General features: G+C 51.4%; 86 protein-coding genes and 1 tRNA gene (2 of these 87 running past the window's edge). 65 read left to right on the forward strand and 22 right to left on the reverse strand.

Features of this window, described 5'->3' with window-relative positions; translation table 11 throughout:
- Positions 1–312, reverse strand: partial view of an LURP-one-related/scramblase family protein gene (locus tag KJW29_RS32705; RefSeq protein WP_187103754.1) — the 5' portion only. Its footprint begins 180 nt before the window's first position; the window shows 312 of its 492 coding nt (coding positions 1–312); it begins with the start codon at positions 310–312; its stop codon lies off the left edge, out of view.
- Between the two features lie 24 nt (positions 313–336).
- Positions 337–1,353: a LacI family DNA-binding transcriptional regulator gene (locus KJW29_RS32710; protein ID WP_087569073.1), complete on the reverse strand. Its 1,017-nt coding sequence runs from the start codon at positions 1,351–1,353 to the stop codon at positions 337–339.
- 318 nt (positions 1,354–1,671) lie between these two features.
- Here KJW29_RS32710 and KJW29_RS32715 point away from each other — a divergent pair, with 318 nt between their 5' ends.
- The 10 genes from KJW29_RS32715 to KJW29_RS32760 all read left to right on the forward strand — a co-directional run bounded on the left by KJW29_RS32715 (position 1,672) and on the right by KJW29_RS32760 (position 23,200).
- Entirely contained in the window at positions 1,672–3,102 is a 1,431-nt protein-coding gene (locus KJW29_RS32715) for an ABC transporter substrate-binding protein (protein WP_214627751.1), read from the forward strand.
- 83 nt (positions 3,103–3,185) lie between these two features.
- Positions 3,186–4,070, forward strand: a complete 885-nt coding sequence (locus KJW29_RS32720; protein ID WP_214627752.1) for a carbohydrate ABC transporter permease — start codon at positions 3,186–3,188, stop codon at positions 4,068–4,070.
- A 5-nt stretch (positions 4,071–4,075) separates the two neighbouring features.
- Complete coding sequence (locus tag KJW29_RS32725) at positions 4,076–4,897, forward strand: carbohydrate ABC transporter permease (protein ID WP_214627753.1); 822 nt, start codon at positions 4,076–4,078, stop codon at positions 4,895–4,897.
- Between the two features lie 24 nt (positions 4,898–4,921).
- Positions 4,922–7,636 (forward strand): alpha-mannosidase, encoded by a 2,715-nt coding sequence (locus tag KJW29_RS32730; protein WP_214627754.1) that lies wholly within the window; start codon positions 4,922–4,924, stop codon positions 7,634–7,636.
- Positions 7,637–7,641: 5 nt separating this feature from the next.
- Positions 7,642–9,531 carry an MGH1-like glycoside hydrolase domain-containing protein gene (locus KJW29_RS32735; RefSeq protein ID WP_214627755.1) on the forward strand — a complete coding sequence of 630 codons (1,890 nt, stop codon included), beginning with the start codon at positions 7,642–7,644 and terminating at the stop codon, positions 9,529–9,531.
- Positions 9,532–9,629: 98 nt separating this feature from the next.
- Complete coding sequence (locus KJW29_RS32740; RefSeq protein WP_214627756.1) at positions 9,630–15,599, forward strand: S-layer homology domain-containing protein; 5,970 nt, start codon at positions 9,630–9,632, stop codon at positions 15,597–15,599.
- 101 nt (positions 15,600–15,700) lie between these two features.
- Positions 15,701–17,731, forward strand: a complete 2,031-nt coding sequence (locus KJW29_RS32745) for a hypothetical protein (protein ID WP_214627757.1) — start codon at positions 15,701–15,703, stop codon at positions 17,729–17,731.
- Positions 17,641–19,407: a hypothetical protein gene (locus tag KJW29_RS32750; RefSeq protein ID WP_214627758.1), complete on the forward strand. Its 1,767-nt coding sequence runs from the start codon at positions 17,641–17,643 to the stop codon at positions 19,405–19,407. Before KJW29_RS32745 ends, KJW29_RS32750 begins: the two co-directional genes overlap by 91 nt.
- A 95-nt stretch (positions 19,408–19,502) precedes the next feature.
- Positions 19,503–22,130 carry an alpha-L-rhamnosidase gene (locus KJW29_RS32755; RefSeq protein WP_214627759.1) on the forward strand — a complete coding sequence of 876 codons (2,628 nt, stop codon included), beginning with the start codon at positions 19,503–19,505 and terminating at the stop codon, positions 22,128–22,130.
- A gap of 35 nt (positions 22,131–22,165) precedes the next feature.
- A complete protein-coding gene (locus tag KJW29_RS32760; RefSeq protein ID WP_214627760.1) occupies positions 22,166–23,200 on the forward strand; it encodes a LacI family DNA-binding transcriptional regulator in 1,035 nt (344 codons plus the stop codon).
- Between the two features lie 69 nt (positions 23,201–23,269).
- Here the strand turns inward: KJW29_RS32760 and KJW29_RS32765 are convergent, their stop codons facing one another.
- Positions 23,270–24,220 carry a phytanoyl-CoA dioxygenase family protein gene (locus tag KJW29_RS32765; protein WP_214627761.1) on the reverse strand — a complete coding sequence of 317 codons (951 nt, stop codon included), beginning with the start codon at positions 24,218–24,220 and terminating at the stop codon, positions 23,270–23,272.
- 126 nt (positions 24,221–24,346) lie between these two features.
- On the opposite strand from KJW29_RS32765, the gene KJW29_RS32770 reads away from it, so the two are divergent.
- Positions 24,347–25,255 carry an AraC family transcriptional regulator gene (locus KJW29_RS32770; RefSeq protein ID WP_214627762.1) on the forward strand — a complete coding sequence of 303 codons (909 nt, stop codon included), beginning with the start codon at positions 24,347–24,349 and terminating at the stop codon, positions 25,253–25,255.
- A 95-nt stretch (positions 25,256–25,350) separates the two neighbouring features.
- Here KJW29_RS32770 and KJW29_RS32775 read toward each other — a convergent pair.
- Positions 25,351–25,424, reverse strand: a tRNA-Pro gene (locus KJW29_RS32775).
- A gap of 180 nt (positions 25,425–25,604) precedes the next feature.
- On the opposite strand from KJW29_RS32775, the gene KJW29_RS32780 reads away from it, so the two are divergent.
- The gene (locus KJW29_RS32780) at positions 25,605–26,909 is read left to right on the forward strand and encodes an MFS transporter (protein WP_214627763.1); all 1,305 of its coding nucleotides are present in this window, start codon (positions 25,605–25,607) and stop codon (positions 26,907–26,909) included.
- Positions 26,910–26,972: 63 nt separating this feature from the next.
- Here the strand turns inward: KJW29_RS32780 and KJW29_RS32785 are convergent, their stop codons facing one another.
- Positions 26,973–28,208: a helix-turn-helix transcriptional regulator gene (locus KJW29_RS32785; protein WP_246608476.1), complete on the reverse strand. Its 1,236-nt coding sequence runs from the start codon at positions 28,206–28,208 to the stop codon at positions 26,973–26,975.
- Positions 28,209–28,383: 175 nt separating this feature from the next.
- Between KJW29_RS32785 and KJW29_RS32795 the strand changes: the two genes are divergently transcribed.
- The 14 genes from KJW29_RS32795 to KJW29_RS32860 all read left to right on the forward strand — a co-directional run bounded on the left by KJW29_RS32795 (position 28,384) and on the right by KJW29_RS32860 (position 46,996).
- On the forward strand, positions 28,384–28,611 hold the full coding sequence (locus KJW29_RS32795; RefSeq protein WP_214627764.1) for a hypothetical protein: 228 nt from the start codon (positions 28,384–28,386) through the stop codon (positions 28,609–28,611).
- A 27-nt stretch (positions 28,612–28,638) separates the two neighbouring features.
- Complete coding sequence (locus tag KJW29_RS32800; protein ID WP_214627765.1) at positions 28,639–29,670, forward strand: hypothetical protein; 1,032 nt, start codon at positions 28,639–28,641, stop codon at positions 29,668–29,670.
- Between the two features lie 134 nt (positions 29,671–29,804).
- Positions 29,805–30,623, forward strand: a complete 819-nt coding sequence (gene modA, locus KJW29_RS32805; RefSeq protein ID WP_214627766.1) for a molybdate ABC transporter substrate-binding protein — start codon at positions 29,805–29,807, stop codon at positions 30,621–30,623.
- Positions 30,624–30,628: 5 nt separating this feature from the next.
- Entirely contained in the window at positions 30,629–31,294 is a 666-nt protein-coding gene (gene modB, locus KJW29_RS32810; RefSeq protein WP_214631423.1) for a molybdate ABC transporter permease subunit, read from the forward strand.
- Positions 31,295–31,364: 70 nt separating this feature from the next.
- Complete coding sequence (locus KJW29_RS32815) at positions 31,365–32,171, forward strand: polysaccharide deacetylase family protein (protein ID WP_246608478.1); 807 nt, start codon at positions 31,365–31,367, stop codon at positions 32,169–32,171.
- A 325-nt stretch (positions 32,172–32,496) separates the two neighbouring features.
- Complete coding sequence (locus KJW29_RS32820; RefSeq protein ID WP_214627768.1) at positions 32,497–33,591, forward strand: glycoside hydrolase family 88/105 protein; 1,095 nt, start codon at positions 32,497–32,499, stop codon at positions 33,589–33,591.
- A complete protein-coding gene (locus KJW29_RS32825) occupies positions 33,588–35,393 on the forward strand; it encodes a hypothetical protein (RefSeq protein WP_214627769.1) in 1,806 nt (601 codons plus the stop codon). Before KJW29_RS32820 ends, KJW29_RS32825 begins: the two co-directional genes overlap by 4 nt.
- Positions 35,390–36,301 (forward strand): ABC transporter permease, encoded by a 912-nt coding sequence (locus KJW29_RS32830; RefSeq protein WP_214627770.1) that lies wholly within the window; start codon positions 35,390–35,392, stop codon positions 36,299–36,301. Before KJW29_RS32825 ends, KJW29_RS32830 begins: the two co-directional genes overlap by 4 nt.
- 19 nt (positions 36,302–36,320) lie before the next feature.
- Positions 36,321–37,199, forward strand: a complete 879-nt coding sequence (locus tag KJW29_RS32835; RefSeq protein WP_214627771.1) for a carbohydrate ABC transporter permease — start codon at positions 36,321–36,323, stop codon at positions 37,197–37,199.
- A 98-nt stretch (positions 37,200–37,297) separates the two neighbouring features.
- Positions 37,298–38,866 carry an extracellular solute-binding protein gene (locus KJW29_RS32840; protein WP_214627772.1) on the forward strand — a complete coding sequence of 523 codons (1,569 nt, stop codon included), beginning with the start codon at positions 37,298–37,300 and terminating at the stop codon, positions 38,864–38,866.
- A gap of 78 nt (positions 38,867–38,944) precedes the next feature.
- The gene (locus tag KJW29_RS32845) at positions 38,945–43,441 is read left to right on the forward strand and encodes a 3-keto-alpha-glucoside-1,2-lyase-like domain-containing protein (RefSeq protein ID WP_214627773.1); all 4,497 of its coding nucleotides are present in this window, start codon (positions 38,945–38,947) and stop codon (positions 43,439–43,441) included.
- Positions 43,442–43,527: 86 nt separating this feature from the next.
- Positions 43,528–45,237, forward strand: coding sequence for a cache domain-containing sensor histidine kinase (locus KJW29_RS32850; RefSeq protein WP_246608929.1), 1,710 nt, complete (start codon positions 43,528–43,530; stop codon positions 45,235–45,237).
- Positions 45,218–46,762, forward strand: a complete 1,545-nt coding sequence (locus KJW29_RS32855; protein ID WP_214627775.1) for a response regulator — start codon at positions 45,218–45,220, stop codon at positions 46,760–46,762. Before KJW29_RS32850 ends, KJW29_RS32855 begins: the two co-directional genes overlap by 20 nt.
- Before the next feature lie 27 nt (positions 46,763–46,789).
- The gene (locus KJW29_RS32860) at positions 46,790–46,996 is read left to right on the forward strand and encodes a hypothetical protein (protein ID WP_214627776.1); all 207 of its coding nucleotides are present in this window, start codon (positions 46,790–46,792) and stop codon (positions 46,994–46,996) included.
- Positions 46,997–47,014: 18 nt separating this feature from the next.
- Here KJW29_RS32860 and KJW29_RS32865 read toward each other — a convergent pair whose 3' ends face one another.
- Entirely contained in the window at positions 47,015–48,199 is a 1,185-nt protein-coding gene (locus tag KJW29_RS32865) for an ROK family transcriptional regulator (protein ID WP_246608479.1), read from the reverse strand.
- Between the two features lie 250 nt (positions 48,200–48,449).
- Here KJW29_RS32865 and KJW29_RS32870 point away from each other — a divergent pair, with 250 nt between their 5' ends.
- The 12 genes from KJW29_RS32870 (at position 48,450) to bshB2 (ending at position 66,135) form a co-directional block, all read left to right on the forward strand.
- Entirely contained in the window at positions 48,450–49,037 is a 588-nt protein-coding gene (locus KJW29_RS32870; RefSeq protein ID WP_214627777.1) for a YdcF family protein, read from the forward strand.
- 194 nt (positions 49,038–49,231) lie between these two features.
- Positions 49,232–50,698 carry an ABC transporter substrate-binding protein gene (locus KJW29_RS32875; RefSeq protein WP_214627778.1) on the forward strand — a complete coding sequence of 489 codons (1,467 nt, stop codon included), beginning with the start codon at positions 49,232–49,234 and terminating at the stop codon, positions 50,696–50,698.
- Between the two features lie 115 nt (positions 50,699–50,813).
- Complete coding sequence (locus tag KJW29_RS32880; RefSeq protein ID WP_214627779.1) at positions 50,814–51,749, forward strand: carbohydrate ABC transporter permease; 936 nt, start codon at positions 50,814–50,816, stop codon at positions 51,747–51,749.
- Between the two features lie 29 nt (positions 51,750–51,778).
- Positions 51,779–52,615: a carbohydrate ABC transporter permease gene (locus KJW29_RS32885; protein ID WP_214627780.1), complete on the forward strand. Its 837-nt coding sequence runs from the start codon at positions 51,779–51,781 to the stop codon at positions 52,613–52,615.
- Positions 52,612–53,376 carry a Cof-type HAD-IIB family hydrolase gene (locus tag KJW29_RS32890; protein ID WP_214627781.1) on the forward strand — a complete coding sequence of 255 codons (765 nt, stop codon included), beginning with the start codon at positions 52,612–52,614 and terminating at the stop codon, positions 53,374–53,376. The genes KJW29_RS32885 and KJW29_RS32890 overlap by 4 nt, the downstream gene beginning before the upstream one ends.
- 45 nt (positions 53,377–53,421) lie before the next feature.
- Positions 53,422–54,528 (forward strand): SGNH/GDSL hydrolase family protein, encoded by a 1,107-nt coding sequence (locus KJW29_RS32895; RefSeq protein WP_214627782.1) that lies wholly within the window; start codon positions 53,422–53,424, stop codon positions 54,526–54,528.
- Between the two features lie 116 nt (positions 54,529–54,644).
- A complete protein-coding gene (locus tag KJW29_RS32900; protein ID WP_246608480.1) occupies positions 54,645–60,827 on the forward strand; it encodes a CehA/McbA family metallohydrolase in 6,183 nt (2,060 codons plus the stop codon).
- Positions 60,828–60,866: 39 nt separating this feature from the next.
- A complete protein-coding gene (locus KJW29_RS32905) occupies positions 60,867–61,598 on the forward strand; it encodes a glycerophosphodiester phosphodiesterase (protein WP_214627783.1) in 732 nt (243 codons plus the stop codon).
- Positions 61,599–61,689: 91 nt separating this feature from the next.
- Entirely contained in the window at positions 61,690–62,493 is an 804-nt protein-coding gene (locus KJW29_RS32910) for an MgtC/SapB family protein (RefSeq protein ID WP_246608481.1), read from the forward strand.
- A 100-nt stretch (positions 62,494–62,593) separates the two neighbouring features.
- Positions 62,594–65,062 carry an ATP-dependent helicase gene (locus tag KJW29_RS32915; protein WP_214627784.1) on the forward strand — a complete coding sequence of 823 codons (2,469 nt, stop codon included), beginning with the start codon at positions 62,594–62,596 and terminating at the stop codon, positions 65,060–65,062.
- A gap of 72 nt (positions 65,063–65,134) precedes the next feature.
- On the forward strand, positions 65,135–65,491 hold the full coding sequence (locus KJW29_RS32920; RefSeq protein ID WP_187103791.1) for a YojF family protein: 357 nt from the start codon (positions 65,135–65,137) through the stop codon (positions 65,489–65,491).
- A 2-nt stretch (positions 65,492–65,493) separates the two neighbouring features.
- Positions 65,494–66,135 carry a bacillithiol biosynthesis deacetylase BshB2 gene (gene bshB2, locus KJW29_RS32925; RefSeq protein WP_214627785.1) on the forward strand — a complete coding sequence of 214 codons (642 nt, stop codon included), beginning with the start codon at positions 65,494–65,496 and terminating at the stop codon, positions 66,133–66,135.
- A 108-nt stretch (positions 66,136–66,243) separates the two neighbouring features.
- Here bshB2 and KJW29_RS32930 read toward each other — a convergent pair whose 3' ends face one another.
- The 4 genes from KJW29_RS32930 to KJW29_RS32945 all read right to left on the reverse strand — a co-directional run bounded on the left by KJW29_RS32930 (position 66,244) and on the right by KJW29_RS32945 (position 67,767).
- On the reverse strand, positions 66,244–66,432 hold the full coding sequence (locus KJW29_RS32930; RefSeq protein ID WP_246608482.1) for a response regulator transcription factor: 189 nt from the start codon (positions 66,430–66,432) through the stop codon (positions 66,244–66,246).
- Positions 66,433–66,538: 106 nt separating this feature from the next.
- Positions 66,539–66,904 (reverse strand): AAA family ATPase, encoded by a 366-nt coding sequence (locus KJW29_RS32935; RefSeq protein ID WP_214631426.1) that lies wholly within the window; start codon positions 66,902–66,904, stop codon positions 66,539–66,541.
- On the reverse strand, positions 66,905–67,345 hold the full coding sequence (locus KJW29_RS32940; RefSeq protein WP_214627786.1) for a protein kinase domain-containing protein: 441 nt from the start codon (positions 67,343–67,345) through the stop codon (positions 66,905–66,907).
- A gap of 236 nt (positions 67,346–67,581) precedes the next feature.
- Positions 67,582–67,767, reverse strand: coding sequence for a hypothetical protein (locus KJW29_RS32945; RefSeq protein WP_214627787.1), 186 nt, complete (start codon positions 67,765–67,767; stop codon positions 67,582–67,584).
- A gap of 239 nt (positions 67,768–68,006) precedes the next feature.
- Here KJW29_RS32945 and KJW29_RS32950 point away from each other — a divergent pair, with 239 nt between their 5' ends.
- Positions 68,007–68,351, forward strand: coding sequence for a hypothetical protein (locus KJW29_RS32950; RefSeq protein ID WP_214627788.1), 345 nt, complete (start codon positions 68,007–68,009; stop codon positions 68,349–68,351).
- Between the two features lie 192 nt (positions 68,352–68,543).
- Here the strand turns inward: KJW29_RS32950 and KJW29_RS32955 are convergent, their stop codons facing one another.
- From KJW29_RS32955 to KJW29_RS32985, 7 genes are all read right to left on the reverse strand, one after another.
- A complete protein-coding gene (locus tag KJW29_RS32955) occupies positions 68,544–70,079 on the reverse strand; it encodes an ABC transporter substrate-binding protein (RefSeq protein WP_214627789.1) in 1,536 nt (511 codons plus the stop codon).
- Between the two features lie 29 nt (positions 70,080–70,108).
- Positions 70,109–70,870, reverse strand: a complete 762-nt coding sequence (locus KJW29_RS32960; protein ID WP_214627790.1) for a response regulator transcription factor — start codon at positions 70,868–70,870, stop codon at positions 70,109–70,111.
- On the reverse strand, positions 70,845–72,608 hold the full coding sequence (locus KJW29_RS32965; protein WP_214627791.1) for a sensor histidine kinase: 1,764 nt from the start codon (positions 72,606–72,608) through the stop codon (positions 70,845–70,847). Before KJW29_RS32965 ends, KJW29_RS32960 begins: the two co-directional genes overlap by 26 nt.
- A gap of 168 nt (positions 72,609–72,776) precedes the next feature.
- Entirely contained in the window at positions 72,777–74,273 is a 1,497-nt protein-coding gene (locus KJW29_RS32970; RefSeq protein ID WP_214627792.1) for an ABC transporter substrate-binding protein, read from the reverse strand.
- 97 nt (positions 74,274–74,370) lie between these two features.
- Positions 74,371–75,300, reverse strand: coding sequence for a carbohydrate ABC transporter permease (locus KJW29_RS32975; RefSeq protein WP_214627793.1), 930 nt, complete (start codon positions 75,298–75,300; stop codon positions 74,371–74,373).
- Positions 75,301–75,312: 12 nt separating this feature from the next.
- Positions 75,313–76,269: an ABC transporter permease gene (locus KJW29_RS32980; protein ID WP_214627794.1), complete on the reverse strand. Its 957-nt coding sequence runs from the start codon at positions 76,267–76,269 to the stop codon at positions 75,313–75,315.
- Between the two features lie 271 nt (positions 76,270–76,540).
- Complete coding sequence (locus KJW29_RS32985; RefSeq protein ID WP_246608483.1) at positions 76,541–80,143, reverse strand: glycosyl hydrolase family 18 protein; 3,603 nt, start codon at positions 80,141–80,143, stop codon at positions 76,541–76,543.
- 207 nt (positions 80,144–80,350) lie between these two features.
- Between KJW29_RS32985 and KJW29_RS32990 the strand changes: the two genes are divergently transcribed.
- The 15 genes from KJW29_RS32990 to KJW29_RS33060 all read left to right on the forward strand — a co-directional run bounded on the left by KJW29_RS32990 (position 80,351) and on the right by KJW29_RS33060 (position 101,412).
- The gene (locus KJW29_RS32990; RefSeq protein ID WP_214627795.1) at positions 80,351–80,557 is read left to right on the forward strand and encodes a hypothetical protein; all 207 of its coding nucleotides are present in this window, start codon (positions 80,351–80,353) and stop codon (positions 80,555–80,557) included.
- A 46-nt stretch (positions 80,558–80,603) separates the two neighbouring features.
- On the forward strand, positions 80,604–81,656 hold the full coding sequence (locus tag KJW29_RS32995) for an RluA family pseudouridine synthase (RefSeq protein ID WP_214627796.1): 1,053 nt from the start codon (positions 80,604–80,606) through the stop codon (positions 81,654–81,656).
- A 781-nt stretch (positions 81,657–82,437) separates the two neighbouring features.
- Positions 82,438–82,983: a GNAT family N-acetyltransferase gene (locus tag KJW29_RS33000; protein WP_214627797.1), complete on the forward strand. Its 546-nt coding sequence runs from the start codon at positions 82,438–82,440 to the stop codon at positions 82,981–82,983.
- Between the two features lie 3 nt (positions 82,984–82,986).
- Complete coding sequence (locus KJW29_RS36680) at positions 82,987–84,096, forward strand: GNAT family N-acetyltransferase (protein ID WP_214627798.1); 1,110 nt, start codon at positions 82,987–82,989, stop codon at positions 84,094–84,096.
- Between the two features lie 21 nt (positions 84,097–84,117).
- Positions 84,118–85,908: a helix-turn-helix domain-containing protein gene (locus tag KJW29_RS33010; protein WP_214627799.1), complete on the forward strand. Its 1,791-nt coding sequence runs from the start codon at positions 84,118–84,120 to the stop codon at positions 85,906–85,908.
- Between the two features lie 102 nt (positions 85,909–86,010).
- The gene (locus KJW29_RS33015) at positions 86,011–87,021 is read left to right on the forward strand and encodes an ABC transporter substrate-binding protein (protein WP_246608932.1); all 1,011 of its coding nucleotides are present in this window, start codon (positions 86,011–86,013) and stop codon (positions 87,019–87,021) included.
- The gene (locus tag KJW29_RS33020) at positions 87,018–88,079 is read left to right on the forward strand and encodes an NAD(P)/FAD-dependent oxidoreductase (RefSeq protein ID WP_214627801.1); all 1,062 of its coding nucleotides are present in this window, start codon (positions 87,018–87,020) and stop codon (positions 88,077–88,079) included. Before KJW29_RS33015 ends, KJW29_RS33020 begins: the two co-directional genes overlap by 4 nt.
- Before the next feature lie 276 nt (positions 88,080–88,355).
- Positions 88,356–90,614 (forward strand): helix-turn-helix domain-containing protein, encoded by a 2,259-nt coding sequence (locus KJW29_RS33025; protein ID WP_214627802.1) that lies wholly within the window; start codon positions 88,356–88,358, stop codon positions 90,612–90,614.
- A gap of 116 nt (positions 90,615–90,730) precedes the next feature.
- A complete protein-coding gene (locus KJW29_RS33030) occupies positions 90,731–91,630 on the forward strand; it encodes an ABC transporter permease (RefSeq protein WP_214627803.1) in 900 nt (299 codons plus the stop codon).
- Between the two features lie 32 nt (positions 91,631–91,662).
- Entirely contained in the window at positions 91,663–92,559 is an 897-nt protein-coding gene (locus tag KJW29_RS33035) for a carbohydrate ABC transporter permease (RefSeq protein WP_214627804.1), read from the forward strand.
- Between the two features lie 21 nt (positions 92,560–92,580).
- Positions 92,581–94,206 carry an extracellular solute-binding protein gene (locus tag KJW29_RS33040; protein ID WP_214627805.1) on the forward strand — a complete coding sequence of 542 codons (1,626 nt, stop codon included), beginning with the start codon at positions 92,581–92,583 and terminating at the stop codon, positions 94,204–94,206.
- A gap of 60 nt (positions 94,207–94,266) precedes the next feature.
- The gene (locus KJW29_RS33045) at positions 94,267–95,550 is read left to right on the forward strand and encodes an FAD-dependent oxidoreductase (protein WP_214627806.1); all 1,284 of its coding nucleotides are present in this window, start codon (positions 94,267–94,269) and stop codon (positions 95,548–95,550) included.
- 12 nt (positions 95,551–95,562) lie between these two features.
- On the forward strand, positions 95,563–97,803 hold the full coding sequence (locus KJW29_RS33050; protein WP_214627807.1) for a family 78 glycoside hydrolase catalytic domain: 2,241 nt from the start codon (positions 95,563–95,565) through the stop codon (positions 97,801–97,803).
- Between the two features lie 821 nt (positions 97,804–98,624).
- On the forward strand, positions 98,625–99,578 hold the full coding sequence (locus KJW29_RS33055; protein ID WP_214627808.1) for an ABC transporter substrate-binding protein: 954 nt from the start codon (positions 98,625–98,627) through the stop codon (positions 99,576–99,578).
- Positions 99,579–99,774: 196 nt separating this feature from the next.
- On the forward strand, positions 99,775–101,412 hold the full coding sequence (locus KJW29_RS33060; RefSeq protein ID WP_214627809.1) for an AraC family transcriptional regulator: 1,638 nt from the start codon (positions 99,775–99,777) through the stop codon (positions 101,410–101,412).
- Between the two features lie 90 nt (positions 101,413–101,502).
- Here the strand turns inward: KJW29_RS33060 and KJW29_RS33065 are convergent, their stop codons facing one another.
- Positions 101,503–102,732, reverse strand: a complete 1,230-nt coding sequence (locus tag KJW29_RS33065; RefSeq protein WP_214627810.1) for an aminopeptidase — start codon at positions 102,730–102,732, stop codon at positions 101,503–101,505.
- Positions 102,733–102,893: 161 nt separating this feature from the next.
- Here KJW29_RS33065 and KJW29_RS33070 point away from each other — a divergent pair, with 161 nt between their 5' ends.
- Positions 102,894–103,601, forward strand: a complete 708-nt coding sequence (locus KJW29_RS33070) for a DNA alkylation repair protein (RefSeq protein WP_214627811.1) — start codon at positions 102,894–102,896, stop codon at positions 103,599–103,601.
- A gap of 220 nt (positions 103,602–103,821) precedes the next feature.
- Positions 103,822–104,343 (forward strand): hypothetical protein, encoded by a 522-nt coding sequence (locus tag KJW29_RS33075; RefSeq protein WP_214627812.1) that lies wholly within the window; start codon positions 103,822–103,824, stop codon positions 104,341–104,343.
- 31 nt (positions 104,344–104,374) lie between these two features.
- Here the strand turns inward: KJW29_RS33075 and KJW29_RS33080 are convergent, their stop codons facing one another.
- Positions 104,375–105,157, reverse strand: a complete 783-nt coding sequence (locus tag KJW29_RS33080) for a class I SAM-dependent methyltransferase (protein ID WP_214627813.1) — start codon at positions 105,155–105,157, stop codon at positions 104,375–104,377.
- Between the two features lie 255 nt (positions 105,158–105,412).
- Between KJW29_RS33080 and KJW29_RS33085 the strand changes: the two genes are divergently transcribed.
- The 3 genes from KJW29_RS33085 to KJW29_RS33095 all read left to right on the forward strand — a co-directional run bounded on the left by KJW29_RS33085 (position 105,413) and on the right by KJW29_RS33095 (position 108,065).
- On the forward strand, positions 105,413–106,666 hold the full coding sequence (locus tag KJW29_RS33085) for a mechanosensitive ion channel family protein (RefSeq protein WP_214627814.1): 1,254 nt from the start codon (positions 105,413–105,415) through the stop codon (positions 106,664–106,666).
- Positions 106,667–106,751: 85 nt separating this feature from the next.
- Positions 106,752–107,225, forward strand: a complete 474-nt coding sequence (locus tag KJW29_RS33090; protein ID WP_214627815.1) for a hypothetical protein — start codon at positions 106,752–106,754, stop codon at positions 107,223–107,225.
- A gap of 252 nt (positions 107,226–107,477) precedes the next feature.
- Positions 107,478–108,065 carry a LysM peptidoglycan-binding domain-containing protein gene (locus KJW29_RS33095; RefSeq protein WP_214627816.1) on the forward strand — a complete coding sequence of 196 codons (588 nt, stop codon included), beginning with the start codon at positions 107,478–107,480 and terminating at the stop codon, positions 108,063–108,065.
- On the opposite strand, the gene KJW29_RS33100 is transcribed toward KJW29_RS33095, so the two are convergent.
- Positions 108,062–108,898 carry a helix-turn-helix domain-containing protein gene (locus KJW29_RS33100; protein ID WP_214627817.1) on the reverse strand — a complete coding sequence of 279 codons (837 nt, stop codon included), beginning with the start codon at positions 108,896–108,898 and terminating at the stop codon, positions 108,062–108,064. The two genes, KJW29_RS33095 and KJW29_RS33100, sit on opposite strands and share 4 nt — an antisense overlap.
- Positions 108,899–109,140: 242 nt before the next feature.
- Between KJW29_RS33100 and KJW29_RS33105 the strand changes: the two genes are divergently transcribed.
- The 4 genes from KJW29_RS33105 to KJW29_RS33120 all read left to right on the forward strand — a co-directional run bounded on the left by KJW29_RS33105 (position 109,141) and on the right by KJW29_RS33120 (position 111,213).
- Positions 109,141–109,500: a GIY-YIG nuclease family protein gene (locus tag KJW29_RS33105; RefSeq protein ID WP_214627818.1), complete on the forward strand. Its 360-nt coding sequence runs from the start codon at positions 109,141–109,143 to the stop codon at positions 109,498–109,500.
- A 53-nt stretch (positions 109,501–109,553) separates the two neighbouring features.
- The gene (locus KJW29_RS33110) at positions 109,554–110,189 is read left to right on the forward strand and encodes a hypothetical protein (protein WP_187103824.1); all 636 of its coding nucleotides are present in this window, start codon (positions 109,554–109,556) and stop codon (positions 110,187–110,189) included.
- A 5-nt stretch (positions 110,190–110,194) separates the two neighbouring features.
- Entirely contained in the window at positions 110,195–110,647 is a 453-nt protein-coding gene (locus KJW29_RS33115; RefSeq protein WP_214627819.1) for a GNAT family N-acetyltransferase, read from the forward strand.
- 89 nt (positions 110,648–110,736) lie between these two features.
- Positions 110,737–111,213: a hypothetical protein gene (locus tag KJW29_RS33120; protein ID WP_214627820.1), complete on the forward strand. Its 477-nt coding sequence runs from the start codon at positions 110,737–110,739 to the stop codon at positions 111,211–111,213.
- 103 nt (positions 111,214–111,316) lie between these two features.
- Here KJW29_RS33120 and KJW29_RS33125 read toward each other — a convergent pair whose 3' ends face one another.
- Together KJW29_RS33125 and KJW29_RS33130 are read right to left on the reverse strand one after the other, a co-directional pair.
- Positions 111,317–112,123 carry a DUF4367 domain-containing protein gene (locus tag KJW29_RS33125; protein WP_214627821.1) on the reverse strand — a complete coding sequence of 269 codons (807 nt, stop codon included), beginning with the start codon at positions 112,121–112,123 and terminating at the stop codon, positions 111,317–111,319.
- Between the two features lies 1 nt (position 112,124).
- Positions 112,125–112,694, reverse strand: a complete 570-nt coding sequence (locus KJW29_RS33130; protein WP_187103828.1) for an RNA polymerase sigma factor — start codon at positions 112,692–112,694, stop codon at positions 112,125–112,127.
- A 155-nt stretch (positions 112,695–112,849) separates the two neighbouring features.
- Between KJW29_RS33130 and KJW29_RS33135 the strand changes: the two genes are divergently transcribed.
- Together KJW29_RS33135 and KJW29_RS33140 are read left to right on the forward strand one after the other, a co-directional pair.
- Complete coding sequence (locus tag KJW29_RS33135; protein ID WP_214627822.1) at positions 112,850–113,905, forward strand: M42 family metallopeptidase; 1,056 nt, start codon at positions 112,850–112,852, stop codon at positions 113,903–113,905.
- A 647-nt stretch (positions 113,906–114,552) separates the two neighbouring features.
- On the forward strand, positions 114,553–115,343 hold the 5' end (the start) of the coding sequence (locus tag KJW29_RS33140; protein WP_214627823.1) for an ABC transporter ATP-binding protein. The gene runs 967 nt beyond the window's last position; only the first 791 of its 1,758 coding nucleotides appear in the window; its start codon is at positions 114,553–114,555; its stop codon lies off the right edge, out of view.

A 115,343-nucleotide genomic window follows, 5' to 3' on the forward strand; every position in this document is an offset into this window, starting at 1 on the left:
TTCCTGCGAGAAGGCGGGAGCCTCAATCTGATAGACGCCTCGATGCCCGGCATCGTATTCGTAACGTTTGCTGAACATGGAGAAGCGGGCTCTAAGCACGCCGACCTCGTTTCCTGAGCCGTCCAGCACCTCCCACTTATTGGAGAAAAATCGAAATTTCCCCGAATAACTTAATCGCGAATCATTCCGATAGATCGACAATGTTGCAGTCAGCATGCTCTCCAGATCCATCCTGCCTACCGAATTCCCGCCCTCTTTCATAATATCCGTTGTCCCCGCGCTGAAGAAACGATCGCTGAAATAAAGCTCCATATACATGCCACCTTTCCTACGTTTTTAAGAAACGTATCCGCAAGACTGGCCCTCCACCAAACGGACTTCTAGCAACGTAGAAAGATTAATGGGTTCCTCATGTAAAATATAGCGTGCCATGTGCTGGGCTGCAATATCGCCTAATTTTTCAAATTGCGTATCCACATGCGTCAATTTATAAGGCAAAATATGTCCCCAACCGTTTTGAACGCCACTGATGATGGATAGGTCTTCGGGAATACGAAGATTCAATTCGTCGGCCGCTTTCTTGACTCCGACAGCTAGCAGATCGTCCGCAGTGAAAATAGCTGTAGGGCGGTTCTCCGTTTGCAAAAGTTTTAGTGCTTCGATATAGCCGCATTCCAACGTCAAATTCGTCTCTGCTTCCAAAATTTCAAGCTCAGGGAAAGATCGGGAAATGGCAGTTACACCCTCGCGGAGGTCGATCGAAAGCGTCATATTGGAAGGCCCATTCAGAAAACCGATCCGTCGATGCCCAAACTGTATTAAATGCTCTACTGCTATTGTACCGGCTTTAACGTTATCAACATCCACGTAGGGAATTTGTGCAGTAAGGATACCTGGCCGACCGACTATGATGAACGGAATTTTCTCTGATAGAAGATAAATTAATTCTTCGTTACTGACTGAGGGACAAGTTAAGATCAGCCCCCCGACTTGCCGCTCTTTGAACAACTTTACGAACAACTGGCTGGAATCCTCTCGCGACATGGACGTAAACATCTGCATAATCAAATTATTCTGAGAACAAAACTGGCAGATGGTGGCCGAAAGGGTGGAAAAAAACAGACTTTGTTTGACCTGATCGCTCGAGAACGGCATAAAAAGACCAATCGATCGCGCTTTATTGTTGACAAGAAGACGTGCGGTTATATTTGGATGATAGTCGAGAGCATTGATGGCGCGTTGAACTTTGTCCAACGTTTTTTTGCTGACCAGTTCAGGGGTGTTAATCGTTCTGGAAACCGTTTGCGCCGAAACGCCAGCCAATTTGGCAACGTCGGTAATTGTACTAGCCATTCGTGGAAGCCCCAATCTATATTTGGTATCGTTAACATTTATATTTAAACGTGTTGCATTTCTTTACTAAGCTTATGCGTTATGGCGTAAAAATACAAGTCTTTGGGAGAAGAATCATTTGAATTTTCTGTTCTAAATGTTATGTTGAGAATATTGACAACGCTTTCTGCTGCTGATATGATCAATCCAGTGTTAACGTTAACATTTTAATCAATTGAGAAGGAGAGGCAGCAAAGAGCGACAGTAATTGATCAGTATCATACCAGGTAACAAAGAAAAGATTGACAAGAGACACAATTCATAAGGGGATGATAGCCAATGAAGAAGTCCAGCACAGTTTGTTTGATGTTAGCGCTGATCGTGACGACTTTGTCCGCATGCAGCGGGAATTCCGGATCTAGCGGAACTCCGACTCCGTCCGAGACCTCCGCTTCGCCCGTCAGTTCGGCGCCTGTTGCCTTTACAGTCGTTCATAATCAAGGGGAATACGCATGGCCCTCCTACGAAAAGATTGTAGCCGGTTACAATGAAAAGTCCGGGAATCATGCAACCTTGAAGTACATTCCGGCGCAGGAATCGGAGAGCTGGCTGCAAGCCCAATTCATCGCTCGTTCCGAGCCTGAAGTTGTAAGCGGTACCTCGAAGTTTGCTGACGCATATAAGAACGGCTGGATTGTCGATCTGCTGCCTTATTTGGACGAAGTCAGCCCTTACACGAACAAGCCATGGAAAGAATCGTTCCTTCCCGGGCTGATCGAGTCGGCGACGGATATGACCGATGCGAATAACCCCCGCCTGTTCGGCATTCCGACGCAGGTCGTCACGGTGAACTTGTATTACAACAAGGATATTTTCAATGAAATCGGCGTTACGCAGCCACCAGCCACTATTTCGGAATTCCTTGAAGTCGCGCAGAAAGCAAAGGATGCGGGCTATATCCCGTTCAGCATTCAAAATTCCATGGATTGGAACCTGGGGTGGCTGGCTTCTGACGTATTCGGCTACTTGTGGAAATCGCGCTTGGCCGAATTGGATACGAACGGTTCTGGCAAAGTGGAACCGAAGGAATGGGCAGAAGCCGTCCTTGCGGACAAAGTGACGAAGGACAGCCCGGAATTGAGAGAATACTTGCGACTGATGAACGACTTGAAACCTTTCTTTAATGAAGGCTTCAACAGCGCCAGCTGGGAGTTCGAGGGGATCTTCAACGACGGAAAATCCGCGATGGTGCTTAACGGCAGCTGGTATCCGAATCAACATCAGCAAGGTAGCTACCCAGTCAATTATGGCGTGGCACCGATGCCTTATCTGGACACCGCTTATTCGGAGTTCGGTCAAGATGTCCGCTATAAATACAAGATCGGTTCGACGCCGAGCTTTGCCGTCAGCCGAAATGCAAAAGACAATAAGGCGGAAGGCGCGTCTGTTGAATTCTTGCAATACTTGACTGCCCCCGATGGAGGAGCCAAGGTGCTCGCCGAGGATCTTAACCTCATTCCGGTCGTATCGGGCGTTGAAGTTCCTGAAATTTTGAAGCCCATCGTGGAGTCCTTTGGCAATGACGAGAATATGGGTTTCCACGCCCATGAATTCACGCCGGAGCAAAAAGACAGATGGTTGAAGAAACAGCAGGAATTTTTGGCGGGCAAGGTGACGGCGGATGAATTCTTGAAGGACTTTGGAAAAGACTTGAAGAAGTTCGCTGAAGAAGCCGTCAAAAATCATCCGGAATGGAACGCTGCGCAGTAATATTTTGAACTTGGGATCGTTTCCGGCGCGATCGGCAGAAGCATTGTATGCCGGATGCGCCGGATTCGGCCGGGGAGGCAATCATGAGCAAGAAGATGCGCTATATGTGGCTTTACGCTTGTCTATTTCCTACTTTTTTCTTTGTCGGCTTGTTCCTGTTATACCCGACTGTAGAAGCTTTCAGAATGTCGTTTCTGGACTGGAACATGACCAATTATTTGAATCCGACATTCGCTGGCATGGATAATTATGTCGAATTGTTGCAGGATCCCATCTTCCGAAGCAGTTTTATTATTCTGCTGGCCTTTCTGTTGTGGAACATTATCATCCTGCAAGGCGCATCCATCTTAGGGGCGTACCTGATCAACTACCTGGGCAATACCGGATTGGCCGGATTTTTTAAAGTTTCCTTCACGATTCCGATGGTGCTTCCGGGCATGGTCACAACGATGTTTTGGCTTTTCTTCTACGAACCTGGAAACGGGATGCTTAATCATATGCTCGGCTTGCTAGGTTTGGAAAATTGGCAAAAAATTTGGCTGGGCGATAGCCAATTAACGGCGATGTTGTCCATCATGATGAAAGGATTTCCGTGGGTAAGCGGACTGGGATTCCTCATCTATTTGGCCGGATTTCAAAATATCGACGAGTCTTTAAGAGAAGCAGCCAGAATAGACGGCGCCTCTGCATGGAAAATCTTCTGGACCGTGGACTTGCAATTGATCTTGCCGCAAATCAGATTGACAACTGTTTTGGTATTAATCGGCGGAACGCAACAGTTCAGCGATCAGCTTATCATGACCAAGGGCGGTCCGGGTTACGACACAATGGTTCCTGGACTGTACATGTTTAATAACGCATTTACTTACGGAAAGCTCGGAACCGGTTCGGCAATCGGCGTCATTCTATTCGTGATAACGCTTGGATTGACCTTGCTGAATATGAAGTTTATGCGGGAAAAGAGGTAACGCAGATGGATAGCCAAAGGTTTGCGCGCATCATTGTCATTGTGTTCCTGTTCGCATTGTTGTTTTTCACATTGTTCCCCATGTATTTCATGCTCGTAACGGCGTTCAAAACGAATTATCAGTTATCGATCAATTATTTTGGACTTCCTTTGACCCCGCATGTGGAATTTATCATCGATGCAGCATCCAAAATCGGCGTGTATTTGAAGAATTCTTTAGTTGTTTCCGGAGGCGCGGTCATTGGCGTTTTGGCTGTTTCCAGTCTAAGTGCGTATGTGTTCGCGCGATTCGATTTTCCGCTTAAATCTGCTCTGTTTATGATATTGTTGTCTTTCTTAATGATACCGGGCATTCTTACGCTCATCCCGCAGTTCGTTCTGGTCACGAATTTGAATTTGATCAATAGTCCATGGGCGGCGATTCTTCCTTATATCGCAAGCGGGCAGTTGGTCGTCATTTTTGTGTTTCGCACCTTTTTTGAGGAAATTCCCAGAGAACTCACCGAGAGCATCCGAATGGACGGGGGCAGCGAGCCGGTTGTCTTTTTCCGGTTGGTGTTGCCGCTTGCGTTTCCGATTTTTTTATCGATGGGTCTAGTGAATATTTTGTCGACATGGAACGATTTCATCTGGCCGTTGCTGGTCCTTTCCGATCAATCCATGTTAACCGTCACCGTAGGCTTATATCGGTTCATGGATCCGCAGCAGATCATTTACGGCTCGATGTTCTCCGGGATGACGCTCGCCTCGATCCCGCTTATGGTATTGTTCTCCTTTACAATGAAATACTTTGTTCAAGGCATGACATCTGGTGCTGTAAAAGCATAAGAAGCAGGGGGAAAGACTGTTTATATGAGCACATACAAATCGATACATGTAGTTGCCCACACCCACTGGGACAGGGAATGGTATTTGCCGTTTGAAACTTTCCGGTTTCGGCTTGTCGGTCTGGTCGATCGTCTGCTGCGCACGATGGACGAAGACAAGGAATATCGCTTTCATTTCGACGGTCAAGTTATAGCCTTGGAGGATTACCTTGAAATAAGACCGGAGCGTCGGGCGGATCTTGAACGGTTCATTCGTGAAGGTCGATTGACCATCGGTCCGTGGTACGTGCTTGTGGACGAGTTTCTCGTCAGCGGGGAATCCATGATTCGCAATCTGGAGGAAGGGAGGCGAATCGGCTCGTCATTTGGACCGATGTTGGAGGTCGGCTATTTGCCGGACACATTCGGCCACATTGCTCAAATGCCACAACTGTTGAAGGAATACGGGTTTGAGTACGCCCTCATCTGGCGTGGCTTAAACGGAACTCCGGAACAAGTGCCAACCGAATTCGAATGGGAGAGCCCGAGCGGGCATCGGGTCAAGACCGTACACCTGTCACACATGTACGGATATACGAGTGCCATGAACTTGCCTGTCGACCAGGAGCAGGCCGAGGAGCGGCTGCGAGAGTTGATTGGCCATATCGGTCCGTATGCAAAGAGCGGTCATGTGCTGTTGATGAATGGGTTCGATCATATGGAGCCACAGCGGCATATTACAGCAATGATCGACCAATGGAACACAAAGCCGAATGAATCTCAGATGAAATTCTCTTCTATTGAAGGCTACGTTCGAGACTGCTTTGGCGAATTGCCGAAGGTTCCGGTGTTGGGCGGAGAATTCAGACGTACGAGCCATACGCTTGGGGGCGTAATTAACACGATCATTCCGAACGTGCTTTCGGCCAGAGTGTATCTCAAACAGCAGAACGCGACCGTGCAAAATTTGCTGGAACGATTGGTCGAGCCTTTGGAGGCGTTGGCGCTCGCAGCCGGGGACGGGCATCATCCGGCCTTTGTCCGGCAAGCCTGGAAATACGTTTTGCAGAATCATCCCCATGACAGCATCTGCGGCTGCAGCATCGACGATGTCCATGACGAAATGGAGACGCGTAACCGCAAAGCCGGTCATATCGGCGAGCAACTGGTCACGGAGACGCTTGCGCGGATGTCCGACAAAGTCGATCTGTCGTGGTTGCCGCCGGGCGGCAATCCGGTGCTGCTGTTCAATTCGTTGCCCTGGCGCAGGGACGCGTTAACCGAAATCGAACTTGACGCGGATGACGCCACGCTATACAGATCCGTTAAAGTCACGGACGAGGCCGGCGAATCGTACGAGGCGGAAATCGTCGAATACGAGAAGGTTTGTCCGATCGAAAACGATTCGTTGCGGTATCCGCTGGGCAAGGGAGAGACTTACAGACATAAAGTCCGCATTTTCGTTCGCAATTTGCCGCCGCTCGGCTATAAGACGATTGCCGCTCAACTGCGAAAAATACCGGAATTTGCGCACATCCCGGCGAGGGCGACCTCCAATTCCATTGAAAACGGGTTCGTTCGGATTACGGCAGAATCCGACGGAACCTTGACCTGGACCGATTTGGAGACCGGAGAGCATTTTCGTGGTCTGCATCGATTCGAGGACAGCGGCGACGTTGGCGACGAATATTTGTACTCCCGCCCGCTGCTAAACGAACATTTCACGTCTGCGACGGTCCGAAGCATTCGCGTATCGGGAGAAGGCCGCGGATGGCAGCGTTTGACCGTTTCCTATGAGCTGCTCGTACCGCGCTCGGCGGAACCGGATGCGAGAAGGAGAAGTTCGGATTTGGTTGCGCTGGACATCCGGACCGAAGTGACGCTTGTGTCGCGCAGCCGCACCGCGTCGGTCCAAACGACGGTAGATAACCGCGCGCTTGACCATCGCTTGCGTCTGTTGTTTCCGATGAAGAAAGGGGAACGGCCGATTCAGGCCGGAGGCGCGTTCGATGTTTCGGAACGGCCGGACCGCGTGCAGCAGCCCCCAATGGACGTCTGGGTGGAAAATGAACCGACGACTTTTCCGTTCCAGCATTACGTGTTTGCCGACCATGGTGAAACCAGAACGATCGTTAACGCGCATGGACTCCATGAATACGAATGGATTCCTTCCGACCGTGCGGCCGATGAAGGGACGTTGGCGATTACCTTGTTGCGGAGCGTTGCCTATCTCGGTGGCGGCGATCGCGGGATGGCGACGACCAATCGTCCCGGCCCCGGACTCAAGACTCCGGGAGGACAAGTACAAAGGGTGCTGACCTTCCATTATGGCCTTACCGTCGATCGTCAGGATCGCGCTATCGCGCCTTGGCGCGTGGCGGATGAACAGGCCGTTTCGGTTCAAAGTCGCGGTATCCGCATTCCGGATCTAAGTGAGGAAGCCGTTCCGGCGATAGCGGAATATCGACAAAGCGGACAGCGCGGTTGGTTGGAAATCGACAATGCGCTATTGCATGTCACCAGCTTGCGTCCGGCTCCGGATGACCGGGAGGGCATCGAACTTCGGTTAGTCAACCTCGGAGAAACGGCTGCCAGCGGCTCCATCCGCGTCCGACTGCCGATTCTCGGCGCTCATGCAATCGGGCTGAACGGCGAAGTACGCCGTGAGCTGACGTTGGAGACGGACGGCACCGATCGTTGTCTGACCTTAGATTTGAAACCTAAGGAAATTGTCACTATCCAATTCACGATAAAGGAATGATTCGAATGTCGGACATTTACATAAGTCAGGATCGAACTGCAGCATCTGTCTCCGAATACGATCAGATGCAAGAGAATTTGTCGTCCGGCTGGAACACCTGGCATACCCGCAGCGTCCTGACGCATGTGCTGCTGCCGGAGAGCGCCGCGATCAAGCTCGGCATCAAGGAATACCGGGAAGGCGGTTATCTGGCGGAAGCCTTGATCGGACGGCAAGGCAAGGATCAGGAAGTCGTTCGTCCCGGTTTGCGTAGCTACGACGGGTCTTATACCGAGCTGACCTTGCAATGGCGGGACATCGAGCTGCGTGTCGAAAGCGCGGTAGAAAACGGAGAACTTTTTCTGCTTGTCACTCCGCTGCGCAACCAGCTCAGGCCAGCTGTTCTGATTGCCGAATGCGGCATCCTGTGGAACCGCAAAGGGTATGTCCAACACTCGAACGACGGTAGCATCGAGGCTGTCTTTCCGGATCGGAACGTTAGACTCTATTCGACCGGCTCCGTCGTCGAGGAATATCATGTTCCCGCATCCGGACCCTATATCGCCTTGTCGCTCCATGAGACGGTCGGCTTGTCAACCGGCAAGCCGCGCGAGTTGGCGGCCATCCAGGCGCTAATCGATCAGCGGCGCCGCGGAATTGCGGAAGCTCGCCGATCGGCATTTGGCGATGCAGCGGATGTGTACGCCTCCATGCAAGCCTGCATGGCATGGGATACAATCTACGAACCCAAATATCAACGGGTAGTCACGCCGGTAAGTCGAATCTGGAACGACCAGGGCTACAAGCTTTTCTGCTGGGATACCTACTTTGCCGCTTACATGTGCATGGAGGACAATCGCGACCTTGCTTATGCTAATGCGGTCGAGATCACCCGGGCGGCTGTGGCTGACGGCTTCGTGCCGAACTTCGATTGGTCGGGAACGGTCATTTCGCGGGATCGCTCGCAACCGCCGGTAGGCTCGTTTATTGTTCTGCAGCTCTATCGCAAGTACGGTGATCGTTGGTTTTTGGAGGAAGTATACGAGCAGCTATGCGCCTGGAACGCCTGGTGGCCGGATAATCGGCAGATCGAGGAAGGGTTGCTGGCCTGGGGCTCCAATCCGATGACGCCGGTAGCGGATAACTTATGGGAAACGGCGGGCGTCCACGACACGTTTGGAGCAGCGCTTGAATCCGGGCTGGATAATTCGCCGATGTACGACGAAATCCCGTTCGATAAAACCAAAAATACGCTAAAACTTGCCGATGCCGGTTTGATGGGTTTGTATATTTGGGACTGTCTCGCCTTGGCGGAGATCGCGGATATTCTCAATGATCGCGAACGGGCTGAAGCGCTTCGCCGGTCGGCGGATCGGTTTGGTTCGGGCATGCAGCGGCTATGGGATGAGCAAACGGGCATTTTCCGTAATTTGAGGACCGATACGGGTGCATTCAGCGAACGTTTGTCTCCGACGAACTTCTATCCATTGCTGACGCCGTACGTTTCCGATGAGCAAGTAAAGCGCATGATCGACGAGCATTTATTAAACCCGGAGGAGTTCTGGGGGGATTGGGTACTGCCTTCCATCTCGCGTAATGATCCGGCTTATCCGGATCAGGAATATTGGCGCGGGCGAATATGGGCTCCGATGAACATGCTAGTCTATCTCGGACTGCGCAACCAAGGAGAAACGGAGACGGCCCGGCTTCTTGCGGACAAATCGGCCGAACTCATCCTTAAGGAATGGGCGATGCACGGGCATGTCCATGAAAATTACAACGGCGATACCGGCGAGGGCTGCGACGTAAAAAACAGCGACCGCTACTACCATTGGGGAGGCTTGCTTGCCCTGATCGCCTTAATGGATCGCGGCTATGCCGTATCCCCTGAGGAGATGACGAAGCAATCCCGTTAGAAAGCGGCAGATGCAACGGTTCATTCATAAAAATGGACCGTTGCAACTGAGATAAAAGATTCTTCCGTTTGTACCAGATCACTTAAGGAGCGTGAAGTATGGCTACAAGAAGCAAACGCCTCGTCTCATGCGCGCTAGCCTTAGCAATAGGATGGACGACAGTATCCACTGCTTTTGCAGAAGATGCAGTAGCGAAGCCGGCTTTGGTTGAAACCCAAAGTACAGAGGACGCCCATTGGGCGGCGGCCACTATACGAAGTTGGAAAGACTACGGCTTGATTAACGGTTATGCCGACGGTACATTCAAACCAAACCGGCCCATAGGACGCGCAGAATTCATTGCTTTGCTTAATCGAATCTTCAAGTTTACGGAGAAACCGGAAGCGGAGCTCGCCGATGTTCCCTCGCAAGCCTGGTACCGAGAGGACCTGCTGAAGGCAATAGGAGCAGGCATCATACAAGGGGATGGCGAGGGCAAGTTTCGGCCGTTAAGCCCGATCAGCAGACAGGAAGCCGCGGTTGTTCTGGCCAAGGCGTTTCGCGCGAAGGCATCGGACAAGCAAGCTTACCGTAAGTTCAAGGATGCCGATACCATCTCAGGCTGGGCGACAGAAGCTATAAGTGCATTATCAGAGCTGAAAGCGGTAACAGGATTGCCCTCTGGCCATTTCGCGCCTGAATCGTTGTTGACCCGAGCCGAGGCTTTGACGATATCCGATCGGTTGATGGGTCGATTGGTCAATAAAGCCGGCGTTTTCTCCGAAAATATCGACGGTAATCTGGTAGTGAACACAGAAGACGTTACTTTGCGAAATATGACGATTAACGGAAATCTCTACCTTGCCGCGGGCATCGGGGATGGCGATGTGACGCTTGACGGCGTTACGGTCAAAGGGACCGTTCACATTGAAGGCGGCGGCGAGAACGGCATTCATTTGATGCGTTCCATTCTGGCCTCCCTTGTTGTCAATAAACCGGACCAACGGGTTCGTATCATTTCCGAAGCTGGGTCGGTCATCGCAGTAACGCATTTGTACTCGGGTGTGAAGCTGGACGGAACCTTCGAATCGGTCATCATTCAGTCGGAAGGGTTGACGGTTCAAATCCTGGGAGGCACGATCGCCCAACTGCTTGTTCCAAAAAACGGAGCTTCGGCGAAAATCAACTTGTCTCCCGGCGTCCGAATGAATCGCTTTACTGCCGAGGGGAAGGCAGATGTGACGGGAGACGGAGAGATTGTTGAGGCGGACATACGGGCTGACGGCGTAACGTTTGAAAAAATGCCCAGTCGGATCATGGTTGCGGACGGGGTCTATTTCCCTCGCGGAGCAACGGTTGATGGGTCGGGGAATGCGGGCAACCCGGGCTCCGGGAACGGGCCAGGCGAGCCTGCGCTTCAGGAGCGAGTCATCCATTTTGCTTTTGGACAAACGAATGATGAACAACAAGCAAATTTGATTGTGCAAGGCAACTCGGGAATCGATGAAATCGACACCAAAGTCGGAGAGCTGGCGGACGCGTATACCGTTCGATACCTGGAAGAATCGCAATCGAGTATCTCTTTTGAAATCGATCATCCTTATCCCGGTCGTGCAGTCACACTGGAGTTGGAGGAAATTCATACCCGTTCCGATGAGCTATTAGCCTACACCGTTCTGGTCAATGGCGAAGAATTGTATTTCAGAACATATGAAGAAGCTTCGGAAGGTCCCAATCATTATTTTATTGAAGTGCCCGCTTCCGCTGCCGGAAGCGCAGGCAAGATCGAAGTAGAACTTCGTAATTATGGCGATGCGCGCGTTCACTTCAGCCGGCTGTGGGCGTACAGTCGATTTGACCGTTTGCTCGAGAACGAAGAGATCGGCCGGCAGATGACCGTCGGACTGCTTCAGCCGGCGCTCAAATGGGACGATTATGAGACGGATTTGCAGCTTGTTCAGGATATCAAGGATGAATATGCCGGAATGGATATGTACAAGCCGGCTCTGGGGTTCGAAATTCTTTACATGCACTGGAGCGAAAAAGAACTGGAGCGTCGTCTGGAATATTTAATGCGCCTATCAAGCGATGCCGACATCCCGATTCATCTCAGCATCAATTCCTGGTGGGGAGGCACGCCGAGCGGACCTGACGGCAAGGGCGGCCGCTGGACGGATATACCTTACAATCAGATCGTTTACGACCCGCTCAACATCGACGGCAGAGGCAACTGGAAATTGACCACGCCGAATATATGGTCCAACACGCCGTGGCTGACGATGAACAATGCGCACTACAACCAAGTGCGCGCCGACAAGGTCAAGGGAGTTGCCAGCCTTATTTCCGGCAAGACGGCGGCAATGAAAGCGAGTGGAAGTTCGCTGCCGCCCGTCGTCATTTTTACCGAAAACGAACCATTATATTGGCCTTATTTTGCATTTAATGCGTCGCCGGAAGCCGGTGGAGACTTTGGGCCGGACACCATAGCTGCCGCGGCTGCCGACGGCGTTGCCTTGAATCCTGAGGATGGCTTGTCCCAGGATGAAAAGCTGTGGATGTCGGACAATCTTACGACTTATATCGGCACGCTTTCCGGCGCCATTGCGGAAGGCTATGGTTACAATGCCATCGTCGTCGATCAGGGGCAAATCATCTATCCCGACAGCCAGTTGGTAGAGAATGCGTACACGCATATGTTCCCCACGCCAAACTATCCCGATTGGGACGAGAAGAGGGCGCACTGGGAAACGCATATGGTGAGTGACATCCGTTTCGGGGCGGAGTGGGCCGGGGAGCTGGATGCCCGCTATCTGGACTATATCGTCGCTCGGGGCAAATACGCGGACGTAAATGCGGAACGAGGCAGTCTCACCGACATGCATACGCTGAAACAAGCGTACATGTACGGAGCCGACTATGTGAACGTGTACAACTATCATGCGGGCGATCGCCAGTTGATTGACGATTATGACGGCCAACGCGCAGCACTGGTCGCTGTACCCGCATACGACAAGCCATTTGGAAAATATGATTTCAAAGCTGCGGATTCGTTGACCGTAAATGCAATGCTCGTCGGTGTCGAAGGCGTTCAGCGAGAAGTGTTGGTCGAAAAATATGTAGCGACTCCCGATAATGGGAACGTCGCTGGCGGTCGTCTGACCTTCAGACTGGACAACGATGGCGATTCGTTCGCTTCCGGTCTGACCGTGAAAGTGGAAGGACGGGCACTGAGTTCGCTGAATGCCGATAACCGGGTCGAAGTTTGGGCCGGGCCAGAGGCGGACAACCTGACACTGGCGGCGACATTAAAAAATTTCAACTCGGAAGTGGTGGAGGTTAGCGATCATATCGATCGCGATGCGGATGTTGCTTATGTCGAGCTGAGGTTGTTTTCTCCGGGGTTGCCGTCCAGTTTGTACAGCTGGACCTCCATCTGGGCATTCGAAGCATTTCTGCCGTGGGATAAACAAACCGGACATTCGGATGGTACCGTCTACACGGTCGATCAGATGCGCCTTCGGAATTTATGGATCAGCTACCGGGCGGATGTCGAGCGGCTAATGAACACGTATCGGATCAAATCGGGTGAAAATGAGACTTACCAATCCATATCGGCTCTCTACCGCGCGGGGAAGTATCGGACAGCATACGATCGGCTAATCCGCGAGCTTTCCGAGACCTTGCCGGCAAAATATACGGTTAAGGGAGGAGGCAAGCTCGGCAAGTTCCCGATTGAAATCGATCTCGGGGACAGTCAGCGTTTCGCCGATATTGTTCTCTACGAAGCCGATGAAGAAACGCGATTCTCATTGAAGGCAGAGGTTGTACGGGATTCGACAGTTACGTTGTCCGGTCTCGTGAACGGACAATATTACAAAGCCGTTTCCGATGATGGCGGTCTCTATACGATTCAAGCGACGACGGCGGGAGATTCCGGGGCAGTTCTGGCTGTCGGAGGAAAAGCGGTATTTACGCTGACGGCGTTTGCCGAAAGCGGGAAACGGTATCCCGAGTCTTTTGAGGCTGCATTTGTCAGCAAGAACAAGAATTTAAACAAGCCGACGCCAAAAGGATACATTTATTTGGAATCGCAAGACCCGGAAATCGGAGAATACGTCAACTTCGTAGAGCTGAAGCTTGCGGATGACGCCGTTATCGAAAGAGGAGCGGCCGGTGCGGAGGAGAGCGAACTTGAAGAAGTACCTATCGAGATATTAAACGATGGGGAATTGCTGAGGATCACGACGAACGAGAATAACGAGGCCGTCCATGTTCGCGCTTATTATGGCCAGATGTTCGGCACCGTTACGGACATTCGGCCGATCTCCATTCGGGGAGTGCCGAGCAATGCCGCGATCGAATTGGATGGACTACACGAGTTCGAAATTGGGGCGGATGCGGTGTTTGATTCGCCTAAAGCGACGGGGAGCGGCATTCTGACCGCCGATCTGGACGACTTGGGCTTCGAAATCGGGGATCAGGTTACGGTCACTTATAGTCCGTACACGTATGAGGGCAGTCCTGTCAGGGCACTTAAAATCGCCGAAGTGTACGATACGCTCGTCGCCGAAACGTTCGAGCTTGCGGACGGAGATTGGATGGAACGCGCATTTTCCGTTGACAACGTCCGCACTGTGCCTTTGGATGCCAATTATGCGGACAAAGTGGTCAGACCGGATAATATATCGGAAGCCGGCAGCATCGTATGGAGGATCGACAGCGGAACGCCAATGTCCGAGCTGGCGATCGAATACAGCGGCAGGGCGATCATGGGGAATCCGGACCCGCAAAGCGTCAAATGGGCAATCAGTCATGACTTGATGGATTGGACTGAAGTCGGCGGAATCGAGCCCGGCGGGGAAGAAGGAAACTTCACCCTCGCCCGCGCAATTCGATTGACGGATGATGTGGCGGGGCTGACAACGGTTTACGTTAAGGTCGAGCTTCGAACAGCTTCCAATGACACGTGGGCCAGCTTGAATGATGTCAAAATCAAAAAGAAAGCGGAATTGCGCGAACTGGATTCCGCCGTGATCAGCCTTCCTGACGGTACGCTGTTCGCCGGGCAGTCCATTCCGCTTACGATCGAAGCTAGGTACAGCAATGGCGACCCTGTGTACTTGAAGGATGCCAAGATCGCCTATATCATTGGCGATTCCGATCTGGCGGAAGTGTCCGGAGGCGGTTTGAAGCTGAAACAACCGGGAACAGCGACCGTTCAAGCCTATGTTTCAATCGGAGGCAATGTCGTCAAGTCCAATACGCTGGCTGTGGAGATTGCTTCCAACAAGCTCTCCGAATTGGAAGCCGTTCTTGACAAGAATGTGATCGGCGCGAACGATACGATCGCCATTGCCATCAAAGCCTACAACGACCAAGCGGTGGAAATGAACCTGCAGCTGCTCAAGATCGATATGACCAGCAGCGACGTATCGGTGGCCACCGTTTCGGATGAAGGTATCGTTACCGGAGTGACTGCGGGAACAACCGAATTGACTGTTAGGGCGACGCAAGGCGAAACCGTGATTGAACGGAAATTGGCGCTGACGGTTGCCAATGTCCGAACGATCTACGAAAGCCGGTTTGATCAGGCGGCCTCCTGTTCGAACGAATCGGTGTGCCGCACGTTAGAGGCGAATGAAACGTACAAAGTTCCGACGAGCGAGGTTGTCGTTGTCGCAGATAAGGCGATATACGGTAACGTGGAAGCGGCCGGAGGCGTATTCGTTCCGGCGATTCGCGGTTTTTACAAGGGGCAGGGCGGCCCAGACAATACTTGGCCCATACATGAGCAAGCCACCGTTATATACAAACTGGATAGCGCGGGCGACGCATTTCTGAGTCTGAAGGGCGAGATCGCGGTCAGAGCGGGCGTATTCGGTTCAAAAATCAGCGTATATGTCGGTGACAGCGCAGAGAACGCAAATGAATTTGTGGGAGAACTTACAGGCGGCATAACCGGACTGGATTTCACGTCATTTGTCCAACAGAAAAAAACCGCGTATGTGAAACTGGTCATTGCTGAAACCGCATTTGATTGGGGAGGCATCGTTTCCGTTAAATTCAACGAATTGACAATCGATTTCTAAACGGGAAATGCCCTATGTGACGTTGTGCTCCGACTCTGGTATATAGCAGCCTAAGTCGGGGCATCCGTCTCACACTAAATGACAAAACTTAAGGAGGTTTCATGATGGAAGGATCCAGGTTGTTAGTCAAATCATGGACAGTTGTTATGATTGCGGTTCTAATCCTCACATCCTTTGTCTACCCTGCGAGCAAGAGTGAAGCTATGGCGAGCGGCATCGAATTATTCGTTAATACGACGGTATCCTCGGTAGATACGACGGTCGTGAAGTCTGGAACCGGTACAGTCGGAACATCCAAGACCTTAACCACGCAGATCGGGAATAATGGGGATTCGCCTACACCCGCCGGTCAGAACATTACCGTGAAACTCTATATTGACGGCGATTACATCAGCTCGCAGCAAATTACCCCGCCAGGGGGCGGATTCAATATGGCGGTGAACGCATCGGGCCAGGCTTGGAGTTTAAGATATTTGACTTGGACCTGGACCCCGACCAAAGATGGCAACCATTTGATTCAATATGAAATTGTAAATAATTACAACGATGCGTCGGCGCCAAATAATCATTGGATCTATACGGCTGCCGTAACAGACTCGACTGCCAGTGTGCTGGATACCGTTGATTTTGGCAATAGCGGTAGCGAAACGAGCCATGGGCTTTCATCTAATGGCGGTGGGACGGGTACTTACAATGAAAGCATCGGAAAAATAGCCGACACCTATAATTACCGAAATACCGGCAGCAATGCGGGAGATTGGTTCAGCGTCAACATGGCCAACAACTCGAATCGTTACGGAACGCTCGCGATCCGGGAGATCCATCCAGTCGGTTCGGCGAATTATCGTAAGGTGTTAAACAATCCGGATCAGACGGGTTCGGGCAGCAGCGGCATTCCCATTGATGTGAATGTGACCGGTCAAACGTTTACGACCGGCCCTAACACGACTTACATTCCTTCTATTGCGGTTCAGATTGAGAAAGTCGGACTTGTCCAAACCTCCGCAAGCATGAACCTGACATTGACCTTGTGGGATTCTCCCTATAAGCATCAACAGCTTGCTCAAAGCACTTTGTTGGCTCAATCCGTTCAGGGCGGTTACGCATGGGAGATTTTCAACTTTGCCGAGGATGTCGGCGTGCTTCCGGGCAATCGGTATTACATGGAGTTTACGACGAGCAAACCGTTTGATGCGAATAACCGGTACGTTCTTTATGGTTACAACACCAGCTCCTATGCGGGCGGTACGCTCTACTCGGGCGGATCCGCGGTAAGCGGAAAAACGTTATCCTTCAAAACCGGTCCGAATATTCCTACCTCATACGATATACAGGTTGACGGGCAACAAGTCGGCGGTATCGATCAATTGTCGACCGGCAGCGGATTTGCCGCGCTTGATGTTGACAATTCGACGCCTCCCGGTCAAACCTTTGCCGTTGGAAACACGACGGAACTGCAGGCCATCGCCCTGCAAGTGGAGAAGGCGGGTTCGATTCCGGCGGATAATGCTTTGGTGTTGACGCTTTACGATACGCCGACGACAAGCGACAGCTCTTATCTGGCTACGCAGCCTTGGAATACGGATGTCATCGGCCAAGCCGTTCTTTCCCCCGACGAGGTGCCGGGCGGGTATAACTGGGCTACCTTCGTGTTTCCGCAAAAAGTGCTTGTCTATCCAGGGAGAACCTACTATTTTGAATTGAAAACTGTAAAAACGTTCGATTCGTCCAAACGATTCGTGCTGGGTTTTTATCCGACGAGCACGTACAAGCGCGGCGCTTTGTATACGAACCGTTCGATGCAAAGCGGACAGACGCTGTCTTTCAAAAGTTCCCACAACCCGCTGTTCAAGACACGAAATCTGTATGATCGCGGAATAGGCGCGCTTACGCATTTTGTGGATTTGCCGCAGTTGTACGCCGGAAGCTCGATTTCGGTCAAAGTTGTCAATCAATTGACCGGTTCGGTTAATCATGCATACATCGAAAAATGTGGAACTATGCCGGCTTCGACACCTATGCGGCGAGGTATGATGTTCCCATGTATTTCTCGCCCTTGCTCGGCCGTGCCAGCGAGAATTCCACAACTCAACGTTTTCCGGAACAGGTCGATGTCATTAAGAACAATGTAATTACCCGATCCGACAATTATCTTGGAGGCAATTCAATAAAACCGGGTTTTTCGTTAGAAGAATGGTATGCCAAAAATACGTTAAACGTGCAAACCGATATCGATTATATTATGGGAGTAGCGAAAATCGCCGGAATTCCCGTCAATCTATATCTGAACTCGACTTGGGGCGGGACGCCGAACAGCCCATACAATTCCATCCTCTATGATCAGATCCTGTTCAGCGGCACGGATAATTACAGCGATCCGAACATGAATTTGCTGACGCAGTCGCTGAATTACGCAACGGATTCGCATTATGGAAGGACAATTCCAAATATCTGGAGCAATACCTCATGGCTTACATTCAATAACGGCGGATTCACGAGCCCCGCTTCCGGCACCTTGAACCGATTCAAGAAGGATCGGCTTGGATTAAGCACGGATCAATTAAACAAGAACATACTCGATTTGGCGAACAGTAATCAGGACAACCTGTTGCTGAGCGTATCGGGCGACAACGAACCGGCTTACTGGGCCTATCAGATGGACACGGATTCGGATCCGACACTTGGGTATGCGTCCGTCAACAGCGGGAATATGCGCGTACGAGGTTCCGGCGATTTCGGACCGGATGCCGTCGCGCAAGCCAGTGCGGACGGCGTTACCCTGGACCCGTACACCGGCAACTGGGATACGATGAAACAGTGGTGGCAGACCAATCTGAATAACTACAACCAGTTTATATATGGCAACATCAATAGGGGCCTCTATAAACCGGTCACGAAGATTAACAACAATACGATTACTTACGCGACTGATGGGGTCAAACATAATCTGTTCACGCAAAATCCGACTCATCCGACGTATCCCTTATTTGATATTTATCATTCCGGCTATGAGGCTGCGGTCGTGAACGAAGCGGCAACCGGGATCGAAAGTTACTTTCTGAGTCACGACTACTCCCATGCGCAGCGAATCATCAGCAATGTCGGGCGAACCGCCAACTTGAACCAGGAGCACAGCGGATTGCCGCTGGACGACTATGACAAAAATATGGCCGGTTCATTTATGCTGGGCCTCAGATATGTAACGCTTTACAATGTCATGAGCATATCCAGTCCGTATTACACCGCGGGCTTCACTGCTTTTAACGATAAAGTGAGCGCTTTTTCCGGGGACCCGATCCGCATCGCTACTTTAGTCAATCAACGCAGAAAAAATTTGACGATTGCTGCCGAGCGTGACGCTGTTCGTTTAAAAAATTCGTTCACGCTTCTTCCAGGCGACGCGCTGGCTACAACGAAGTTGACTGCAGGAAATACAGCCTATAATGCCGGCGATTTTCATACGGCTTACAAAAATTATATTGAAGCAGAGAGCGCGGCGGCTTCAATCTTGCCGGCACCATTTGCGGTATCGGGAACGCAAGGGACATTATCCCCATACCCTTTACAAGTTACGCCGGTTTCCGGTGCCAAGTCGAATATTGTGGTTACGGTGAACAGCGGTTCGGAACTGGAATTTACGGCAAGTTCTACGGTTGCCGGCTCGGTCACTTATAAGACAACCAGTGCGTTCGGATCCAATCAGGTATATGTAAATGGATCATTGGTTTCCTCAACGGCTAACGGTGCGGGAAGACAGTTCAATTATTCTCATACTGCCGGTACTACGGTTACTGTGGAAATTAAATAGACACACAATCGAGAGAAGCGGCTGTATCCCGACGGGCAAGTGCCGAGAACTTTCCTATCGGCGCTTGTTCTCATGTAAGAAAGGAAGTTGTCCATATGATTAAGGTTAGTTCGCTGACAACCGAATACGCAAATAATCCATTGGGAACGGACAAGTCCAATCCCCGGCTGGGATGGATAAACGAGTCCATGCAGCGAGGGCAGCGTCAAACCGCTTATCGCATTCTGGTTTCCATGTTTGAAGAGAATCTGGACTCCGGGTTCGGAGATGTATGGGACTCCGGTAAATGCGAGAGCGGCCGCTGCGTTTGTATCGATTATGCGGGAGAAAAATTGCAGTCCGCTACCCGTTATTACTGGAAAGTATGCGTATGGGACGAAGAGGACCGTATTTCCGCATGGAGCCCAATCGCTTGGTGGGAGACGGGACTCCTGCATCCGGAGGATTGGTCCGGTGCGTGGCTCTCATCCGACGGCGAACATGCGCCGCTTTTCCGCAGCGAGTTCCAAATCGAAAAGCCCTTCAAACAAGCCAGGCTGTATATAAGCGCGGCCGGTTATTGCGAAGCTTATCTGAATGGCGGCAAAGTCGGGGACCACAAGTTGGAACCGGCGTTTACCGTTTATAATAAACGAAATTTATATCATGTATATGATATCGGGCCGCAGCTGTTGGCGGGTAAAAACGGTGTCGGCATTGAGCTTGGTAGAGGGTTCTACGGATTGCGGACACCCAATGTCTGGAACTGGCATAGGGCCGAGTGGAACGACAATCCCCGGTTTATTGCCCAATTGGTCATTCAATATACGGACGGATCTTATCTCCTCGTCAAGACGGACGATCGTTGGGAGTTGATCGAGGAAGGACCGACCGTATCCGATTCCATATTTGCCGGCGAACGGTACGACGCAAGAAAATACCCGACGAATTGGAATAAGGCAGATTTTTGTGCCGCGGATGCATGTAAACCGAAGATAGTTCCGCCACCATCGCCGCGGCTTGAGGCCCAGTCGATGCCGTCGATCCGAGTCGTGGGGCATGTGGATGCCGCAAAAATGGCCGTTTTAGGGGACGGCCACTATGTTTTCGATATGGGAGACACGATAGCGGGTTGGGTGGAAGCGACTATTCGAGGTGGGAGACCTGGACAATCCGTCTCATTTATTTACGGCGAAAAGCTGGATGAAACCGGCCGTGTCGATAACCGTCAGACTGCGATCGAGGCGGAAATACAAACGGATCACTATTTGAAATCGAGCGGGCAGGCTGAAAAATGGGAGCCGAAATTCAGCTATAAGGGTTTTCGGTATGTAGAGATTTCGGGGCAAGGAATCAACATGGGACTTTCAGATGTGATAGGCAAACGCGTGCATACCGATTTGCGGTCAACGGGACGTTTTCAATGCTCCAATCTTCTGTTTAACCGGATTCACGAGGCAACCCGCAAGACGTTGCTAAACAATTTTCACGGCATTATTACCGATACGCCCAAATACGAGAAAAATGGCTGGCTCGGCGATGCCCAACTGATTGCCGAAACGGCTGCCTTCCAGTTTGATATGGCCTTGTTCTGGGAAAAATGGCTGATCGACATGCGCGATTCCCAACGGTCGGACGGGTCGATTCCCGTTATGGTTCCCGACAGCGGGTGGGGCGACTTTCACGCGCCGGAATGGAGCAGCGCCTACGTCCTGATCGCCTGGCGTTTATACTGGTACTATGAGGATATGCAGGTGCTCCGGGAGCATTACGGCAGCTTGAAAAGGTATATCGAATATGAGATCGGCTTGCTTGACCGTGGAATGTCCAGCAGCGATTTGGGCGATTGGTTGGCTCCCGGCTATTCGGAAGGACGTTCCCCGGAGGGCGGTCAAATTACTTCATCGTTCCACCTCATTTTGGTACTGCGAACGATGGCCGGCATTGCGGGCCTATTGGGATTTTCCGCAGATAGCGAGCGGTACGGGGAATTGGCCGAAGAAACGGCCGAAGCACTGAACCGCGAATGTCTCGATCGGGAGAATGGACTTTATCATACGAACCAGGAAGCGGGGTACCGGCAAACGTCAAATATACTGCCGCTTGCACTCTCTTTGGTGCCCTCGAATGTCGAGAGGCGGGTCGAGAACCGCTTGCTCGAGGATTTTGAACGGCGAATGGGCGGTCATGCCGATGTAGGCATTATTGGTCATAAGTATTTTTACCCGACTTTGACACGATTGGGATATGGAGAGGCGGCTTATCGGGCAGCGACACAAACCGCTTATCCGAGTTTGGGGCTATGGTTTGAGCAGGAAGCGACCACGTTATGGGAATATTGGGACGTTAACACTCGTTCGAGAAATCATTATATGTTCGGGACCATCGTGCAATGGTTTTACGAGTATATAGCCGGCATTCGGCAAACCGCAGCCGGTTGGTCCGAAATGGAGTTCAAGCCTCACGCGCTTGGCGACCTGACTTCGGCCGAAGCCACGTTGGACACGGTAAAAGGGACTGTACATGCTGCATGGAGCCGTACGGCGGACATATCGTTCGAACTGACGGTGCATGTCCCCATGCAATCGCGCGCGATGGTTCACGTTCCTATATTGCCCGCAGGGCAAATAACGGAAAATGGGCTGCCGGCTGACCAGGCCTGCGGCATTCAATATATCAAAGACGAAAACGGATTTCGGGTTTATGAAATCAAGGCAGGCCGTTACGCATTCGCAAGCAGATAATCTCAGAAATATCAATAGCTTAAGGAGCATGATTCATGTCCAGTACAATAAACGATGTAGCAAAGTTGGCCGGCGTATCCAGACAAACGGTTTCACGGGTCATCAACAACTCGCCGCTCGTAAAACCCGAGACAATCGTGGAAGTCCAAAAAGCAATTACGTTGCTCGATTATCATCCTAACGCGGTAGCTCGCAATTTGGCGATTAAAACGGTTAAAACCGTCGGTTTGTTCATGCCTTTCGACGTGGAACAAGTGAGGCAGAATATGTTCTTCTCCACGATATCCGCTACAATATGCCATTATTATGCAAAGCAGGACTTTGTACTTCAATTGTTTACGTCGCCGGATGATCGCAATTATAGCGAGTTGTTTAAAAAACTGTATCGCGAGAAGCGAGTCGGCGGGTTGATCCTAACTTGTCCATCCGTGAATAACGAGGACGTGATGGAATTGCTTGCCGCAAAAATTCCGTTTGTGATCATCGGTCGGCCGGGGTTGGAGCTCGAGCAAATCAACTACGTGGATGTAGACAATGTCAAGGCAGCCTACCTTGCGGTTCAAAGGATGCTAGAGCTCGGTCATCGCAAAATATGTCTTCTAAACGCGCCTTCATCTATGACGCTAGCGGTAGATATTCGCAAGGGAGCCGAAGAGGCTTACCGTGAAGCAAGCATGCCTATAGGAAACTTAAGCGAAATGCACATCGATCTCACTTTGAAATCAGCTTATGAAGCCACATTGCATGTTATGTCCAGGGACGATCGTCCGACCGCATTCGTGACCGCCGACGATTTAATTGTATTGGGTATAAAAAAGGCTACGGATCAATTGAATCTATCTATCCCTACGGATCTTTCCGTCATATCCGTTATAAAAAACGGCTGGGCCGATTTGCTGCCTATGCCGCTCACATACATTGACGCTTCCTTTGAGGATTTGGGCACGCGATCCGCTCAATTCATGTTGAAGACCATTTCCGAGCCTGAAAAAAAACATATGATGCAGAAAAAGCTGAAACCGGAACTCATAGTGGGGGGAACGTGCACGCGAGTTGCAATGCCGGTATGAGCGAACCGAATGAGCCCCTGAATCCAATTTCAGAGGCTCATTCGCGCGCTCGGCAGCGCGGTGGAGGTCTCAGCAAATTTTATCCTTCTGCCATCTTATGGATTCGTCAAATGAAACTTGCTGCAGCTTCTCTTCCGTCCAGTAATATTGCAGATCCTTGCGTTCCCAGCCCATGTACAGCTCATCCCACGTATAGGGTCCATGCGGCAGCAGGGATGAGGCTTCAATAGGCTCGCTTGCAGGCTGAAATCGTAAATCGCAAGAGAGCCTTATCCGGCCCGGCGTTTGATTGCGAAGCGCTTTATGGACGGTCAGGCTGTTGAAGGCAATGACATCGCCCGCTTCATAGTCCCCTCCGGCCCATTCGCATCCGAGTCCGCAAAGAATGGATTCCAGTCCTCCGGCGCCGGAATTCGCTGTTACCCCGAGCAGGCCCGCACGGTGACTTCCTTCCAGAATCGTCAAACCTCCAAGTGTTCTGGGGACGTCGCCGAGAGGCACCCAGGTGGTCCAAGTCTCATAGCTTCCCTGAATGTGGATGAAATCCTGATGGGACGGCGTCGGATGCGCCATCTTGTGAGGAAGCATCAGCCTGCCGATATTGCGGGGATGCGCAATGGCACGCTCGCCGAACAGCGTCGTGAAAATAGACAGCAGCTTCGCCTCATGTGCCAGCCCATGGAACGCTTCCAGACGCTGCACTTCCTTATAGATGTGAAGCGGGACGCCGACGCCATTCCAGTTCGCCTCTTCTTCGCTCAGACTGTCGACAGCGGCCTGGTTCGCAGCGCCTGACAAGAGCGGATGGCTCCGATCCAATAGTCCGTTAGCATCCAGGATGGTTAGAAGCTGGCGCCTCACTTCCAGAATGAGCTCGCGAGGGAATAAACCTTTAAAGAAAAGATATCCATCTTTCTGCGCTCTATCCCTTAACGCTTCGGCATCGTGTAGAAGTGTTGTAGAGTCCTTGAACGTTCGCGTTACTGGTTTGAGGTCGGGATTGGAAAGCGACTGAGACATAGCTAATCCTCCTTATTTATCAAATATCGATCTATACCTTTTAGTATAAATACCGTATTTACAGAAGTATTTAGATAGTGCAGACTTAAATTTAACGATTATCGATATAATGAGGAGCTATGTCCAATGCATGACAAGCCCAATCCGGCCCGAATTCCGTGGCATCTGGTTTCCCCCGTCGTTTCTTATGCAAACTACTTGAACTGTCATGCCGGCGACAGCTTTGGGCCGCGCGTGATCGAAGATTATCAGTTCTTGTTTGTTGCATCGGGAAAAGGCCTCGTATGCATTCAAGAGAACGCATACGAGGCCTGCAGCGGAGATTTATTCTATTACGGACCTAACGTTGTACATTCCATCATCGCGGATAAAGTGGAGCCCTTCTCCCTGTACGGCCTTCATTTTAACTGGAGCTCCGAGCTCGTTCCAGTCGATCGCCGCATAATGCCGCACATTTCTTTCGTGAAGGGGCAAGAATACACCCGCATGGACAACCGTATTTGCATTGGCGACAACCTGTCGGAGACGTTGTTTATTCAAGACTATCAGAAGTTGTCCAGACAAGTGTTCCTCCCTTATTTCGAAAGACTTGTTCGTGTCTATGGCGCCAATGAAGCCTTTGCTCCATTGCAACTGCGGGCTTATGTAATCGAGCTGCTCATTGCGATGAAGAAAACAGGCGAAGCGTCCGAGTTGTCGCTTGAGACGACTAATCCCGTTGTGCTTGCTATAGCTGATCAACTGGATCAACGGGTAAGAGAGCGCTACGACAGGCAATGGTTAAGCCAATATACCGCGTATCACCCTGATCATGCGTCTCGTCTGTTTCGCGAACATACAGGCCGAACACCTTATAACTACTTCATGCAACGAAAAATAGAGCTTGTAAAGCAACTGCTTGTAAGCACGAACGATACTCTGCTTGAGATCGCGGACCATGTTCAGGCCGGTTCTATTCATGCTTTTACAAAGTGGTTCACTCACATGACGGGCTTATCGCCGGGCCGCTTTCGGAAGCGAAGCAGGATGATCTGAGAGGATCCCTACAAAAAAGACCGCTCCCCACTGTATATACATACAGTAGAGAGCGGTCTTCTGTTCGATACGGGTTCCCGCATCGACTGTTATGATCGGAGTAACACGATTCGAACGTGCGACCTCACCCACCCCAAGGGTGCGCGCTACCAGGCTGCGCCATACCCCGACGCTAAAATAGACAGCGTTTTCTTAACGCTGATTACTTGAAATTATACTACTCGTTTCCCTTGCTGGCAAGAGCCTGCCTAGTAAATCGTCCCAAATGTTAAGTTTTTGTTCTTGTCTCCGGGCAGCCTGCATTTCCTATACAATAAAGGCATTCGGTTTTTTACGGGAGGCCAAGCCCATGAAGTCGTTTTCGAAGGAAGAACGCAGTTGGATGTGGTATGACTGGGGGCATTCCGCTTACTCCGTCATTATATCGACTGCCGTATTCCCGCTGTTCTACAAGGCGGCTGCCGAACAATCCGGCATTAGCGGAGCCGATTCCACCGCGTACTTGGGGTATGCGATCGCAATCTCAACGCTTATTCTTGCCCTGCTTGGACCCATCTTAGGGACCATTGCCGACTACCAAGGGTTCAAAAAAACCTTCTTCGCCGGCTTCAGCCTGCTCGGCATCATCTCTACGGCGCTGCTGACCTTCATACCAAACGACCATTGGCAGCTGCTGCTGATTTGTTATGTCTTTATTATGATCGGCTCCGCAGGATCGAATGTGTTTTATGACGCCTTCCTGGTCGACGTGACCGATGACGAGCGGATGAACAAGGTGTCAACGCGGGGTTTTGCGCTTGGTTATATCGGGAGCACGATCCCTTTTATCGTCAGCATTGCGATCATTCTTCTGGCTCAACAAGAGGTGCTTCGGCTGTCGGTGACGGCGGCCAGCCAGATTGCGTTCTTCATCACGGCAGTCTGGTGGGGGGCGTTCACGCTGCCCATGCTGCGGCATGTCCGGCAAAAACACTTCATGAAACGGGAGCCCCGCATTATCGCGAACAGCTTCGGCAGGCTGTGGGGCACGCTGAAGGAAATTAAACGATACCGGGCGCTGTTTCTGTTCCTGCTGGCGTACTTCTTCTATATCGACGGGGTAGGCACGATTATTACGATGTCCAGCGCCTACGGCTCCGATTTGGGTATCGAGGCGACGGATTTGCTTATTATTTTGTTCGTGACGCAGGTTGTGGCAGCTCCGTTCGCAATGTTATACGGGCGCCTAGCCGACCGATTCGGGAGCAAGATGATGCTTTACGCGGGCATCGTCGTGTACATCATCGTGTGCATTTACGCCTACTTCATGAAGACGGCGTTCGATTTCTGGATTCTCGCCATGCTGGTCGCTACCTCGCAAGGAGGCATACAAGCCTTGAGCCGATCCTACTTCGCCAGAATGGTGCCCAAACAAAACGCGAACCGCTTCTTCGGCTTTTATAATATTTTCGATAAGTTCGCTTCGATCCTGGGACCTTTGCTCGTCGGCATGACGGCGCAAGCTACAGGCAATACCAGTAAAGGCGTGTTTAGCCTTGTCGTCCTGTTCCTGATCGGTGGAGCCATTCTTACGCGGGTGCCGGAGCCGGGGCAGGGATCCGCGATCCTGCATGCGCCTGGCGGGAGCGGGAAGGGGAGCGGAATAGGAAGTTGAACCGGGGGGACTCTCTGTGAAAAATAGAATGCCCGACCTTTCGGGAAGAAGCGGGCGGAGGCATCAAGCCTCCGCCATGATTTCGCCGGTGCGGCTCAAATCGTAGTTGGCAATCGCGCGAAGTTCCCGCTTGAAACCGTCCGAACGCAGAATGCCGAGAACGGACTCTATCCAGAGCTTGTTCTCCGGCTTCTTCAGCATGACCAGATCGTAACGCTCCTGAATGAGCGGGATGAAGCTGACGCCTTGTACGATGGAGGCGGCTTTGGCCGTCCCGACGCCGACGTCGGCTTCTCCGGAGGCGACCATAGCCGCAACGGACAGGTGATTCGTGAGCGTCTTCTCGTATCCCAGCAAGCCCTCCTGCGAGATGCGGTGCAGACGAAGCTGCTCGTCGAGCAGTACGCGGGCGCCGGCGCCCTGCTCCCGGTTCGCGATGCGCATTCCGGGACGAGCGAGGTCGGTCCAGCATGTGATGCCGTGCGGATTGCCCTCCGCGACGAACAGACCTGCGCTGCGGGTCAAAAGATTGACGACGAGATGAGGCATGCCGACGAGTAGACGACGGATGTATGGCACGTTGTAATCGCCGCTGTCCCCGTCCAGCAGATGGGTACTGACAAGATCGGCTTCGCCTTTGTACAAGCGGATCAGGCTGTCCATGCTCCCCATGTGCGACCGAAGCATCCGATATTCCGGTAGCTCCGTTTCCAGATGTCTGGCGAGAATGTCCAGGCTGATGTCTTGTCCCGTAATAACAATGGAGCGGGGAATTGGCGGGGAACTTGCAGCAGCGGTCGGAGCGATTTCTGCGGTCTTCACGTCCAAAGTTGCAGCAGCGGTCGAAGCGATTTCTGCGGTCCTCACGTCCAAAGTTGCAGCATCCCGCTGGTCTTGCGCCGTTCCCTGGTCTAGCCTTGCTGCGGCAAGCGACATTCCGGTCGATTCGGCGGATGTCCCGACATCGTTCGAAGCGGGCTGCTGTCTCGACGCCTCGCCTTTCGTATGCGGAGCAGCTACGGATGAGTTTCCAGTTAATCCGGGTTGCGGATTTGCGATACGACCTGTATTTGAGGCGGGCCAGTCGAGGGCGTTCCGCCGCCCGGCAGAAACCTCCGGGACCGTTCGGTTTCGACGCTTGTACGCCTCCAGGTCGGCGGCGTCCACCCGCATTTGTTTGCCGACGCGGTAAGAGGAGAGTTCGCCTTTTTTGATCAGGTCGTAGACGGTCAGCTTGGAAATTTTGAGCAGCTTCGCGAGCTCGTCGGTAGTATAAGAGATGTCGGACGGTTGTGACATGGCGTATGTTCCTCCCGCTGAATTAGGCCGTTAATTTATGAGTTCTATTATAGCATAAGAGTCGGTACGCGGCTTCCGTTCTGTACGAGGGTCGTTCTGGTAATCCGAATCGGGCGAGGGGCAAGTTTCCTTGAGAGTGTCGCGACATACGATGGTGTGAGGAGGTGTGCAGCCCATGCCATGGTATCAGAAGGCGACGATGCTCATCGGCCAGCCTGTCGGGGTATCCTTGACGAATGGTCAAGGCGTGTCCGGCGTCTTATGCAGCTTGAACAACAACATGGTCATCCTGCAAGAATACATGTACCAGAACCAATATGCCGCTAAACAGTATCCATTCCATACCGTTCAAGACATCAACGGATTCCCGGGATGTTCGACGTCGGCGGGACCGTTTTACTAGGAGATTGATGAAGCGGTTGAGGAACGTTTGTATAAAAAGGGGGCGAAGGCTCCCCTTTTTGATGCGCGCGGGAGCTTCGCGCCAGTAGCCCGACTTTTTCGGGCTGTTGCGCTCCGCGAAGCCGTACGCGCTGCAATAGCCCGACTTTCTCGGGCTATTGCGCTCCGCGAAGCCGCTCGCGCAGCAGTAGCCCGACTTTTTCGGGCTATTGCGCTCCGCGAAGCCGCTCGCGCAGCAGTAGCCCGACTTTCTCGGGCTATTGCGCTCCGCGAAGCCGCTCGCGCAGCAGTAGCCCGACTTTCTCGGGCTATTGCGCTCCGCGAAGCCGTACGCGCTGCAATAGCCCGACTTTCTCGGGCTATTGCGCTCCGCGAAGCCGCTCGCGCAGCAGTAGCCCGACTTTTTCGGGCTATTGCGCTCCGCGAAGCCGCTCGCGCAGCAGTAGCCCGACTTTCTCGGGCTATTGCGCTCCGCGAAGCCGCTCGCGCAGCAGTAGCCCGACTTTCTCGGGCTATTGCGCTCCGCGAAGCCGCTCGCGCAGCAGTAGCCCGACTTTCTCGGGCTATTGCGCTCCGCGAAGCCGTACGCGCTGCAATAGCCCGACTTTCTCGGGCTATTGCGCTCCGCGAAGCCGCTCGCGCAGCAGTAGCCCGACTTTTTCGGGCTATTGCGCTCCGCGAAGCCGCTCGCGCAGCAGTAGCCCGACCTTCTCGGGCTATTGCGCTCCGCGAAGCCGCTTGCGCAGCAGTAGCCCGACTTTCTCGGGCTATTGCGCTCCGCGAAGCCGCTTGCGCAGCAGTAGCCCGACTTTCTCGGGCTATTGCGCTCCGCGAAGCCGCTCGCGCAGCAGTAGCCCGACTTTCTCGGGCTATTGCGCTCCGCGAAGCCGCTTGCGCTGCAGTAGCCCGACTTTCTCGGGCTATTGCGTTCCGCGAAGCCGCTCGCGTTGCAGTAGCCCGACTTTCGAGACTGCCGAATCGATTGGAATTAATCAACAGTCTCGGAAATCAGGCTACAGAAACGCACAACATTGGCGTGTGGAGCAAAGTAAGGCGTTAGTCCCTCAGCTGCCCTAAAGACATCCCTTCGCCAGAGTAATATTACCTCACATGAAGGTTTACATCCAACCAAAAGCAGAATTATAATTATATCTAGATATAAATAGATATAATTAGTTGGAAGGTGTTGGGTGGATGTTGGGGAGAACAGTGAGGTTTCATCCGATTTGGTTATTGGCGTTAGCGGTCATGATCATCATGGCTGGCTGCGCGTCGGGCTCGAACAAGAAGCAGCAGGAAGCTTCGGGAACGCCAGTCGAGCTAACGGTGTCTGCCGCTGCCAGTCTGACGGATGCACTCGAACAATTAAAAAGCATATACGAGTCGAAAGCAGGAGGCGACGTGAAGATTTTGTACAATTTCGGAGCTTCCGGCGCGCTGCAGACCCAGATCGAGGAAGGTGCCCCAGTGGATTTGTTTTTGTCGGCCGCTACCAAGAATATGAAAGCGTTGGTGGACGGCGGCTACATAGAGGAAGGTCAGCAAAGCAACCTGCTCGGCAACGATCTCGTTGTCGTTGTACCAACAGACAGCAAGCTCGACCTTGCCGCCGTACAGGACTTGCAGGGAGCTGGCGTAAAACGAATCGCGATCGGCATTCCGGAGAGCGTCCCCGCGGGGAGCTACGCCAAAGAAGCACTCGAGCATGCAGCGTTGTGGGATGCCTTGCAAGGCGTAATGGTACAAGCCAAGGATGTTCGCCAAGTGCTGAGCTACGTGGAGACGGGCAATGCGGATGTCGGTTTCGTATACCGAACGGACGCGATGTCGTCGACCGCATCCAAAGTTGCCTTTGCCATATCGCCGGACAGCTACACGCCGATTCTGTATCCGGTCGGCATCGTGAAGGCGACGGAGCATCCGGAGGAAGCGGCGGCGTTCCTTGAATTTCTGCAGAGCAAGGAAGCGTTGGACGTCTTCGTTCAATACGGCTTCTCCGTTCCGAATTCGTGATCGGCATCGACTGGCAGACATTCTGGCCGCCGATTCGGCTCTCCATCCAGGTCACGCTGCTGTCCAGCATCGTAGCTGCCGTGCTTGGCATCGCCGCGGCATGGTGGATGTCCCGCAGGAAATTCCGCGGACAAACGATGGTGGATACGGCGTTCCTGCTCCCGCTTGTTTTGCCGCCGACCGTCGTGGGCTTTCTGCTGCTTATGCTGCTCGGACGCAGAAGCTGGGTCGGCCAGGCGATCGAATGGCTTTTCTCCTCGCCGGTTATATTTAGCGTGTGGGCTGCCGTCATCGCGGCCGTCGTCGTTGCGTTCCCGCTTGTCTACCAGACGATGAGGGTCGGCTTCGACTCCGTCGACCGCGAGCTGGAGGAGTCGGCGCGATCCATGGGAGCCAGCAACATGCAGGTGTTCCGCATGATTACGTTGCCGCTTGCCTGGCGCTCGCTGGTGACGGCGTACGTGCTCGGCTTCGCCCGCGGCCTGGGCGAGTTCGGCGCGACCCTGATGATTGCAGGCAACATTCCCGGCAAAACCCAAACGGTGCCTACCGCGATCTATGTGGCGGTTGACGCCGGCCGCATGACGATGGCATGGGCCTGGACGATTGGCATCGTCATCATCTCGTTTCTATTGCTCCTATTGACGGGGCGATGGAAAAGAAGGCACTAGGCGGAAGCCTCTTGATCCAGTATGATAGAGTTTGATAACGAACAATGCGAGGATGAAAGGGGATAGTCTCTTGGCCACACGCAAAATCAAATTCGATCGTTTCCCGAACGGCAACCAAAAAGCTGTCGTATTCAGCTTCGACGACGGACGCGAGCATGATCGTCGGTTAGTCGAGATGATGAATCGATACGGACTGAAAGGCACGTTCCATCTCAATTCCGGATTTTTTGGACGAGACGGGTATATCCAAGCGGAAGAGGTTCAAACATTATTCGAAGGGCATGAAGTGTCCGCGCACACGGTGACGCATCCGTTCCTCGAGCAGTCGCCTTCGGATCAGGTGGCGGAGGAGATTTTGACGGACAGGGCGGCGCTTGAAGCGCTTGTCGGGTATCCGGTTCGAGGCATGAGCTACCCGTTCGGCACCTACAACGACAGGGTGGTGGAGATGCTTCCTGCTCTGGGCATCGAAAATGCGCGTACGGTGCAGAGCCACGGCGGTTTCCATATGCCGGCGGACCCATTGCGTTGGCACCCAACCTGCCATCACAAGACGATGGTGGAGAAAGCGGAGGAGTTCCTGGCTTTGCAGTCTCGCCACTCGCGTATGGAGCTGTTGTTTATTTGGGGGCATAGTTATGAGTTTGCCAATGACGACAATTGGGAGTTGGTCGACCGTGTCGGCGAGCTGCTGGGCGGAAAGGAAGGGCTTTGGCATACCGCAATGTCGGAGCTGATCGCATACCAGAATGCCGTAAGCGCACTCCGTTTTTCTGTCGACAGGAGTCTTGTCCACAATCCGTCCGCTACCGATGTATGGATCGGCGTTGACGGGGACTCGGCCATGGTGCCGGCGGGCAAGACGATTACACTGTAGCGGCTGAACTTGATGTACGATGGGTAACGTTAGACAATGAGCGTCTTACGGTACTAATGTCATTATCCGGGAGAGCCGCTAAGCCCGCATCTGTCGTCGACATGTGAATGGAGACACGAATCGGAAATGTAGAGATCCGTTGAGCGGATTCACTCTATGGTGTGTGAAGGGATTCAAGCGGTATACTAATAGTTGGGTCGTTATGGAGAGGATGATCGCCGGAAATCGGGGATTATTCCTCTTTTTTGTTGAATTGTTTATATTATTGGCTCTGACCGCTCCTTATAATGAGAACAGTAAAACGTCATCTCAAGGAGGGAACGGAATGAAGGAGTGCTTCGCGCTTTTGAATAGATTGGCGAAGGGGACGCTGGATATGGATTTATACAGTTACGACCCCGGCGCCGGTCTAAAAGGTATTATACCCGAAGACGACCTGTTCTGGCATCGTAAACGCAATACCTGGGATTGGGGACAAGGCGTTGCGTGGGTCGGTATGATGGCCGCCAATGAATGGTTAAACGATCCCTTGATAGATGCCGCCGTACAGGAATTCGTGATCAAGCATATGGAGGATGGTTTGCCTCCGATTACCGTCAATTCGACTATTCCTTATTTGTTAATGATCCAGCTCTACCGAAAAACGGGAGAACAAACCTACCTCCGTCATGTCATTGCCGCAGCGGATTATTGCATGAATGAAGCGGATCGCACCTCTGACGGGTTATGGGTTCACACCACGCTGCATTTTGATTTCCCGCAAGAGGTATGGGTGGATACGATGTTTATGGCGGGCCTGTTCCTGATGAAAGTATCCGAAGTTACGGGCAATTCCGCTTATGCGAAGGAAGCCGCCTTTCAAATCAATGGACATGTACAAGCTCTTTATGACGAGGAACACTCCCTGTTCTATCATGCTATTCGCGCCGAGGAGCAACGGCCCATATCGGATGTGCATTGGGGAAGAGGAACCTCCTGGGCGACGATTATTATGATAGAGGCCTTAACTGCGGGCATTTTGGAGCAGGCTGCGCATGAGAGCGTGAAGGAGATATTTAAAGCCCACACGGAAAAGCTGGTACAGCTTCAAGACATCACTGGACTATGGCATACAGTGCTGGACCAGGAGCAGACATATCTGGAGTCCTCATGCTCCGCAGGTTTTGCCTATGCTATTTTAAGAGGTTTGAAAGCAAATCTACTGGAAGGCTCGCATTACGAGCAAGCTGTAGAACGAACGTTTACCGCGTTTGGACATTATATCGATGGCGGCGGAAGATTGTTTTCTTGTTCGGCCGGCACGGCGGCTCATCCCCATGCGGATTTGTATATTGCGATACCGAATTCATACATCCAGCCATGGGGCCAAGGTTTGGCGTTGCTCTTTATACAAGAATTTTGTAAAGGAAGGAGATCATGAGCATACGGGAGACAGACAAGGGAGCGGAGGTCGTTTATGCGTCCAGGCAACAAGCGGTCCTTCGTCATATTGCCGCTATGGTCGATATCGATTTGCCTGACCTGCCGGAACGCTTGGATTTTCAAGGCACAGGATTTCAAAGTTTACCGAACGTAGAGCTTGTTCAATCATCGGGCAAGCGGAAGCCGGTGTCGGCGCATATCGAGGGCGGCTTCTGGATTGCAAAGATGTATTGCGAGCCAGAGCATGACTACGATAAGGTTATTCGGAGATTATTGCTAATTGTAGAGGCTGAGGAGCGGAGTGGGAAGCCGCGATACATCGAAGTATCCGATTTTATCATTGCCCAGCTAGCACGAATTTATATGTTGTTCAAGGGCACAATTCGCGTTTCGGCCGAAGTGTGGAACGAAGTGGAACGGCAGTTAACGACCTATCGCTATGCTACCTTTCACGAGCCGATGTCTGAGAATCACAAAGTTATTCATCTAAGCTCCGAATGGTTTGCGATCCATCGGTTCCCAGATGCCGCCTTTTATGACGGATTGACGGGAGAAGAGAAGAAGAGGCAAGTGAAACAAAATATAATTCGGTTCCTGGAAAAGAGGCTTAAATACGGCTGGAGCGAGTTTGATTCATCCGGCTACTACAATGTGGACTTCGTCGCTCTGCTTAATCTTATTGCTGTTGAACAGGACTTGCAAGTGAAAGCGCTTGCTCAAAAAACGTTGGATTTTATGCTGGTCGATTTGCTGCATCATTCTACTAACGGGTACGTTGGCGGGGCGAAAGGAAGAGTAAAGCTTTCCAATATTGTCAATTCAAAAATCGGTGTATTCTGGCCCTTGTACGTATGTACAGGGTACCCGGAACATATGGAGTTCGACGACCATATGGAATGGTCCACCTCCTTTTTTGCCACCAGCGCATATCGGCCGCACCCTGCCATAGCTGTGATCGGTACGGAACGAGTCGAGCCCTACGAAGTGAAAGAACGAAATGTCCTTTACACCATGCCGGATGATGAACAGGTAACAGGAAGTTTAAAGCGCTACCATTATGTGACGAAAGATTATGTGATTGGGTCGATCGTACAGAAGGATGAGCTTGAGCCATACAATTTCCACAGATGGTTGAACGGGCATCAAGAGCTGAGCTGGAGCATTGTGTTTGCGTCGAATCCCGAAGCGCTTATCTTCTCAAGTCATCCCGGGCATGATCAACTGGTCGATTGGGGTATGCACGATTATTGGACCGGGGATACGCATTGCGACTGTCACCGTTATGTACAGCGCCGCAATGTGTTGCTTGGACGCAATGATATTCGGAAGGAAGAACAAGCGGGGTGGATTCACTTTTATATTCCGAAACATGCGTTCGATCAAGTGCGTGAAGACTACGGGTGGCTACTTCTACAAAGCGGCAACGCCATCGCCGCCTTAAAACCTGAGCCTGGCTATTACTGGACAAAGGAAGGGCCTTGGGCGGAGCGGGAAATCATTGTTCCGGCGGCGAGCAGCGCATTCGCGATGGAAATATTCGACGACGGACAATACACATTGGACGAACTGCTGCCCTTGCTCAAGAATAGAAGCGTGTCTCTGGCGGATGGCATCGCATTCTATCATAGTTTATCCGGCGTTACATTGGAGCTCGACGCACAGGGGACAGGAAAAGTGAATGGTTCGACGATGAATTACGGACATTATCCTAAATTCGGTTCCAAATATGTGTATTCAGAGTGGGGAAGCGACAGGCTTTCCATCAAGAATCAAGCGTCCGATACGGGGTGTTGGTTATGAAGACTTTCAAACTGCTGGCTTATTTCAATAGACATAAGCTGTTATATTTAATGCTGCTTCCGGGTCTTGCTTACTTTATTATTTTCAAGTACATCCCGATGGGCGGCTTATTACTGGCCTTTAAGGACTATCGAATATTGGACGGGATTATGGGAAGCCCGTGGGCGGGACTGAAATGGTTTGAGAAAATAATGAACTCGCCTTATTTTTTCAACCTGCTGGAAAACACATTGCTGATCAGTATTTACAAGATCATTTTTGGCATGCCGCCGGATATTATATTGGCTCTTCTATTAAATGAAGTCAGAAAAATCTGGTTCAAACGAACCTTCCAGACGATCACTTATTTGCCCTACTTCTTATCCTGGGTCATTGTATACGGTATTTTTATGGGGCTGCTTATGCCGAATACCGGCCTGATTAATCAAGCTATTACTTCCCTGGGATTTGAACAAATATCATTTCTGACTTCCAATGAATGGTTCCGAACCATCCTGGTTGGCACCGAGATATGGAAAGATATCGGTTTTGGCACAATCATTTATATTGCTGCTTTAGCCTCAATAGACCCGACATTGTACGAAGCCGCCAAGATGGACGGTGCCGGCAGAGTAAGACAAATGTGGCACATCAGTTTGCCCGGCATTACCGGCGTAATCGTCTTATTGTTAATTATTCGTCTGGGCAATATTATGGAGGCCGGTTTTAGTCAAATTTTCACCTTCCTTAATGCAGCTGTTTATTCTGTTGGCGATGTGTTTGGTACCTGGGTTTATCGAACGGGAATCGAAGAATTTCAGATCAGCATTGCCACAGCAATGGGATTATTCAACGGAATTGTTGGACTTGTTCTAGTCGTCCTTGCCAATTGGCTAGCTAAAAAAATAACGGGCTCCGGTATCTGGTAGGAGAGGACTGTACACAATCGTGAAAAAAATTTCCTTTTTCAGTATCATCAACTACTTGTTTTTAAGTTGCGCGGCGCTTACGGTCATTATTCCGTTTATGTATATCATTTCGGTTTCCGTAACTCCTGCAAACGTACTCCATGAGTTGGGATCGTTTCCGCTATTTCCGAGAGCGGTAAGCTTTGAAGCCTACAAAATGGCGCTGGAGCTGCCGCAAGTGCCGCGAGCCTTTCTCAATTCAGTGTTTGTCACCGTTGTCGGGACTGTACTCAATTTATTGTTGACCGTGCTTGTTGCGTACCCTTTGTCCAAGCTGCATTTGAAAGGCAGAAATTTTTTCCTTCTGTTTATTGTATTCACGATGCTGTTTGGCGGGGGTATGATACCTACCTATCTGATTGTCAAAAGCTTTGGCTTGATCAATTCGTTATGGGCGCTTATTGTGCCAACTGTGATTAGCGCTTTCAATATGCTTATAGTTAAGCAATTTTTTGAATCGGTGCCGAAAGAATTAGAGGAGTCTTCCGTAATTGACGGGGCTAACGACTCCCAGGTTCTGTGGAACATCTATTTGCCGGTATCATTGCCTGTATTTGCAGCGGTGGGACTTTTCTATGCCGTATCCCATTGGAACGAGCTGTTTCAAAGTATATTGTATATCAATCATGCCAACAAATGGCCGCTCCAAGTGGTGCTCTATCACTTGTTGAATACAGCGACGGCAATGACCAATCTGTCCGCGGCCGGAGAATCCTTCCTGACGCCCGATAAGCAATACCACCCCGAAAGCCTGCGAATGGCGTTAGTTATTATCGTGACGCTGCCGATGGTTATATTGTATCCGTTCGTGCAGAAGCATTTTGTGAAAGGCATGTTGACGGGTTCGATCAAAGGTTAGACATGGTTTTACAGGCGCAAGCCTTTAAAATGCGATATTCAAACAGAAGGGGATTGATACGATTGAACGCGACTCAGACTGCTACACGACGAAAAGGAATGAAGGCAATGCTGGCGGCAATGGTGCTGATCACATTATTGGCGGGGTGCACAGGCGGGCAGAAAGCTGGCACCAATCAAGAGCCGACGAAACAGCCCGAGGCATCCGCTGCTGCAACAGAACCGGCAGACAAGCTGGAGGAAATGAAAATTACGGTATTGGCGCGAAGTATGGATGTGATGATGCCTAATGCGTCGGACGACTTTATTAAACAAGCGATAAAGGAAAAGTTTAACGTAGAGCTGGAAGTCGAGCCTGTATTGGACGCTCAACTGAGCCAGAAGGCTGGCGCATACTTTGCGTCGGGCGACTTCCCGGACGTTGTCGCATTCCGCGGATTTGAAGAAGAATTTGTTAGACAAGGCCTTATGCTGCCTCTTGACGACTACTTGGATCAATTGCCGAACTATACAAAGAATTGGCCTGCAAGCGACCGGGCGCAGTGGACATTCAGCGAAGACGGCAAAATATACGGTATTCCGGAAATCAAGCTTAACGTCATGAATACGCTGTGGATTCGCAAAGATTGGTTAGACGCGCTGGGTCTTCCAGTTCCTTCTACCATGCAGGAACTGGCCGATGCGGGCGAAGCATTTGCCAAACAAGATCCGGATAAAAACGGCATTGCGGATACGTTCAGCTATTTCATCGCCGGCGACGGAGGCAATGGGGTGGGCGGCGTAGCTACCTTCCAGAGATTTCTGGGAACGCAATTCAATCAACCGTTTCTAAAGCAAGACGGAACGGTGGAATTCAGCCAATTCTCGGATGCTAACGCACGCTCCTTAAAATTTCTGAAGGAGCAATTGATAGATCGCTCCATTGATCCGAACTGGTTCCTGTTAAAAGGCGCCGATCAAGCAAATAAATTAAACGCGGGACAGATCGGCATTGTAGCCTCCAACGTAAGTTTTTATAATCAAACCAGCAGTTCTTCAAGCGCGGAAAGTCCGATCCCGGGCGAATGGATTCCGCTTCCGGACATTACCGATGAAGGCAAAGCGCTCAATTATAATTTTGTCGGTTTCCCGTTCCGCACGTTTTTCCTGACCAAAGATGTGGCTCCTGAAAAGGCGGATCGTTTTATGGAAATTCTGGAGTGGATGGCAACTCCGGGCGAAGGCTACGAGCTGATTACGTATGGCCGCGAAGGCATTGAATATGAGAAAAAAGGCGACGCCGTCGTACAACTAGTCAACCCTTCGGACACCGGCCAACTATGGCGGGATAACTACCGCTGGTTCTACGACGACAGAGACCCGTTCTGGCTGGCTGGTCTGACGGAGGAGCTGTTGGCCATTAACGCTAAGATGATCGATCGTTTTAATGCTCCGAACTATGATCTCAGAAGCTTGTCTTATTTGCAGGACTTCTCTCAAAACTCTTATTCCAACTACAATATTGCTGACTTCAACCGGTTCTATAATGAAGCTTTGTTCGAATTCTTACTTGGCAAACGAAGTTTTGACAAGTGGGAGGATTTCAAAAAGGAAGGCATCGAGAAGTTCCATTTCCAAGAGTTTATGGACTGGAACGAAACGAGGTTTAAAGAAAAATTGAATTTGTAGACGAAGAAACGAATCAAGCGCCGTCTCGGATCAGCAGGTCCGGGACGGTCTTGTAATCTTGATCGGGAGGCGAGCTTGATGAACATCAAAACGATATGTTTAACCGGATTTTTACTTGTTATGGCAGGTTTTATATTTAGTTCTCATGCTTCGGCGCATTCTTTGTACCAGAACGATTTTAATGACGGGGACGTAAGCGAATGGTTGGTTCAATCCGGTTCATGGTCGGCCGATGACGGCGGTTACCGTCAGAGCGGTACGGCTGCGAGCGGCTACCGAACTACGCTGACGAATAAACGATACAGCGATATTGAACTGTTGTTTGACTATACGATCGAAGATTATGCTGGCGACAGCGCCAACTGGGCAGGAGTGATGCTGCGGAAGTCCGACGTTGCCGACCATTATTCTGATAGCGGTTACATGGTGTATGTCAGACAGTCTGGACAAATTCATTTGTACAAAGCCGGAGTAGGCAACATTGCCAGCTATCAGACCGGGGAGGCGCAGTCCGGGCAGAAGAGTTTGCGGATTGTAGCTCAAGGCTCCGAAATAAGCGTGTATTACAACGGCGGGGCAACGCCCGTCATTTCGGTAACGGATACAGCCTATGCGAACGGATATGTAAGCCTGGTGACAGGCAAGACACAAACTCGTTACGACAATATATTCGTGAATTCGGATTACAGTTCAATTGAAATAGTGCCCGCAAGCTATCATCTGAATGTAAACGGCGTCACTTCATACCGCGCCATAGGGCATACAGGAAGCGCAGAGGATGACATAGGCGAGAGCTATTATGAGCTGCTTTATGACCATACCAAGCTATCGATCGATCCTGTCAGCCGTACGGTGAAGGGGCTTTCCGAGGGTGCCCATTCGGTAACCATCGTAAAGAACGAGCATTCCCATACCGTCACATTTGAAGTAAATGATTACAACAACGCAATTATGATGAAAGGGGATCAAGTCGTATATCAAAATTTCGAAGGAAGCGTTCCGGGTGAGTTTACGCCTGACGCCAACTTTTCCATCGTCTCGGACAATGGTAATCGCGTGCTGGCGATGAACGGGACGGGAGCGGCGATTAAAACCGGAGTCATCCCGGGAAATTATCATAGCTCGAATTATATGATCGAAGCCGATGTAAAGCAGATGTCTGGCGACGCGTCTACCAACGGCGGTTTCGGTTTTGGCTTGCGGAGCATGGCCGACGGGAAAAACTACCGATTCCGCTATCTAGACATTCTTAAATATAGCGGAACATCACGCAAATTCGATGCCAACTCTCCTGCGATAAGAGATCGGATCGGCATAGCGAGAGACGAAGCGGCGCAGCTCGGCACATGGTATTACGGTGCAATGAAGACAGACGCACCGTTGGGCATGCTCAATCTATCGTCGCGAAGCTTTAACCAATATTACAAGATGACTGCCGCTGCTGTAGGAACGGCAACCAGAAAAATCGACGGAACGGATATGTATCCCAATTTGATACTGCAAATGCATCGTTTGGACGGCAGTCCTGTCGGTTCGGTCGCCACGACGACGACTGGAGCGGATTTTAATCAGAACGGATTGAAAATGAGCTCTCTTATAAACGGCAGAGCCTTCCTGGGTGCGGAGAACACGCTTGTATATGTGGATAATGTAAGGATTACGAACCTGTATCCGCTCCAAGACATCCAGCTCGTTATTGAAGATGCCTGGATCGAACCGGGGCAGTCTTCCAAATTTATAGTAAAGGCGTTGCCGAGCGGAGACATTTTGCCGGCGGACAAAGTGACCTTCGTCTATGATTCCAGCCTCATCTCTCTGAATATAAGCGAACAGACGGTTACTTCATTGGTTGCGGGCGACCATCCAATCGCAGCAGTCGCGCAAGATGCCTTCAACAGCTCCGAGAAGAGGTATACCGCGATTCTAACGGTAACAGACGGTCCGATTACGGAGGATTTCGAGCAAGGAGCAACGAATCAACCGCGTTATTTCCCGGTGCCGGCCTCTTCCATCGCAAGCGACGGTTCCAATCGTGCGTACCGCCTTAACAATGAGATTAGTCCGCTATTCGGTCATGAGGAGTGGACTCATTATTCGGTGGAAGGAAAGATCAAAATTGTAAATCGCATGCTGGACGCCTCGGATACGAATACGTCCTTTGAGATTGTTATGCGGCGCAAGGCGCTGCAAGGCGAATACAGGGGACAGGCCGGGCATTCGTTTGTGTATCGGATCGGTTCGGTCAGCGGCGATAACTATATGCGAATCGGATCGGCAGCGGGACCAAAGCTCGATGTTGAAGGTCCCAATTGGAGCTTGTTTAAAGCGGAAGTGAACGGCAATCAGCTCATATTTACGCTGGGCAATGTAAAGCATTATTATGCGCTGCCGACGTTCACGAACGGCGGCTTCAGCTTCCGTGCCAATAACAGCGAAATTTATTTGGACGACATTGTAATACGACCGCAGAAAGCCAATGCCGCAAACGCGTCTCCGGTCATCGCATTAACCTCGGATGTGTCTCATCTGACCGTAAACAAATACGATCTTGTTAATATGGCCGAGAGAACCGCCATATCGGCGCAGTATGGCGATGGCAGCAGCAAATTTGTTACCGCACGGGAAGGACTAAGTTGGTCTATCGTATCCGGAGGCGATAAAGCCGAGTTGCTTCTTGGGGACAAGATACGTTTCCGACCAGTCGCCGAGCATTCGAACACCGTTACGCTCCGGGCGAGCTATCAGGGCACAAGCGTTGATATTGTTATGACCGTCTTTGTGCCTGTCGGAACGGAATACGATTACATTAAAAGCGGCACCGAAACCCGGCAGGAAAGCGCCTGGATGAAGCTTGCTTACAACTACGGCTTCGGCACGCTGTATGAGTATACGCCGGTGTCCTATCTTCAATGGGTTTTCGGCAAGATGATGTTGTATCCGGAAGAAAAAAATTATGACGCGGAAGTGCAATGGATGATCGATGTCGCAGAGAAGGAAGAACTTAAGGGGATCGCGATCTCGGGCGCCGAATTCGTCGTAAATCAAATGCTTGTTTTGTACAAAAATCTGGATGGCAGAGTGAACGTTTCCCCGAATGTCTGGAACGACATGATTCATTACATCCAAACCTTTCATTATCAGCAGGCGGACGTTGAAATTTCCGAAAATCATAAAATTCAGCACTTCTCTATCGCGTTGATTACTGGCGAGACATGGCCTTCCGCGACGATGTGGAACGGACAATCGGGCGTCAATAACGTTCCGGTCTACAAACAATATATAAAAGACTGGATCAACCGGCGTTTAAAAGTGGGAATGGGGGAATACGATTCAAAAAGTTATTATGGCATCGACCTTGCCGCCCTGTCTATGTTGTATACGTATACGATCGACGCGGAAGTGAAGCAGATGGCTTCCGATATGCTAACTTATTTGTACGCCGATCTGGCCGTTGACTCCATTGAAGCCAAAATCGGCGGTGGCCAAGGGCGCGCGTATGCGAATACGATCGATGTGCACAACGGTTTGACGCAGTATGCCAACGATATCCTATTCGACAACTCTTTGAACAAAGTAACTGAACAATACAATTCGATGAATGTGCAGGGCGCGCCCGTGATGATCAGCTCGTATCGTCCCTCCGAGGTTCTTGTGAATCTGGTCAGGGATCAAACAAAGCGGTTCAACAATATCGAGAGGAAAACGATCTATCAATTGCCGGACGATTCGAGCATTACGCAAAGCTTAAAAAAATATACGCATGTTACGCCTAATTATATGCTGGGCTCCGTTATTCAGGAAGACAAGGTTCCGGGCCTGAACTCGGGCTACAGAACTCCGTCGGGTACATGGGTTCCGCAGGGGCATCAGGACATTCCCTGGATGCTGACGTTCGGCAAGTCCAAGGATACCGTCATTTTCGACAGCCATCCCGGACCGGCCGGAGAAACGGATACTTCAAGCAAACATGCGTATTTCAACGGTTCTTACGGCTGCTTCTGCAGCAAGCTGTTCCAGCAGGACAATGTGCTGATCGGCTTGCACAAAATTACAGGCTCCAGCCAGTTGCCTTATACGCACTTCTGGCTCATCAAAAATCAATTCGATCAGATTGATGAAGAGGACGGCTGGATTTTCCTGCGTCATCTGGATGTGTTCGCGGCGATCAAACCTTTGAAAAACGGCGCTGTTTCCGCCTCGTCGGCTTACGAGTGGACCCAATCGGGCAAATATGCCGATAGCGAAATCAAGATTCATTCGACGAATACGGCGTTTATCGTCGAGACAGTCGATTCCGCGGAGTTTAGCGGCAATTTTGACAGTTTCAAGTCCGCGATAAAAGGAAATACGATTGCGTATAGCATCGGCGCCCCTTACTATATTGAATATACCGGCCTGAACGGGAAGCTTCTCCGGCTGGAATTCGATACGGATATTCGTTCCGTGGATAACGTGCCGATAGATTTTACGACTTACAAAATGCACGACTCGCCGTATTTGGCGGCAGACTGGAATGCGGGAAACATTGTGCTTCAGCACGGGGGATTAAGTCAAACGATCGAATTGTTCCCATAATGAAAGAAATCGCTTCCAATGCTGATGTATAATGGAATGAGTTAGGGGTTGATACTATTCGGCTGCGCAGCATTTCTACCAAATTGATGCTTCTGATCAGTCTGCTTGTCATACTCGCCGTATTCATTACCGGAATAAGCATATATTTGCGGATGCAGCAGCAGTTCGAAGAAACGCAGATGAATTCCGTTGCGGAATTGACGCAAATGACGAACAACTATATTGACCAGTATCTGTTCACGATTAACAATCTGTTGGTAGTCGCCAGTGAAAGTGGTCTGCTTGCATCCGCCGATAAAGAAGAGCTGTCCTTGTTTTTTGAACGGCAGCTCGTTCTTTCGGAGGATTTTATCAATTCTATCTTTTTTATAGACGATGTCGGGGATATGTACGGTTATCCGCAATTGGTGCTGGATTTTTTGCCGCAAGATACAAGAGACAAGCTGTATCCCTTTCAAAACCTGACTATGTATGGACAAACGGAGCCTTTCGATTTTCCTGTGCTGGGTAAAACGGTCACTATTTATCGTAAAATATGGGATCCTAGAACAAGAGATTTTGTTGGCGTTCTTGCAGTTAATATACAGCCCGATGAAATATTGAAAAAGGTAGAGGCGTATAATTCGTCGCTGAACCGATCCATTATTTTATTCACCCATACAGGAAAGCTGATTGGTCAAAATATGTTTAAAGCCGAAAGCGATTTAAACCGGGTAGAAAAGGAACCGCTGGTGCGCCGGCTCATTGAAAATCTCGATCAATATGCCACGAAGCGCGTGCAGGAATACGAGCATAACGGCACGCCCTATGTCTCCGCGCTGTCGAACCATAATTCTTTTGCTTGGAATGTTCTCGTGATGGTCAGCCAGAAGGAATTGTACGAGCAGAATCGGGAAACGCGCTTTTTCTTTATTGTCTACTTGGTTGGCGCATCACTGTTCGGCTTGCTTATCGGCTATTTATTTTCCAGTTATTTGAGCAACCCTCTGCTCAAGCTTGTTAACCAAATGAGACGGGTTGCCCGCGGAGATTTGTCACAGCGCATTCAGACACATCAGCAGGATGAGATCGGTTTTTTGACTCGCCAATATAACGTCATGCTTGATCGTCTTACGGAGCTTATGGAGCTATCCGTGACCAAAGAAAACGCGAAGCGGGAAGCCGAACTAAAGATGTATCAGGCGCAAATCAATCCTCACTTCCTGTACAATACGTTGAACTCTATTCAATGGATGGCCAGAATGAAGCGGATGAACGAGGTGGACCGCGCGGTAGCGGAGCTGGTGCCCATGCTGCAATACAGCTTGAAGAAAGGCGCGTTGACAAGTCTGGGGGAGGAGCTTTCGCAGTTGGAACGATATGGCGCGCTACAGTCCATAAGATACAGAGGCAGCATCAGTATTAGGGTAAAAGTGGGCCCAGGGGTCCGACGAAGCGAATATTGTCCGAGGATGATTCTCCAGCCGCTTGTTGAGAATGCCATTTATCACGGCTTGGAGGCTCGCCCTGGCGGCGGGATGGCAAGCGTGAGGGTTGAACGTGTCCATGCCGGCGACGGAATCAGAATACGCGTAATCGATAACGGCGTGGGGATGTCCGCCGACAAGGTGAAGGATTTGGAAGAACAGTGGAAAGAGCACCCGGATGAGGACAGATACCGAGGTATGGTGAACGTTGCCAGTCGGCTTCACTATGTGTCGGGCACGATTCGATGCTGGTCCAGAAGAGGGCTGGGAACCGTAATCGAGATGACCTGGGAGCGGGGGTTGGGGAGACATGAAGGGAACAACGCTTAGTTTAATTATAGTCGAAGACGATCCCTGGATTCGGGATGGCCTTAAGCAAATGATTAATTGGGATAAGCTGGGTTTCGAATTGGCCGGGGAAGCGACCAATGGCGAAGAAGCGATGCTGCTGTGCAGAGCCGTCCGACCTGATGCGGCGCTTGTTGACATTTCCATGCCTGTTATGGACGGGCTTGCATTTATCAAAGAAATCAAGCAGGAGCTTCCTTTGCTGAAAACCGTTATAATGACTTGTCATGATGAGTTCCGCTTTGCGAAGGAAGCGATAGGTTTGGGATGTCAGCATTATTTGCTCAAAAATACGAGCGATACAGAAAAAATAGAAGAAATTATAATCGATTTGCGCGACCTGATTATGGAGGAAAGAAGTAGGCTGGAGGCGCGTCAACTGCTGGATGCTTTGCAGCCGCAGTCCAGCCATGAACTTCGGGACGAATGGTTTTCGCATTTGGCGGAAAAACGTTTATCAAAGCCTTATAAGAAGCTGCTGGCCTTTTCGGAGCGCATCAAGACGGAAAGCTTCCTTCCTATGCTTGTCCATATTCATGATGACGACGATCGCGACAACGGGTTGAAATCGGCCAAGGAAGGGCTTATGTCTGAGTTGGGGGAACAGCATGGAGAGGCTTTTATATACCGGAGCCGTCTATATATTTATGTCCCGATGGAGCATACCAAAAGTTTTACTTACGAAGCATATACGGCCGCACAACAAGCGGCCTCGATCCGCAAACAGCTTTTGAGGCTGGAATCGCCCCCGTTTCTGTTGCTGGTTCAGGCCATTTTTAAAGGCGAAACCGAGTTTTACAAACATTTTGAGCGGTTTGAGCGGCAACTGGAGCAGTCCTTTTATGTGGTGGAAAATACGATTGGGCTTTGGTACAACGCGCCTCCTTACTGCGACAGGCCCGAGGAACTGTCCGCCGGGTTGCAAAAACTGGATTTTGGACAGCTTTCTGAAGCGGCACTGGATCGCGTCCTTTCCTCCCCTTTCCCGCCGGATTTAATGAAGCAGCAGTTGCTAAAGCTGGCGGACACGGGATCTGCGGAACAATTGGAGCTGAGATGGCGCTTGGAAAAGGCAGAGACCTGGCGGGCAGCAAAGAAGGCGTTCCTCGCGGCCATCGCGGAGAGAGAAGTGAGCCGACCCGCGCAGGTAAGACCCGAAATTGCGATAGCGCTGGCGTATATCGAGCAGCATTATTCGGATGGCAGGTTTGGACTGAAAGAACTCTCCGAACAGACGGAGCTTACAGCTAATTACTTCAGCAGTTTGTTCAAACGCGAGCTTGGCGTGAACGTCACTGAATATATTAATCAATACCGCATAGAGATGGCCAAGAAGCTGAGCAAAACCGATCATACGCTAAAGGGCTACGAGGTGGCTGAACGGGTCGGATTCCAGGATCCGCAATATTTCAGCAAGCTGTTCAAACAAAAGGAAGGAATGTCCTTCAAAAAATATCAACTCATGGGCGTACAAACACGGCTTCACAACACAGACGCCAGGAAATAGCGGGACGACAGCTTCAAGCCGCTTGGCATGCAATTCTGCTCCTGGGAGAACGAGGAGAAACATCAGATCGACCTGTTGCATCTGAGAGTTCCCGCGATGGCGGAGCGAGCCTGGAATGAGCGACGTCAGGTGGACTGGCCGATATTCGCCCGAATGTTAGAGCAGTTGGATCGCAAAACGATCAAGCTGCTGGAGAAGGGGCTGTCCACTTATTGGACAGCCCCTAGCCTTTAAACGAGCATTTACCCATAATTAAAGAGATAGAGTATTAAGCGGTATTTCAAAAGCCCGTTTAATCACTAAGCCGGCAGCAAGTTTCGTTTCGTCCGGTTTGTTATAGAGGTATGTCATTTGTACGTTATTAACCGTTACCGGCAGTTGATGCATGACTCTGGCCTTGATGTCGCTGAACATCTCGGGGCTGATCGATTGAATGACAAGGCCGGTCATAAGCAGGCTGTCTGGATTAATAAACGTAATAATGTTGGAAAGGGCTACAGAAATGCCATCGACAATTTTTTCATACAAGCTAAGGAACTTGGCATCTCCTGTTTTTATGCCTTCCGCAAACTCATCCAGCGTACATTTGATAGACACACCCAGCCCGCTGCTGGAAGCAAGCGTCGTTAAGCATCCGGATCTGCCGCAATGGCAAGGATAAGCGTCTTCCCCATAGAACCCTTTATAATGCCCGAATTCCCCCGCGACAAAGTTGGAACCCGCTATAATTTGTTTATCGACGACAATAGCGCCGCCGGTACCATAATCGAACTTAATTGTGATATTGTTATTCGATTCTTTCAAGCACCCGTTCATGTTTTCGTAAACGGAAAGAAGATTAACATCATTTTCGATATGCACGGGAATATGATATTTGTCTTCGAGAAGCTGACTGAGCCGCAGACGATGAAACCCTATGCCGGGCGTACGGAGAACGATGCCATGCTGGGAATCCACCAAGCCCTGTATACTGATGCCAATGCCTTTTATTTTGGAAGCGTTGGGCACTTGACTAATCAGCTCGTCAATGACTTCATGGAGTAGTTTCAGCAGCACATCAACGGAGCCATATTTGTTAATCGTGCGTTCGGCCGATGCGACGGCATCTTGACGCAGGTTGTACACTTTCCCGCGAATATATTTGCCGGCGAGCTCAAGTCCAATGGCATAAAAGCTGCCGCTGTTGATATGAAGGCCCACTCTTTTTCTTCCGCTTCCCGCTTCCAGATCCATGAGCTCTCCAGCCACGATTATTTTTTCCTCCAACAGGCGGTTAACGATATTAGTTACGGTTTGCCTGCTTAGTCCGGTCTTTTCTGAAAGCTCTACGCGAGAGATTGGTCCTTCTGAATAAATGAGAAAAAGAACCTTCTGCTGATTAATGGATTTTAGTAACATATGGCTAGTTTTTTTGACCGAATCTCCCACGATATGCATCCTCTTTCCGACAACATATTAGATATGAATCGAGATTCAAAACATTTGATAAATGATACACTTACTTTGCTCTAAGTGTAGCATTAATACGAAGGGAATAAAAGTTGCAAGTCAGGCAGGAATGAGAAACTTTAACCCCACAATACAAAAAAAGCTAAGGATTGTATTGACATTGTTTAAAAAATAGATATGATTAATTTGTAAACTGATTTGATTAAGTATAGCAAATTGACGACTAGAGGAGCAAGTCATGGTATGGATGGGATGGATAATTGCAGCAGCGGCGATAGCGGTCCTTACTTACATATGCTGGCTGCATGCAGTTAGGTTGAAGCCTGGCAAAGCAGATGCGCTTATTGTACTTGGCTATGTATCCAAAGACGGCCGAATACATCCTTTGCTTAAGGAAAGACTGGATGAGGCTTACAAACTTTTTCGGCAATTTGGGCACAAATACATCATTGTATCGGGGGGAGCAGTTGGTTCACGACATTCGGAAGCGGATCTGATGAAAAATTATCTGGTTGAGAGAGGCGTTCCGGCAAAAAGAGTTTTGAAAGAAGATAAATCATTGAACACGGTTCAGAATTTAATGTATAGCAAGCAATTATTGGAGCAGCAACGTCTAGAATCCTTTATCATAATAACGAATTTATTCCATATCCGACGGACAAAGTATATTATGCAACGTCTTGGGATGAAAGGCGGTTTCAGTGCTAATCGAAGCTTTAGAAGCATTGCGATATTTCAGCTGAAATTAACCTTTTTGGAAATTCGGGCTTTCAGGTTAACTCTCCCGATTATTAGAAGGGTCATTAATGATTATCAAAACAATTGACAAGTTGGCTGGCATGACTTTATTAAATAAGCGATATGCAAACGCTTACACATCATTTTGGAGGTGAGGCTTAAGGGATCAGATCCATTATTTATTTACAAAGTATTCACCTTGATTTGATTGATAATTAACAAAACATAGTTATCCTTGAATAGTTAATCCAATTTATTTATTAATTAAGAGGGGGAACCAAAATGTTTAATGGAAAAAGGAATCGATTAATGACTACGGGTGCCGCGGCAGTATTATCTCTAACGATGCTCGCCGCATGCTCAGGAAACAACGGACCTAGTCCAAGTACGACTCCTGCTGGCTCCGATAAGCCGGGTGCGACTGCAGAAGCAGAGGTTTATGAGAACGGATTGTCAAAGACCGAGAAAGTAACGCTAAAGGTAGGCTTCTTTGTTGGAGGTTATGGCCGGGAATGGTTCGATTATGCAGTTGATTCGTTCACAGCCAAATATCCGAATGTCAAAGTAGACATCACGGCTTCAGCCGATATGAAGACGATTCTTTCTACAAAAATCTCTGCGGGCAATGATAATGACATGTTTGACCTATTCAATACGGAGCCTTCCGGAGGCATTATAGGGCTCGCTGAAGCCGGTAAGCTTGAACCAATGGATGACATTTGGGATTTCCCTCTTCCAGACGTACCGGACAAAAAGGTCAAGGATCTTATGATGCCCGGCATGTACGAGTCAACGCCGCTGATCAACGGGAAAAGATATGAATTTACGACGGCGAGCAGCTTTGGCGGTTTGTTCTTTAACAAAAAGCTATTCGAAGAGCATGGCTGGAACCAGAATCCGAACACATGGGAGGAATTTAAAGCGCTGCTAGCAGACATTAAAGCGGACGGCATTGCTCCAATTACGTTCCCTGGCATTCATCCAAGCTACCATAACTGGGCTTTCGGAACAGCCAAGAACTTTGAGCTGGCTGATATCAATGGCCATGTCGATGAGTTTATCGAAAATTATAGAACTTATGGTCTGCCTCAATACACAAATCCAGAGACGGTTGAAACCTGGACGCGCTTCTATGAGCTTGGCAAGCTGGGATATTTTGCAGAAGGACTTCCGGCATTGAACCATACGCAATCGCAAATGCAGGTTATTCAGGGGCAAGCAGCAATGGTATCGACGGGGACTCATGTGGAGAATGAGATGAAAGAAGCAACGCCTGCGGATTTCGATTGGGGCTTCATGGCTGTTCCTTTCAGAGACAACACCAATCAAAAGCTTTGGATTCGAAGCGGAACTTCGAACTACAACTATATCTGGGCCGCTAAGCCGGAGCTGAATAAAAAGTGGGCCAAAGAATTGATCGCATGGCTCGTTACGCTTGATAATCAACAATTTGCTGCCGAAAAAGCAGGCGCTTTGCCAATGCGCAAGGATTTGACGGATGATCCTGCCAAAGCGGCTAACCTTTCCAGCTCTGCCCAATCCGTTCTGAAGTACATTGCGGATAATGATGCCCAAACTTTTAAAGCAAGCCGGTCTATCAACATTTCCGATCCGAATCTTGCTCAAGCGGAGAAATTAATGAATGAGAATATCGCTAAATTTGCCATGGGCATGCAGGATCCGAAACCGATTCTGGAGCAAGCCGAAGAACTGCTGAAGAAAGCTCTAGAGGCTGAAAAGAAAAATTAAGACGCGAAGGAGCGGGGAGGATTCCTCTCCGCTTCACCATTGCAGCCTCAGGGTCTTATAGGCTTCGCGCTGAACATGACTTATAAACGTCTAGTAAGATAGGAGTTGACCTCACGTGTCTGATTCAACCGCTGTGAAGACTGTAAGCAAGCTGGGTCTAGATAAAGCGAATACGCAGAAGTGGCTATTTCTGTTCATTGCCATCGTGCCTCCCTTTGGCGGCTATTTGCTTTTTACGTTGTTTCCGAACATTCTATCCGTCTATTATGCGATGCTCAATTGGGACGGGTTTACGGATGCAAAGTTTGTCGGTCTGTCCAATTTCATCACCGCATTTCAAGATAAATATGTTTGGCGCGCGCTTACCCATAACTTGATCTTCATGATAACGGTTCCTTTCTTCGTAATTATCATCTCTTTGCTTCTTGCCTACCTGATTACAAATAAAACGTATAAAGAAAATAAATTTTTGAAGGTGCTGTTTTTTTTCCCGAACGTTTTATCGACGGTCGTAGTCGCTCTCCTCTGGGCCTTCATTTATGACGGATCGTATGGTTTGCTGAACGGCCTTCTAAAATTCATCGGCATTGATATCGGGAATTTCTATTGGCTGGGCAATGAAAGCACGGCGCTTGCTTCCATTATCCCGGCATGGGTCTGGGGCGGCGTCGGCTTGTACGCCATAATCTTTGCCAATGCGATGCTGGCGATTCCGAAGTCTTTGTACGAGGCGGCGATACTTGAAGGAGCCGGCCATATGACGCGTTTGTTTAAAATTACGATGCCGCTCGTTACGCCAATTATCCGCGTCAGCGCTTTGTTCCTCGTTGTCGGCACCATGAAGGGCTTCGAGATCATCCTCATTATGACGAATGGGGGGCCATTTGGTTCGACGGACGTAATCGGCCTCTACATGTTTAACTTAGCCTTTGGCGTAGAGTATCGGAATTACGGCTACGCTTCCGCAGTCGGTATGATTCTGTTCGTTATATTAGTAACAGCCAAGCTGTTAATCGATAAATTTGTGCCGAACAAAGGCTACGAGTATTAGTTTCCATATGAAGGTTCGGAGGGATCTATTTGAAGGAAAAACCAACGTTAATGGACATTGTGTGGCGTGTGGTGCTTTATGCCTGGGCGCTAACCATTTTATTTCCTTTAGTCTGGGTTATTTATGAATCGTTAAAAAGCAATCCGGAGTTTTTTCAAGATATATGGGCGCTGCCTTCTGAATTTAGATGGCAGAACTATTCGAAGGCTTGGAATCAATACGGTTTTGGCCAATCGCTCTTAAATACGCTCTATTATGTTGGCGGAAGTCTAGTGCTGGGACTCTTCTTTACGACCATTAACGCTTATGCGCTTACTCGAATGACATTCAAAGGAAGAAAGCTGATTTGGGGCTTGATTATGTTGTCCCTGTTCCTGCCTGGCATCAATGCGCTTGTGCCTCAGTATGTCATTATGAGGGAACTGGATTTGACGAATAGCTTAACCGGATTAATACTGTTGTCCAGTTTGGGCGAAAGCGTGTTCTACCTGATGTTGCTTGGAGGATTTATGAGTTCTCTGCCTGTGGAGCTTGAGGAGAGCGCAACGATGGATGGCGCGACATTATTCCAAAAGTTTTGGCGCGTTATTGTTCCGTTGTCTACACCGGGAATTGTAACTGTCGGCGTATTCAAGTTCCTGGGCTTCTATAACAATTTCTTGGCGCCGTTCATCTATTTGAGCGATCCTAAGAAATATCCCATTGCGGTACAAATGTATTCGGCCAATAAACAAATGGAATTTACTGCAGATTGGGTAACCTTGTTTGCCGGCGTAACCATTGCAATGGTACCGTCCATTATTATTTATATTCTATTCCAGAGACTGCTTATGGAAGGTGCGACCATGGGCGCGGTGAAGGGATGAATGTCATGCATCAGGTACAAGCGAAGTATAAGCTGATTGCGCTGGATCTGGACGGGACTCTCCTGACAGATCGGGAGCAAATAACGGATGAGACTAAAAAATGGATTCAATATGCCGTAGACAACGGAGTGAAAGTCATATTTTCTACCGGAAGAGGCTTGCAAACCGCGAAGGGCATCTGGGATGAGCTTGGTCTCGACTCCCCGATGGTGCTGCTCAACGGCGCAGAGATATGGGAAGGGCCGGGCAGGCTTTATAAACGTTTCTTTATTCCTCGGGAAACGATTCGCCGGATCCATGCAATTGCTGCCGAACGAGGCGATTGGTATTGGGGCTATAGCGTAGAAAGCCTGACAGGCGCCAAGGACTGGACGCCGGAGATGTTCGAGCGGGATTGGATGAAATTCGGCATCGGCTGTCAAGACCAGAAGAAGCTTGCGGGACTAAAGGAAGAGCTGCTCAGCTTTGGATCGCTTGAGATTACCCACTCTGCCCCCGTCAACATGGAGATTTCTGTGCAAGGCATTACAAAGGAAAGCGGAGTACGCCAAGTATGTCAGATGCTGGGTTTGTCTATGTCCGATGTCATCGCCATGGGGGACAGCCATAATGACGCGAAGCTGCTGAAGGCGGCAGGTCTCGGTGTGGCGATGGCCAATGGAGAAGAGCATATCAAATCCATAGCGGACGTCATCACGGCTACCAACAACGAGGATGGCGTCGCTCAGGCGATTCGGAAGCATCTATTCCAAATCGAATAAACGTGGCAAATGTACGCATGTAGAGACAGAGGGGAGAACTTACAGATGAATGTTCAATCGAAAGAGATCAATTTAGATCAACTGGGCGACCCGATATACCAGGAGACAATGGAAGGCGAACCGTTGAGATGGCATTCTCCGCTCGAAGCGCCTTTTCATATCGCGGGCTTCCCTTGGCTTGCGCAGGATGGGATTTACAGACGCCTGCCCCTCGCTTCCGGGGCCGTCTTGCCGCCTGCGGTTGATACGCTTGCTTATTGTACGGCAGGCGGGCAAATTCGCTTTCGCACGAATTCTTCGAGGCTGGTCATAAGGGTGCGTCTTGCCGGACCGTCCAATATGTATCATATGGCGCCTACAGGGCAATGCGGAGTTGACTGCTATCTTGGAGAACCGGGAGAGCAGAGCTTTATAACCGCGGCCAAATTCAAGCCAACGGAAAGTGAATATGAATCAAAGCTTTATCGGTGGGATACAAAAAAAGAGGTGGCCGTCACCTTAAACTTACCGCTCTATCAAGGGGTAGAAGAGGTGTGGATTGGGGTGGATCAGGATGCCGACATAAGCGCTGCACCTGCCTATGCAAACAATAAACCCGTCATTATATATGGAACTTCGATTACGCAAGGGGGATGCGCCTCCCGGCCGGGTATGGCTTATAGCAATATTCTCAGCCGTATGATTCCGATGGAGTTCGTCAATCTTGGCTTCTCGGGGAATGGAAAGGGCGAACCGGAGCTTGCGCGTATTATTTCGGAAATCGATGATCCGGCGCTTATTATTCTTGATTATGAAGGGAATACGGGCGAGGCCGGAAATATCGCACGAACGCTGCCTGCATTCATCCAAATATTAAGAGAGCGTCAGCCCGAGGTTCCTATATTAGTAGTCTCCAGGATCAGCACTGCCGAAGACCAGTTCTATAGGAAGAGAAGGGAGCTTAATGATCGCCGCAGGCTGATTCAGATCGAGAATGTGGAACAGAGGCGGAAAGAAGGTGACCATAATATCCATTTCGTTGACGGTCTTAAGCTGCTGGGCAATGATTCCGTCGAAGAATGTACGGTTGACGGAACACATCCGACTGACCTCGGATTTATGCGCATGGCACAATCGCTTGAGCCTGTCATTAAGTCATTGTTGCGACTGTGATGAACAAGATAGTTGAGATGAACAGCCTTCGGACTTCATGTTTTAGTTTAGAGGCTGTTTGTTGATCGGACAGACACCTGTTATACCATTTTAGCCGAAAAAAGGAGAGGATTTATGTGAAGTCTCAAAAAAGAAGACTGCCTTTTATTGTGCTGGCCTGTATCATTGCGGGGGTTGTTAGTCTTTGTTACGGCATGTTGGTATTCGCGTCTTCGGAGAAAGGGGGAGTTGTTTCTGTCAAAGAGAGGGCCGAGTACTTGGGAGCCTCTCTGTACAAAGGTCATATGCATACCCATACCTCTCTTAGCGACGGGATATTGCTGCCTGACGATGCTTACAATTTTGTGAAAGCAAATACGGATTTTGATTTTTATGCAGTGACTGAACACGATGTGACTTACGACATCAGTACGGGCAGTGATTTTATTACGAATGTACAGGACTCTTATTCGGAAGAATACAAGCTGCTTCATGAGCAATCCGATGCTCACAATCGTGATAACGAATTTATTACGCTGCCTGGTACGGAGGTGACTTGGTATGATGAATCGGGCCATATTAACTTATTTAATGCCCCATGGTTTGCAAGAACACATGGAGTAGGCGCGGATGGCACTTGGGGCTGGAGCGACATCAAATACGATTTGCCAACCTTTTACGCAAGGCTTGCCCAAGATCCTAACGCGATTGCTCAGTTTAATCATCCGCGCTCGTCGGGAAATTGGAGCTTTAATGAATTTAAACACTATAACCGGGATGTTGACAGAAACCTGAACATGATGGAATACAAATCCTCCAATGATTTTGCGATCTATACCAAGGCGTTAGATCGAGGCTGGCATGTATCCCCTGTGTTTGGCGGAGACGAGCACAAAGGAAATTGGGGGATGGTACAGCCCCATGTGACCGGAATGTGGGGGGATAATCTCACAAGAGAAGGTCTTTACGAGGCGATGCGAAATCATCGCACCTATGTATCATTTGATCGTAATTTAGAAATGGCGGTTTCGGCAAACGGTCAGATGATGGGGGCGATCCTTCCAGCCGATACAAATGAAATTAGTCTTCATATACGAATAAACGACCCTGATGCTACTGATCATTTGGATAAAGTCGTTGTGTACAAAAACAGCGGCGAAATCGTCAAGGAGTACGGCAATATTGCCAGCAATCCATTTGAAGTGCAAGAAACCTTTGCAAGTACGGATGGGGACTATTTCCTCGTTAGAGCTTTCCAAGGGGACGGCGAAGAAGCTATTAGTGCTCCAATCTGGATTGGCGAGGAAACGAGGGGCACGGTGCATGCGCCTGAAATTACGGTGCAAGGACAGTATCCGGATACGATTAAGCTTGGGGATCAAGTAGAAGTGCTTAGCGCTTCGGCGACGGATAATCGCGGTCAATCTTTATCGGTGGAAGCGATCGTTCTTAATGATAAAGGAGAAGTAGCTGTTGCAAATCGGCAATTCAAGGTCGAGATGTACGGGGAATATTTCATTAAGTATGTAGCAACCGACTCTCAAGGAGATACGCGTGTTGAACTTATCCGATTGCTCGTTGATCAACAAACGCTGGATGCCGATAAAATATTAAATGAATTTCAACCTATTGTTAATGTAGGTGCAAACGAACATGAAGTTGGCATCAATTTGGTGACGGATAAGGCATTAGAAACGTCGTATGTTCAGTTTAAGCCGGAGTCGGAGGCGACGTGGGACAATGCTGAAGCGGTCCAGGCGGAAGTTTCGTATTTTCAAGTCGCCTATGGCGATACGTTTGCCAAGAGCAACTATCGCGTGCTTGCAGCTCATGAAGCGAACTTAACAGATCTCGATTTAGGGACAACCTATGACTATCGATATGGAGCTTCGCCGACGGGACCTTGGAGCAGCAGTTATAGCTTCAGGACCGCGCCAGCCACAGAAGAAGCCGTCATGTATGTGATGGGGGATCTTGAAGTTCCCGATCGCAATCCGGAAAGCTTCCAACTCTTTACGGATATGTTGGACATTCTGCGGGAGAAAAACGCAAACGGACAGACCGTGATTCAAGTCGGCGACTTGGCCTGGCTAGGCGGCAATCATTATGCTTGGAACGATGTGTTTAACACCATTTACAACAACGATCTGGCTCTTGTTTCTGCTCATATTGTCGGGGATCGCGAACATGCGACGGAGCGGAAATTCGGGCCGTACTCCGGATTTTTTAACCTGCCGAAGAATGGCGGAGGCAGTTATCGGGAAACGAATTATTCATTTGACAATGGCGATATGCATATTGCCGTTCTGAATTCTATGGTGGATTTCGACAAGCAGCTGTCATGGTTGGAAAAAGATTTGCGGGCAACCGATAAAAAGTGGAAAATCGTCATGGGGCATTATCCTTATTATGGCGGTCAATCCGGCGATGAAACCGGGATGGAGATGATGAGAGCGAAATTGTCTCAAGCATTCGAGCGGCTTGGCGTTAGCTTGTACATTGGCGGTCATGATCATCTGTATAAACGGACAACGATACGAAACGGTGTAAAAGATATTTCGGAAGAAGCGATGAATCTAGGTACAACTTTTGTGACGGTTGGTTCATCGGGTCCAACGTTCCATGATAATAAATCATTTGACTGGGATCATATCGTTTATGATGAAAATAAGCAGACAGGCGTTATTTTAGAGTCAAACGATCAATCCCTCACTTTGAAAGCTTACAATAGCGACGGGGTAGAAATTGATTCATTTACGATGAAACAACCTGAAAATGTTTTGAACTTAACGAGCGCCATTATAGAAAATAATGTCTTGAAGGGCGTTGGGGTTTTAAATTACCCGAGCGGGGTTGAACGTGTCACCGTTATCGGGGAGAAACGTGATCATACAGGCGAACAGCTGTTGGAGACGGTTATTCAGGAAGCGACACTAGAACATCTCGGACGTGAACAAATCATCTTATTGGACAATCCTCTTGCATTTGGCGATGAACATACGATCATCGTAAGACTGGTTAATAATCCAATCGATAGAGAGCCGTTAACGGACCCGTTAATCGCTAAAGAAGGAATGCTGGGCGATGGTTCGGAAGAAAACCCATATCAAATCAAAAGTGCCAACGGACTTCATAAAATACGTGAGTTCCCGGACAAACATTTTATTTTAGATCGGGACATTGATGGAAAGGGTATGTTTTTTGAAGCAATTGGCGCGAATGACACCCCATTTACCGGGACGTTTGATGGGCGGGGACATTCGATTACAGGCGTTGTTGTCTCCTCGGGCGGCGCGGGTCTCTTTGCTATTAATGAAGGGACGATTCGAAATGTAGGTATAATCAATGCTGACATTGATGTACGCCGAAGCAATGTTGGGATCCTGGTCGATCAGAATGACGGAATCGTGGAATATGCTTACAGCACCGGATCTATTAGAGGCAATTCTACAGTTGGCGGGCTTGCGGGCTTCTCGAGCGGTATCGTAAAAAACAGTTATTCTACAGCTCGCGTCAGTGCACGAGGCAAGCAAGCCGGCGGTATCATTGGGATTACCAATCGGGGCAGCGTAACCGAACAGGTCTATGCCATGGGAGCCGTTATAGCAGAGGAGTCAAATGCCGGCGGTATCAGCGGATACGGATATAACAATACGGTCATTAGAAATAGTATGGCATTAAATCCGTCAGTTGTTACAGGTACGGCATCCAATCGCATTGTCGGCAGAGTGTTAGCCGGGGATACAGCCACTTTAGTCAATAATTACGCCGATGAGAACATGTTCGTTAGCAGCGAGAATGTTACAGTGAATGATCCGAACAATGAAAAGGGTCAAGGGGTCGGTTCACTCGTATTCGCGAAGCCATCCTTTTTCATAGAGACCCTCGGCTGGGATTTCGATTCGATCTGGACCTGGAGTGAAGATGCCAAGCGTCCATTGCTGCAAAGCAATTTGGAGCAAATTAACGAAGACAATATGCCTAAGCCGAAGCTTGATCAGAACGAAGACGGATATTATATCATCCGTTCAATTAGCGACTTGGGGATTATTTCTGAATTTCCGAATGAAAATTATAGATTGGAAAACGATCTTGATTTTGAAGGGAAGCTTTTTGAACCCTTGTTTAAGGGGACGCCTTTCCTTGGCATTTTTGATGGAAATCATAAATCGTTATACAACTTTAAATCGGAAAGCGGCGGCTTGTTCCATCTAAATGGCGGGACGATTAAAAACATAGCTATGGTAGATGCAAGCGTAACTGGCGGGAGTAATATAGGCATACTCGTTAACACGAACAACGGAACGGTAGAAAATAGTTATGCAACGGGTTCGATCGAAGGCTCCAGCACTGTGGGCGGTCTAGCGGGCTATTCCAATGGCATCGTGAGAAACAGCTATTCGACTGCAGATGTAACGGCCCAGCTGAACCAGGCTGGCGGTCTGATCGGAATTACAAACTCAGGCAGCTTGACGGAAAACGTGTATGCATCCGGAGCCGTTCAGGCGCTTAGAAGCAATGCAGGCGGAGTGACCGGCTACGGCTATAATGATACGGTCGTCAGAAACGTTATGGCTCTTAATCCTTCAGTCGTGACGCCGACGATGGCGAACCGTGTGGTGGGACGAGTTCTTGCCGGGCATACCGCAACGCTTGAGAATAATTATGCGTTCGATGGCATGATCGTGGATAAAGAAGGAGAAACTATCGCCGCTGCCAATAATAGAAAGGGTTTAGGGCTATCAAAGCAACAAGTCGAAGACCCTATTACGTATACCGATAGACTGAATTGGGATTTTGAGTCGGTCTGGATGTGGAGCGATTCGTTAAAGCGTCCGGTATTAAGCAGTAATTCTGAAGAGGCGAAAGAGCCTGTCGTGCCATTGGAAAGAAATGAAGCAGGTTATTACAAAATCAAATCCATAGCTGATCTGAACGTGATGGAAAGCTTCCCGGCGGAAAAATATATTTTGGATCAGGATTTGGATTATTCCGGACAGCCGGCCGAATCACTATTTAAAGTGGTTTCCTTCACCGGCGTTTTCGATGGCGACGGGAAAAAAATAGTTAACTTTAATTCCGCGAGCGGCGGCTTATTCCATCTCAATGGCGGAGTGATCAAAAATATCGCTATGATAGATGCCAGCGTCACTGGCGGGAGCAGAATAGGCATACTCGTCAACACGAACAATGGCGTGTTGGAGAATAGTCTTTCAACAGGCTCCATTACAGGCTCCAGCACAGTGGGCGGGCTAGCAGGCTATTCCAACGGAATCGTCAGGAACAGCTATTCTACAGCGGATGTAACCGCCCAGGCAAGTCAGGCCGGCGGACTAATCGGCATTACGAACGCGGGCAGCTTGACGGAAAACGTGTATGCGTCCGGAACCGTTCGGGCGATTACGAGCAATGCGGGCGGAGTGACTGGCTATGGATACAATGATACGGTCGTCAGAAATGCCATTGCTATAGGTCCTTCGGTTACGGCTCCAACGATGGCGAACCGTGTAATGGGACGCGTTCTTGCGGGGCACACCGCCACTCTCGAAAATAATTATGCATTTGACGGCATGATCGTTAATAAAGAAGGTGTTGCTGAGGGAGCATTAACAACGCTTAAAGGATTAGGTCTATCTGAAACGGAGATAGAGACTCCATCCACCTATACAGACAGATTAGGGTGGGACTTTAACGCGATCTGGAAATGGGATGATGTTGCTAAACGTCCTGTTTTACAATCGGTATCGGAAGGCGACGAAGAAGAGCCCGTTACCCTGATTGAGCTTGAGCTCGAAGGAGCGGCTGTACTGATCGCTGGAGAGAGCGATCAAACGACGACCACTGCAGTATACAGCGATGAAAGCCGTGAAAAGGTAGAGACGGACGTCACCTATACAAGCAGTGATCCAAGTATTGCGGAGATCAGCGCAAGCGGTGCAGTAACGGCAAAGGCGGAAGGAAGCGTATTTATCACGGCAGAGTATAAGGGCCTGATTTCATCTTATGAGCTAATCGTTCTTAAGAAGGAAGTTCAGCCTGAGTTGATTCGGTTGGAGCTTAGCGGAGCGGATCCGCGTATGCAGGCGCATTCTACCTTAAGTTTAGTCCTTACTGCAATCTACGAAGATGGAACAAGGCAAACGATAAGCGAAGGCGCAATGTATACAAGCGGCAAGCCGCAGACGGCATCTGTATCTGAATCTGGCGTTGTAACCGCCCACCGTCCAGGTGCAGTAACGATTACCGCATCCTACCAAGGAAAAACGGCTAGCTATAAGGTGAGAATTAACGCAGCGGGCGGTATTTCCTTTACTCCGTAGCTATGCCCCATTATTTCTATATAAAATGGAGGAAACAGAATGAAAGCGGCAAAGCCACTTGTAATCGCGCATCGCGGTGCTTCGGCGGAGGCTCCCGAAAATTCTTTAGCGGCATTTATGCTAGGTGTCAGGCAGGGATGCGGTATGATCGAGCTGGATGTTCATCTTACCAAGGATAAGCAGGTCGTCGTTATTCATGACCACACATTAGATCGCACGACTAATGGCGCAGGCGACATCGCTAATCTAAATTACGAGGATATGAAAGGTTATGATTGCGGCAAGTGGTTTAGCGATCAATATGCCGGGGAATATGTTCCTTTGCTTGAAGAAGTGTTGACGAAGGTACCTGCAAATGTACAGTTTAATGTGGAAATAAAAGCGGCTGGAACGCCCGGAATGTTAGAAAGCTTAATTGACGTATTAAAAAAAACGGACCGGATCGGAGGTACGGTCGTATCATCGTTCCATTATGGGTGCTTGGCAAAGCTAAAAGTAGTATTGCCTGAAATTCGTATTGGCTTGCTTTACGATCGCGAGGCTGCGGATTTCAAAAGGTTCGAGAACGAATCGGGAGTTGAGGTGTTTTCGCTGCATCCGCACCATTCGCTTGTAACAGAAGCCTATATGGATATTGCAAATCATGCGGGCAAAACCGTTTATACGTGGACAGTGGATGAAGAAGCGGATTTGAAAAGACTAATTGAATTGGATGTAGCAGGCATTATTACAAATAAGCCCGAGTTATTAAGAAGGGTGCTGGAACAATAATCGAGCATTAGAAGAAAGGGCCATCTCATGGCCCTTTTCTAATGAATAAATCCCCATTTCCATGTAGGCAATGGCGAAAGGATGATAGGCAATGTTAATGGAGATGGAAAGCGTGTGGGAGATATCCTGGCTGGATTTAACCATCCGTATGGTTTTATCGGCGTTGCTGGGCGGCCTGATCGGCATAGAACGCGAATGGAGCAACCATGCGGCGGGCTTCCGTACGCATATTTTGGTCTGTCTCGGCTCTACAACCATCATGCTCATGTCTAGCTACGGCTTTGGTCAATTTATCGACGAAGTCAATGTCCGAGTCGATCCTGCAAGGCTGGCGGCGCAAGTGATTAGCGGCATCGGTTTTCTGGGGGCCGGCGCGATATTGCGCAATGGCAATGTGATTAAAGGATTGACGACGGCGGCATCGATCTGGACGGTGGCTGCGATCGGTCTCTGCGTAGGCGCAGGCTTTTATACAGGCGCGCTGGTGTGTACGCTGATGGTGCTGATCAGCTTGTATGTTCTTAACAAGTGGGAGAAGGTGTTGCTGCGCAATCGTCGGTACCAGTCCATCGAACTGAAGGTGATGGACAGCCCCGGATTGTGGGGGCGAATTGCCATGGTGTTCGAAGAGAATAACATTCGAATATCGAATCTGATGATCAAGCAGGAACGGATAGAGTTCCGGCGCACCGACGAAACATCGGATCCTGATGGGGATTACACAACGCTTCAGTTCAAATTGAAAGGTTTCAAGGCCAGCGATTTTCTGAAGGCGATGGAAGAGATCATGAAGCTCGAAGGCGTTCTGGAGATCGATTCTGAAAGCGTGCTCTTTGTGGACAAGCAGGCTGCCAAGCTCCGGGGCAAGGGCAAAAAGATCCCGGTTTCTTCGTAGCGATATCCGCAAAGACTCCCGTCCGTTCAGCCCGCGGGCGCCGATTGTGATACAATAGTGCAACAAGCAAGTCTGAGGGCGGAAAGAGGGCAAGGGGAGCATGAAGGGGAACAACGATTTTCTGTCGCGCAAAAAAAGGGAGCTTGGCGTCGAGCTAAACGAAGTGCAGCGGAAAGCCGTCCTGCAGACGGAGGGACCGCTGCTTCTGCTGGCTTCGCCTGGATCCGGCAAGACGACGACGATGATCATGCGCATCGGCTACATCATCGAAGAGAAGGGCGCGGACCCTTCGCGGATCAAGGCCGTGACGTTCAGCCGGGCGTCGGCGAGGGATATGAGGGACCGGTTCGCCCGGTTTTTCCCCGCGCTGCCTCCCGTCGATTTCTCTACCATTCATAGTCTCGCGTTCGAGATTGCGAGAGAACGGCTGTGGAGAGATGGCACGTCGTATCAGATTATCGAGGGCAGGACCGAAGAAGAAGAGGACGGGGAGGCGCTCGGCGAAGAAGGGCTTCCGCTGCACAAGCGGATCATTCTGCGCAACCTGTTCAAGCGCGTAAACGGCGAGAATATAACGGATGATCAGCTGGAGGAGCTTACGACCTTTATCAGCTATGCTAAAAATCGAATGATTCCCGAGGCCGACTGGGACTCCGTTAAGACGGATGTCACGAATGCCGGCGATATTGCGAGGGAATATGAGAATTTCAAACGTACTGGTCATGCAAAGAGGCTCATCGATTTCGACGACATGCTGACGATCGCCGAGGAGGCGCTGGAACGGGACGCCGCCATGCTGGCGAAGTACCAGCGGCGCTACGACTACGTGCTGACGGACGAAAGTCAGGACACGTCCATGGTGCAGCATGCGATCGTCGAGAAGCTGGTCCGGGGTCATCGGAATCTGTGCGTCGTGGCCGACGACGATCAGTCGATCTACAGTTGGCGGGGAGCGGAGCCGTCCTATTTGCTGAATTTCAAGGAGGTTTACCCCAAGGGCGCGATCCTCTTTATGGAGCAGAATTACCGGTCGGACGGGGGCATCGTGGAAGCGGCGAACCAGTTCATCAAGCGGAACAAGAATCGTTATCCCAAGAACATGTTCACGAAGAACGAGACGGGAGACAAGCCCAAGTTCAAGCGATTCTCGGACTACCGCAAGCAGGCCAAATATCTCGTGAAACGGCTGCAGCGGGAAGAAAAGCTGTCCGAGACGGCGGTGCTGTTCCGCAACAATGCTTCGTCCATCGTGCTGATGAACGAATTCGACCGCGCGGGCATTCCCTTCTATATGAAGGATGCGGACAACCGCTTTTTCTCCCACTGGGTGGTGGAGGACGTGCTCAACTTTATGCGGATGACGTTTACGGATCGGCGCGCGGATCTGCTGGAGCGCATTCATCTGAAGCTGAACGGTTACATCAGCAAACATCAGATGGCGGTGCTCAAGGAAATTGACAACAACGAGTCGGTGTTCGACAATCTGCTGCGATTCGTCAAGCTGCATGACTACCAGACGAAGCCGATTGCGGATGCCAAAGAGACGTTTCAGGGCATGCGGGGAATGCCGCCGAAACAGGCGATCGCGGTCATTCGCGGACGGCTGGGATACGAGAAGGCGCTGGAGAAAATGTGCGAGCGACTGGGTTTCCGCAAAGAGTATTTGATCGGCATTCTAAACACGCTGGAGGAAATCGCCGACGGGCTGGAGAGCATGGAGGACTTCGCGGCGCGGCTCAAATATTTGGAGACGTTGCTCCGAACCGCCAAGGGCAGGCGGGGGCAAAATGCCGTCACCTTCTCCACGTTTCATAGCGCCAAGGGACTGGAGTTCGACCGCGTCTATATGGTGGATCTCATTGACGGCATCATCCCCTCGTCGGAAGATGCCAAGTATGCCGGACCGCACAAGAAGGACGGCGGCACGGGCGAGCAGCCTCTAATGGAAGAAGCGGTACGGCTGTTCTACGTCGGCATGACGCGGGCGCGCCATCATCTGGAGCTGATCTCGTACAGCAAGCGGGATGGCGAAGAGACGGCGGAGTCGTCCTTTATGGAGGCGATGCGCGATATCGTGGAGCCGGAGAAGCGTGCGGCGGAGGCGAAAGCCGTCGTGGCCAAGCGGCTGGCGGCAGCGGGCGGGGAACTTGCCGGCGGCGGTCCCGGCCGCGAGGGAGCGCGCGGGTGGGATTCCGCGGGCGAAGAAGGCGTCCGCCGCTGGGCGGGTTCCACGGGAGGAGGCGCGTCGGCTCGCCGCCTCAAGGCGTCGCTGGCTCCCGGCGTACCGACTGTGACGACGACGGAAGGACGGCCGGGCGGCTCGGGAGCGCAAGGCTCGGGTCGCGGCCGCGACAGCGCGTCGGCTTCGTCTGGGAGCCGGGGCGGCGGGGTTTTGCGCGACCGAACCCAGCTCAAGGCGGGTTTGTCCGTGCATCATCGCGTGTTCGGACCGGGCATCATTGCCAAGGTGGCGGGAGACGGCATCGAGATTCTGTTCGGCGAGACGAACATGAAGTCGCTGTCGGTCGCGATGTGTCTGAACAAAGGACTGCTGGAGCCAATCGACTAAGTTGTAGTACACTGATAGAGACAGTCTTGTCTAGATGGCAGGGCCACAGTAGAAGAAAGCGAGGTGCTGCCAATGCTTCCGATCGACCCATCGGTCATTCAGCAACGAATTGATAGCATGACGGGAGATCCTCTATATCTCCATTTGGAACAGACGACGGGCGCATATGCCGCACATTTCGATAGTTCCAAGCATCCTGCCGCAAGCTTCATCAGCAATATCATCATCGTTTATTCCCATGGAGGCATCTCCGGGGGCGGCCCTTACCGGGTCGGGCTTAAGATGGCTCAAGGCTGGGTGTATTGCGAAGGACTGACCCATTACGAAGAGACGGAATCGGATCGGCTGATATTGGCCGGCCATGACAACACGGGCAAGCTGGTCGTTGCGCTGCAACTGAGCCCGGAGCCGTTCGGAAGGGAGAGATAGACATGGCAGAAAGGATATTAGTGCTGCTGCCGCATCCGGACGACGAAGCGTACGGCATGTCCGGAACGCTGGCACTGTACGTGCGGGAGGGTGCCCAAGTCACTTACGGCTGCCTGACGCTCGGAGAGATGGGCCGCAACATGGGCGTTCCGCCATTTGCGAGTCGCGTGACGCTTCCGGCCATCCGCAAACTGGAGCTGGAGGAGGCTTGCCGTGCCATCGGCATTCAGGATCTCCGGCTGCTCGGTTTCCATGACAAAACGATCGAATTCGAAGAGCCCGAGCTGCTGGAATCGGTCATCGCGGGACTGCTGGATGAGGTTCGCCCGACATTGGTCTTTACCTTCTATCCCGGCTACAGCGTCCATCCCGACCATGACGCCACCGGTGCGGCGGTCGTGCGGGTAATTGGCAGGATGCCTGCCGAAGACCGGCCCAAGCTGCTGTGCGTCGCATTCTCCAAGGACCATATCGTCGCGCTGGGCGCGCCCGATGTTCAATACGACGTGCGGGAGACCTTGCCGCAGAAGGTGGCTTCCATCTCCGCGCATCGATCGCAGTTCCCGTCCCCGGCCAAGATGTCGAAGGCCGATTTGGTGGAGCGATTCGGCACGGAGCGGTTCTATACGTATAAGTTTAATTAAAGCAGCAGAGGGCCGGCAGGCTGTTCAAGCTTCAGTAGGAGGTTGAACAACTGCCGGCCCTCTTTATGATCAAATGCGCCAAACATGCAGACAGAGGACGAAGGAACGCTAATCCAGCAGCTTGAGCTCCTTGGCTTGCACGATTGCTTTGGTGCGCCGATTCACTTTGAGCTTGGCGAAGATATGTTTCACGTGCACCTTGACTGTGCCAACCGCGATGACAAGCCGCTTGGCGATCTCCTTGTTGGACAGCCCGAAGGCGAGCAGGGCGAGCACCTCCAGCTCGCGCTCCGTCAACGGCTCCTCGATGGGATCCGCAGGCTGCTCCGTCGGGTCCTTGCCGCTGACCGAATCGTCCGTCTCGCAGTCTTGTCATAGGACGGATGGGAAAGCATCCACATCATCAGCCCTTGCGAAGCCAGCGCTTCCGCGTGGGCAGCTCCTCCTCGACTATCACGTCCGCTCCCAGCAAGGGACGGATTTCCGGAATCAAAGCGGCGATGACGCCGGCGACGTTGCCGAGCGACCGGAGCAGCTTGTCCCGCCAGAGCGCGACGACTGTTTCCGACTCGCCAAGCAGCTGGCGAATCAGGCCGCGGAACGCTTGCACGACGGGTTCGTAGGGCACTCCCGTTGCAAGCTGCTCGAACTTGCAGGCGATAAAAAAATACGAGTCCGCGAGCCTTCCGTCGCGGAACGTCTCTTCGATCAGCCGGGTTTTGCCGATGCCGGCTTCCCCGCATACGTAAACCGATTCGGACGACCCCAGTCAGACGGAACGGAATGCGCTCTCCAACTGAGCGGCTTCAGCGTCCCGTCCATAGAAGCCGGGCGTGCCGCTGTTCAAGGGCGGAACCGTCCGCTCGCAGGCATTTTCGAGTGCAGCGATCAGACTTTCCGCCGTAGCGAAGCGATTATCCGGATTTTTGTCCAGCAGCTTTAAAACAATCGTTTCCAGAGATTCGGGAAGTCCGTCGACGGCTTCCCTCAGGGGAGGCGGACTTTGGGCAAGGTGCAAGTATATCCACCCGAGCGGGTCTTGCGCCTGGAAAGGAGGAGAGCCGGTCAGCATTTCGTAATAAATAATGCCCAAAGCGTACAAGCTGCTCCGTGCGTCCTCGTCGCGTCTCATGCGTCCCGTGCGCTCGGGGGAGCAGTACGCCCAAACGCCGTCTTCAAGGGGGGCTCGCTGCCGGAGCTGAAGCAACATCGCGTCGCCCTCGCCGGTTACGGCAATCGTCTCGGGTCTTACGTCGGGCAGCGGACAACCTTGATCGCGGGCATTCGCGAGAGAGACCGGTCTGTACCTCCTAGTCTATCGCGGCCATCCTTCGCTGTAAAGCCGGAATATAGTTCGCGAAGCACAGAAAAAAACGCCAGGAAGGACGAACTTCCTGACGCGCTTGGCAGATGGAGCGATTCAACCGGCAAGTCCGGGCCCGAGAGCTATTCCATCAGGTTGTAGCCGCTAATCCCCGCCAGGATGGCAGCGACGACGGCGACAACGAGAAGCAGAATGAAATACCACTTCGTAAACTTGAGGCCGACCGTCGCGTTCTCCCACCAGAGAATGCCGTATAAGATGATCCCCGCCAACAGGATCAAGCCGAATGTAGCAAGAGCGAGTACCATAACGCTTCTGTCCTTTCGCGAACAAATTTTTTGACTTTATTATCGTAATGAAGATAAGGGATCATCGCTATACCTCTTTCAGGGTATATTTCAGACGATGCGGGGGTCGGTGGAGAGCAATATACTCCAAAAGGGGGATGGCGCGCCGGCTTCGCGCATTCTATGCTAGGGCGTGTCTGAATACTCCGAGGGGAGTGGATTTTCAGACACGACCTAGCCTTTTTGAGGAAGAAAGAGAGGTGAATGTTATGGAGATTGCTCTGGAGGTTTCCCGAAAGAGAAGCAGGCGGATGCGCAACGGGGCCATCGCCGTTCAGGCTGTGTATGTGTTGTCCTTGCCGATCTGGTACGTCGTCTCCCTATTTTCCGTCATGTTGTTCGATGATCCTGCTGCGGAGCATTTTTGGCCTGTCCATGTATTTTATTACAGCATTCAAAGCTACCCCTATGTTGTAATCGCAACAATTGCGGTCTCTTGGCTGTTGTACCGCAAGCGCCGTCTCGTCGCGTTCGCTTGGATGAACGTCATCCCCGTTGCGTTTGTGCTGCTTGGCATGCTCCCCATGTGGATTTGGGGCGATTAGCGAATGAAATTACCATCTTAATGTAAAAAGCGGCAGCCCGAAATGTTATCCGAGGCATGCCGCTTTTTTTGAAGCCAGGAAATGATGCAACCCTGGTAACGAAAGACACCCGGTCGATGGCCAATTGCTGCGTTTCGAAACCGATATTTCCAAAGTCATTCCTTGCCCAGGTCCGAGCGGCCTCTTCTGGACCTAAGATGCGGTAAACGTTGTCGCACTCGCCTCCGTATGCCGCGCGTCCAGCTGCCTCTGTACGTTCATCCTTACCTCTTCGATGCCTGCTTGCTTTAGCTCCTCGTTAAACTTGGGGAGGATCGAGTCGACATCGACGGTACCGGTCATTAGACTGGAATAATATTTCCTCCATACCCCTTCGATATTTTCGATTTGGGCGGTCAGCTTGGATAGATCGGGAGTAAAACCGAGCACGGCAGACTTGACGGTTTCGGCATTGTACTCACGAAATTGGTCCCATTTATCGAGGGGTTCCGGACTATCGCCCCCCATGGTTCTCAGGATAAACCAGTTGCCCTGCGTATATTGGACTCCCGCATAGCTTGCCGGCGCGTCCGGAATCGGGTTGCCGTGGCTGTCCCTGCCGGGAATCGGGACCGCTTGCCCTTGTTCATTAAGTTTGTAATGCACCCCTTCGATCCCGTAATTAAATAAGTTTCTTATTTCGGGATCGGTATTGAGCAGATTGAGAAACTGGATGCTTTCCATGGGATGCTTGGTGTTTGCATTGACGGCCATGATGCCTCCGCGGACCGCTTCTGTCGTGACGACGCTGGGGGTTACGGGGTTTGATACAACCTTGTAGCCGCGATCCTTGCTCCAGGTCGTCTCCGAGAGCGGCCCGCCGCCGGAGGACTTCCAAAATACTTTTTCCCCGCGCTTAAGTCCGCCAGGCTCCCGGAGCGCCGCGTCTTTGTTAATAAACCCCTCTTTATAATAACGCCGCAACGTATCCAAAACCTGCCGTGCTTCCTTTGTTTCGAAGATGTTCACGACCTCGGCGTCGGGATCCAGCGATTTCACCATTAAAGGAATTTTATGGTTCATGACATATTCGTAGCCATACAAAGCAAAGAAATTGTGCGAATCCCGATCCAGCTCCATGGGGAGATAGGCAGGTTCATTTTGCTGTATCATCCGGAGCAAAGGTTCAAGCGATTCCAGCGTATTGTACTTCGTAATGTCGATATCGTATTTTTGTACGATGGAAGCGGGGTACATCCAATGGTCGCGGACGGCCAGTTCTTTATTGGTCGGCACCCCGTAGATGCCTCCGTCATTCATTTGCGCACCTTGCCAAAAGGTAGGGTCTATGGTGTCGTACAAATCCTTGCCCAGACCTGCAAGATAGTCGTCAAGCTTTAACCATGCGCCGCGCATGGCGGTAGCCGCATAGTTGGGCGCAAAAGCGATGTCGAAAGGAGACCCGGCGGATATAAGCGTGTTCAGCCGTTCTTCATACTCCTGCCAACCAATCTTGATATAAGTGATCGTCACGCCGATTTTGCGTGCCATGATTTCGTTTATTTTATCGTTTACGAGCTTTAGATCCTTGTCGGGTTCGCCAATCGTGTAATAAATCAGATTAACGGTTTCGCCGTCATAGTGATCGTAGTATCTGCCAGACTGCCTGGAGCAACCGGTCGTATACGCTGCAAGCAGCAGGATAAGACTGATTGTCAACATACATTTGCGGGTAGAGTGCGTGAGCATCGATAATCTCCTTTCCGCCAAGCTCGTCGTTAACCTTTTCCCCGCAGATCCGAGGGAGATTTTCCAAAATAGCTATGAAAGTGCATATAGAAATAATTGAGATTGTTATAGCCGACGGAAAGCGCGATAGAAGAGATCTTTTCATCCGACGCTTGAATTCGTTCTTGCGCGAGGAGCATTCGGTAAGCCATAAGATATTCCGAAAATTTCATTTCGGATTCTTTGAGAAATAATTGTCCAAGATAGGTGCTGTTCATCTGAAAGCGCTCCGCGATCGATTTTAAGGTGATATTTTGCGTATACTCCGTTTTAATCATCAGCAGAATGCGGTTGAGCAGCTTGGATAAGCTGTCATAGCTTACTCCTAGCACGGGATCCTTGTTCAAGCTTTCGTTTCTTGCATTGCCGATCGTGCCATGGAGATCCTCGACGATGATTTTTTCTATCACCCGCTGCAGCTTTGTACGATCTACGGGCTTGAGCAAGTAGTCTTTGACGCCGCAACGAATCGCTTCTTGGGCATACGTGAATTCGCTATACCCGCTCATGATGACATATTTGGTTGGGATTTGGAGCTCATTGAGTCGGAAGATCGTTTCATAACCAAGATTTTTGCCAATGCACACATCAAAAATAGCGACATCCGGCTGCACATCCACAACCATGGACATGGCTGCCTCCGTGGATTCGCATGTATCGATCCGACTGAACCCGTATTGCTTCCAGTCCAAGATGCGCTTCATTCCCTCCAAAATCTGAGGTTCGTCATCGATAATCAACAGTTTGTACATGTTCGATCACCTCTTTTGAAATCCGTGCGGAAATTTTAACGCCAGCTTCCTCGTTATTTTCGATTTCGATAGAAAAGCTTTTGCCATAAAAGAAGTGAAGCCTTGTATAGACGTTGCGTAAACCGATACTGTCGGAAGAAGGATCGTCATGGCTCGAAAGCGTTTTTTGAACCGCATGCAGACGGTCCGCATGGATACCGTGCCCGTTATCCACGAACTCCAATATATAATGTTCTTCAGCTTCCCAGCCGTTAACGACATACAAGTTAAACTCGCTGCCGGCGTTAAAGCCATGAACGAAAAAGTTCTCAGCCAATGGCTGCATCCAAAATTTTACGGTAGGGATCGAGAGCAAGGCCTGGTCTACATTAATTTGATAAAAAAACCGTCCCGGATACTTAAACTCCATAATTTCCAAGTATTTCTGCAACAACTCGAGTTCGCTTGCAAGCGGGATGATATTTTCCTTTTTGACAATTTCGCGAAAGAGCGCTCCTAGCGTGGCGATGGCATCGGCGGTGTCCCTGTCTTGATTAACAAGGGCGGTAGAACGGATAACCTCTAACGTATTATAGAGAAAATGAGGGTTGATTTGGTTCTGAAGCGCTTTCATTTCGGTTTCTTGCTGTTTGAGCTTTAACAAATATTCATTGCGGATATGTTTATCCAATTGTTGAATCATATCGTCTAATTCCCTTGCGATCATGCCGTATTCGTTGCGACGGTAACGGGCAGGGCGATTGGGAGTGAAATTGGCCGTTTTTACGCGTCCGATCGATTGAATGATACGGTGCAAGAAGCGGGAATCATCTCGCAGATTGTACACGATGAGCAGCAGCACGCTGATCATGGTCGTTAAGACGATTAGAAAGACGGTAATCAGCATGTTGGCATGCTGCCTGATGAGCATAGATAAATCAACGATGCTGACGAATTTGAAATTGAACTTGGTGGACGTAAAGGCGATAAAAAAGTTATGATCTAAAAATCCTTGCGAGATATAACCATGACCGGGGCCGTTCGCCGCTGCCAGACGGGATAATTCCTTTAACTCCTGGTCCTGTTCGTTGCCGATCAGGTAGATTTCGCGGGAGGCGCTGACTGCAGCGGCCTTTCCCAAACGATAATTGGCTACGGATTTAAAGATTTGGTCACTGCTGACCAGGAAACGAAGCTCCCCTAATTCTTTGGAGCCCTGTGCGGGATCCGATAATTTTTTGCGGTATACGAATCCCTTTAGAAGGGTATCGCGGAAAGCTTCGTCCGTATTGGGAATACCGAACTTGTAGCTTGCAATTCCGTTATCGCTAAAGCGTACGACATTGCCGTATTTGTTCGTATGCAGACTCACCTGCGTGATCCCGCCTTGCGCCCAGTGGTACAGGTAGGTTTTAATATCCTCCGGGAAGGATACCCAAGGCTGCGAGAATTGGCTGTTTTGCAGACTGTCGGTTAAATAGCCTTCGACGCTGCTGCTTAAAAAGCTGCGTGCATCTTCCATCAGACTATGATTGGAGTAGATGCGCTGCATGTAGGCCTCGATTCGGTCGGCATCATACTGGAGCTCGTTCTCTACGCTCGTGAAAGCATTAGCGGCTTCTAGCCGGGCATCGCCGATCCATTGATTCAGCAGCATTGCGCAGGTCAGAAGGCCAAGCGCAAGACCAATGATCACGACGAAGATGACATAGGCGATAAACTTGTAACGATAAATTTTTATTTGCAGAAAAGAGCCCATAGAACACCTCGATTGCGGCAGCTCAAAGGAAGTAGGTAATTACCCTACTACTTTATCATGATTGGCGAAAGCTTCATAGACAGCACGGTAAACAAGAAATAAGAAACATGAAACAAGAAACAAGCATCCCATACAAAGTGTCTTCATATGGGATGCTTATTCATTCAATTATTTGAAGTAGGCGTTAATTTGCTCTTGAGCGGCTTTCATAATCGTGTCCATGCCGGCGGACTTTAATTCCGCAGTAATCTTTGGAATCATTTTCTCCGGGTCGGATGCGCCCGTAATGAGTTCATATTTGTATTTATCCCATACCGCTTGGGAATTCGCCAATTCGGTCTGAATGTTGCCGATGTCCAGCGCGAATCCGAGTACAGTGGAAGAGATCGCCGCATCGTTGAGCTTTTTAACCTGATCCCATTGATCCTCGGGAGCGCCTTTGGTAACCGCCAGGTTAAAGAAGGTGCCTTGGGAGTAAGCAGCCAGCGGCCAAGTATCCGAAATACGCTCGATTACCTTTTCGCCATTGACGTTATTATAGTCTACGCCTAACTCGCCGAAAGCCAGCATATTGCGCAGTTTTGGATCCGTATTGACTAATTCGAGGTACTTCAACGCTTCTTTCTTATATTTCGAATTGGCGGAAATCGCGTTCAGGGAGCCTTGGATCGTGCTCGTTGTATAGATCGGCCCGAAGTGCTGAACCATACTATACTTTTCTACGGCATCATTGATTTGCCAGCTTATTTCTGCACCCGGGAATGCCTGAGCGGCAAAAAATGCTCTGCCTTTGTCATTTTCGGTTTTGGTCGGAGCATCCGGGTTGATAATGCCATCTTGATACCATTGATGCAGGAGCTTTAAATTGGCCATAATGTCAGGCTGCTCGAGAACGGAGACGACCGTGCGCGATTCATCGTCTGTTCTTACACCAATTGGAGCGAAGCCCAGCGTTAAATCGTCATAAGTGTTAAAAAATCCGTTTAAGCCTTCGCCTTGCGTCATTGGCAACGGGTAGAAGCTTTTGCCCTCGCCGGACTTCATGCTGCGCAGCGGCCCATCCAGGTCCTGCAGCGTTTTGATGCTGTTAATATCGATATTGTATTTTTGCACGTATTTATCGTCGAACACCCAGTATTGCGTTAGCGATGAATCCTTATAGGTTGGAACGGAATAATATTTGCCGCCGATTTTTGTCCCGTCCCATACCTTTTCCGGAATCAATTTGTATAAGTCGGGCGTTTCGCTTTGAACCAGATCCGTGATATCGGCAAAAGCTCCCATAGCGGTCTGTTTGCTGTATTTGCCGCTGTTTGTGAACATGATGTCAAAGGGTTCGCCCGTATTCACGATGGTGTTTATTTTGGTATCCCATTCGCCCCAGCTGGCTACTTTAATATCGATTTTTACGCCGATTTTCTCTGCCGTGTACGCGTTCATGGCATCGATGGCTTTGTCGAAGTTGTTAGGGACTTGGCCGCCGATGAGCCACCAGACCAATGTCGGAATTTCCTTGTTGGGCGCTTCGGTTTTCTTAGGCGCGTCCGTGGCCGACTGCGGTTCTTTTGTTGCGGAAGGCATGTTCGAGCCGGAGCAGGCTGCCAAGGCGGCCACCAGCAACGTGAGAATGCAAAGCGCAGAGACGAGCTTCCAAGACTTCTTCATTTCATTTCCCCCTTTTGGAAGTGGTATGGCTGTAACGGTCGTGCATTGATCTATGAGAAATCCTCTATCGAGGCGTCTCAATGATGTGGTTTATTTCTCATCCTTTGACGGCGCCGATCGTTAGTCCGGAAATAAAATATTTCTGAAAGAACGGGTAGGCGAAGGCTACAGGCAAAACGATGATAATGGCTACGGCCATGCGCGCGGATTCCTTCGGCATCGTTGCGACAAGCACGGCGTAGCTGACGCCCATGCTCGCGGCATTTTTGGCAAGCGCGTCCACATTGCTCATCAAGCTATTTAGCAGCGCCTGCAGAGAATAGAGGTTCTGGTTGTCGATATAGAGCATCGATTGGAACCAATCATTCCAATAAGAGAAGCAGAGGAACAGTCCGATGGTAGCAATGACCGGCAAGGAAATCGGCAGGATGATGGAAAAGAAGATCCGCTGTTGGCTCGCGCCGTCTATTTCGGCGGATTCGACCAGTCCGTCGGGAATCGTGCTTTTAAAGAAGGTTTTGCATATGATCACGTTGAACGACGACACGGCCAGCGGCAAAATAAGCGCCCAGACGCTATCTTTTAGCCCTAATAAATTTGTGTTGATGAAGTAGCTGGATACCAGGCCGCCATTAAATATCATGGGGATAAAGACAACCCAAGTCAGGAAGCCGCGCAGCTTGTAGGAGGGGCGTGAAAGCGCATAGCCCATGGTGGTGGTAAGCAATACGCCAATCACGGTGCCTGCCACGGTAACTAGCGCGGATACGCCGAAAGCCCGCAGAATCATGGTTCCTTGCTGGACGACAAAGGCGTAAGCCTCTCCCGACATGGCAACCGGAAACAAGTGGTAGCCCGTCTCGCGTATGGAGTTTTCGCTGGATAAGGAGATGGATAAAACTACAATGACGGGTATGACGCAGAGCAGCGCCAAGATGATAAAGTTCAGGTTAAAGAGGATGTCTACGGCTTTGCTGGTACGGTTGAATTTTTCGAGGCCCGTTTCGTAAGTCGTTCTCGTCGCCAATGTCTTACCTCCTTACATCATCGCGCTATCCGGATCCATTTTGCGGACGATCCAATTAGCGGCCAGAATCGTTGCGCAACCCAGAACGGACTGCACGAATGCGGCAGAGGCCGCCATTCCCAAGGTAGCGGACTTGAGTTGTTTGTATACCATGACATCGATTGTGGTAGACACGTTGAACAGAGAATTGGAATCTCGCGTGACCTGGTAGAACAGGCCAAAATCGGTGTAGAATATACGTCCGACCGCCAAAATGAACAGCATGACGATAACGAGCTTGAGCATCGGCAACGTAATGTACCTCGTCTGCTGCCAAATGGATGCGCCATCAATAACGGCCGCTTCATAATAGGTGCTGTCAAGGCTTGTGATCGTTGCCAAATAAATGACCATGCCATACCCTAAACCCTTCCAAATATTAAGCAGAATCAGAAAGTACGGCCAGTATGCCGGTTCCATGTACCAGTTAACGGGATCGCTGCCTGCGCTCGCAAGCATTTGGTTGAGAATCCCTTTATCGAAACTGAGGAACGCCCAGCCTACGGCGGATACGACAACCCAAGATAGGAAGTAGGGGAGGAACATCATGGTCTGATAGATTTTGCTTGCTTTGCGATTGTGGAGCAGACCGATCATAATCGCAAATAGAACGGGAAGCACAATGCCTAGAACGATAAAAATAATGTTGTATCCGATCGTATTTCGAATAATGATCCAAGCGTCGTTGGACGTAAATAGAAACTCGAAGTTTTTGAAGCCGACCCAAGGGCTGTTAAACACGTTGCTCAAGAAGCCGCCGCTAATCCTGAAGTTTTTGAAGGCGATAATGATCCCAAACATAGGCAGGAAACAGAACAATAGATACCAAATCGTCGTGGGCAGTGCCAAGAGGGTCAGTTCCGTATCCTGCTTGCGCCAACGAAATTGCGAGCGCTTTCTTTTGTTGCGGCGTTCGGTTGCCATACTCATGTCCGTCGCTCCTTCCGGTGTTTCTCCTGCTTGCCCCCTATTGTATAATGGATGGTTTCGATGCTTCTAGACAACAAACTTGATACTATAGTCAACAAACGTTATGTACTGTTGATGATGGACGAGTGCGGCTGGTCGGAAGCTGCTGTAAATCAAAAACAAAAATAGCGGTGCGGGGATAGTCTCCCTGGGCACCGCTATTTTTAAGTTTTTTTAATGATTTTCGATCAAGGTATGCTGCATGTTAAGAAGATGAACCTGCCGTCGAGAGCTACTTCAAGCTCTCCAGCATTCGAATGACGGCCACGGTCGCCTGTGCCCTGGTGACGTTCGTCGTTGGACTGAACGCCGTCCCGGAGACGCCTCTCAGAATGCCCAGCTGCGCAAGCCATGCGGCCGCATCTCGAGCATATCCCGCGATAGCGTCGCGGTCGCCGAAGCGATCCAACCGGGTGGTGTCTGCGCTGCCCTCGAGTCCCGCGAGGGAAAGCGCCCGTCCCAGCACGACGGCCATGTCTTGGCGCGTGATGTTGCCGTTCGGATCGAAGACGCCGTCCGACTTGCCGGCGATCAGCCCCGCCGCTGCAGCGGCGGCAATGTCGCCGGCGAATGCGGAGTCAGGATCTACGTCGCCAAAGACGTTTTCCCCTTGACTCGGCAGTATGCCGAGCGCTCTTGTGATCATGGAGACGAATTCGGCGCGGGTAATGGCATCCGCCGCTCCGAATCTCGTCTCGCTTTTGCCGGCGATAAGCAGACTCGCCGTTGCAAGCTCAATAGCGTCTCGGGCCCAGTCCATGGCGACGTCCTCGAATTCGAAGCCGGTTGCGGCTACGGTGTAGATGCTGTTGCCGTCGCGAGTCAGCTCCACCGTAATCGTGCCGTCCTCATTCTCCGTCGCAGTAGTGGCGACGGGACGGAATTGTCCGCTCTCCGGCAAGTAGAGGACGCCGATGAGTCTGTTGCCGTCCGCGTCCGCGCCATCCAGCGTGAAGCTTCGCTTCAACAGGCTGCCGTCGAAGTCGGTGATTTCCTCATACTGCCCATCATCCTTCTTAGCCGCGATGATGAAGTCGATCGGCTCCGCGAAGAGCCTGATGCCGGCGGTTTTCGCATCTTCTTCGATGTTTCCTGCTGCGTCTCCGGCTAGCGGGACAAGCGTGATGCGAATATCCGCTCCATGCTGCAATGCGCTGGCCGGTATGGCATAGGCGACGCTGCCCCAAATGATTGTCAGCCCCGCGTCCTCGCCTTTGTCGGCAATCGCCTCCGCGACGGCTTTCGGCAGAAGCACCTCCACGCTGTCCGCCGCGGCGTCGGCCGTTATTTTAAATGCAGCGGATTTGTTACTCTTGATAGTATTAAGAGCAAGATATTCCTGCACCGAGATCGTCAGCTTGCCGTTCTGCTTCGATATGCTGCCGTCGAGCTCGTTCTTGTCCTTGGCTGGCGGCGCAGGCGGCACGTAGGAGACAGGAGCATCCGTCGTAACGGTTATCACGCTTGCGGGGGATACTTCTCCGATGCTCTCCCCATCCTTAGAAACGGCGAGGACATAGACGGAATAGCTCGTGCTTGCCGACAGGCCTTCAAGAATGAAGGATGTGCCTTCCGTCGCGTCGATATATTTGCGGTTCACGAAAATTTCGTAACCGCCGGCTCCATCGACGGCGTCCCACTTCAATTGCGCGTGGCTGCTGCTTTTGCCCGCAATCGCAAGTCCGGCCGGCGCCGGGAGCGCTTCCGCGTTCGTCGTCCCGTCCAGGGGCAGATCATGCGCCAGTTGATTTTGCAGCGTGCGATTGCGGTCGCCGCTCACTTCCCAGCTCATGACGCCCGCGAGATTCAGAGATTTAACGAAGGAGGCGTTGTATTTCATGGATGTATCGTCGTTGTAGGTAATGAACGTGCCGTTCTCCTCGTTCCAGAGGTAGGCTGTTTTGGACGCGGCGTTCCAGTGTTTCTCGTAACCGTTTTGGCCGGCGTAATTGTTCTCTAAGTCCGCTACGTCGAAGACGCCGGCTTCCCAGGTGCCGCTTGGAATAGTCGTGCAGGTGCCGTACTGGCCTCCGTCCGAGCAGCCCGCCCAGCCCTTGCCGTAGAACGGAATGCCCAGCACAAGCTTCTCGGCCGGAACGCCGCCGTTTAAATGCCCGACCGCGCCGCCGCTTACGTTGTTGCGCGCCGCGTAGTCCATGGGATGACTGCCGTCATGATAGAGCGGAGCGTTATGATGCGCGAACAGCTCCCAGTTGCCGCTGTAGTCGTAGGTCATGATATTGATATAGTCCAGATAGGCGGAAGAGTTCGCCAGATCCGCGTTCACGACGAAGTTGTCGCCTTGACCGGAAGCGATGGTGAGCAAATAATAACGACCGTCCTCCGAGCCCGCGGCGTCGAACGCTTCGCGTATCGTCTTCATGAGCAAGGTGAAATTGACGTTGTCTTCGGGAGAGTGCGCGTTATCCTCTTCGCCGCCCTCCACGGGGTATTCCCAGTCGATGTCGAGGCCGTCGAGGCCATATTCCCGGATGAAATTCACGGCTGAGTTCGCGAAAGTGCGTCTGGTCAGCTCCGTTGCGGCTACGGGCGAGAAATTGTTCGACCACGACCAGCCGCCTACGGATACAAGCAGCTTTAAGTGCGGGTTCTCCTCTTTGATGGTTTTGAAGCTCGCGAAGTTTCTAGGATCAAAGTCGGCGTCGCCCAGGATCACTTCGCCGTCATGAACGTAGTCGCTCTGCAGCGGAATATTCTCATTGTGGCACGCCGTCGCGCCGGAGCCGAATTTCTTCCAGCACAGATCCGCGAACGCGTAATTGATATGGGTGAAGTTGTTGTAATCGACATCCTCCGGCCTAAAGTTGCGTCCTTGCTCGGACAGCGACCAGGCCGTGTAATACGTGACGTTGGTGTATTCTCCGCCGGGCACGGCAGAGAGCGTCTCGCTGATCGGGGATTCCCAGAGCTGGTTCGCGGCCAGCACCGTGAAGTCATAGGACTGTCCTTCCGCCAGGCCGGAGACTGTCAGCCGAGGCTCGGATGTCGTGCCGATAACCGTGCCGCCCTGATAGACGGTGTATAACGTCGCGCCGGGAACGGGCGCCCAGCCGAGATTTACCGTATCGCGGTTGGCGGTGACGACTTGCAGATCGGACGGCGCGGCGAGCTCGCCCCAGATCAGGTCGATCTCGTTGCTGTTCGCGGACACTCGCGCGTTCGCGGGATCCTGGGCGCCGAGATAGAAGTTGAGCGCGGCGCCGGCGACCCGTTTCTCCTCGGGGATCGTGTAGGTCATGGCGTTGTCCGTACCGTTCCATACGCCGGCCTTCCAGTCGCCGTCCATGTAGAGGTCATAACCGGTCGCCCCGGGGCTGGTCGTCCAGCCGAACGTAATTTCGGTCTCCGAGATGTCGGATACCTTAAAGTTTTGCGGCGGCGTCAGCGGCGCTTCCTTGTATTCGCTTGTGTCGGCCGTTGTCGTGAATTCCAGCACCTTGCTCTTATGCGCAAGCGTTGCGGGCCGTTCGTACCATGTGATATAGATGCGGTAAGTGGTCTCGGGCGTCAGTCCGCCTAACGCGTGCGTCCAGCGGTTGCCCCAAGTCAGATAGGTATTGGTATCGGCATCCCAAATGTCGATATCGTTAGGATGCTGCGGATCCTGATCGTTGCCGATGAAGTCCCATTCGAACGTTGCCATGTTGTGGGACAAGTCGACGATGCGGAGATTTTGCGGTGCTGCGGGATCTTGCCCGGGCGGTTCGTCCGCGGCATTAATGGCGGCGGGGGCGTAGAGGAGGCTGACTAGCAAAGCGAGACATAATGACAGAACGGTCGGCTTCGCGAACAGTTTGCGGTTTGACGTATACACCAGATCACCTCGAATGTTTTTTTTCGAAAGGATGTTGCAGCCATGCTCAGGCTTGCGCAAGATCTAGGTGAGAGGATGGAGTGGGAGTGGTTTTGTGGTTTAGTGGTCTTGTGGTTACGGCCTCCTTTGTTGGCAATTTGCAAAATAATTGTGGTCACTTCTATCATGGGACGAAGAAACAATTTCAGGAAGGGGGAGATTTCCATAATGAGAGGGAGAAAATTTCGTGATACGCATATTTATGATCATTGCAATCGAAATAATGATTGGAAATTCGACTTTCGACGACAGATGTCGGCACAATATGTGAAAACTATGGCGTTAAAAGAGAGGAGGCGGATCATCGATTTTGCCGGGACGGATGGCTTGCCCCAGCCAGCCTGCCATAGCATTCGCGGCGCGAAAATGATATAGTTGACACGAATCAAGACGAACGTTTTTTTGGAAGCAGGAGGCCCCCATGAAGCAGAAGAACAGAAGTAACCCGCCAAAAGCCAGCCGCCCGAATACCAGCCGCTCGAATGCCGGTCGCCCGAATGCCAGCCGCTCGAATGCCGGTCGCCCGAGTGCCGACCGCCCGAATGCCGGCCGTCCGAGTGAAGGCCGCCCGAATGCCGGCCGCTCCAATGTAAGCCAGCATACCGTGAAGGAAGCGACGGAGCTGCTGCTTTTCCTGATACATAAAACCAAGCTTGGCCGCAATTCCGCGAAATCGATGTTGGCCCGCGGGCAAGTGTCGGTCGACAACGTGGTCGTAAAAGAGTACAACCATCCCCTTGAGCCGGGGCAGACCGTCTCCGTCAGCAGGGAGCGCGTGGTGGAGGAAACGCCTCTCGTCGGTCTCGACATCCTGCATGAGGACGAGGACATTATCGTCATTCGGAAGGATGCCGGGCTGTTGTCGATCTCGACAGGCCAAGACAACGAGATCACCGCCTATCGCCAGCTTATGGCGCATGTCCGGGCCAAAGATCCCAAGAGCCGGATCTTCGTCGTGCACCGCCTGGATCGAGACACGTCGGGCGTGATGATGTTCGCCAAAAGCGAGAGGATCCAGCAGCAGCTTCAGAACGCTTGGCAGGAAGCCGTCAAGGAGCGCTCGTATGTTGCGTTGGTCGAAGGCAATGTAAAAAAAGCGGAAGGGACGATAACGTCCTGGCTGAAAGAGAGCAGCACGCTAAAGATGTACTCCAGCCAGCGGCAGGGCGACGGGCAGCATGCCGTGACGCATTACAAAACGCTTCAAGCCGGCAGCGCCTACACGTTACTGGAGGTTCGGCTCGAGACCGGGCGCAAAAATCAAATTCGCGTCCATATGGAGGAGCTCGGACATCCCATCGTAGGTGACAAAAAATACGGCTCCCGGTCCAAGGTGCTCGGCAGGCTGGGCTTGCACGCTCGCGTGCTGGCTTTCTCCCATCCGACTACAGGCAAGCTGCTGCGGTTCGAAACGGATATTCCGAAATCGTTTCTGGCGCAGCTCAAACCACCGTCCTCCGAGGGGAGGAGATAAAGAGGCGGTCCCAAACGTCATGAATGACTTTGGAGACCGTCTTTTTTTCATGGTTAATACGTATTCGACGCTGTCAACTAACCGCCGCCCGGTGAGACTACTCCGAGCAAATAAGGGGAAATAGTCCCGTTATTCCGGTATCAGTAGCTAGATCCGCAGCAATAAGGGGAAATTCTCCATCTAATCCATGGAGTATCGGGTGTAGGGGTGTGAATAGTCAGAAATAGAGGGAGCTTTTCCCTATATTCCGCCCTTTCAGACCGAAGATCTCGCAATAGAGGGTGGTATTCCCCTTAATACTTCAAGCCGGGGCTCAGCCAGCCAATAAAGCTGAATTTTCTGCTGCATTCACCGCGGCAGGCCAGTCCGGGGCGCATTATAGCAGAATGCTTGGATGCCATTCGGTCGCATTATAGCAGAATACTCGGCTATCATTCGGACACATGTGAGCAGACTCGGCCAATTCGTGTGGCTCGGAATGGATGCCCCGTTTTTTCTGCCGAAGACGCGCCTACGCTGCCCTATGCACAGGCTCATTACCGTGATATAGTCGGCTTGAAGGTTTTGGAAGATTGTGTGCTGGAAATATCTTAATATTTATATAAATGAAATAATGGTTGAAGCAAAAACGAAAGCTGGAGTGCCGGAACATATTAAGCGCACATACCGTTTAGGAGGCTAATTGCTGTGCGGGAACTGAAAGCGTTGATGAGCAGATCGTCACCGAATATCGTTCAGGAGCACCGTGGAACTTGCCTTAATACGAAAGGTGGCTAACGTCATGAATAAAATCCCCGTTATCGAGACGCCGAGGCTGCGGCTTAGGCCGCTAAGGATGAAGGATGCATCTGATGTGTTCCATTACTTCGCTCGGGACGAGGTGACGGAATATTACGATGTGGAGAGCTTCACGGAGCTGGAGCAAGCGGAGAAGCTGATCCAGTTCTGGCATGACAGATTCCACAATCAGCAAGCCGTCCGATGGGGAATTACGCTTCGATCACAAGATCGGGTCATCGGCACATGCGGCTTCCATAATTGGACCCAAAAGCATTGCAAAGCCGAGGTGGGCTACGAACTGTCTCCCGAGTACTGGCGGCAAGGGATTATGGCCGAAGCTTTGCATGCGATTATGCATTTCGGTTACGGGCGGATGGCGCTGAACCGTATCGCCGCAATCATTCTGCCGGGCAATACGGGGTCCCGAAGACTGCTGGAGAAGATGGGCTTCTATGAAGAAGGCACGTTGAAGGAGTATTATTATAAAAAGGAAAGCTTTAGAGATGCTATTATTTTTTCGAAGCTGAACGCGGGGAAGGAAGGATAACGAATGGCCTATCAAAACATCTTGTTCGATCTGGACGGAACCATAACGGACCCCAAGGAAGGTATTACGAAGTCCGTGCAATACGCGCTGGCCAAATTCGGCATCCACGAAAAAAACCTCGATGTTCTCGATCCGTTTATAGGACCGCCGCTAGCCCAATCGTTCCGGGAGCTGTACGCGTTCGGCGAATCGGATGCCAGGCAGGCCGTAGAGTACTACAGGGAATATTTCAAGGAGACGGGAATCTTCCAAAATGCTTTATTCGGCGGAATGGTAGATTTACTGGCCGGGTTGCAGCGGCAAGGGCGCTCGCTCATTCTGGCGACGTCCAAGCCGACCGTATTCGCGCGGCGGATCCTGGAGCACTTCCGGATCGAAAAGTATTTCGCGGAAGTGCATGGCAGCGAACTCGACGGCACGCGGTCCGACAAGACGGAGCTCATCGCGTACATTATGCAGCAACATAAGCTGGATAAGTCGGGGACGGTCATGGTTGGCGATCGTAAACACGACATCATCGGCGCCCGCAACAACGGGATATCGTCCATCGGCGTTACGTTCGGCTACGGCAGCCTGGAGGAGTTGACGGGGGCGGGTCCGACGACCGTATGCCGTTCCGTAGATGAGTTGAAGAAGACGCTTCTTATGCGGGGTTCTAATCAGGCAACAGTGACAGAAGTGCGCGCCATTGAGACTCGCGACTCCGAAACCGTGGACCGCCTGACGGCCGTCTGGCATTCCTCCGTGTCGGCGACGCATCATTTTCTGACCGCAGAAGAGATCCGTTCCATTGAACCCGAGGTTCGGCAGGGCTTGCAGCTAATCGAGCATCTGTATGGCTATTATGACGAAGACGGACAGCCGCTCGGTTTCGTCGGCATGCAGGACGACAAGATTGAGATGCTGTTCGTGGAGGCGAAGCAACGCGGGAGAGGCATAGGCAAAAAGCTGTTGGAGGCTGCTCTCAAGCACGAGGGAGTGCGATACGTCGACGTGAACGAGCAGAACGAGCAGGGCAGCGCTTTTTACGCAAGCAGAGGCTTTCGGATCGTCGGCAGATCGGAGCAGGACTCGCAAGGGCGGCCGTATCCGATACTTCATCTGGAGATTTAGCCAGCAAAGGAGGCCACAATCATGTACAGCAACAACAAACCCGAGGTTGAACCTGCCCGAGCCGTGTCAGCGACGCAGCTTGGCGCAGTACCGCCGACATATGGGTCAAGTATAGGCAGCAGGCGTACTGATGTGCCTCCGCTCATGCTTCCTCCCGGTCCCGGCGAAGGTGCCATCATCGGCGACAGCCAGCCGGTGGCGATTCTCAGGCGGGCGATCCGCTATGTCGGAAGATGGTCTTCCACTCCGAGAAGGCGGCGTATTCATGCCTTTGTCCTGCTGTACATCAAGCATGGCCGCGGCGAATTAACCGTCAACAATGCCCCCATATCCATAGCCGGCAATCAACTGCTTCTGCTAACGCCGGGCATGCATGTGATTGAACGGGCCGATGCGCTTGCAGACTGGGAAGTCCATTACATAGCTTTCAAGCTGATGCGTCCGGTACGAGAGGAGGGGGGCTGGGCGCTTGCGCCCTTCGAATCGTCGCATTTCCCGCGAGGCGGAGCAATGTCCGTTACTGACATGCACTCGATCGAAAGGCTGATCGAACGGCTGCATGAAGGCGGGAATGACGCTGACGGCATGTTTCGATGGAAGCGCCAGCTGGCGCTGTCGGAACTGCTGTATACGATTCTGTCGGAGCAGAAAGCGCAGCGGAGCCCTTATTCGGCTCCTGAGGCTGTAAGGCGCTGCGCAGCCTATATCGACCGGCATTATAAGGACAATATTCGAATGGACGAGCTCGCAAGCTGGTGCGGTCTACATCCCAGCACGTTCACGCGTCATTTTAAGGCTGCGATGGGGATGCTGCCCAGCGACTATTTAATCCATGCGCGTATTGAAGCGGCCAAAACCATCTTGCCGGGGGGAGGTCCGCTGAGGGAGGTTGCGCGGCAGGTGGGTTTTTGCGATGAATATTATTTTAGCCGGATGTTCAAGAAGGTTGCCGGAGTCTCCCCTTCCGTCTACATTCGTACGGCAGGAGAGCGTTCGCAAGGCAAGGAGCGAAACGGCAGGATATTGAAGCCTGTTAATGTCGCGGTTACGTACGTGGACGAGGTCGACCATCTGATCGCGCTTGGCCTGCTCCCCGCAGCCGTGCCTGCCGATCATCAACCGGATCGGCAAGAGACGGTCATTCCCTATTTGAAGCCTTACATTGCCCATCTCCCGCATATCGGCTGCGAGCTGTCGATCGACATGGAGCGGCTTCGCAAGCTTGCCCCCGAGCTGATTATCGTCGGCCGCTTCATGAAGAGCTGGGGCGTGAACGGCTTTGCCGACATCGCCCCGACCCACTATTACAGCTGGGAGGTAGACTGGCGCAACGTGCATCGCCAGCTCTCGGCCATGCTGGGACGGGAAGCCCGCGCCGAGCAAAATATCGCGCAATTTGATCGGCTCGTCCGCTCCGCGAGGGACCGGATGTACGCGGCATGCGCGAGCAAGACGTTCCTCTTCCTGGAGTCGACACGGGAAGGCGTAAGGGTAAGTCCTTATATGAGCAACGGAGGCTGGCTGCTCTACCAACAGCTGGGACTGACGCCGGCATCGATCGTGAGCGTCAACGGCTGGGAGCATTACGTTACGCCGGAGGAAGCGGCCGCGATTCCAGCCGACTATCTGTTCGTAGGGCAGCGAAGCGGCGCGGCCGACGTGCATCGCGGGTTGTTGGAGGAGCCCGGGATGCGTCGGCTAGGTCCCCGCTTGATCGAGCTGCCCCGCTATCCATGGGGGAAGGGCGGTCCGATCGCCTACTCGATGGGCGTGAGGATGATCCTGGCCTTGTTTGCAAAATTCCACAAATAATTTGCGGAAATCGTACATGGCTTTCCCATCGGAAATGCGTTACTCTTCTTGTTGAGAAGAATTATCATTATCGACTGACAAGGAGAGAAAGCTGTGAAGAGAATGCAAAAATGGGGACTCTTGCTGGCGATGTCGGCACTTATCATGATCCTGTTGGCCGCTTGCGGAGGGGAAAACAAGGCGACAAATGAAGGCGGAGCGGGAAGCTCCGCGCCTGGCAGCGCTAGCCCCTCGCCCGAGGTTATAGAAGAAACGCCGAAGCCGTCGCCAACCGCACGCACCGTTACGACACCCGCCGGCACGGTAGACATTCCGGCCAATCCAGAGCGGATCGTCCTGACGTATGACGACGACGTCGATCACTTTCTGGCGCTCGGTCTAAAGCCTGTCGCCGCGCCGCTCTACGACAGGGACGATAACATCAACGGCTATCTGCCTTATTTGGCGGATCGATTGGAAGGCATGGGGACCTTCCCGTTGTCCACCGATTTCGAGCCTATCGTGGCAGCGGAGCCCGATCTGCTTGTTGCCGGTTATCATCACCGCGAGGTGCTGGGCGACTTGCAGAAAATTGCACCGACGGTATATTTCGAATGGGATGTCGACTGGAGAAAGACCCATCTGGAGATGGGACGTGTGCTTAATCTGGAGGAGAAGGCTAAGAGTAACGTCGATGCCTTTAATGCCGAAATGGAGATCACCAAGGCGCATGTCGCAGACGCAATCGGAGATGAACCCGTCGCGTTTATCAAGGTCCGTCAAAATCAGCTGGAGCTGTATGGCGGTCCGGGAACCGGTTCTTCGGCTTCCTTTATCCTGTACGATCTGCTGGGCCTGACGCCCGTTAAGGATGCTTCTACCGATACATGGGGCGCGCAGTTCTCGCTGGAGAGCTTTACGGGGCTGGAAGCGGAGCATCTCTTCCTGTTGGTGCAGGGGAACGACGAGAATGCGGCGCTTGTGGAGGACTTGCTCGCGAACCAGCTGTACAAGAACGTGCCGGCCATTCAGAAGGGCCAGGTGTACAAGGTGAATAGTTATCCATGGGAGCGCGGCGGTCCAATCGTCTTCACCGAGGGAATGAAGCAGATTCGCGAGATGATCACGCCATGAACGGCCCATCTTCGAAAGAGACTGGCGAACTCTACGATCTGACCATAATCGGCGGCGGTCCCGCGGGCATGTATGCGGCCTTCTATGCGGGCATGCGGGATATGAAGGTCAAGCTGATCGAGGGCAAGGACGAGCTGGGAGGTTTCCTGCATCATTACGCGGAGAAAACGATCTGGGATGTCGGCGGCATTCCGCCGCTCCGCTGCGATCAATTAATTAGGCATCTGGCTGAGCAAGCGCGAACTTTCGATCCGACGATTGTCTTCGGCCAGCGGGTCGACGGACTGGAGTTGCTGCCCGGCGGCGCTTACCGATTGCGCACCGATAGTGGAAAAACGCATGATACGAAGACGATCCTTGTCGCGGTCGGGCGGGGCATTACCGAGATGACCAAGCTGGATATTCGGGGCGCGGACCGCTACGAGTTGACCAATCTGCATTATACCGTCCAGAATCCGGAAGCCTTCCGGGACAAAAGAGTGCTTATATCCGGCGGAGGGAACTCCGCCGTAGACTGGGCGAACGAGCTTGTCGATGTGGCAAAACAAGTGATCGTGGCGCATCGCCGCGAGGAGTTCGGCGCCATGGAGCGCAGCGTTTCCAGGATGCTGGAGAAGGCGGACGTGCGAACGCCCTATGAGCTGCAAGAGCTGCATGGCGAGGGAGAGGCCATAGGCGCGGTCAGTATCAGGCATGGCGAAAGCGGCGATATGGAGCTGATCGAGGTCGATGCCGTCGTCGTTAGTCACGGCTATTCACGAAGCTACGGCGACTTGTTGCACTGGGGGCTGGATATCGGCAAGCATGGGATTCATGTCAGCGACCAGACGGTGACGAACCTCCCCGGCATCTTCGCCGCCGGGGATTGCGCCTCCTACTCCAACAAGGTCAAGCTGATCGCCGGCGCCTTCACCGACGCGGTGCTCGCCGTTAACAGCGCCATGAGCTATATCGATGCCGAGGCGCCTGACATGGCGTATGTCTCTTCGCATAACGAGAAATTCCGGGAGATGAACAAGCAGTTGCATCATGGAAGCAAGGCGGTAGAAACGCAATAATGGACGCGGCATGGCGATACTCCAATCGTTAAACTTAGGAAAGACACGGAATGCGGTTCCGTGTCTTATTTGCGTTCGAGAATGTGCCAGATTCGGCTATAATACGGAAGGAATCGGTTTCGTACGAATATGACCGATTTGTCAAAAATCGCTCATTTACTTTTCGGCCCAAAATCGATATAAAATGATAAAGGCGCTAGCGGCCGTATCACTCATTTTTTGTAAGCGTTAACAGAAAACTGAAAACCTAAAAGAGAAAAAGGGGCCAAGAAAGTCATGAACAAAAAATCCAGGTTATGGCGAGATTATTTGATATCCTATGTTTTTATTTTTGCCATCCCCTTCCTCATCCTCGGTATGTTTATATACATGAACGCGGTGAAGGTTGTTCAGCATGAGATCGAACAAGCGAACAGCTATAAGCTGAAGCAAGTGCAAAGTTATCTCGACGGACAGATTAACGGCTTAAAGCATATGGCCGCGAAGATGGCCTTTGATCAACGGCTGACTCCGTATGCGGCTAAGCTTAATGACTATTCGGCAGCGGAGACGGTGAAAGAGCTGTCCAGATACAAGGACAACAGCTTGATTTTGGAGAGCGTATTGCTTTACTTCCGCAACGATGATCATATCTACTCCGATGAAGGCGTTGTTTCGCTGGATGTGCTGACCCAAGAGATGTATCCCTTCCCGCAGGCGGAACGCGAAGCATTTTTGCACGATCTGTCTACGAGTCTTCAGATTACATTGAAGCCAGCCGTTCCGGTACAGTCGAGAGGCAGCCGGGAAGAGCGTCTGCTCACTTATATGTTCCCGATTATGCCGAACAATAGCCAGCCTTATGGCACGGTGCTGTTTCTGATCAACGAATCGATGCTGACAAGCATGATGAGCAATATGCTGGGCAATGTGCAAGGCGCCGTCTATTTGCTCAACGAGGCTGGCGAAGTGCTTGCCGTCGAGCGGACGGAGGATTCTCCCGAGCTGGAGCGCATCATGCAGAAGTCCGAGCTCAAGACGGGCGAGGTCATCAGCAAAATCGGCTCTACTAGCTATTCGGTCATGAGCGAGAAGTCGGAGCTGACGGGCTGGACGTACATGATCGTAATGCCGACGGATCAGTTCTGGTACCGGGTCATCGAGTTCAAGCAGATTGCCGGCTTGGTGCTGCTGCTGGTGCTCGTGATCGGCATTGTTGCGGCCTGGTTCGTTTCCTTCAAAAAGTCGGGCCCGATCCGCGCGCTTGTTGCGCATTTGCAGCATCAGGGCACGCCGGGAAGATCGGATCGGAGAAGCTCTAACGAGTTCGAGTTCATTCGGGGAACGGTGGACGACCTGCATCATTATACGCTGCAACTGGAAACGAATATGGAGCAGCAACTGCCTTTGGTTATCGATCAAATGCTCTATCGGGCATTAACGGGGAACGGCTCCGAAGCAGAGACGGGGGCGGGAGCGGCTTTATATCCGCATATTCAAGGCCAATATTATTACGTCATGGTCATTTCTTATCGACAGGACAGCGATGGGATCGTCGACTCGTCCGGCCGCGAGGCGCTTTACCGCATTCTAAACCGGGTCGAGGCACCGGGCAGCAACGGCTTTGGCATCGAATTGCTGGATGAGCAGGCATTTGCGCTTGTCATGTCGGTTAGGGAAGCTGTGGCGGATACAAGAGCAAATCAGAAGCAGGCTGCCGACACCATTCAGGCATTATTGCGCGAGAAGCTCGGCATCCATTCCTTGATCGGCGTCGGTACGGCCCGCGGCGAACTGTCCGACATTAATCAATCGTTTATCGAAGGGCTTGCCACCATTGAGTACCGTCTGTTGTTCCCGGAGGGGCATGTGCTGTTCTTCGAGGATACCGCGAAGCTCCAGGATCATAATCGCCAATATTCGATGGGCGACCAGATGAAGTTTACGCAAAGTCTTAGAATGGCGGATCAAGCCGTATGTTTGGATTCCTTGCATGCGATGCTGGACAATATGGCGCGGATGGAGCAGTCCGTGCTGTTGCTTCGTTATATTTGCTTCGATCTTGTTAATGCCGTGCTGAAAGAGATGAGAACTCTGAAGATCGGGATGAATTGGCCGGAAACGAAACGAATGATGGAGTTCCAGACGTTGGAGGATCTGCGGGAAAGCATGCGTATCGTTGTGATCCGTATTTGCGAGCATGTGGGGGCGGGCAAACAAACGAAGCGGGCCGACCTGTGCGCCAGAATTATACAGCAAATCGATCAGGGCTACAGGTCGGATCAGCTAAGCCTGGACATGCTGGCCCAGCAATTCGACGTGTCCGCTTCCTATATTAGCCGATTAATTCGCGAGCAGACGGGCACATCCTTTATGGAATATGTGCAGCAGCTTCGGATTGAGGCGGTCAAGCGGGAGATGCTGTCAACCGATCGTCCCATTAAAGATATTATTATCGAAGCCGGCTATCAGGATATGTCGAGCTTTATTAAGAAATTCAAGAAGTCCGAGGGGCTGACCCCGGGCGAATACAGGAAAAAAACGCGGACGGAATAGGTCGTTTATGACGGAATCCAATATGACCGATTGAACAAAAACCGCTCATTTACAGTACACTCCCCTCAAATCTATAGTGAGTAGCATAAACCGATGAGGGGAGGGAAGAAAATTCGATGGCCACGCTTTCAAGGAACATCCGCAAGTATTGGCAACTGTACGTCTTTCTTGTTCCGGCGCTTGCCTACTTTATCATTTTTCATTATATTCCGATATACGGCGCGCAAATCGCCTTCAAAAACTATTCGGCTGTAAAAGGGATATGGGGAAGCTCATGGATTGGTTTAGATCATTTCGAACGTTTTTTTAATTCGTATTATTTCGGGTTGCTGTTAAAAAACACGCTGCAAATCAACTTGTACCAGCTGGCGCTGTTCCCGGTCTCGATTATTGTAGCGCTGTCGATTCATGAGGTGGCCAAGGCGCGGTTCAAACGTTTCGTGCAGCTAGTCACGTATGCGCCGCATTTTATTTCGGTCGTCGTCATCTCGGGCATGATTCTGGTATTTCTGGATCCATCCTCGGGCATTGTCAACACGCTCATCAAAGCACTGGGCGGAGAGCCGATCTCGTTTATTACAGAGCCGGGATGGTTCAAAAGCATTTATGTGTTGTCCGGGGAATGGCAGAACCTGGGGTGGGGCGCCATCATCTATTTGGCTGCGCTCGCGGGCATCAATCCGGAGCTTCATGAGGCTGCGCAAATCGACGGCGCCAGTCGCTGGCAGCGAATCTTCCATATCAATATCCCGGGCATTATGCCAACCATTATTATTTTGTTTATTCTTAATTTGGGCAGCTTCATGAACGTTGGATTCGAAAAAATCTATTTGCTGCAAAATCCGCTGAACATGGAGTCCTCCGAGGTCATTCAGACCCATGTGTACCGGAGCGGTCTGCTGCAAGCGCAGTACAGCTATACGGCGGCAATCGGCTTGTTCAACAACGCCATTAATTTTGCGATTCTGCTTACCTTCAACAGACTGGCGAGAAGGAGCGGCAACAGTCTATGGTAGAATCGAGGCGGAAGACCGGAGGGACTTAAGGGATGATCAGACAAACATGGGGAGACCGGGTGTTCCAGGCTATCAATAGCGGATTTCTTGCGCTTCTGGCTATGCTGGTGTTGTATCCGCTTATCTATATCGTAAGCGCATCGATTAGCGATCCGTCTTATGTAAATACCGGACAAATGTGGTTATGGCCAAAGGGATTAACGTTCGAGGGTTACGAACGGGTATTTCAAAATCCGGATATTTGGCAGGGTTACTTGAACTCCGCATTTTATACGGTTGCCGGCGTATTGATTAATTTGGCCGTCACTTTGCCATGCGCGTATGCGCTGGCGAGAAAGGATTTGCCGGGCCGCACGCCGGTGATGCTCGTTATTATTTTTACGATGTTTTTTAGCGGCGGCTTAATTCCAAACTACCTGCTTGTGAAGGACCTGGGCATGGTGAACACGTATTGGGCGTTGCTGCTGCCCGCCGCGGCTTCGGCGATCAATATTATCGTATCGCGAACCTTCTTCCAATCGAACATTTCGCGGGAGATGGAGGAGGCGGCGGCAATGGACGGCTGTTCGGATTTCAGAATGTTTTTTGTCATCGTGCTGCCGTTATCCAAAGCGATTATCGCGGTTATGGCGCTCTTTTACGGCGTCGGCCATTGGAACCAATATTTTGGAGCACTCATTTATTTAAGCGACCGAGACATGTTCCCGCTGCAGCTGTTCTTGAGGGAAATACTGGTGCAGCAAGAAATCGCGGCGCAAATGCTGATGAACGGCGGCGATGTGGAATTGATGATGGCGGAGCAGACCCGGATATCGGAGCTGATCAAATACGCGGTTATGATCGTTGCCGCTCTGCCGCTTATTATTGTATATCCGTTTGTTCAGCGTCATTTTGTGCAGGGCGTTATGATCGGATCCATAAAAGGATAAAAAACAGGGAGGTCTTTTACGATGAAAACAAAAACAGTGCGCAGCGTAGCTGCAGCGGTGGCATTATGTTTGGCCATATTGCCGGGCTGCGCGTCGAATAGCAACGAAGGCAATACGAATACGAAGCAGGCAGAAGGGCAGAAACCGTCCGATTCGCCGAAAACATTTAATGAAACGGGGCTTCCGCTCGTTGATCAGCCGATCAAGCTGACGATGATGGGCGCCGAGGACATGCAGCGGAATTGGGAAGACCTGTATTTCTTTAAAGGAATGGAAGCGGATACGAATATCCAGTTCGAATATACGACATTGCCGAGCAGCTCCTATAGTGAACGCAAAAATTTGGCTTTTGCCAGCAATGAATTGCCGGATGTATTTTTTAATGGCGGACTGAGCAGCAATGACGAAGTGAATTATGGCTCGCAAGGCATGCTGATTCCGTTGGAGCAATTAATTGCGGATTATGCGCCAACCTTGACGAAGCTGTTTGAGGATTATCCGGAGATTCGCCAATCGATTACCGCGCCGGACGGGCATATTTACGCGCTGCCGCAAATTGCGGATCATCCGCGCGACCGTTTTCCCCGATTGTTTGTCAATGGCGAATGGCTAAACAATTTGAACATTAGCAAGCTGCCTTCAACCGTTGACGAATTATATGACATGCTTGTTAAGTTCCGCGATCAGGACCCTAACCAGAATGGTGTTTCCGACGAAATTCCGTTGACCGGGGATAACAAACTGCATTATCTTCGCCCGATTATGTTGTCTTACTTCGGCTATGTAAGCGATTTTATTCATGTAAAAGACGATAAGGCCGTCTTTGTGCCGGCGCAGTCCGGCTATAAGGAATATTTGGCTTTTATGCAGAAGTTGTACGCAGAGAAGCTGCTGGATCCGGAAATTTTCTCCCAAAATAAAGCGCAAATGACAGCGAAAGGCGAGAATGAGCTTTACGGCGTAATGGGCAACAGCTTGCCAATATTCGGTGGAAAGGACAAGCAGGTTGTGCCTAATAATATATTGGACAATCCGCAAATGCCTCCGCTCGTGAGCGAGGCGGGCGCAACGCCGATTTACCCGGAGAGGGATACGATACGCCGCGGCATGTTCGCGATCACCAGCGCAAATAAACATCCCGAAGCTACGATCCGGTGGCTGGACTACCTCTATTCGGAAGAAGGCTATCTGCACGCGCAATACGGCATTGAAGGCGAAAGTTATCGCTGGTCCGATACGGATCCCAAATATGTGGAGTACATCGTGCCTGAGGGAATGCTGGAGAACGATTATAAAAATATGAAGGTATCTAATCTGGGTTACGGATTTGCCAACGAGGAGCTTGAGAAAAAGTTCCTGAATTCGAATTGGCTCGGTTTCGTGCTTAATGATCAGGTCGGACAATATGTGGACTATGGCCAGAAGGCGTTCCCGCTTGCTTATTTCACGGAAGAGGAGCTGCAACGGGTAAATGCGATCACTGTCGATCTGCAAACCTTCATCGAGCAGATGGAAGCGAAAATCGTTGTAGGCCAAGATCCGGTATCGAAGTGGGAAGATTATGTGCAGACGATGAACAAAATGGGGGTAGAGGAGCTGGTAGGCATCTATCAAGCCTCCTATGATCGTTGGAATAGCGCAAAATAAAAATCGGGAACGGGCGAAGCGAGATGCTGCGCCCTTTTCCTTGCGGAAAGGAAGAGGATTATGAGGGAGAAGCAACGAAACATACAGGAGTATGACGTCGTCGTGGTCGGCGGCGGATCGGCGGGAACAGCCGCAGCGATGCAAGCGGCCAAAGCGGGAGCCAAAACGGCCTTGATCGAAAAAAACGGGATGCTGGGAGGTACGACAACGGTCGGAGCCGTCAATTTCCCGGGGTTATTCCACGCTTGGGGGCGACAAGTGATCGCCGGACTCGGCTGGGATGCGGTCGTGCGGACGGCCGAGCTGGAGGGAGCGGAGCTGCCGGACTTCTCCGTCGTGCCCGAACGGCATTGGCAGCACCAGATTCGCGTCAACCGTTTCCTGTATTCGGCCGTACTGGACGAGCTGTGCGTCGACGCCGGAGTGGAATTGAGGTTCCATGAAATGACGGCGGCGGCCGAAGAGACCGATTCGGGCATTTTGCTGACCGTGGCGGGCAAGGAGGGGGTAAGCCGACTGCATGCGAGCAAGGTTGTGGATGCAACCGGCGATGCAGATGTATGCGGCTTGCTCGGTTATGAACGAGTCCAGAGCGAGCATAAGCAGCCTGGAACGTTAATCAATGAAATCGGCGGATACGTGATGGACGATATTAATCCGCTTGAGCTAAAGCAGCTTTATGACGCGGCGCTTGCCAAAGGAGAAATTCGTATGACGGATCATCCGGCAAGCGACATTCCGTTCTATCACGATTTAAAGGGCGGCGCCATAAGCATGCATGTGCCGGGAATAGACGGCGGCAGCTCGGCGACAAGAACGGCGGCCGAGCTGGAGGCGCGCCGGACCTTGCTGCGCATCTACAAATTTCTGCGCACGGTTCCGGGCTGCGAGCGGCTTACGATCCGATTTGCCGCGAGCGAATGCGGCATTCGCGAAACATGGCGGATCGTCGGGGAGGAAACCGTCACCGAAGAAGCGTATTTAAATGGGTATGTGTGGCCTGACGCGGTGTGTTACAGCTATTATCCGATAGATCTGCATCATCCGAGCAGCAACACGATTATAAAAAAGTATCCGGCCGAGCATGTCGTCGCGACGATTCCGTACAAAGCGCTTATACCGGTTCGGAGCAAACATCTGCTTGTCGCCGGACGTTGTATAGCAGGCGATCAGATGGCCAATTCCGCTTATCGGGTTCAAGCCACTTGCATGGCTACCGGGCAAGCCGCGGGAGCCGCCGCCGCGCTTGCCTCGCGAAATAACGTAAAGGTTCAGGAGTTGTCTTACAAGGAATTGACGGATTGTCTGCGACAACATGGCGCAATCGTGCCGAATCGTATGTAGGGGGAATGGAAGGTGGAGAAACGTTGGACGGCGTCATGGATTACGGATGAACGGTTCGTCGATCGGCCGAAGCTCGATTTGTTTCATAAGGAGATGGAGGACGGGCAGGCGCATAGTCACGAGGAAGCTTTAACGAACGTTCATATGCTCGTCCGCAAATCGTTGCAATGGGATCGGGCTGTCGAGGAAGCGTGGCTGGATATTACAGCGGACGATTATTATAAGCTTTATATCAACGGCCAGCCGGTCGGTCAAGGTCCGGCGCAAAGCAGCTACGATCATTATTATTACAATCGATATAACGTAGCGCCCTATTTGAAGCCGGGAACGAACGTGATCGCCGTTCATCTCTATTATCACGGGCTTGTTTGCCGCTCTTACAACAGCGGCGATTACCGCCAGGGCATGATCGCGGAATTGGAGATCGACGGACGGCTCGCGGCGGTTACCGATGAGACATGGTTGTGCCGGATAGCGGAGGAATACGGCAGCGGCGGCATTATCGGCTATAATACGCAGTTTCTCGAAGCGATAGACAGCCGGAAGAAACAGGCCGATTGGCGGGAACCCGAAGCTTCTCTTGCCGATTGGAAGCCGTGTCGTACGCTCGCGGGCCATGATTATACGCTGATTGCCCAGCCGACGCCTCCGCTTGCGGTTTACCCCATCCGCCCGCAGCGCGTTGTTCGGTTATCGGAGGGCGGCCTTTGGATAGATTTCGGTCATGAATTGACCGGACAGCTGCAGTTTCAGGCGCGCGGTCAAGCGGGAGATATCGTCGAAATCCGCTGCGGCGAGGAACTGCTTGAGTCCGGGGACGGAGCGGAGCAAGAGCCTCGGCGCGTTCGCTTTCAGATGCGCTGCAATTGCGATTACCGGGAGCTCTGGACCTTATCGGGCGAGGTGGACGAACCTGACTTCTATGACTACAAAGCGTTTCGTTACGCCGAAATTATTGCGCCGTCTTCCGTTGTCATCGATATAGACAGTATTCATGCCACCGCAAGGCATTACCCGTTGGATGAACAAGCGAGCCGATTCCGCTCCTCCAATGATTTGTTAAATCAGATCTGGTCGATTTGCGGCAACGGCGTGCAATGGGGCTCTCAAGAAAACTACGTGGACTGCCCTAGTCGAGAGAAGGGGCAGTATCTGGGCGACAATACGATTATTACGCATGCCCATGCCTATCTCTCGGGCGATTTGCGGCTGTTTCGCAAATCCTTGCTTGATTTCCGGCAATATTCCCTTAAAGTATGCGAGGGTTTTACGGCGGTTGCGCCGGGACATCATATGCAGGAGATTGCAGACTTCTCGCTGCAATGGCCTATGCAGCTGCTGCAATATTACAGGCAAAGCGGCGATGCCGACTTCCTGCGCGAGATGCTTCCGGCGGCCGAAGGCATTCTCCGCCATTTCGCGCAATTCGAACGAGAGGATGGCCTGCTGGAGCGGGTAACGGACAAGTGGAATTTGGTGGACTGGCCGGTTGGGATGAGGGACGACTACGATTTTCCGTTGACGCTGCCAATCGGCGAGGGCTGCCATCTTGTTGTAAATGCTTTTTATTACGGAGCCTGGAGCGTCGTGCTGCAAATGCGGGATATTCTGGACGCCCAGGTTCAGGTTCAGGGGGATTCTCAAGATAAGCAAAAGCAGGAGCAAAGGCGCGAGTCGTTCCGAACGCAGTTTTACGATCCGGAGCATCGATTGTTTGTGGATGCGGCGGGCTCCAGCCATCATTCTTTGCATGCCAATGCTCTGTCGCTGCTATTTGGACTTGCCGACGAAGGGGAAGAAGTACAGTCGATTGTGCGGTTCATTAGCCAAAAGAGGCTGAGCTGCGGCGTCTATATGGCTTATTTTGTTCTTCAGTCGTTGGCAAAAGCGGGAGCATACGACTTGCTTTACGAGCTGATTGTATCCGACGACGCCAATTCCTGGAGCACCATGATCAAGGAAGGAGCGACAACCTGCTTCGAAGCTTGGTCGAAGGACGCAAAGTGGAATACAAGTTTATGCCACCCTTGGGCAAGCGCACCGATTCCGATGCTGATCGAACATATCGCGGGCATTCAGCCGGCGGAGCCGGGATGGACAGAGGTGAACTTCCGGCCTCGAATTCCTGCAAGTCTTGAGGAGCTGCATCTATCGTTCCAGACGGTTGCCGGACCGTTTGTGCTGGAGCATGGGAAGGAAGGAACGTTTTTACTTACGCCTGATGGCGTAAAGATACGCAGCGAGCAGCCATAGGCGTTAATAACGCTTATGGCTCCAAAAAGCAGGCGAACGAGCAGCTGTAGGCGTTAAAAACGCCGATGGGCCGTAAAGTAACTCTGTTTAGCAGCCATAGGCGTTAATAACGCTTATGGCTCCAAAAAACAGGTGAACGGGCAGCTGTAGGCGTTAAAAACGCCGATGGGCCGTAAAGTAACTCTGTTTAGCAGCCATAGGCGTTAGTAACGCTTATGGCTCCCAAAAGCAGGCGAACGAGCAGCTGTAGTCGTTAAAAACGCCGATGGGCCGTAAAGTAACTCTGTTAAGCAGCCATAGGCGTTAATAACGCTTATGGTTCCCAAAAGCAGGCGAACGAGCAGCTGTAGTCGTTAAAAACGCCGATGGAAGGGAAAGTAACTCGAATTAGCGTCCATAGACGATAATAACGTCTATGGCTCCAAATAGTGGGCGAACGAGCAGCTGTAGTCGTTAAAAACGCCGATGGAAGGGAAAGTAACTCGAATTAGCGTCCATAGACGATAATAACGTCTATGGCTCCAAATAGTGGGCGAACGAGCAGCTGTAGGCGTTAAAAACGCCGATAGCCCGGAAAGTAACTCTATTTAGCAGCCATAGGCGTTAGTAACGCTTATGGCTCCCAAAAGCAGGCGAACGAGCAGCTGAATTGACTACAGCCGAATGCCTGCAAAAGCAACCCTGGGCTGCGAATTCGTACAAAATAACAAGGTTTTGCCGGAAAAAGGTCAATTCTAGCCTAATAATCTATTGTTTGAGGTATACTCGCCCTCCTATAATGGATGATAATGAGAACTATTATCACGTTGGAGGGTTTGAAAATGCAAGTACACAGAATGAAGCATGTATTATTGGGGGTCGCGCTAACGTTAATCGTAACGGCGCTTAGCGCTTGCGGCGGAAACGGAGGCGGCGAGAAGAAGGAGGAGACACGCGTGGTTAGCACGGTCAACGGGGATGTCGAGATTCCTGCGGAGCCGAAGCGCATCGTCGCGTTGTATTATCATCATCTCTTGCTGGCGTTCGATATGAAGCCGGTCGGAGCGAACTTGACCTGGTGGGGCGGAAGCCCATTCCTGCAAGAGCTGGAGTCGGACGGTATCGTGGACGTAGGAGGCCCTCCGTCGCTGGAAGCGGTAGCGGCGCTAGACCCCGATCTCATTATCATGAACAGCAACAACGTTGAGGACTACGACCAATATGCCAAAATCGCTCCATCCGTGCTCATCCCTTACGATGCGGCAAACAGCACCTACGACGATGCAAAGCTGCTGGGCGAAGTGCTCGGCAAGCCGAAAGCGGGCGAGGAGCTGCAGAAGAAATTCGAGGAGAAGGCGGCGGCCGCCAGAGAGAAGATCGCAGGCAAGATCGACGAGAACGCCAAGGTCGCCATCATTCGAATCGAGGGTAAAGGCAGCCAATTCGCCATCTTCGGATACAATTACGGACGCGGCGGATGGTCTGTCTATCGCGGACTGAATCTGAAGCTGCCGGCCCGCATCGAGAAGGAATTGAACGATCAGAACGCGCAAATCGTTCAGCAGTTGTCGATGGAGCTGTTGCCGGAATATGTAGCCGACGCGGACTATATTCTGGTCTCCAATGAGGGCGAAGGCTTGGAGCTCGTGAAGGATAGCGACACATGGAAGACCATCCCGGCCGTCAAGAATAACAAAGCGGTCGAGCTGGACGGAAAACAATATTTTTACTTCGACCCTATCTCTATCGAAGCTCAGCTTGACTTGATTACGGAGCTGCTGCTAGAACATTCATAGGCAATCCTATCTTACCCTTCGGATACCCGTCCACCTTGCTTCAGAAGAAGTCCTTGCTCCGTCAATCCGGCGGACGAGGGCTTCTTTTTTGCAAGTGCCCGAGGTTGATAGGAGCCCCCGGTGAGGTTACAATGGAGGCTAACAGATATATGATAATTGTTCTCATTGTATCCGACGAGGAGTTGATCCGCTCTCCATGAAACATATTGAGCTATCCTTTCGGTCCCATTTGTTCACGTTCGTGGATATGGAATACCGGGCGTGTTCCCCCGAGAATTTGTCTCAGAAGTTGTTCGTCCATCATTATTCGCTGATCGCGGTCATGCAGGGCAGGGGAGCGGGGATGATCGACGGCAAACGCATCAGGCTGATCAAAGGACATTGTTTCCTCGCCGCGCCCGGCGCCTTGTTGGAAGTGGACGGCGCGGAATCCGAAGGGCTGGCCTACTACCGTCTGGCGTTCCGCATCGAACGAATCGCGAGCACGGAGGAGCAAGGAATCGGGTTGAAGGAGCCGGATGCGGAGGAAGAGATTTTGCGATTGGAAGACAAGCTTCACGTGCAGCCATTCGGCCAATGGGCCTCCATGCTTGAGGAGCTGTACCGGCACCGCGAGCATAAGACGGGGTTGGAAGGCTACCGGCAGCATATTCGCCTGCAGGAGCTGCTCTATTATTTGTGCGAGCGCAACGACGGTCAGTCGGAGCGAAATCCCCGAAGCGCCGTGAGCGGGAGCATCGACAAACTGCATGAGGATATTACGCGTATCGCGAGCGTAAAGCAACTGGCTCAGCTGGCTAACATCGGGGTTAGGCAATACACGTACCTGTTCAAGGAGCTTACCGGCCGCAGTCCCGTCGATTATATGACAGAGCTTCGGATGAACGAGGCGAAGAAGCGGCTGCTCGTCTCGAACGACGATTTGAACACGATCGCTCGCAATGCGGGATTCCAAGATGTGTATTACTTCAGCAGGCGGTTTAAGCAAATGGTAGGGATGGCGCCCAAACATTTTGTGGCCAAGCGTCGCCGCGAACTGAGAATCGTTGCACTATACTATGCCGGCATTCTTATGTCGATAGGCGTCAAGCCGGTAGGCGCGAACCTGACCTGGTGGGGAGGCAGCGAATTCCTGAAGGAGCAGGAGCGGAACATCGTCGACGTGGGAGCACAGCCCTCCCTGGAGAAGATAGCCGGCCTCGAACCCGATCTCATTCTGATGAACGACACCCATTCGCAATATTACGGACAGTTCTCCAAGATTGCGCCCACCGTCATCATTCCGTATGACGGCAAACGCGGCATCTACGAGGATATCCGGCTGGTCGGCGAGCTGATCGATCGTCCGCAGGCGGCGGAGCAGTTCGTAGCCCGTTACGAATTGAAAGCGGAGAAGGCGCGGGCCGCCTTAACGGAAGCCGGTATAACGGGCGGCGACTCCCCGGCCACGATCATCCGGTTGGAGGGCGGAGGCAGCCAGTTCTCCGTCTTTGGCGACAACTACGGGCGTAGCGGTTGGGCGGTCTACAGGGGGCTCGGGCTTGCGGCGCCGGCGAAGGTGCGCCAACTGATCGAGAGCGGCACGCAGATCGTTCAAGGCCTCCCCATCGACCGTCTGCCCGAATATGCGGAGTCCTCCCGCTATTTGTTCGTCGTAAATGAAGGGGAGGGCATCGGACTCATGCGGGACCGCGATCTCTGGAACGGGCTAGCGGCGGTACGAGGGGACCGGGTATTCGAGTTGGGCAAGGAACAATTCGCCTACTTCGATCCCGTCTCGGTAGAAGCGCAGCTGGAGCTGCTGACGGAGATGCTGATCTTCAGGGGCAGTTGAACGAGGCGATAAGAAGGGCGAGAGGGACGAAAAAACCACGCACCGGAAAAGTCCGACGCGTGGCTGCCGACCCGCAGAATCGTTCGAGAGCTAGAACGCCCAGTTGCCCTTGCGGAACACGGGCTCCCGCACGCCGTCCGCCGTAATGCCGTCGATGTCCATATCAGCCGAGCCGATCATGAAGTCGACGTGCAGAATGCTCTGATTCAGCCCTGCTTGCTCCAGCTCTTCGCGCGACATGGAGGCGCCGCCTTCGATGCAAGTAGGATACGCATTGCCGAGAGCCAGATGGTTGGAGGCATTCTCGTCGAACAGCGTATTGAAGAAAATCAAGCCGGAATTCGAGATCGGAGAATGATGCGGCACCAGCGCAGCTTCTCCCAGATAACGCGATTGGCCGTCCAGATCCAGCATCGTCTCCAGCACCTCATAACCCTTCTCCGCTTCAAAATGAACGACCCGTCCTTGCTCGAAGGTCAAGCTGAAATTTTCGATCAGCTTCCCTTGATAGCTCAGAGGTTTGGTGCTTCGCACGAAGCCGTTCGTGCCGGTTCGAAGCGGCGCGGTATAGACTTCCTCGGTGGGCACGTTGGGATTAAAGGCAGCGCCCTTCTCGTTCCAGGAAATGCCGCCGTTCCAGCGATGCCGTTCCGGCAATCCGATGACCAGATCCGTGCCTGGCCCCCGGTAATGGAGCTGCTTGTATTGCTTGGCGTCCAGATAAGCCCGCTTCGCAAGCAGCTCGTTATTATGCCGCTCCCAGGCCGCAACGGGATCGTCCTCGTTCACGCGAACGATTCGGAGAATGGCCTCCCATAACGTTTCAACGGCTTCATTCGGTTCCAGCTGCGGGTAGACGAGCCTGGCCCAACCCTCCGAAGGAGCGGCCACGATGGACCAGGTCATGCGTTTCGACGACATGTACGATCGAAAGGTCGCGAGCGCCGTGGTAGAGATGCGGGAGTAGCCCGCGATCCGGCCGGAATCGACGCCTTTCAGCAGCTCGGGGTCCTCCGAGTGGATGAGCAGGTAGGCGTCGCCTGCCTCGGCCAAGTCCGTCATGGCTTGCGCCCGCCAGGCGGGATATTGCTCGAATGCCGCGTCCGGGGCGAGGCTGTAGTGAAGCTTGGTTATTTCCTCGTCGCGCCACTCCACGTGCACTTGCTTGGCTCCAACCTCGTAAGCTCGTTTTACGACGAGGCGGGCCAGCTCCGGCACATGGATGGGCGCGTTGATCCAGAGCGTCTGTCCCGGCGAAATATGGACTGCGGTGCGGACGATCAGATCGGCATATTTGGTTAACTCCGTTAAAGTTGGCAAGATGGATTCCTCCTCTTCTGAACCAAAGTGTATCACATTTCGATTGTTTTCTTCATCCGCAATAGTCGGGGGGCGGGCCATAGCTTGAACTATTCAATTGAACCTGTTAAGTTTTTTAGTACATGCTTTTCCCCACATGATCCGAAAGGAAGTGTCCATACATGAATCTGGAATCGGTTATGCAAGAGCTCGAAGCGCTTGGCAAGGAGCGCACCAAAAAAATCTATATGTCCAACGGCGCGCATGAACCGTTGTTCGGCGTTGCCACGGGCGAGATGAAGCCCATCAAGAGAAAGATTAAGCAGAATCAAGCATTGGCGGACGAGTTGTATGACACGGGCAATTACGACGCCATGTACTTCGCCGGCGTCATTGCGGATCCCAAAGCCATGACCGAAGCGGATTTCGATCGTTGGATGGACAGCGCGTATTTCTATATGGTTGGCGACTACGTGGTTGCGGTCACGTTGGCGGAGACCGACATCGCGCAGGAGGTGGCGGACAAATGGATCGCGAGCGGCGACGAGCTGCGGATGTCGGCGGGCTGGAGCTGCTATTGCTGGCTGCTGGGCAGCCGACCGGACAGCGAGTTCTCCCGGAACAAGCTGGAAGGCCTGCTTGAACAGGTAAGCCAGACTATACACGAGGCTCCTGCCAGGGCCAAATATTCGATGAGCAATTTCCTGTATACGGTCGCCGTGTCGTACAAACCGCTCCATGAACAGGCTTTTGAGACAGCCAAAGCGGTGGATCCCGTGGAGGTCCAACTGGACAATGGCAAAAGCAAAATTCTTCAGGCGCCAGCCAATATTCAGAAGGCGATCGACAAAGGGCAGATTGGCTTTAAACGCAAATACGTTAGATGCTAATGATTTTGTCCATTAGGTTTATGGGCGGAACCTGCCAGACCGGTACGGGAGCATTTGCCGTGCCGTTTTTTTGTAGGGAAGTATATGATTTCGCCATCGGCTTAACGCTGTTTATTCTTTGACAGAACGACAACCAGAAACGGTCAGTCCCAATTCGTCAAGCAGGCGCGAATGGTATAAGGGGCTTGTCCGTGACAACCGATAGAGGGGATGAACAGTAATGGAACCTGTAATAGTGACAGAAGAAGAAATGGTGTTGGAGGCGGTAGAGTTCTCTAACGTGTATCCCATTCTGATTAATGAAATTGATCATATCGAGCGTTTGCGGGGGAAGCTGAACGACTTCCAGCTCATGTTGGCCGTCTCGCGAGCCAAGGACGCCATGTCGATCCTGGGCTGGGAGCGTAGGCAAACCGTGAATGCGACCCTGGAGAGATATGCGAGCATCTACCGGGAATACGGCAGGAAAGCGGCGGACAGGTGGGTGCTTGAGACCTTCGGCTTCGTGCTGGAGGCGGGCGATGAAGAGGAGCTGGAGACGTCCCTTGAAGAAGCCGGCGAGCTGGAGCAACCGGAGCATCCAGAGCATTCGGAGCATTCGGAGCATAGCGAAGAGGCGGAAGAAGAGGAAGCGAACATCCGCCTCAGCATGCAGGAAATTTCCAGTCTGATCGCGGTCAAGGAGGCGGAGCTGCTCCAGCTCTATCGGGAATTCTACCGGTTGTCCAAGCCGAATTCCTGACAGCATCCGCCTGCCTTCCGCTATGAACCCGCTATCTCTTCACGGCTGCAATCCGGATGCGCCGGTAGTCGGCGATCCATTCGCCGTCGCGGAACAGATGAGGGGCAAGATCATTTACGCATCGCGTAATAATGGCGTTCCGCTCTTCTTCCCGAAAGCCTTGCAGCAGCGGTCCCGCGAAGGCGCGCAGCCAATTGCGCATGCCTTCATCGCCGCTGCCGAGCGGGGTAGGACGATCATACAGCTCTGCGTAACGAACCTCGAAGCCTTGCTTCTCCAGCAGTGAGGTATATTCGCCAACTGTGGGAAAATACCACGGAAACCGAGCCCTCCAATCCACGCGAGCCAGCTCCAGCTGCGCCGTCAGAGCCGCAATAATGGTACCGACATTGCCGCTGCCTCCGAATTCGGCCACGAATCTTCCGCCTGGCCGAAGCGCTTGCCATATGGAGGAGATCACTTCCTGCGGTTTCAGCATCCAATGCAACGCGGCATTCGAGAATACGGCGTCGTACGGCTGTTCGCCCGCCTCTAATCGGAACTGCTCCGCGTCGGCTACGCGGAACGACAGTCCGGGGAATTTGCTCCTGGCGGCTTTAATCATATCCTCGGAGTAGTCAAGTCCGACGCAGGTTGCGCCAGCATGCGAAATCTCATGTGCAAGATCTCCCGTTCCGCAGCCCAAATCGATGATGCGTTCTCCTTGCTCCGGCTTAAGCAGCTCGATTAGTCCCTTGCCCAGCCTTGATACGAATCCGATTCGATCGTCGTAATGTTTGGCATCCCATGCCTGGCCCTTCTCCGCTTGCCCCATATTTGCTCATCCTTTCCGGCTTTGATGTCTCTTATTATCTGCCTGCTTAAGGAGAAGGGGAAATAGTTATTCAGAATTGGCTTATAGGAATAATGAATAAACGATTGATCGTTTATTGGATTTCGTCGTGAAGCAGCTTGGCAGAATACATGTCGAATTGACGCGGGAAGCTGGTTTCGTTAGGATAAAACGAACGGCAAAGTTTAAAGCATGCACTATACAACATGATTAGAACGTACAGGTTAGGAGGCAAACATGTCATACATTCTCGATTTTCTCATTGATTTAGGCATTCAGAAGAAGATGGCGAGTTATCTCGCGACGATTATCACGATTGCGGGGATCGCGCTGATCTGCATGTTGGCCAATTGGCTGACCAAGAAGGTCGTGCTTCGCGTCATCACGCCTTATGTAGGCAAGAGCAAGCTTCAGTGGAGACGTTTTTTGCTGGAACGAAGAGTCATCCATAAGCTTTCGCATATTGTTCCGGCCATCATTATTTATTATTTCTCATTCAGCTTCCCGACCTATCAGCACTTGATTGCTAAAGGCGTCATGATTTATATGGTCGTCGTTATGTTAATCGTCTTAGATGCCCTATTGGATATGCTGAACGACGTATACACCACTTACGATATTTCCAAAATGAGACCGATCCGAGGTTACATTCAAGTGGTCAAAATCGTCGTCTTCATTGTCGGAGGCATTCTGGTCATCTCGAATCTGATCGGCGAAAGCCCGATTATTCTGCTTAGCGGAATCGGCGCCTTGTCGGCCGTTGTCATGCTCATCTTCAAGGATTCCATCCTGGGACTCGTGGCCGGCGTCCAGCTCACCTCCAACGACATGGTACGCGTGGGCGATTGGATCAGCATGCCGAAATACGGAGCGGACGGAGACGTTTTGGACATCTCCCTGAACACCGTCAAAGTGCAAAATTGGGACAAAACGATTACGACGATTCCCACTTACGCCCTGATCTCGGATTCCTTCATCAACTGGAGGGGGATGCAAGCATCCGGCGGCCGCCGCATTAAACGTTCCGTCCATATCGACGCCGCAAGCATAGGCTTCTGCACGCCGGAGATGCTGGAGAAGTTTAAGGGCATTCATCTATTAAGCGACTATATCCTCGACAAGGAACGGGAAATCCGACACTACAACGAGGAGCATGAGATCGATACGGCGAACAGGGTAAACGGAAGAGCTCTTACGAACATCGGCGTATTTCGGGCTTATTTGCAGCGTTACATCGAAGAGCATCCTAAGGTGCACAAAGGCTTGACCCGTATGGTTCGACAATTGGAGCCAGGGGAACATGGACTGCCGCTTGAAATTTACGCGTTCTCTAACGATACGGCATGGGCGGTTTATGAAGGCTTGCAATCCGACATTTTCGATCATATTTTTGCCGTGGCGCCCGAGTTCGGTCTTCGTATCTTCCAAAGTCCTTCCGGTGCGGATATGAGGGGAATGCTGCAGGGAGAACGATCCTCCACAAATTATTAAACAGAACGCTTGTTCCCTTTTTTGTTGACAAAAAAAGGTCGAATTATGGTATACTGGATCCAATCGCAGAATGGAGGTCAGGGTCATGTCGGAGCAGCTCACTCGAATCGAATCGTTGTTGGTCACCTTAACCGAGCAAGTCATGGACAAGTTCGACAAAGTGGATGTCAGGTTTGAAGCAATGGATCAGAGGTTCGAAGCAATGGATCAGAGATTCGAAGCAATGGATCAAAAGTTCGAAGCAATGGATCAAAAGTTCGAAGCTCGGTTCCAAGTCATGGATAACCGTTTGGATGAGTTGGATGGTGAAATGAAGCACCGCTTTCAGACGATGGATACTCGATTCGACTCCGTGCAGGCTCAGCTCGATCGAATGGAAGAGGCACAGGCTGAGGATATTTTGGGCATTCTCCAGATGACCGACGCCAAGCTCGATACCGTGAAGGCGCTGTGCGAGCATACGTTAAAGGAACAAGCTTTGCTAAAGTATGAGCTGGACAGGCTGAAGCCATCCATTTTTTCGCAATCCAACAAGCTGTTTATGAACGACTTGGAATAATCCATTGATAATCAAGGCAGTGAAATATAAGCGGGCAGACGCCTCCGACGTCTGCCCGCTCTTTTCTTTTTATGCGCGGTTGGAGTGGGAGGCTCGGGACGCAGTCCTTACGCCCCGAGTTCTGCGGACGTGTCTTGGCAACCTGTTACGATTGGATTATTTTCCCGGGACGCTTGCGAAATTTAAAGGATTCTTGCCGTATGGCGGCGAAAGCAGTGAGCCCAAAGAATATGGCAGAAGGTGTGATGAAGGATGACGAGAATGCGAAAATGGGTCATTAGTCTGGCTGTACTCGCGCTTGCATCGTCGCCGAGTTTCGCTCACGCGAAGAGCGGGCAGGCCGATGCGGGGATTAGCATTTATTACGGGATCAAGGCCGGGGATACGTTATACGGCATATCGAAGCGGCATTATTTGACAAGCGACTACGTTAAGGTTGCGAAGCAGAACGGTCTCGATCCCAAGGCCAAGCTAAAAGTGGGCGCAAGGCTGAAGCTGAAGGATCCCCTTGTGCTGGATCATTACACCGTGGCCAAAGGCGACACTTTGTTTGCCATCGCCGGCAAATATTTTAGCCGGAGCAATTATATCGGCATCCTGATGCAGGTTAATGGCTTGACGGGAACCACGGAACTTAAGAAAGGCAGGACGCTTAGTATCCCCACGCCTTCCGGACAGCGTTCGCATCAAGTGAAAGAAGGAGACACTCTGCAAAGTATCTCCGCCAAGTATTATAAACAGTCGGATTACGTGGCCGCGATTGCCAAGAGCAACGGAATCGACGGCGTCTCCGGAACGATCAAGCTTGGGCAATCGCTGCTAATTCCGAATCCGTTCTAAAGAGAGGAGAAAGCCGGGACTTTCTTGGCGATGATCGTTGACATCGCATGTTGATGGGGAATGCCTGACGAGTTGCAGTCGAACACAATCTCGGAGCTGTCTTCGATATACCAATCGCGGTAGCGGGACAACAGCTCGCCGGAATGCCATTTGTAGGCGTAAGGCTCCTTCTCGGGCGGCGGCGCAATAAACGGCTTGTCGACAAACACGTTAAAGCAGTGCATGCCGTTTGGATTCGTGAAACGTTTGTAATTGTCGAAGATGTCCTCTCTGAAGTCCGGCTTTATATAATGGAGCACGCCGCTGGAGTACAGAATGTCGTAGTGCGCATCCAGGCGGTAATCCAGAATGTCGGCTTTGAACACATTCACTTGGACGCCTGCCTGCTCGGCGAGACGTTTCGTCTTGCCGATGCCGGCGTCCGTCACATCGAACGCGGATACATCGTACCCGTTCCGCGCAAAGAAAACGGCATCTTTCCCTTCGCCGCAGCCAATATCCAGCAGCTTAAGCCTTTTTACCGGAGGCATCGCTTTTAGCACCTCGTAGCAAGCCGCATTCGGCTCCGTCCCCCAATAATAGTCTCCCGATTGATATTCTTCCTCGTAGATCGTAATCGATTTCTCCTGCAAGGCGTAACCCAGCAGCTTGTCAATGCTGACCTGAAGCGTCCTCGACAGCTCCGGCAGCACGGCCACATCCGGCATGGATTGAGCGTTTTCCCACTTGGACACAGCCTGGAACGACAGGCCGAGTCTCCGGGCCAGCTCCTCTTGCGTCAAGCCTCTTTCTTTACGGTATATACTGATGTTTCTCGCCAACATTTCCTTCATGCTGTACGCTCCTTCTTTTGCTTTGTTCTCATTGTAGGCGAGAAGGATCCCCGAAACAATAACCTGTAAATTGAGCTTTTCGAAAATTCAACCCGGAGTTGAGTGATCATCTAAAGATTGATGGATTGACGATGAGAGGAAGCCGTTTTATAATAAACGAGTAATTTACTAAATTACTAAATTACTAAACTGAAATCCGGAATGCGATATGAGAAGGATAAGTAAGGAGGCTGGGAACTCTAATGGATCGGAATAGGCGGAAGGAATTGCAGGAAGCATATAAGGAAATGAAAACCTATATGGGCGTCGTGCAAATCAAAAATAAGGAGAGCGGCAAGTTGTATATTGCCAGCTATCCTAATCTCAAAAATAAATGGCCGAGCATAAAAACGCAGCTTGAGATGGGGAGGTTCAAGAATCTCGAACTGCAGAAGGATTGGCGCGAGCTGGGGGAAGCGGCGTTCGCGTTCGACATTCTGGAACAGAAGGATACAAGCGACATTACGGATATAAAGTGGGCGTTGAAGCAGTTGGAGAAGCCATGGCTTCAAAAGCTTCAGCCATATGGCGAGAGGGGATACAATAAGCCGCCTCGAGAATGAGGACTGGAGCAATGCGGTCCGGTAATGATATGATGGTAGTGGGTGATGCTGACATGTCTAAAGAGACGACCGAGCCGGAAACACAAGCGTCCGGCAATGACAATCAAACAAATGACAACAACGAAAAGATGGTAGAGCTGCTCAAAGCCGTATATCATAACGGCATGACGGCATTAAAAATGTTTTTCGAAGAGGTTGCTGGCCAGATCGTCAATCAGGAGCGATACGGGCCGATCTTTGTATTCCAAGTGCGGGATGCTTCAAAGAGCGTGTACGCATGCGGATTTTTCCTTCAGGAGCTGATTCAGAGATTCCAATCGGGCAATGACCCGGCGCAATGGCTGTCTTCCTTCTTCTTCGAGATGATGAAGCAGGAAGGCGGCAAAGGACTGCCGAATCCGCCGTCGGGCGAAGAAGAGACGAAGGCGTTGATCGACAAAACGCTTGTCCCGCATTGTATTGAGGCCGTGCGCGAGGAATTCGCTCCCGAGCAGGTTCATGCGGGCTTGGGCTTCGTACCCGAACACGGCCCTGTATTCGAAGCGGGATTCCCGTCGATAAAAGATGGCAACAACGTATGCGCCATTCCGCTGCATGTTCTGATTACGCATCATCTGCTAAACCGCGATCCGGCAGAGATTCTGATCCAGGGACTGTATAATATTCGGGAGCAACACGGTCTGGAGTAACGACTATGATTCATCAGCTTGAGCACGGGAATTCAACGATCGCTGCCGCTATTCTGGACGTACAGCTTCCTGCTTATCGGATAGAGGCGGAGCTGCTCGGATTCGACGGCATTCCCGCTCTGCGGGACACCGTCGCGGATATTATGGCATGCAACGAAACTTTTGTCGGATATCGCGATGGGGAGAATCTGCTGGGACTTATTGCTTATGAGAAATCGGGGCCGGAGCTCGACATATGCCGACTGGTGGTCCATCCCTCGGCCTTTCGAAGGGGCATCGCAACGAAGCTGCTGGAGCATGTGCTGGAGCGGGAGGCGCCGGATCGCGCGACCGTAAGCACAGGCAAGGAGAACGGTCCCGCGATCGCTTTGTACAAGCGTTTTGGGTTTACGGAGAAGAGGGAGATAGAGGTTGCTCCGGGATTTTTTATTTCATCATTAGTTAGAGAAATGAAATAAAATATTTTTTGCAATTTTTACAACCTAAACCATGATTGCGGTGTTATACCATTGTAGGACTATTCTCATAAGAGAGAGGGATGGTAAACATGGCAAAAAAGGGTCTTCGTAAGTCGTTTCTCCTAATTCTGGTCGTTCTTGTTACGCTGATGGCAGGCGGACAAGCTGTCTTCGCGGACAACGGGGGAACAAAACCGCTCACATCGCCGCCGCCCGACATGATTCAGCCGCTTGCGCTCTATACCGGGTATACTTATTTGCTCGGCTCGTCGATTGCTATTCAGGATAATACCGGATTTGTACGTATTTCCGTAACGACTTCGGCGAAGAGCAGCGTGTCCACTATAGGCGCGTCGGTCCAGTTGCAGCGTTATACGGGAACGGCCTGGATTGACGTCGGCTCCTCGACAACGCGTACGGCAAGCGACACATCTTATTTATCCGATTCTGTCGATAAGGTGGTAAGCACAGGTTATTACTATAGGGCCAAGGTTACGCACTATGTTACGCATGGCAGCGTGCACGAATCCGAAGTCGAATATTCGGTCACGGTACTGGCCAGTTAGCAGTAAGGCTGTCCCGAAGCATCGTCTGCCCGGGACAGCTTTGGCTGGCCGATCGTTTGAAAGCCTCACGGAATTATTCCGTGAGGCTTTGCCGCGTTATTCGCTAACGCCATTGGATATTGCTGCCGATCTCCATGATCTCCTCCCGGTCCAAAATGCCGAAAATGTTGACATGCAGGTCGTTCGCGAAATACTGAAGGCTCGCGTATCCCTCGCTGGTGATTTGGAGATAGGCTTCGTATCCGTTGACTGAAGTCATTTCCGATTCAATGTCCGGGTCATCCGATGATATCTTCATTCGCTGATCTTTTTCTATCTTCCGGATTGAAATGCGGTATAGGCCGCTCTCCCCCGACTCCCGTTCGTACAGAAGCGACAATTGCTGGCCTTTGTCCGAATCTTGATGGCGGTAGGTTATAATTTCGGTAAGCGCAAACGAATCCGGAACATGAACGATACTCGGCAAAGCGAAATTCAGATGCTTCGCCGCTGTCTTAAGCGTATCATGTCGAATGGGATTCGTACCGCGGTACGAAAGATCCTGGCCGTCGGACTTATTCGACCCGCCATCCTCCGCAATGCCGGGAGGGGGAGCCGTCTTGGGAAGCGTGCCGTTCGTCTTCGGTTGTCCGATTGTCAATTCCAGAACCCCGTCCTTGATTGTGGTAACCGCTTCGATGACGGGCTTGAAGGCAGTGGTTACAGCGGGTGTTCCGAACAGGTATGCTCCCAGCAGGAAGGAGGCGGCGATATAAGGTACAAGCTTTAAACGGCGTTTTATTGCGGCCCTTCGGGCCAATTTCTTCTGAATTCTGGCCCAGGAAGGCCCGGGGTCGGGTACAAGCTGGGAGCTGTGCGCAGCTTCGTCGAAGGCTTGATCGAATAATATATCGAATTCCTCGCGATTCATTCTATTCCCCCCATCTTTTCGCAAATTGTTTTTTCATCGCTTCTCTGGCCTTGTATAACTTGTACTTCACTTTGTCCTCCGTCGTATCGAGCTCGGCAGCCATTTCCTTGTAGCTGAGCTGCTGCTTCCACCTTAGCTCGATCAGCGCGCGGTATTCCGGCTTGAGCTCCGTCAGGCAGGAGGAGAGCTCCTCCGCCATCAGCTTGATTTCGATCTCGTCCTCCAGCGCAGAGGAATCGGTTGCCAGTTCTGCATTTTCTTTAATATAAACACTGTCAGAATCGATAACGTTGCGATTTTTTTTATGTTTTCGAAAATAATTATAGATTTCGTTCTTCACGACGACCTTCATCCAGCCTTTGAGATGCGCTTCGCTCTCAGCTTGCGGCACGTTCCGAATGATTTTCATAAACGCGTTCTGGATAATGTCCTCCGTCGTCGCATGATCTTGTACCATATAAATAATATTGGGGTATACGTATCGGTAATATTCTTGATAGATCTCCCTCTGGATATTTGGGGATAACACTTCAAAGCGTGCTGTGGTCAGGTGGAACATCGTGCTTTGCATCTAGCCTGGATACCCCCCTCTTTGGCATAGGCCGCTTCTCTGCGGCACTCTATCTTCCGTCATTATAACGTATCCGATCCCACTTGTGAGCGTAGATTTGCGTCCTTCAGATCGTGGCGATACAATGGAGGCTGATAAGAGGAAGGAGCGAGCCTATGACGAATTCGCTAAACCCAAGTTTAGACGGAGAATATATGGTGCGGCAGCTTGTAAAGCTTCTTGGTATACCAAGCCCAAGCGGTTATTGTATGGAGATTATGAATGATGTGGGGGAAGAGGCGCGGAGACTCGGGTATGAAATGGAGCTGACGCCCAAAGGCGTGGGCATCATTACGATACCGGGCGAAGAGGAGTCGACTGTAATCGGCATCTCCGCGCATGTCGATACGCTCGGCGCTATGGTGCGGTCGATCAAGTCGAACGGCATGCTTCGCTTTACGCCGATCGGAGGTTATTCGATGAACAGCGTGGAAGGCGAATATTGCCTCATTCATACGAGAGACGGACGCAAGTACGAAGGAACCGCGCTGACGACGAAGCCATCGGTTCATGTCTATTCGGATGCGCGCGATCTAAAGCGCGAGGAAGCTCATATGGAAATCCGGATCGACGAATCCGTGAAGTCGAAGGAGGAGACGGAGAAGCTCGGCATCTCCGTCGGTGACTTTATCTCCTGGGATCCTCGCACGAGGGTGCTGGATAACGGCTGGATCAAGTCCAGGCATCTCGATGACAAAGCAAGCGTAGCGGCATTGTTCGGACTTATGGAATGGCTGAAGCGGGAGGGGAGAACGCCGAAGCATACGCTGAAGCTGATCATCTCTACGTATGAGGAGGTCGGCCATGGCAACGCCTACATCCCGCCTGACATTACGGAGCTGCTGGCGGTCGACATGGGAGCGCTCGGCGATGATCTATCCGGCTCCGAGCGGCATGTGTCGATCTGCGCCAAGGACTCCGGCGGGCCTTACGATTACGGCATGACGACCCGCCTGATCGAGCTTGCAAAGCGCGAAGGGCTGCCTTATGCGGTCGATATCTATCCGCAGTACGGCTCCGACGCCACGGCGGCGTTACGCGGGGGAAGCAACATCCGTGCGGCGCTGCTCGGACCCGGCGTTCATGCGTCGCACAGCATGGAGCGCACGCATAAGGAAGCCGTCATTAATACGGCGGCGCTGCTGCTCGCTTACGTCATGGAATCCAGGTGAACCGGCAGTCGCCGCCTTCTGGGGGCTCAACTGCTCGTTTACGTCATGGAAACCAAGTGAACCGGCAGTCGCCGCCTTCTGGGGGCTCAGCGTGTAACATTTATGAGAATGATCCGGTCAAGTATGGAGAAATCCAACTGTTCTATTGTTGCACGATATACGGTTAAGCCCGTTAAGGGCTTGGCCGTTTTTTGTTTTTCTTGCTCAGTTGGTGATAAACCTCTTATCGTTAAACGCATGCATAATCCGAAAAGAGAGGGAAAAGCTCCCTCTAATCTTATTAAAAACACGCTATAGGGATGTTATAAAGGGAAAAGCTCCCTCTAATCGTATGGGTTCTGCACGAATAGCGGGATTTGGCCAGAATTAGAGGGAGGATTGGACCTCTAGAGCTCCCACGATGGTGAGGATGGGGGAATTAGTGGGCATTTTTCCCTTTATCCATAAAGAGCGATGATGACCTTCATGAGGAAGAAATTTCTATTGTAGAAAGCAGCTGTAGAAAGCAGCATTTTGTGTCGAACAGCCAGCTTCTCCAGACTTGGATGAGCAGAATAATCCATAAAAGTGAGCTTGAATATCCATGTTTAATGAGGGGGATGAGGAGTAAACTTAATGCAGTAGCAAAGAAAATAGGGGGCGTGACGGTGAAATCCAAGCCATTGTTCAAAGAACATCTGATGAATCACAAAATGCAATACGTCTTTGGCGCGGTGTTATTGTCCATATCATGTCTGCTGCAGCTTGTCATTCCGCAGCTGCTTGGGAGTTTCGCCGACCTTGTGCAAGAGGGCATTACGGCGGGTCAAATTCTGTCTATCGCGTTGTGGATTGTCGTCGTCGGATTTCTGGCGGCGTTTTTCCGTTCGACAGGGCGGATCTATTTATTCCGGTTGGCGAGATTGCTGGAGAAGCATATCCGGAAGAGATTGTTTATGAAGTGGGAGAGCCTGCCCAGCGAATACTTCGGCAAGCAGCGGATCGGCGACCTCATGAGCCATGCCGTGAACGACATTAACATTATGCGCGAGGTAGGCATGATGGGCGTTTTCTCTACCATCGAGGCGGCCGTGCTGATCGGCGTCGCCATCGCCGCGATGGCGGGCACCGTCCATATCGGTCTAACGCTGCTGGTGCTGCTGCCGCTTCCCGCGCTGACTTATCTTGCGTACCGGTTCCGGGGGGAGATCGAGCAGCGAACGACGCTTGTGCAGGAAGCGGTTGGTCAACTGACGAGCCGCGTGCAGGAATTTGTTGCCGGCATTCGGGTCGTGAAGGGTTACGTTCAGGAGCAGCCTGAGATGAATAAGTTTAAGGAAGACAACCGGAACAATCTGGAGACGAACTGCAAGCTCAACAAATCCAATTCTTTTTTTACGGCCATAAGCTCGGCGATTGTAGGAGTCAGTTATTTGCTGTCCGTCGTATTCGGAGGCTT

This window comes from Paenibacillus agaridevorans (genome assembly GCF_018604145.1).
GTDB classification, from domain to species: Bacteria; Bacillota; Bacilli; order Paenibacillales; family Paenibacillaceae; genus Pristimantibacillus; species Pristimantibacillus agaridevorans.

What these genes read in the sequence shown, in the direction of transcription:
- KJW29_RS32710 (WP_087569073.1), bottom strand. Translation starts at nt 1,353, where the DNA reads ATGGCTAGTACAATTACCGACGTTGCCAAATTGGCTGGCGTTTCGGCG.
- KJW29_RS32715 (WP_214627751.1), top strand. Translation starts at nt 1,672, where the DNA reads ATGAAGAAGTCCAGCACAGTTTGTTTGATGTTAGCGCTGATCGTGACG.
- KJW29_RS32720 (WP_214627752.1), top strand. Translation starts at nt 3,186, where the DNA reads ATGAGCAAGAAGATGCGCTATATGTGGCTTTACGCTTGTCTATTTCCT.
- KJW29_RS32725 (WP_214627753.1), top strand. Translation starts at nt 4,076, where the DNA reads ATGGATAGCCAAAGGTTTGCGCGCATCATTGTCATTGTGTTCCTGTTC.
- KJW29_RS32730 (WP_214627754.1), top strand. Translation starts at nt 4,922, where the DNA reads ATGAGCACATACAAATCGATACATGTAGTTGCCCACACCCACTGGGAC.
- KJW29_RS32735 (WP_214627755.1), top strand. Translation starts at nt 7,642, where the DNA reads ATGTCGGACATTTACATAAGTCAGGATCGAACTGCAGCATCTGTCTCC.
- KJW29_RS32740 (WP_214627756.1), top strand. Translation starts at nt 9,630, where the DNA reads ATGGCTACAAGAAGCAAACGCCTCGTCTCATGCGCGCTAGCCTTAGCA.
- KJW29_RS32745 (WP_214627757.1), top strand. Translation starts at nt 15,701, where the DNA reads ATGATGGAAGGATCCAGGTTGTTAGTCAAATCATGGACAGTTGTTATG.
- KJW29_RS32750 (WP_214627758.1), top strand. Translation starts at nt 17,641, where the DNA reads ATGTATTTCTCGCCCTTGCTCGGCCGTGCCAGCGAGAATTCCACAACT.
- KJW29_RS32755 (WP_214627759.1), top strand. Translation starts at nt 19,503, where the DNA reads ATGATTAAGGTTAGTTCGCTGACAACCGAATACGCAAATAATCCATTG.
- KJW29_RS32760 (WP_214627760.1), top strand. Translation starts at nt 22,166, where the DNA reads ATGTCCAGTACAATAAACGATGTAGCAAAGTTGGCCGGCGTATCCAGA.
- KJW29_RS32765 (WP_214627761.1), bottom strand. Translation starts at nt 24,220, where the DNA reads ATGTCTCAGTCGCTTTCCAATCCCGACCTCAAACCAGTAACGCGAACG.
- KJW29_RS32770 (WP_214627762.1), top strand. Translation starts at nt 24,347, where the DNA reads ATGCATGACAAGCCCAATCCGGCCCGAATTCCGTGGCATCTGGTTTCC.
- KJW29_RS32780 (WP_214627763.1), top strand. Translation starts at nt 25,605, where the DNA reads ATGAAGTCGTTTTCGAAGGAAGAACGCAGTTGGATGTGGTATGACTGG.
- KJW29_RS32785 (WP_246608476.1), bottom strand. Translation starts at nt 28,208, where the DNA reads ATGTCACAACCGTCCGACATCTCTTATACTACCGACGAGCTCGCGAAG.
- KJW29_RS32795 (WP_214627764.1), top strand. Translation starts at nt 28,384, where the DNA reads ATGCCATGGTATCAGAAGGCGACGATGCTCATCGGCCAGCCTGTCGGG.
- modA (WP_214627766.1), top strand. Translation starts at nt 29,805, where the DNA reads ATGTTGGGGAGAACAGTGAGGTTTCATCCGATTTGGTTATTGGCGTTA.
- KJW29_RS32820 (WP_214627768.1), top strand. Translation starts at nt 32,497, where the DNA reads ATGAAGGAGTGCTTCGCGCTTTTGAATAGATTGGCGAAGGGGACGCTG.
- KJW29_RS32825 (WP_214627769.1), top strand. Translation starts at nt 33,588, where the DNA reads ATGAGCATACGGGAGACAGACAAGGGAGCGGAGGTCGTTTATGCGTCC.
- KJW29_RS32830 (WP_214627770.1), top strand. Translation starts at nt 35,390, where the DNA reads ATGAAGACTTTCAAACTGCTGGCTTATTTCAATAGACATAAGCTGTTA.
- KJW29_RS32840 (WP_214627772.1), top strand. Translation starts at nt 37,298, where the DNA reads ATGAAGGCAATGCTGGCGGCAATGGTGCTGATCACATTATTGGCGGGG.
- KJW29_RS32845 (WP_214627773.1), top strand. Translation starts at nt 38,945, where the DNA reads ATGAACATCAAAACGATATGTTTAACCGGATTTTTACTTGTTATGGCA.
- KJW29_RS32850 (WP_246608929.1), top strand. Translation starts at nt 43,528, where the DNA reads ATGCTTCTGATCAGTCTGCTTGTCATACTCGCCGTATTCATTACCGGA.
- KJW29_RS32855 (WP_214627775.1), top strand. Translation starts at nt 45,218, where the DNA reads ATGAAGGGAACAACGCTTAGTTTAATTATAGTCGAAGACGATCCCTGG.
- KJW29_RS32860 (WP_214627776.1), top strand. Translation starts at nt 46,790, where the DNA reads ATGCAATTCTGCTCCTGGGAGAACGAGGAGAAACATCAGATCGACCTG.
- KJW29_RS32865 (WP_246608479.1), bottom strand. Translation starts at nt 48,199, where the DNA reads ATGCATATCGTGGGAGATTCGGTCAAAAAAACTAGCCATATGTTACTA.
- KJW29_RS32870 (WP_214627777.1), top strand. Translation starts at nt 48,450, where the DNA reads ATGGTATGGATGGGATGGATAATTGCAGCAGCGGCGATAGCGGTCCTT.
- KJW29_RS32875 (WP_214627778.1), top strand. Translation starts at nt 49,232, where the DNA reads ATGTTTAATGGAAAAAGGAATCGATTAATGACTACGGGTGCCGCGGCA.
- KJW29_RS32890 (WP_214627781.1), top strand. Translation starts at nt 52,612, where the DNA reads ATGAATGTCATGCATCAGGTACAAGCGAAGTATAAGCTGATTGCGCTG.
- KJW29_RS32895 (WP_214627782.1), top strand. Translation starts at nt 53,422, where the DNA reads ATGAATGTTCAATCGAAAGAGATCAATTTAGATCAACTGGGCGACCCG.
- KJW29_RS32905 (WP_214627783.1), top strand. Translation starts at nt 60,867, where the DNA reads ATGAAAGCGGCAAAGCCACTTGTAATCGCGCATCGCGGTGCTTCGGCG.
- KJW29_RS32910 (WP_246608481.1), top strand. Translation starts at nt 61,690, where the DNA reads ATGTTAATGGAGATGGAAAGCGTGTGGGAGATATCCTGGCTGGATTTA.
- KJW29_RS32915 (WP_214627784.1), top strand. Translation starts at nt 62,594, where the DNA reads ATGAAGGGGAACAACGATTTTCTGTCGCGCAAAAAAAGGGAGCTTGGC.
- KJW29_RS32920 (WP_187103791.1), top strand. Translation starts at nt 65,135, where the DNA reads ATGCTTCCGATCGACCCATCGGTCATTCAGCAACGAATTGATAGCATG.
- bshB2 (WP_214627785.1), top strand. Translation starts at nt 65,494, where the DNA reads ATGGCAGAAAGGATATTAGTGCTGCTGCCGCATCCGGACGACGAAGCG.
- KJW29_RS32940 (WP_214627786.1), bottom strand. Translation starts at nt 67,345, where the DNA reads ATGTTGCTTCAGCTCCGGCAGCGAGCCCCCCTTGAAGACGGCGTTTGG.
- KJW29_RS32945 (WP_214627787.1), bottom strand. Translation starts at nt 67,767, where the DNA reads ATGGTACTCGCTCTTGCTACATTCGGCTTGATCCTGTTGGCGGGGATC.
- KJW29_RS32955 (WP_214627789.1), bottom strand. Translation starts at nt 70,079, where the DNA reads ATGCTCACGCACTCTACCCGCAAATGTATGTTGACAATCAGTCTTATC.
- KJW29_RS32960 (WP_214627790.1), bottom strand. Translation starts at nt 70,870, where the DNA reads ATGTACAAACTGTTGATTATCGATGACGAACCTCAGATTTTGGAGGGA.
- KJW29_RS32965 (WP_214627791.1), bottom strand. Translation starts at nt 72,608, where the DNA reads ATGGGCTCTTTTCTGCAAATAAAAATTTATCGTTACAAGTTTATCGCC.
- KJW29_RS32970 (WP_214627792.1), bottom strand. Translation starts at nt 74,273, where the DNA reads ATGAAGAAGTCTTGGAAGCTCGTCTCTGCGCTTTGCATTCTCACGTTG.
- KJW29_RS32980 (WP_214627794.1), bottom strand. Translation starts at nt 76,269, where the DNA reads ATGAGTATGGCAACCGAACGCCGCAACAAAAGAAAGCGCTCGCAATTT.
- KJW29_RS32990 (WP_214627795.1), top strand. Translation starts at nt 80,351, where the DNA reads ATGAGAGGGAGAAAATTTCGTGATACGCATATTTATGATCATTGCAAT.
- KJW29_RS32995 (WP_214627796.1), top strand. Translation starts at nt 80,604, where the DNA reads ATGAAGCAGAAGAACAGAAGTAACCCGCCAAAAGCCAGCCGCCCGAAT.
- KJW29_RS33000 (WP_214627797.1), top strand. Translation starts at nt 82,438, where the DNA reads ATGAATAAAATCCCCGTTATCGAGACGCCGAGGCTGCGGCTTAGGCCG.
- KJW29_RS36680 (WP_214627798.1), top strand. Translation starts at nt 82,987, where the DNA reads ATGGCCTATCAAAACATCTTGTTCGATCTGGACGGAACCATAACGGAC.
- KJW29_RS33010 (WP_214627799.1), top strand. Translation starts at nt 84,118, where the DNA reads ATGTACAGCAACAACAAACCCGAGGTTGAACCTGCCCGAGCCGTGTCA.
- KJW29_RS33015 (WP_246608932.1), top strand. Translation starts at nt 86,011, where the DNA reads ATGCAAAAATGGGGACTCTTGCTGGCGATGTCGGCACTTATCATGATC.
- KJW29_RS33020 (WP_214627801.1), top strand. Translation starts at nt 87,018, where the DNA reads ATGAACGGCCCATCTTCGAAAGAGACTGGCGAACTCTACGATCTGACC.
- KJW29_RS33025 (WP_214627802.1), top strand. Translation starts at nt 88,356, where the DNA reads ATGAACAAAAAATCCAGGTTATGGCGAGATTATTTGATATCCTATGTT.
- KJW29_RS33030 (WP_214627803.1), top strand. Translation starts at nt 90,731, where the DNA reads ATGGCCACGCTTTCAAGGAACATCCGCAAGTATTGGCAACTGTACGTC.
- KJW29_RS33035 (WP_214627804.1), top strand. Translation starts at nt 91,663, where the DNA reads ATGATCAGACAAACATGGGGAGACCGGGTGTTCCAGGCTATCAATAGC.
- KJW29_RS33040 (WP_214627805.1), top strand. Translation starts at nt 92,581, where the DNA reads ATGAAAACAAAAACAGTGCGCAGCGTAGCTGCAGCGGTGGCATTATGT.
- KJW29_RS33045 (WP_214627806.1), top strand. Translation starts at nt 94,267, where the DNA reads ATGAGGGAGAAGCAACGAAACATACAGGAGTATGACGTCGTCGTGGTC.
- KJW29_RS33055 (WP_214627808.1), top strand. Translation starts at nt 98,625, where the DNA reads ATGCAAGTACACAGAATGAAGCATGTATTATTGGGGGTCGCGCTAACG.
- KJW29_RS33060 (WP_214627809.1), top strand. Translation starts at nt 99,775, where the DNA reads ATGAAACATATTGAGCTATCCTTTCGGTCCCATTTGTTCACGTTCGTG.
- KJW29_RS33070 (WP_214627811.1), top strand. Translation starts at nt 102,894, where the DNA reads ATGAATCTGGAATCGGTTATGCAAGAGCTCGAAGCGCTTGGCAAGGAG.
- KJW29_RS33075 (WP_214627812.1), top strand. Translation starts at nt 103,822, where the DNA reads ATGGAACCTGTAATAGTGACAGAAGAAGAAATGGTGTTGGAGGCGGTA.
- KJW29_RS33080 (WP_214627813.1), bottom strand. Translation starts at nt 105,157, where the DNA reads ATGGGGCAAGCGGAGAAGGGCCAGGCATGGGATGCCAAACATTACGAC.
- KJW29_RS33085 (WP_214627814.1), top strand. Translation starts at nt 105,413, where the DNA reads ATGTCATACATTCTCGATTTTCTCATTGATTTAGGCATTCAGAAGAAG.
- KJW29_RS33090 (WP_214627815.1), top strand. Translation starts at nt 106,752, where the DNA reads ATGTCGGAGCAGCTCACTCGAATCGAATCGTTGTTGGTCACCTTAACC.
- KJW29_RS33095 (WP_214627816.1), top strand. Translation starts at nt 107,478, where the DNA reads ATGACGAGAATGCGAAAATGGGTCATTAGTCTGGCTGTACTCGCGCTT.
- KJW29_RS33100 (WP_214627817.1), bottom strand. Translation starts at nt 108,898, where the DNA reads ATGAAGGAAATGTTGGCGAGAAACATCAGTATATACCGTAAAGAAAGA.
- KJW29_RS33105 (WP_214627818.1), top strand. Translation starts at nt 109,141, where the DNA reads ATGGATCGGAATAGGCGGAAGGAATTGCAGGAAGCATATAAGGAAATG.
- KJW29_RS33110 (WP_187103824.1), top strand. Translation starts at nt 109,554, where the DNA reads ATGTCTAAAGAGACGACCGAGCCGGAAACACAAGCGTCCGGCAATGAC.
- KJW29_RS33115 (WP_214627819.1), top strand. Translation starts at nt 110,195, where the DNA reads ATGATTCATCAGCTTGAGCACGGGAATTCAACGATCGCTGCCGCTATT.
- KJW29_RS33120 (WP_214627820.1), top strand. Translation starts at nt 110,737, where the DNA reads ATGGCAAAAAAGGGTCTTCGTAAGTCGTTTCTCCTAATTCTGGTCGTT.
- KJW29_RS33125 (WP_214627821.1), bottom strand. Translation starts at nt 112,123, where the DNA reads ATGAATCGCGAGGAATTCGATATATTATTCGATCAAGCCTTCGACGAA.
- KJW29_RS33130 (WP_187103828.1), bottom strand. Translation starts at nt 112,694, where the DNA reads ATGCAAAGCACGATGTTCCACCTGACCACAGCACGCTTTGAAGTGTTA.
- KJW29_RS33135 (WP_214627822.1), top strand. Translation starts at nt 112,850, where the DNA reads ATGACGAATTCGCTAAACCCAAGTTTAGACGGAGAATATATGGTGCGG.